Below are 114,190 nucleotides of genomic sequence, written 5' to 3' on the forward strand. Positions count from 1 at the left end.
CCGCCATGGCTGGTTCGCGTACCTGGTGCGGGTCCTCTCACCGCCGATGAACGCCGCTGTTCGGTAATGCCGACCGGGATTCGTTGACCGGCCTCGCGCGCGTCCCTAACGTGCAGCGTGGCCCCGGCAAACGCGCGCTGAGGCCCGGCGTCCGGCCGGCAGCGCTCACCGGAGGAGTTGCAGAAACATGGCGGTACAGCTCAACGCGGTGCTACGCGAGGCGGTCGAGCACATCGGACCGCTGCCGCACGTCGCCGGTGCCGTCTCGGCCGTGCGCCGACGGGCCAGGGCGGTGCTCGCCGACTGGAACGTGCACCCGGAGATCGTCGAGGACTCCCTGCTGGTGGTGTCGGAGCTGCTGACCAACGCGATCGTCCACGCCCTGCCTCCGGCGGAGCTGCGGCTGTCGTACAGCCGGGGCGAGGGCCCCGGCACCCTGCGCGTCGAGGTCACCGACGCGGGCCCCGCGCGTCCTGAGGGGCAGCCGCCCGCGGGCATCGACCCGGACGAGCACGGCCGGGGTGAGGGCATCGTCCGCGCCCTGGCGACCCGGTACGGCATCCGCGTCCACTCCGGCGGGGTCACCCGGTGGGCCGATCTCGTCGCGGCGTGAGCCCGTGCCTCCCGTGAGCGCCCGGTGGTGTCGTAGGCGGTGTCACCCGCCCCCGTCGAGGTCGGTCCGCTGACGGAGCACCCGCAGCTCGTGCCCGTCGAGCCGCATCTCGTACAGCTTGCCCCGCGCGTTGTCGAAGGGGCGGTGCAGGATCATCATCAGCCGACCGTCGAAGGTGTGGAACAGCATGCCGTGACCGCTGTCGTCCCGGACCAGCGGCCGGTGCTGCTGCCAGGGCCCGGTGAGGTCTCCGGACCTGGAGACGGCCCAGGTCTGCACATAGCGGCCGCTGATCGTGCCGTCGTCGCCCGCCACGTCCTTCTCGTACGTCGACCACAGCATCAGCAGGGACCCGTCGGGTGTGCGGTACAGCTGCGGGCCGTCGGTGACATAGGGCGGGAGCTGGTTCGGTACGCCGCCGGGGATCTGCTCGCTGATCCACGCCGCGTCCGAGGCCTTGAACAGGAACACCGGGTCTCCGACGGTCCGGGTCAGGTCCGCGGCGAGCGGGACCGCCTCGATGGTTCCGTCGATGGTCTGGAGCCACTCGTGCGCGTACACCATCCAGGGCTGCCCGGACGGGTCGACGTGGAGCGTGCCGTCGAGGGTCATCAGGTGCTCGGGCGGCGTGGGGCGTGAGGGGTCGACGACGGTGAAGGGGCCCAGCAGCGAGTCGGACACGGCCGTGACCGTGCCGCGCCGGTACGTCGGGACCTGGAACGGCACGCCCCACGGGTTCGGGGGCGGCAGGGGCAGCGGCCTGTCCTCGTCGTGCAGCGTGGTGAACAGGTAGTACCTGCCGCCCCATGCGTGCACCTCCGGCGCCCACCCGCCGTCGGTCGCCCACATGCCGCGCTGCTCGGCGGCCCGGAACACCACGACGGGGCGTGTCCAGTCGAGCAGGTCGTGGCTGCGGTAGACCATCGTGCCGGTGCCCTCCACGCCCGATACGGAAGGGTCGTTGGACGTGTAGAGGTGGTAGGTGCGGGTCCTGTCGTCGGCGACGACGAACGGATCGTGCAGCGGCATGTCGGGAAGGCGCATGCGCTCGGTGTCAGCCACCGTCGAAGAATACGTGGACAGGCCGGGTGCCGGGCGGGCCGTGGCGCGCCCTCGGCGCCACGTCCGGGCGTCGGCAGCCGGAGAATCCGCCCCCTCTCCGGCTGCCGTTTGAGAGTCGCCCCGGATCCTGTGTCATTTGATCAGGCGCGGGTCACCGGCCTCGGCCGCGTCGGCCTTCAGGCCGTTGGCGGTCAGGATCTTCGCGAGTTCGCCACTGCTGCGCAGGACCGCGATGTCCTCGTTGATCGCCTTCACCATGGTCTGGCGTCCCTTCGGCATCGGGAAGGTGGACTGGGCGGCCTCGACGGAAGCGGAGACCTCGTCGAACGGCTTGGCCGCCTCGACCTTCAGCTTCCGGCCCTTGGTCGTGTACACGGCCGAGCCGTAGCTGTCGACACACACGTCGAGGCGCCCGCGAGGTCCTGGTAGCGGTTGACGGGTGAGGCGTAGGTCTTCAGCTTGCCGCCGAGGTGGTCCTTGAGGTCGGAGACCCACGGGAAGCCTTCCGTCGTGCCGACCGTGAGCCCCTTCGACTTCAGATCCGGGATGGAGTTCACGCCCTGCTCCGACACGAGGGCCATCTCGTCCAGATAGAGCGGATCGGACAGGTCGACCACCTTCGCCCGCTCCGCGGTGCGGTACCAGTCTCCGGCCGCCAGGGCGGCCCGTCCTGCCTGCGCGGTGGGAATGACCGCGGCGGCGCCGGCGGGCTGGACGGACAGGGTGAGGCACTCCATCTTCGCGGTCGCCTGGACGATCTCCCCGTCGATGCCCGTGAGGTTGTTCCCCTGGATCTTGCTGAACGGCGGGAAGTCGAAGCTCACCACGGTGAGCGTGCCCTTCTTCAGCGTCTTGAACCGGTGCTTGGGCTTGCAGTCGGCGCTGACGGCCGCCGGGGACGAACCGCCCGAACAGCCCGAGAGCGAGGCCACGGCCAGGATCGTGACCGCGGCGACGATCACCGTCGGGGAGCGGGAGATCCGCGAGGCCGTGACCATGAGCGAGGCGATGTAGGCCGTACGGCGCGGCTTCGTCGATCTGGCCGGCGGACAGTTCGAGATGCCCACCCGGACCGCGCTGCGGGACGGGCAGTTCCTGGTGCACCACCGGTCGACCGCGTCCGCCATGTTCAGGACGGTGAGCCTGACCTTCGCGCGGCGCCCCGCGATCTCGGGCATCGTGACCTGGAGCGAGACCGGACGTCTGGACAACCTGATCGCGGACGCCGGGGGGACGGGGCTGCGCACCGGCGCGGCGGTCGGCGTCGCCACCGATCTCCTCGCTCCGCCCCAGGCCGGCCGGCTGACCCTCATCAGGGCCGGCGGACGGGCCCCCGACCAGGTGCGCGCCGTGCACATGGTCCGGCCGTTGCGCCGCCTGACCGTGGTGGACACCGACCCGCGGCGTGCCCAGTCCCTCGTCGAGGCACTCGAACCCGAACTGCCGGGGTGGAACCGGCCACGGCGACCGACGCGGAGTCGGCCGTCCGGAGCGCCGAGATCGCCGGGTCACCGGCATCCGCTCCCGCGGCCGCACGGCGACCTCGGTCGTCGCCGGAGCGGAGGAGATCCGCGCCGACCTGTTCGTCCTCGCGGCGGGAGCGCACACCGGCCCGCCGGCGCGGCTGGCCGGGTTCCCACTGCCCATCCAGCCCGGCACGGGGTACGGGTGCGACGACACCAGCGGCTCGGTGACCCTGCGGCACTCGGTGTATCTCGGCGAGGCGAAGGTGGCCGTGACACCGCTGTCGCACCGGCTGCGGTTCGCCGGGACGATGGAGTTCGGCAGCTTCGACGCCACCGTCGACCCGCACCGGTTGCGCGGCATCGCCCGCTCCGCCCGCACGTACCTGCCGGGCTTCCCGACGGCGTCGCGGCCGCGCGGCTGGACGGGGCTGCGTCCGATGACACCCGACGGGCTGCCGGTCGTCGGGCCGCTGCCGGGCAAGGACAACGTGCTGGTCGCGAGCGGGCACAGCATGCTCGGGGTGACCCTGGCGCCGGTGACGGCGGAGCTCATCTCCGGCAGGTCAAGGGAGGACGGCACGCTTCCGCAGCCGCCCGCACGGCACGCCCCTTCGCCCCGCAGCGCTTCGCCTCGCGGCGGGGTCGAGGCGCGGCAGGCACGTGACGCACCGCGCCGGCGGCGCTGGTCCTCGCCTCCCGCGACACCATCTGGTCGTCGGGGCCGCCGCGGACCTGGTGCGCACGGTCTGCCGCGGGGGGGGTCACTCGCAGGTGATCTCGTCACGCGGGGTGTAGCGGGTGCGGAACGGCTCGCGCTTCACTTCGCGGCCCTCGTCGTAGAAGACCCGCTCCACGGTGACGTCGAAGCCCTCGAGCGGGGTCTGCGGCACGCACCTCTTGTCGGTGCTCACCTTCTTCGCCGGCTCCTTGACGTGGGTGCGCGGCCCCGTGACCGACTTGATCTCGTCGTACTTCCTGGTGCCGAGGAAGGTGACGGTCACGGAGGTGTCGGTGGAACGGGCCTGGATGTAGAGGGAGTTGCCGGAGTCGTTGGTGAACCGCAGGTCCAGGCTGCCCCAGGCGACGGTCGCCTCACGGCCCTCCGGGTAGCGCTCGATGTAGAAGGAGTGCGCCCCGTACTCCATGGGCTTGACTCCGGCGAAGAACATCGCGTTGAACACGGCCGTGGCGACGGCGGAGACACCGCCACCGGGCGCCTTCGTGAACTGGTCGTTGAGGATCATGACGCCCTCGACGAAGCCGTTGGCCTCGGTCCGCTCGCCGACGGTCCGGTTGAAGCTCCAGGTCTCGCCCGGCGCGACGACGGAGCCGTTGATCAGTTCCACGGCCCGGCCGATGTTCTTGGTGCGGTACGGGGCCGGCTCGAAGTTCACGGTGAAGGACGACATCTTCTCCGTCAGCCCCAGCCGCGCGGCGTTCTCGCGGGTCACCTCGGGCTGGATCCGCCGGACGGCCACCTCGCCGGCGCGGTCGGCGCCCGGCCTGGTGAGCAGCGGCAGCACCGTCCTGCCCAGCGCCTTGTCGGTGATCTCCTGGCCGGGTCTGGCGTCGGCGGTCACCACGACCTCGTCGCCGTGGAGCCCCAGCCTGGCGTTCTCTGCCTCGGTGGTGATCGCGGCCAGGGGCCGGGCCACTGCCGGGGCGGCGCGCAGTCCCTTGGCGTCGAGTCTCGGTTTCAACCTGCCGGCGTCGTCCGGCCGCATCGTGAGGTGTTTCCCGAGGACCTTCGGGCTGATGGTGAACCGCTTGCCGCCCGCGGTGAGCGTGACGGGCGCCGACATGGCCGGCCGCGCGAACTCGCGCACGGCCCGTCGTACCTCGTCGGCCGTGACCTTGGGCTTGGTCTCGCGGGCGGGCAGGGTCGTGACCGAGCCGCCGCCGGCCCGCAGGAAGGAGGTGCGCAGGGTGCCGACCGCGGCGTCCACGTCGAGCGCGTACCCCCGGCGTGGCAAGACCTGCTCGACCTGGCCGTCCTCGAAGGTGACGGAGCCGTCGCGGACCTTCTGACCGAGTGTCTTCGCCACCTTTGCGAGGGCCGCGCGGGCCTTGTCCTCGTCGACGCGGACGACCGGCTCGATGGCACCGCCCGAGCGGAACAGTCCGCCGATCACGCTGAGGGGATCGCTGCCGGTCCGCACCGCCCGGTCCACGGTCCGCTCGACGTCGAAGGCGATTCCGGCTTGCCGCGGGTCGACCACGCCCCGGCGGCCCCCGACCTTCACGGCCAGTTCCCGCGAGCCGGCCGCCCCCAGGTGCTCCTCCAGCTTCCGGACGGCCTCGGCCCGGCTCAGGCCGCCGATGTCCACACCGCGCACCGTGGTGTCCGCTTCGATCTCCCCGCCCGTCAGCAGCAGCCCGGCGAGGTACAGCCCACCGACACCGATGGTCAGCGCACCGCCGGCCAGAGCGAGGGGCGGAGCGGAGGCCAGCCGTGGCAGGGCAGCTCGGAGAGAGGACATTCGGGGGCGCATGGGTCTCCCGGGCGGACGATCGAGGGGCCTGCACCCGGTGACGCGACGCCGAGTGCAAAGGCGAGCTCCTCAACCTACTCACATTCGGGGACATATCTGTATGGCCAAGGCCACGTATGTCGCAGATCGCCGGCGGCGCTCGGGTGAGGCCTTCGGCTGGGGGCTTGGTCGGCGGCGCTGCGCTGGCGGTGCTCGGCCGGCGGACTGGACGCCGCCGGCACCGCGGGTGGCGGACTGGACGTCAGCGCCTCGCCGATGCGGCCGGGCCGTGCGCGGCCCGGCCGCATGGGTCAGGCCAGTCGGTCCAGGATCCGCTCCACTTCCGCGAGGATCGCCGCGCCGACCGGCTCCAACAGCGCTCGCTCGTGCAGCAGGGCCCAGGCGTCCCGGACGATCTCGGTGCGATGAGCGAGGTACCCGCGGATGTCGGTGGTGGGTACCTCGGGGACGCCCTTGTCGATCAGCAGTGAGGTCAGGTGGATCTCCCGGGCGAAGGAGTAGCAGCCGTGGAAGACGGCGGTCAGCGGCCGGTCGGCGTTCACCACGGGACTGATCGCCCGGTCGTCGGGATTGGCGCACAGGGGCATCAGGTCGATCAGTGTGCTCATGCGGTTGTGGCCCGTCTCGTGGACCAGCGTCTGCGCGGCCATCAGCGCCGGGCGGGGACTGCTGACGATCTGGCCGCGGAAGGCGTGAATGCTGTAGTTGTGCGGCCTCAGTCCGGCCCACGGCATCGGCAGCAGGCGCTCGACGCACAACCGCGCCTCGTCCCAGGCTTCGGGCCACACCGCGCGCAGCAGTTCCGCGGCCTCGGTGAACTCGTCGTGGAAGCGGGCCACGTCCGCCGGCCCGACGGAGGGCAGCACCTCGGTCGGCGGCAGGTGCTGATCCAGCCAGCGGGAAGGGCTGGGCACGATCCAGGGGCCGTCGAGGACCCGTCCCAACGCCCCTGCGCCGGGCCCGTCCTCGGACAGGCTGACGGTGGTGCCGCCGCCGTCGCGGGCGATGACGGCACCGTCCGCCGCGAGGTGCAGCGACCAGGTGCCGGTCGCCGAGCGCGCGGTGACCGCCCTGCCCAGCCGGGGCACGGCCAGTCCGCCGTCGCGGTCCGCGGGAACCCGGATCTCCGGGACCGGCACCGTACCGGCGCACGCCGCCAGTTCGGGCAGCAGGAAGAACGCGAGCCAGTGGGCGAGCGGGTCCTCCTGCCGGGCGACGGGCAGATCGCCCGGGCCCTGCTTGGCCACGGCGATCCACGAGGTGATGTCGGGGCCGGTCAGCAGCGCCTCCTGAGCGGGCCCCGAAGAGGCGGTGAGGGCCCGCGCACAGGCCTGGTACAGCTCGCGCTCCGGCTCACCGGCGGCCAGGGCGAAGCGCCGCAGCACCAGCTTCAGCAGGTCCCTCAGGTTCTTCCGGGCGAGCAGCGCGTTGAGCGGTGCGGCGCTGTCCGGCGGACCGCCGGGCAGGACGAACCCGTCCACCGGGGGCTCGGGTGCCGAAGCGATGAACCGCTTCACCGTCGTCATGTCGATGTCGAGCCTGTCGACCGGTCCCCGTGCCGCGCGCATCGCCACTTCGCCCTCCGCCTTTCTCCTGGTCCGCTCCAGTGCGCCGCTGCTTCCCAACGCCGTGACGGCCTCGGCCAGCCGCGCCTTCCTCGACTCACCGGCTCCGGGCCCGACCGGCAGCGGCCGGTGCCACGACTCCTCGTGCCGCAGTTCGGCGCTCAGCGTGCGGTGCAGCGCCTGCCAGACCGTCCTGGCGTTCACCACCAGGCTTGCGCTGAGGCTGTCGCCCTCCGAGACGCCCCAGTGCCGCCACAGCAGGGGGATGTAGAGGACGTCACCGGGACCGAGGGTGAACTCCAGGCCGTCCTCCGGCAGGCCGTCCTGCGGCATCGGGGCGTCGCCGACACCGGGTTCACCCAGCATGCGCAGCCGCCGCTGCTCCGGGTCCAGCGTGTCGGGTGGGGCCAGCCGCCACCGCTTGCTGCCCTCCAACTGGATGGTGAAGTTGTCGCTGTTGTCGATGTGCGAGCCGATCGAGGAGGTGCCCTCGGTGAGGAACACGTCGCACCACACGTCGTCCCAGTCGAATTTCTCCCGGGCCGCCGCGCACAGTCCTGCCACGCCCGGCAGTCCCTCGCGCAGCGCTTCGAGGAACCAGATGGACCGGCCGTCCGTCTGCACTCCGGTGGTGGCGGTGGCCAGGGCCCTGACCTCCTCCCGTCCGGGTGCCGGGGCGAGGAACGTCTCCGCCGCGCCGCGGAAGACGACGGGTGCACGGCGCCACCGGGCGTCGAAGAACTCCTCGTCGAGCACGGCGAGCCGTTCCGGCCGTTCCGCCGCGGTTGCGCTCATGCTGCCGCTCCGTTCCCGAGTAGCTGTCGCTGTGCGTCGATCTGTCGCGACAGCCACGGCTGCCGCGCGATTCCCAGACGGTCGCCGAGACCGGCCGCGAGCCGGGCCGCGTCGACGTGGAGCGGGTAGCTGCCCGCGAATTCCAGGAGGGCGCGATGGGCCTCTTCGTACGCCCCTGTCCGCAGGGTGCACAGCGCCGCCAGGAACGAGGACTTCACCTCGATGGTGTCCGTCCGATCCCCGGTGGCGCGGCGGAACCACTCCCCGGCCGTCGTGAAGGACTGCGTCCGGTAGTGGGACAGGCCGATTCCGTACGCCAGCCAGGAGGAGCGGCAGCCCGCTTCCGCCGCCTCGTGCCAGCACCGGCCTGCCTGGTCGAGGTCACCCGACGTGTGCAGGTGCAGCAGGCCCAGCAGGGCCGTGCCGACCGGGCCGAGCGGCGACAGCTCGGACTGGTACCGGTCGAGCGGCACGGGGCCGCCGTCGCCTCGCAGGGCGGTGAACGTGGCCTGCGGCAGGGGGAGCGCGTCCCGCTCGCGCTGCCGGGTCCCCCGCCCCAGTTGGCCGGCGAGAGCCGGGGCGAGGTCACGCCGGGACTCCGGCAGGAAGCCGCTGCGCACGGAGTACGTCATGGAGTCGACGTTGTCGAGCAGGCCGTGCCGGCCCAGCAGGTCCAGGAGCTCGTCCGGCTGATGGTCCTGTCCGGTGCGCACGTCGGCGAACCAGTCCAGGTCGAGGTCGACCCGGCTGCGCGGGTCGTGGGTTCCGGCGCCGAAGGTGGCGGGGGTGTGGATCACCAGGTCGAGGCCGCAGATCCGGGTGTGCAGCGCTCCCCGTTCGTCGAAGCGGGTGGCATCGAGGACTTCGGGTTCGGACGCGATGACACTCAGCGCCCCGAGCAGTCTGCGCCTGGCGGCCGGCGAGTCCGCCTCCTGGGTGGCCCGTACCCAGGTGAGTCTCGACACCAGGCCGAGCGTGGCGCCGGCCGCGTAGAAGTCGTCCAGACCGTAGCTGCCCGCCACTTCTCTGATGGGCAGTCTGCGGTTCTCGGCCTCGATCGGTCCCTCGCCGTCGAGGTGCTGAAGCCGTGCGGCCGCCGCCCGGGCGAGTGGCTTGAGGTCGAGGTGCCGGTCGAAGCAGATGACGGACTCCGAGCGGTAGCCCAGCCGGGCCCAGCTCGCCACCACCTCGCCGTGTTCCTCGTGCAGCGCGATCACGGAACGAGTCCTTTCCCTCGGAGCACCTCGCGGGCCCGGCCGACCAGTTCGGCTCGGTCACCGGCTGTCCAGGCCCGCAGCCAGCCCGGCCGGGGTTCGGCGCTCCACAGCAGGGCGGCGACCAGGGGAGCGCTCAGCTCGCCGGCGAAGTACCGGCCCCCGCAGGCCACGAACACCATCGGTGCCGTCGGCGCACGGTCGGCGTCGCGCAGCAGCCGGGTGCTGTCCGTCCAGGCGGCCCAGGACCCTTCGCCGGTGCGGCGCAGGTGCGGGTGACGGATGAGAAAGCCCGGCTCCGGGTGCCTGGCCAGGGTCTTGAGCAGCGAAGCCAGCAGCTCCCGCTCGATCAGGAGCGCGCTGTCCGTGCCCCGGCCGGCCTTGTCGAGCAGGAATTCCGCGAACGCCTCGGTCACCGACCGGCCGCGCCGGAGGCCGAGCATGTCGACATCCGAGCAGTGATGCCCGCGCAGGAACTCCGCCACCGCGCGCTGCCCCGCGTTGTGGCGGTCCGGGTACAGCGCCCGCAGGCTGTGCTCGAAGTGCTCGCGCAGCGGTACTCCGCCGATCGCGCCCTGTGAGATGCCCTGGGTCAGTTCGTGCGAGACCCTGGCCAGCTGCTCGACGTCCACCTCGCGCAGCGCGGCCGGGGCGGTCGCGTCCACCGCGCCGACGCCGTCGACGCCTCCGGTGCGCCGTGGGCTCGGGTAGCTCAGCCGGTGCTTGAACGCTCGGTTCAGTTCGACGAGTTCGCCGCCGCCCACTGGTTCACCAACTTCCTCAGTCGTTCGAGGTTGGGAAGGCTCTTCGGAACCATCCGGCCCGACCTGTCGTAGTTCGGGTCCTCGTAGGTGACCGCTTCCAGCCGGGGACACAGCTCCAGGAGCCGCTCCGCCAGGACCAGTTGCTCGTCCAGCAGGACACCGTGGTGCAGGTCCAGGAAGCGGTCGCGGCTGATCGCCGAGCCCGACAGGTGGAGTTCGGTGCACTGCGCCAGCGGCAGCCTGTCCAGGTCCGCGTACAGACCGGCTCCCCGCTCGCCTCGCCACCACCGCCAGCTCAGCAGGTGCCCCACGTCGAGGGTGACGTCGGCACCGCTGCGTTCGGCGACCCGGCGGAAGAAGTCGTAGGCGTCCATGTCGCCCACCACCACCGTGACACCGTCGGTGAAACCCGGGAACTCCACCCGCAGGACGGGGTCGAGTTCCCGCATCGCCTCGCGGATGCCGGCCGCTACGTGGGTGACGTTCTCCTCGACCAGGTAGGGCGGCAGGGGGTACGGCATCGGTATGCCGCCGAGGGACCACATCCCGAGGTCCTCGACGACCCACTGCCAGTCGAAGTGCCGGTGCAACTCGTTGGTGAACTCGTAGACCGGGCCACGGTCGTAGGGCTCGACGGTGCCCAGGTTGAGCATCGTCTGGTGCAGGGCGACCGGAGTGCCGGCGGGGAGCTGCTCCATCAGGCGCCGGTAGGGCTCCAGATAGTGCTCGGCCAGCAGTGGCACCGGCCCGCGAGGCTGGAAGGCGAAGGCGTAGTAGGCGTAGTCGGTGCCGTGGCGGGCGAGGAAGTTGCGGACGCGTTCGTTGGGGCCGGGGTCGTCGGGGTCGAAACCGATCGGTGCTCCCCAGGGCAGGTCCATCCCGGCGCCCAGTCCACGGCGTCCGGGGCGGCCCGCCTTGCCCGGGCGGGCGAGGGGTTCAGCTGTGGTCACCGACATCCGCCTCCTTCAGCAGACCCAGCAGTTTGCGGCCGAGTTCGGTGCGCGCCGTCAGCCGGCGTGACGCTCCGGACGCCCGGAGGGTGACGTGTCCGGGGCCGATGCCGTACCGCATGCGCCAGCGCAGGTCGATCAGGCGTCCCTGGACGGGCACGATCCAGGGGTGCAGCACCAGTTCGTCGGCCGGTTTCGCGCCGTCGGCCTTCTTCCACCGCGGATGCTTCTCGTCGTTCTTGCCCGGTAGCACCACGCGCACCGTCTCGCGCAGCCAGTCCGCCCGTTCCTCACGGGTGGCGCCCTCGTAGTCGATCACCTTGCCGTGCCGCCCGGCCAGGTAGCTGAAGCCGTTGTTGGACTGGAGTTGGTCACCGTCCGCCACGGTCAGTCCGGTGCGGTGCCGAGGCTCGGAGGCGAGCAGCGACGTCGGTTCGGCGATCATCATCTGCGCGGCGTCGATGCCGAGCCGCGCCGAGTTGCGTACGAGGAACTCCCTGCTCGCCCGGGCTTCCTCCGCCGTCTCGCCCGGCAGGCCGCCCATGACGCTGAGGCGCAGCACGATGCCCGACTCGTCGAGCACCTCGACGATCCGCTGGTACAGATCCGCCCGCACGCCCTTGTCGACGAGGTCCAGCAGCCGTTGGGAGTTGGTCTCGTAGCCGACGCTCATCAGCCGGCACCCGGCGTCGTACATGCGCCGCACGAAGGCACGGTCGGCGAGCAGGGGCTCCAGCCGGTTCCGGGTCGACCAGGTGAAGGTGTGACCGCGGGCGCGCACCAGCTCGGCGGCGCCGAGCACGAGGCGCAGATTGCAGTTCTCGTCGACGAACGCCACGAAGCGCGCGCCCGTCCGCCGCAGGCCGTGCTCCACATGGTCGGCGAGTTGTTCCTGGGTGAGTTGCTGGTACTGGCCGCGGCTGCGGTTGCCGTAGGAGCAGAACGTGCAGCGCCCCCAGTAGCAGCCCACACAGGAGATGAGGGGCATTTGGGGCTCGGGACTCAGATAGGAGGAGAAGGGCAGGCCGTCGAAGTCGGGCGGCGGGTTGTCCGCGATGTGGTGTTCCGGCGCGGGCGAACTGCCGTGCGTGGTGACCAGCCCGGGCACTTCATGGATCGGGCGGTCCGCCTCGACCGCTTCGGCCAGCCGGTGCAGCACCGCTTCGCCCTGGGTGGTGACGAGGGCGTCGACATGGCGGAACGTCTCGGGCATGGCGGCCAGTTCCGCGCCGCGCATCATCAACTGCTGTCCGCCGAGGACGACGATCGTCCCGGGATGTCGCTGTTTCACCAGCCGCGCCATACGGAAGGCGGGCGCGAGCTGGCTGAAGTACGCGACGGAGATGCCGAGCACGCGTGCCGGTCGGTCCGGGAGCAGGGCACGGGTCAGCTCGTCGTGCTCGTGAGCGGCGAGGTCACCGGCCGGGGCGTCGGACTCGGCGAGGCCGAACACTTCGGGCAGGCTGGTCACGGGCCGGGTCAGCACGCTGTCCCGCACCATGATGTCCATCACGTTGTTGACCAGCCGGAAGCCGACCTCGAAGGGCAACGACGTGCTCTGCTTGCGGACGACGGTCGAGTACAGCAACTCGTGCTGGTCCGCCGCGAAGGACAGCAGGGCCTCGTCGAACTCGTCCAGTCCGCCCAGCCGCAGTCGTTTCCCCAGCACCGCGGGCTCCAGAAGCCGGTGCGTCAGCGCGATGTTGAGGTCGCTCTGGACCGCCGTGACCCCGTGCCGGCGCAGGTAGGCGACCAGCATGGGCAGGCTGAGATAGGGAAACAGACGTGCCTCGGTCACCCCGGGGAAAACCAGGTGCACCGCTGCCTGAGGTGTCGGGTGACGCACCGCTTCTCCTCATCGGGCCGGCAGGGTTCGGTTCGGGCGCCAAGGCCGGCGAGCCGATCCCTTCGGGGGACCCGCTCGCCGGCCACGGCCGTGGATCAGACGGCGAAACGGAAAGCGTGGAACGCGGCGCCGTCCTGCAGCTCGGCGGCCTCGACGACCTCCAGGCCGTCCAGCTCGGTCAGCAGGTCCTCGTTCACGTCCTTCTGGATCTGCTCTTCATTCATGGCAATTCCTTTCTCGACAGGCGAGGGACAGCGTGCGGACACACCGGACCCCACAACGGAGTTTTTCTTCTCCCCGGTGAAACTCCGCATTCGAAGAATCCCGAAGAGGCCCAGGACGCCATCGGACTGCCGGTGCGAAGGAGTTTTCACTCCCGGGCGGACAGCCGCCTGGCGCATTTCAATGAAAGGTGCGATCTATGAAGGTCTGGCCGCTCTGGTGCAGCGGCGCGCGGAAAGGAACCGGACGAAGCGTCACCCTCACGGCCTGGCGGAAACGCCTGGCCGGACACGCGGTTCGCCCGGTCGGCGCCGCGTCCTTGCATGCTGCGGAACAGCAGGAATCACCAGAAAGCCCCCGTGGTCTTGCATCGCACCGTGTGCGATGCCCCCGTAGAAGCCCGATGGACGGGCTCCTGGGACGAAGACGTTAGAGAGGCTTTTCGGGACTGTCAACGATGACTATGCGCCAATGGATCAGCATTCAACAATCCGGCGAACATCACGGGGTCGCGATGGGCGAGAATGCCCGCCGCACCACACTGCCCGAACGCGAAGTGCCGTGACAGATGCGTGCACCGCCCCGTAAGCTCGGCCGGCACCGTCAGGTGAGCGACTGTCCTGAACGTGTCGACCGAAAACAGTCCTGACGCGGCCGTAACAATGCCGGCGCGACGCGAGCCACGCGAACCGCCCGGGCGATCCATCACAAGGGGGGAATCGTGGGGCGTGGGCCCTTCTCGCATCCTGGTTATCGCTGGCTGTGGTCCGGCCAGTTGGTCAGCATCATCGGTGATCAGCTCTTCCCCATGGCCGTCGTCGCCCTGGCGCTGGGCCGGGAGGAGTCCGCCTTCTCGCTCGGCGTCGTCTTCGGCTCCCGGTTCTGCGCGCTCGCGCTGCTCATCCTGGTGGGCGGCGTGCTCGCCGACCGGATGGACAAGCTCCGCCTGATGATGTCCAGCGATGTGGTCCGGCTCGCCGCGGTGCTGCTGCTCATCGCCCTGGGGAACGGCGCGCCGTTGTGGACGCTGGCCCTCATCACCTTCCTGATGGGCGCCGGCGAGTCGATCTTCCAGCCGGCCTACGACTCCGTCGTGCCTTCCCTCGTGCCGGAACAGGTGCTGGAACAGGCCAACGCCGCCACGAACATGCTGAAGAACATCGGCCAGGTCGTCGGTCCGGCCGGTGCCGGCCTGCTGGTGGCGGCGGTCGGCCCCCGCAGCGCCCTGTGGGTCGACGCCGCGACCTTCGCCGTCTCCTCGCTCACCTTGCTCATGGTCGGGCGGCGGATGGGTGCGCGGCGTCAACCGGCCGCCGAGCACGAGGAGTCGATGTTCGCGGAGGCCGTCGCCGGCATCCGGGTGGTGGTCCGGATGCGATGGCTGATGGCGCTCGAGGCGATGGCCGTCGTCCATGTGCTGTTCGCCGTCGGCCCCTGGTTCGTCCTGGTCCCCTTGATCGCCGACGACCGGCTCGGTGGCCCGGCCGGATACGGGCTCGTGCTGTCCGCCTTCGCCCTCGGCGGCATCGGTGGCGCGGCAGTGGCGGGCCTGCTGCAGAAGCTGTTCCGGCGGCCGGGCCTGTGGGCGCTGACCGCGATCAGCTTGTTCGGCGTGGCCTGCCTCGCCTTCGCGGTGACCTCCTCCCTTGCCGTACTCGTCGCGCTGTTCGCCCTCGGTGGCGCGGGTGTGCAGTTCTTCGACGTGCTGAAGACGAGCGCCATCCAGCGGCATGTCCCCCGTGCGCTCCTGGGCCGCGTGTTCGCCCTCGACTTCTTCGCGTCCTTCGTCGGGATGCCGGCCGGGCAGATGCTGGCCGGTCTGCTGGTGGTGGGCGCGCAGCAGGCCGTCACCGCGATGGCCGTCGCCGGTGCCGTCGTCTTCGTGACCACCTTGCTGCCCCTGGCCGTGCGTGACGTGGCGACCCTGGGCGGACCCGGCGCCGAGGCGCCCCCTGCGGACGATGGGAAACAGGCCACCGGTCAGGTGGCTCCCGCGACCGGGGCCGGCGCGGCTGAATGAGTAACGCCGCCGAGACACCGTCCGTGACCGCCGAACTGACCGCACTGTGCGCGGGGTTGCCCGGCATGCGCGTCACGGTGGAGACGGACGGCACGGGTTGGGCTGTGCTGGTGACCCACCACGGCAGGGGCCTCGTCCAGTGGGGCGCCCGCTCGCCGGACGCGGCCGGTCTGCGCGCGGCGCTGCTGTCCGAGGGGCTGGACTCGCTCCGTACCGATCTGGCCGCCGTTCGGACGTCCAGCCCGTTGCCTGCGCGGGTGGCCGCGCCGGTGGTGATGACACCGCTGATGGCCGCCATCGCCGTGCACGAGTGCGTCGGGCACACCAGCGAGGCCGACAACTACGCCGAGTACGGGCACCGGTTGGGCGTCGCCCTCGGGGACCGCTGGACCCGCATCCCGCTGACGGTGACCGACGACCCCACCCGGCCGGGGCACTGTGGGTCCTACGCCCATGACGACGAGGGCGTCGCGGCCGTCCCGGTCCGGCTCGTCGAGGACGGCCGCTGGAGCGGACTGCTGACCAGCCGCGCCCACCCGGGCCCGGGCGGCAGCAACGGTCACGGCCGGCGTGCCCCCGGGGCCGGCGACGTACTCCCCCGCATGGGCGTGCTGAGCGTAGGACCGGGCGAACACCGCGCCGAGGACCTCATCGCGTCGGTCACGGACGGGTTCCTGCTCGGCGCCCCGCGCGAGGGCGGCTCGGTACGGGAGTACGTCCTGCTCAAACCCGCCTGGGCCCGGCGCATCCGCGACGGCCGCGTCACCGGGGAGGTGTACACCGACCTGGTGGTACGCGGCCACAAGGTGCAGCTCATGAGAAGACTGCGCGGCATCGGCGACCGCGTGGTGATGAACGACCCGTACCACCGCTGCGACAAGAAAGGCCAGGAGGTCTCGGTCTCCCTGGAAGCCCCGTACCTGCTCTTCGACGACCTGCTGCTCTATCCGGACGGAGGAACACCATGACGGAGTTCGTGAGGGGCCTGAGCTACGAACGGTTCCTGGCCGAGTACTGGCGCCGGAAGCCGCTGTTCGTCAAGGGCGGCGCACAGGACGTCCTGGAGCGGACGCTGAGCTACGAGGAGGCGGACGCGATCGTCGCGCGGGTCCGTGAGCAGGCACCCGACCGGCTCGCCTGCGACCCGGGGCGCATCGAGTTCGTCAAGGGGGCCGACGCGGTGAGCCCCGAGCTGGCCAGGCGCGCCGGTGAACTGCAGAGCAGGCTGGGGTGGCCGCGGGTCACCTTCGACGTCTCGCGTACCCACGCGCCCGGCAGCATCGGCTGTCACTTCGACTACGACGACAACTTCACCCTCCAGCAGGACGGCAGCAAGATATGGCGCATCGGCTCGCCCGTGGCCGTCCCGGAGGCGGACCGGCGCCGGCGCGTCCTGGAGGATCCGACGATCTCGGGACAGTTCTATCTGACCGACGACTACGAGGAGTTCGTCGTCGAGGCCGGCGACCTGCTGTACATCCCGCTCTTCCACCCGCACTGGGGCACCTCGACCGGCCGGTCCCTGTCCCTCACCATGACCTGTAACCTGCTCACCCCGCTCACCGAACTCTGGCCGGTGCTCCGTGAGGAACTGTCCGAGCTCCGGCAGTGGTGGCATCCCGCACCGTTGCCGGCCACCCCGGACGAGCGGACCCTCGACGAACTCCTCGACACGCTCGCGGACCCCGCGGTACGCCGGCGCGTCCTGGCCCGGTGGCAGGAGGCCCGCCGGTACGCGGTGGCCCACCACCGTCCCGAACTGCGCCCGGCCCCGGCCGAGCCCGCCCGAGTGGACCCGGTGACGGTCGATGTCACGGCGCTCAAGCCGCTGTACGCCACCGCCGGACCCTCGATCGACCTGGAGAACGCGGCGCTGCCCGGAGAAGCGACCGCCCCACTCGGCCCCCTGGTCGCCAAGCGGTACCTGAAACGGCTGCTCGTGCTGGCGCGGGACCGGGCGGGCGTGTGCGGGGACGCTCGGCTCGCGGCGTCCGTACAAGCGGTGGTGAACGGGCTCACGCGGCTGCCGCACCCGGTTCTCCTGGACTGGTGTCGCGGCCCCGAGGTCACGTCATGGGTGCGGCAGGCGGAACGCGAGCGTGAGGCCGGCTACCGCCGCACCCCGGACACGCTGCTCGGTCACCTCACGGCGTTCTGTCTGCCCGAACTGATCCGGCACCGGGTGCTCGAACCGGGCACGACGCTGGTGGCCACCCTCAGCGGTCCGGAGGAACTGGCCCTTCCGTCGGCCGGCCGGGTGATCGAACTGCCCGACACGAGGGACGAGACGGTCACGGCAGTGGTGGACGCTCCCCATGCGGAAGTCGGCGGCGTGCGACTGCCGTTGACGGACCTGACGGGTCAGACCGCAGGCCCCCGGGTGCGCGTGATGCCGGCCCTCGCGGACGACGGTCCTTACGTGCTGCCCCCGCACTCCTGGTACACCGCCTTCCACCCGGCCGGCCGCCGGTATCCGCATCCGCCGATCGGGGCGCCCCTGGACGAGTTCCTGGCCACGGTGGCGCATGCTCTGGTCCTGGTCGAGAAGGTCTGGGCGCCGGCCGCCGAGGACATCCGTGACTCCCTGCGCCGGCTCGCCCCGGCGGAGGCGCCGCTGCCCGAGAGCGCGCCCGCCTTCCGCGGCGCGGCCATCGTCGCCGGCACCGACCCCGTGCAGGTCGCCCGGCAGCTGTGCCGGGCGGCGGCCTGCGCGCGCTACGACGCGCTCACCGACCTGTACTCCCTGAGCGAGGAGCCGGGAGCATCCGTACGCCCTCCCTCCGCCGGGACCGACGTGACGACCGCCGCCCTGCTGCGGGACACATACGCGGCGGTGAACGAGCTGGAGTTCCTCCGGCGTTGCGACTCGCCGACGTCCGCCCCGGACCTGTCGGGACGGGTCGGCGAGTCGCTCGCCGTCCTGCGGCGCGACGGTCGGCTCACCTCGCACGGCCACACGCTGCTCACCGGGTTGTCCGCACAGTCCCGCCGCCCTACGTGAGATAGGCGGCGAGCCGGAGGTTCTGCCGGCGCACGTCACCGGCGACGAGCCCGGCGACCCGCTGCGCGCCGTAGGTTTCGAAGTGGGTGCGGTCGTTGCAGAAGAAGGCGCCCACGGGGCCCGATCCGAAGTCGCCGTCGTGCGGGCAGAATCGCAGGCTGTTGTAGAGCGACACGCTCAACGTCTGCAGATCGATGACCGGCGCCCCGGTGGCGGATCCGGCGGCGTAGGTCTCGTCGACGAAGCCGCGGTTCTTGGTCGCCGTGCTGCCGGAACACGTGATCGCGGCCACCGGCGTGAGCAGCACAGGGTACGCGCCCCGGGCCAGGGCGGCCCGCGCCATCATGGTCATCAGCTGCTGGTACCGGGCCGGGCCGACATGCCGGGGGCAGGTCGAGGAGGAGTCGTTGATGCCGAACTGGATGAAGAGGTAGTCACCGGCCTTCATCCCGGTGCTCGCGTCCAGCATCGCCTGCCAGCGCGACGAGTACGTGCTGGAGGTGAGACGGCACTCGCCGTCCGGGCCCATGGTGCTGCTGACGTTCGACTCGTACAGCCAGGTCTGAATGCTGCGGCCGCCCACCGCCTGGTTCCTGACGGTGACGTCACCGGTGAACAGGGCGGCGAACTGGCTGCCCCAGCCGACGGGGCAGGCCGCGCTCGGCCTGGCCATGGTTGAGTCACCGGCCAGCCACACGGTGACCGGCTCGGCCGCCGCCGCTCGTACGGCCGGTGCCGCGGGGCCGGTCGCGCCGTCGCAGTGCGCCGCGGTGCTGCCGGCCGCCGAGGCGGCACTGACGCCGAGGCCCGACAAGGCGATCACCAGCGCGGTCGTGATGAGGGTCCGTAAGGTCTTCATGGGTTTCCTCCCAGGGACGGGTCGCCGCCGGGTGCCGGTCAGCGCAGGTAGGCGGCCAGGGGCAGGCGCTGCTCGCGGATGCTCTGGAGCACCAGACCGCCGATCCGGGTCGCTCCGTACTGCGAGAAGTGGGTGTTGTCCGTGACGCCGTCGACGGAGGAGCGCAGGAAGAGCTGCGCGGAGGCGGACGGGCCGAGGGACTCGACCAGCGCCTTGCTCCTGGCCGTCAGATCGATCACCGGCACCTGCTGCGCCGCACCGACCGAGCGCATCTGGGCGGGCAGGTCGACGCCGACGCCGTTGACGTGCAGCGCCGTTGACGTGAGCCGGTCGCCGTCGAAGAGCCGGCGGACCGGTGGCGTCACCAGGACCGGGACGCCGCCCTTCGCCCTGACCTGCGTGATCATGGAGGTGAGGTTGTTCCGGAAGGCGGACGCGCTGGTCTGCTTGTCGTTGTGGCCGAACTGGATGAAGACCGGGTCGTTCGCCCCGACCTTCGACAGCAGCGCCGGGAAGAGCGCCGAGTTGTTCAGGAAGCTGCCCGAACTCTCCCCGGAGTCGGCGTAGTTGGCGATGGCCGCGCCCGGACGCACCGCGGTTGTGATCATCTGGCCCCATCCGGTGTACGGAGCGGCCGGCTGGTCGCACACGGTCGAGTCACCGGCCAGATAGGCAGCCAGCGGCTGGGCCGCCGGCTTCACCGAGACGGCCGAGACCTGCGGGGCGGCCCCCGTGAACCGGATGTCCAGACCGGGGTTCCCGGTGCCTCCCTGCCCGCTCGGCTGCCCTTCCGGCTGCCTCACGTTCACCGTGAACGAGTACGTGGCGACGGCTCCAGCCGCCGTCCTCGTCGCTGGAAGCATCAGACGCCGGGCCTCCACCCACATCTCGGTCTGCCCGGCGGAGGCGCCACCGACGGAGACCGTCACGTCGTAGTTGCCCGGTGAGACCGCGTAGTGACAGGTGATCGGTGAGGTGCCGGAGCATCCGGCCGGCAGAGCCCGCGGCGCGGCGGCGTCGGCATGCGCCGCGCCGGTGGCGGCCAGCGCCGCGAGGGTCAGGACGCCGGCTGCTGCGAGCCGTGCCCCCTCTGGGCCGCGGCGCCGCCCCGCCACTTTCTTGGCGGTGTCCCCGGCTGACCGGGCCGGCGTCTGGGGTTCGGCGAGCGCGGTGGCGGTGGCGGTCGCCTCGGCGCTCGCGGGGGTGGCGTTGCGCGGCGTCCGGCGGCTGAGCCGCCCGGAGCCGGATGCGCGGGTGGGGGACATGGTCGCTCCTCTCCGCCCGCCGGCCGCGCATCAGAGGTTGCGGCCGGCGGACACGGGGTCGTGGGGGGTGGGCGTTGCCACGGGCCGATGCGGGTGAGGGGGCCATCGGCGGTGCTGCGCACGTGGTGGAGGCGGAGGCCGGCAGTGAGCCGCCACAGGTGGGGCTCGCGGCGTCTACGGACCGAAAGGGGGCAGGCCGACGCCCGGTGGCCTGGCCGACGTGGTCGGCACAGTGGCGTACAGGCCGTCGAGGTGGGACGGAGTGACGGTGGTGCGCGGGTGTGCGTGGGGCATGACTTCGAGCTCCTTTGCGGACAACGGCCAACGCGGAACTGCCGGTTGAGCGGCGTGTGACCAGGAGGAAGCACCCCGGCTGCATGCGGATCCGGCGCGCCGGCCGTGACTCGACCGCGCTTGGCGCTTGTGCTCGTTCCCAGACGGGGCGAAGGGCGGGAGTTGCAGGGTGGACCTCCGCGAGCCGACTGGCCCGGGCGAGCTCGCGGTTCGACGGTCGGCCGACTGGGAGCGTTCCCGCGGCGACCATGAGGTGCATCACGCAGTTTCCTGGCCGGGCTCCTGACTGTCAATCGTTGAACGAGGCAGAAGTCACGAATACCAACATGGCCGAACACCAAAGCCCCACAGAATCCTTGACGGCGCATCAGCGTCTTCTTACGCTCACCGGCGTGGGAGCGTTCCCACGTCACCCCCGCGCCTGAGTGAACCTTCTCCTTCACCCGTCCTCAGACACCGCGTTCACTCAGACCCCACGCATCGGAGGTCATCGTGACCGACGCACACCGGCGCCCTCGCCCCACGCCGCCACCGCGCAGATCGACAAGCCGGTCGAGCCGCCGGCTCCTCAGCGGTGTTGCCGCCGCCGCCGCGCTGGCCGTCTCCGCACTCACCGGACTGCCCCACACCGCGCAAGCCGCGACCGCGCGGCAGGTGGAACGTCTCGACCGAGGACTGACCAGCACCCACACCAGCAGCGGGAACCTGGTGTCGTGGCGGTGGCTGGCCACCGACCCGAACGACGTGGCGTTCAACGTCTACCGGGGCGCCACCAAGCTCAACTCGTCGCCGCTCACCACCTCGACCACCTACTTCGACGCCGGCGCCCCGGACTCGGCCGAGTACACGGTGCGAGCGGTGGTGAACGGCACCGAGCAGCCCTCCTCCGAGCGCGCGCTTCAGTTCCGGTCCGGCTACAAGGACGTCCCTCTCTCCCCGCCCGCCGGCGGCACCACCCCCGACGGCGTCTCCTACACCTACGAGGCCAACGACGCCTCCGTCGGTGACCTGGACGGCGACGGCGCCCTCGACATCGTCCTGAAGTGGCAGCCGACCAACGCCAAGGACAACTCCCAGTCCGGCTACACCGGCAACACGATCGTCGACGGCATCAAACTGGACGGGACCCGGCTGTGGCGCGTCGACCTGGGCCGCAACATCCGCTCCGGCGCGCACTACACGCAGTTCCAGGTGTACGACTACGACGGCGACGGCAAGGCCGAGGTCGCCATGAAGACCGCCGACGGCACCCGGGACGGCACCGGCGCGGTCATCGGCAGCTCCTCCGCCGACCACCGCAACTCCAGCGGGTACATCCTGTCCGGGCCGGAGTACCTGACCATGTTCAACGGCCAGACGGGCAAGGCGATGCAGAGCGTCGACTACGTCCCGGCCCGCGGCAACGTCGCGTCCTGGGGCGACTCGTACGGCAACCGCGTCGACCGCTTCCTCGCCGGAACCGCCTACCTCGACGGCTCCCGGCCCTCCCTGATCATGGCGCGCGGCTACTACACCCGCACGGTGATCGCCGCCTGGGACTGGCGCAACGGCCAGTTCACCCGCCGCTGGACCTTCGACACCACCTCCTCCACCAACAGCGGCAAGGGCTACGACGGCCAGGGCAACCACAGCCTGTCCATCGCCGACGTCGACAACGACGGCAAGGACGAGATCGTCTACGGCGCCATGACCGTCGACGACAACGGTGCAGGCCTGTGGACGACCAGGCTCGGCCACGGCGACGCGGGCCACGTCGGCGACCTCAACCCCTCCCGGGCTGGACTGGAGTACTTCAAGGTCTCGGAGGACTCCAGCAAGCCCGGCTCATGGATGGCCGACGCGCGCACCGGCCAGATCCTGTGGCAGACGGCGTCGGGCTCTGACAACGGCCGAGGCGTCGCCGCCGACGTCTACGCCGGCAGCCCGGGCGCCGAGGCGTGGTCCGCCGCCGACACCGCCCTGCGCTCGGCGACCGGTGCCTCCCTCGGCCGGGAGCCCTCCAGCGTCAACTTCCTGTCCTGGTGGGACGGCGACCCCGTCCGCGAACTCCTCGACGGCACCCGCATCGACAAGTACGGCACTTCCGGCGACACCCGCCTGCTGACCGGCTCCGGCGTCCGCTCGAACAACGGCAGCAAGGCGACGCCCGCCCTGTCCGGGGACATCCTCGGTGACTGGCGTGAGGAAGTCGTCTGGGCCACCACTGACAACCGCGCCCTCCGCATCTACAGCACGCCGCACCAGACGAGCACACGCATCACCACACTGCTCCACGACACCCAGTACCGCACCGCGCTCGCCTGGCAGAACACCGCCTACAACCAGCCCCCGCATCCCAGCTTCTTCATCGGCAACGGGATGGCGACCGCGCCCCGCCCCACGGTGTACACACCCTGAGCTCCGAGCTGAGCCCGAGGAGTGTGCCCCCCACGCCGCCCGACGCGTCTCGGCGTCAAGCCGGCATGGGGGGCACACGCACTGCCTGACCCGGAACTATGTTGTCCCACCACATGTGCGCTTGACTTGCGCGTTTCTACGGTGTCCCGAAACGTACTCGTCCCCACCGCACACGAGGAAGTGGCGCACATGGCCTCCGGAACCACCGCTCCCCCACCCCCCGCCAACCTCCGGCGCATCGTCACCGCCAGCCTCATCGGCACCACCATCGAGTGGTACGACTTCTTCCTGTACGGCTCGGCGGCCGCCCTCGTGTTCAACAAGCTCTTCTTCCCGGAGTCCGATCCCCTGGTCGGCACACTGCTGTCGTTCCTGACGTATGCCGTGGGGTTCGCCGCCCGGCCGCTGGGCGCGCTGGTCTTCGGGCACTACGGCGACCGGCTCGGCCGCAAGAAGTTGCTGGTGCTGAGCCTGCTGCTGATGGGCGGGGCGACCTTCGCCATCGGGCTGCTGCCCACGCACGCCACCATCGGGACCGCCGCGCCGGTGCTGCTCACCGTGCTGCGGCTCGTCCAGGGCTTCGCGCTCGGCGGCGAGTGGGGCGGTGCGGTGCTGCTGGTGTCCGAGCACGGGGACGCGCGGCGGCGCGGCTTCTGGGCCTCGTGGCCGCAGACCGGCGCGCCGGCGGGGCAGTTGCTGGCCACCGGTGTGCTGTCGCTGCTGACCGCCGTCCTGTCGGACGACGCCTTCGGTGCCTGGGGGTGGCGGATTCCGTTCCTGCTCTCCGGTGTGCTGGTGATCGTCGGTCTGTGGATCCGTCTGTCCGTCGACGAATCACCGGTGTTCAAACAGGCGTTGGCGCGGGCCGAGGCCCGCAAGGCGGACCGGGGCGCGGACGTCGAACGGCTGCCGCTGGTCTCCGTCCTGCGGCACCACTGGCGTGACGTGCTCGTCGCGATGGGGGCGCGTATGGCGGAGAACATCAGCTACTACGTCATCACCGCGTTCATCCTCGTCTATGCCACCACGTCGGCCGGTGTCTCCAAGCAGACCGCGCTCAACGCGGTGCTGATCGCCTCGGCCGTGCACTTCGCGGTGATCCCGGCCTGGGGCGCCCTGTCCGACCGGATCGGCCGCCGTCCCGTGTACCTGATGGGCGCGGCCGGCGTCGGGCTGTGGATGTTCCCCTTCTTCTCGCTCATCGACACCGGCGGCTTCGGCAACCTGCTCCTCGCCGTGACCGTGGGCCTGGTGCTGCACGGCGCGATGTACGCGCCGCAGGCCGCGTTCTTCTCCGAGATGTTCGCGACCCGGATGCGCTACTCCGGTGCCTCCATCGGCGCCCAGTTCGCCTCGGTCGCGGCGGGCGCGCCCGCGCCGCTGATCGCCACCGCGCTGCTGTCCGACTACGGCAGCTCGACCCCGATCGCCCTCTACGTCATCGCGGCCTCCCTGCTGACGATCGTCGCCGTGGCGGCCGCCAAGGAGACCCGCCACCGTGACCTGGCCGAGGTCACACCGGACGCCTCCGACGCGCGGCCGCAGGCGCCTGACGAGGCGGACGCCCGCACCTTCTGAACAGCGCGGGCCTGTACCCCCGTACGGACCTTCGTACGGGGGTCAGCGCTGTTCCCGGGCCGACAACCGGTGCAGGCGCAGGGCGAGTTGGATCTCCAGGGCGCGCGAGGGGCTCTGCCAGTCGTCGCCGAGGAGCCGGCCGACGCGTTCCAGGCGCTGGGCGACCGTGTTGACGTGGACGTGCAGGGCGTCCTTGGTGCGGGCGGGGCTCATGCCACACGCGAAGTACGCGTCGAGGGTGCGCAGCAGCCCGGTGCCGCGCCGTTCGTCGTACGCGACGACCGGGCCGATCGTACGGTCGACGAAGCCCGTGATGTCCCGGTCTCCGGCGAGCAGCAGTCCCAGGAAGCCGAAGTCCTCGGCGGCGGCGCCGTCCCCGGAGCGGCCCAGCAGGCTCAGGGCGTCGAGGCAGCGTCGGGCCTCCGCGTACGCCGTGGCCACCGGGCCCGGGCGGTCGGCGAGGTCCCGCAGGGGGCCTGAGGCTCCCACGGTGACCGGCTCGTGGACGGCCGTGCCCAGGTGCCGGGCGGTACGGCGGGCCACGTCGGTCGCGGTGTCCCCCGCGGTGAGCGGCAGCAGCAGGACCGTGCCGCCGTCGCGTGCGGCGGCCAGGCCGTGCCGGGTGGCCGCGAGGTGCGAGGCCGCGGCCCACAGGCGTCTGCGGGCGTCCGCCTCCTGGTCGGCGTCGGCGGCGACGCCCTCAAGGCGTGCGGCGAGGACGACCTGGGTGGCGTCCAGGTCGGCGTGCAGCCGCGCGGCCCGTTCCCGCAGCAGACGCGGGTCGCGGTCGCGGGCGTCCAGCAGGTCGTCCAGCAACTCGCCGCGCACACGCTGCTCCGCCTCGGCGGCGGAGCGGCGGGCGAGGAGCAGCAGGGAGGTGACCATCGCGGCCCGTTCGAGAGTGCGCTGGTCGACGGGGTCGAGTCCCGGGTGGCCGCGCAGCACGAGCGCGCCGAGCAGTTCGCCGCCGGCGGTGACGGCGGCGATCCAGTCGCTTTGGTGCCGCACCGCGTGCCCTTCCGCGCGGGAGGCCTCCAGGGCGTCGGGCGGTGCGGCGGACGCCTCGGTGAACTCGACGGCGCCGCCCAGGACTTCGGAGACGGCGGCGGCCACGTCGTGCACCCCGCCGCCGCGCAGGACGAGTTCGGCGAGCCGGTCGTGGACGTCGGAGGCACGCTCGATGACCCCGCTGCGGTCCCGGATGATCTCGTTGGCCCGCTCCAGGTCGGCGAGGGCGGACCGGGTCTCGGTGAGCAGGTTGGCGGTGTCGATGGCGGCCGCGGCGAGCGCGGCGAAGGAGCCGAGGAGAGCGATCTGCTCGCGTTCGAAGACGCGGGCGCGCCGGTCGGCGGCGAACAGCACACCGATGACGTGGTGCCCCAGCATCAGGGGGACACCGAGGATGGCGACGAGCCCCTCGTCCCGTACGCCCGCGTCGATGGCGAGGGTGTGCTGGAAGCGGCCGTCCTTGAAGTAGTCCTCGGTGACGTAGGGGCGGGCGGTCTGGGCGACCAGGCCGCCGAGGCCCTCGCCCATGCCGAGCCGCAGCTGCTGGAAGCGGGCCGCGACCGAGCCCTCGGTGACCCGCATGTACGTGTCGCCCCGCACCGGGTCGTTCAGGCTGAGGTAGGCGATGTCCGTACCGAGCAGCGAGCGGGCGCGCTGCACGATGGCCTGCAGTACGGCGTCCAGGTCGCGCAGTCCGGCCAGGTCGTGCGCGGTCTCGAAGAGCGCGGACAGCTCGGCCTCCCGCCGGCGCCGCCCCTCCAGCTCCGACCTCACGCGCAGGGCGAGCAGCTTGGCCTGTTCGAGTGCGGCGATCCGCTCGGCCGTCTGTCCCTCCGCGCGGGCGAGCAGCACCGGCTGCTCGTAGGCGTCGGCGGACGCGCCCCGGGCCAGCAGCTCCAGGAACGGCGTCTCGGCGGCCGGCCCGAGGTCCGACGTCCTGGCACCGAGGTCCGACGCCCGAGCACGGCCGACCCGCGCTCCGGCTTCGGGGGCGGAGCGCTCGGCGGACTGCAGGTGATCGCGAGACATGCTCACAGGATTCCGCATCGCACGGCCCGCCCGTCAGCCCTGTGGACAACTCCACCGGCCTCGAACACGCGCGCGGTCAGTGTGCGGTCCAGCCGCCGTCGAGCACGAGGGAGGTACCGGTCACGAAGGACGCCTGCGGGGTGCACAGGTACGCCACCGCCTCGGCGACCTCTGCCGGCTCGATGAGCCGCTTGACGGCGCTGTCCTGCAGCAGCACCTCGGACAGCACGCGCTCCTCGGGGATGCCGTGCGCCCGGGCCTGGTCGGCGAGCTGCTTCTCGACCAGTGGGGTGCGCACATAGGCGGGGTTCACACAGTTCGAGGTGACACCGTGGGGCGCGCCTTCCAGGGCGGCGGTCTTGGACAGCCCCTCGAGACCGTGTTTGGCGGCCACATAGGCCGCCTTGTAGGCCGAGGCGCGCAGACCGTGGACGGACGAGACGTTGACGATGCGGCCCCATCCCTGCCCGTACATATGGGGCAGGGCACCGCGGATGAGCCGGAACGGCGCTTCCAGCATCACGGTGAGCACCGTGTGGAAGACGTCGGGGGGGAATTCCTCCAGCGGCCGCACCAGTTGCAGCCCGGCGTTGTTGACCAGCACGTCGGTACCGGCGGCGGCGAGTTCGGCGGCGTCCAGGTCGGTGAGGTCGAGGACGTCCGCTTCGACGGTTCCCGTCAGGTCCCGGGCCTGCTCGGCGAGTGCCTCCAGGCCCGCCGCGTCCCGGTCGACGGCTCTGACCTTGGCCCCGGCGGCAGCGAGCCGCAGCACGCAGGCGCGGCCGATGCCGCCGGCGGCGCCGGTGACGAGGGCGGTGCGGCCGCCGAGGTCGAGCGAGGGAGCGTGGGGGGCCGGGACGGCGCGGTACACGGTCATGCCTCGACCCTAGGCAGCACCCGGGGCACGCCCCATGTGGTCAACCACCACAGTTCAGCCGGAACCCATAGGGTCGAACCATGTGGGGGCATCCGACAGGGCCTGCTTGATCCGGAAGAGTCCGAACTCGTGGAGGTCGGGCAGGGCGTCCACTGGGAACCAGCCGACCTCCAGCGACTCATCGTCGTTGACCTGGGCCTCGCCGCCGACGGCACGGCAGCGGAAGGTGATGTCCATGTACTGGCACGTGTCGCCGTTGGCGTAGGTCACCGGGTCCAGCGCCTGGACGAGGACGACCCGTTCGGCGACGCACCGTACGCCCGTCTCCTCCTCGACCTCGCGCACGGCGCAGACCGCCGGCTGCTCCCCCGGATCCGGGATACCGCCGATCACCGACCACCTGCCGGTGTCGGACCGGCGGTTCAGCAGCACTCTGTCCTCGTCGTCGAAGACGATGGCGGTGACTCCCGGGAGCCACAGGAGCTGATGGCCGGCGGACGCGCGGAGCGTGCGGATGAAGTCAGGAGTAGCCATGGCCCGACCCTAACGGGCCGGTCCCGGCACACCGACGCGGTTCGGCCGGTGTGCGGCGGCCGTACGACTAGGCGTCACCGGAGCGTCGCCCGCGCATCCCGGCGCCGATCGCCCAGCCGAGCCCGCCCGCGGCGACCAGCACCAGGCCGATCTCCGGCAGGACGCCCAACCGGGTGGCGGGTGTCTGCGTGGAGCGCAGCGGCACCTTCTGCACCAGCGAGTCGGCGACGAACATGCCGGTCTTCTGCGTGATCCTGCCGTCCGGCATGATGATCGCGCTGACGCCGCTGGTCACCGGCACGGTGACGGTCCGGCTGTGCTCGACCGCGCGGACCCGGGACATGGCGAGCTGCTGGTAGGTCATCTCGCTGCGGTCGAAGGTCGCGTTGTTGCTCGGTACGGAGATCAGTTGCGCACCGTCCTCGACCTCGGAGCGCACGGTCCAGTCGAAGGCGGCCTCGTAGCACGTGACGAGTCCCACCTTGGCCCCGTCCATGGTGAACACGCCCGGCTTGGTGCCCCGGCTGAAGTCCTGGCGGACCATGCTGGTCCACTCGCTGTTGATCGCCCCGATGAGCGAGCGCAGCGGCAGGTACTCGCCGAACGGCTGGATCTGCCGCTTGTCGTAGGTGTCGACCGGGCCCTTCGCCGGATCCCACAGGATCTGCTCGTTGAACAGCTTGCCGTCGCGCTCCACGACACCGCCGACCGAGATGGGCACGCCGATCGCCTTGGCCGCCGTGTCGATGACGGCGCGCGCGTCGGGGTTGGCGAACGGGTCGATATCAGAGGAGTTCTCCGGCCACAGCACGAAGTCGGGCTGGGCGACCTTGCCCGCCTTGACCTCGGCGGCCAGCCGCTGCGTCTCGCGGGCGTGGTAGTCCAGTACGGCCCGTCGCTGCGAGTTGAAGTCGAGGCCCAGGCGGGGCACGTTGCCCTGGACGACCGCGACGGTCGCGGTGCCGTCCTCCGCCGTGTCGCTGACCAGGGGCCGCGCGGCCACGGCAGCCACGACCGGGACGGCGACGCTCAGCAGGCCGACGGCCGCCGCGCCCCGCCGCACGGTGCCGGTGCGGCGCGCCGCCACGGCCAGGCGCGCGATCTCGTAGAGGCCGAAGCCGCACAGGACGACCGCGAATCCGAGCACGGGGGTGCCACCCACCGCCGCGAGCGGCAGGAACACGCCGTCCGCCTGCCCGAACGCGATCTTGCCCCACGGGAAGCCGTGGAACGGCACACGCGCGCGTGCGGCTTCTCCCGCGATCCATGCGGCGGCCGCCCACACCGGCCAGCCGGGCAGCTTGGACACGGCGGCGACGCCCGCGCCGACCAGCGCGACGAAGATCGCCTCGATCGCGACGAGGGCGAGCCAAGGCCCGGGTCCGACCTCCACACCGGTCCACACCAGCAGCGGCAGCAGGAAGCCCAGGCCGAAGAGGTAACCGAGGCCGAGGCCCGCCTTCCAGCCGCGACCGCGCAGCACCCAGCCGAAGAGGGTGAAGGCCGGCAGGGCCAGCCACCACAGGGTGCGCGGCGGGAAGCTGACGTAGAGCAGCAGGCCGGAGAGTGCGGCCGTGGCGGCCGGGACGAGGCGCCGGAGCCGTTGGCCACGGGCCGGGGGCGCGACCCGCGGCTGAAGTTGGTCCGACGCGCCGGCGGATGGTGCGGTGACGGTCACCCCCGGAGTGTACGGCGAGTGACCTTGGCGCGGACAGCGCAGTCCACAGGGCGGCCACGGCCACGGCCTCACCGGCGGCGGGCACAGCACGGGCGTACGCTGTCCCGCCCGGGCCCGCCGCCACAGTGTTCCCGGGCCCGCCGCCACAGGCCGCCCCTTGCGTTCCCGCGCCGTCGGCCGTCACGCTTCCCGCGCCGCTGGGCGTGGCGTTCCCGCGCAACTCGTCACAACCCATCCCCAAACCGTCCACCAGCCGTTACGGTGTGCCGGAACCTCTGTCGTGCGGCCGGTCGCGGCCCGGGCCGGGGTCCGTCACGGGGTCGGGGGCGACGGTATGCGGGGGGCGGGGTGGGTTCCACGGGGATGGTGTCCGCGGCCGGTGCTCAGGCCGAGGGCGACAGACGAAACGTTTCGGATGCCGCGGGTGTCGTGGTGCTCGGGGCCTGTGCCGGCTGGTCACTGATCACCGCGGCGGCGCAGGACGGCCGTCCCGAGGGCATGCTGCTCGCGGTGCTGGCCGTGACCGCCGGCTACGCGGCGGGGCGGATCGGCGGGGCACTGCTGCCGGTCGCCGCGCCCTGTTCCGGGGCACTGGCCGGCATCGGCCTGACCGTGGCCGTTCCCCACCTCACCCCGGGCCCGCAGATCGTCGCACCCCTGGGGCACGCCGGAGCGACCGCCGCCGTGCTGACGCTCTCGGCCGGCGCCGCGTGCTGCGCGGCATGGGCCAGTCCCGTCCCGGCCGTGCGGTTGACCCTGCGCTGGCCGCCGGGACGGCGGCGACGGCGGTCGCCCTCGGCTCGGCCACGGGAGGCGTCGCCTGCGCGGCGGTGCTGCTGTGGTCCCTCGCCACCGGCCGCCTCCGCCGCCGCGGCCCCGGCATCGCCGTCCTCACCCTGGCCACGGCCCTGGTCACCGGCCTGACCTGGGCGGTGGCCGGGAGGGCGGTCCCGGACGGGCTCGCCGCGTCGCTGGAGGGTCAGCTCACCCCGCATCGGGTGGCGCTGTGGCGCGACGCCCTGGACATGACCCAACGGGACGCCGCCCTGGGTGTGGGGCCCGGACGGTTCGGGGAGCTGAGCACCACGGCGGCGCAGTCCCTGCTGGCCGACGGCAAGGCTCACTCGGCGCCCCTGCAGCAGGCGGCCGAGCAGGGCGTCGTGGGCGTCGCGCTGCTGGCGGCGGCCTTCGGCTGGATGCTGTACGCGCTGTGGCGCTCCCCGCGCCCGACGCCCGTGGCCCTCACTGCGGGCGCCGCCCTGACGGCTGTGGCCGCCATCGCCTCGGTCGGCAACGCGTTGAGCTTCACGGCGGTGTCGGTGGGCGCGGGCCTCCTGGCGGGCATGGCCACGGCACGGCCGATCGCCGAGGAGCCGACGCACAGCACGAGGGGCACGCGCGTGCGTGATCGTGGGCCGACCCGGTGACGCGATGCACGGTGGCACTGACGCGCGGGCACGCGCGCGTGATGCCGGTCAGCCGGTGGCCCGGGGACGGCGCCCCGGACCCGCTGCCCGGCCGGAGTGCCGCACCCCGGCGGCCCAGACCGACCCCGTGCCCAGTCGCTGCAAGGCGGGGTGGACACGCGCGTGGCGGGGCCGTGGCCCGGCCACTCAGCGCGCGGTCGCGCCGGGCTTCGGCGGTCGCAGCCGCTCCTTGATGACCCGTACGGCCGCCTCCGCGTCGTCCACGGTGATCGTGAACGTGTGTCCGTCCCACAGACGCAGCACGACGCCCTCACCGCGCCGGACGACGACCGCCGTGCCCATCTCGGGCCGCCAGCGGTAACCCCAGCCGCCCCAGTGGCGTGGCGTGACATGCGAGGTGTACTCGGCACCGGCGACCTCGGAGAGCGGGATGCGGCGGCGCGGCACACCGATGTGACCGCAGCGCACCTCGAGCCACTCCTGGTCGACCCTGAGGGCGACGTGCACGAACGCGAGAGTTCCGAAGAGGACCAGCAGCCCGGCGGCGATGCATCCGACGACGGCCATGACGAGCGGGGCGGTGCCGGACGTCCACGGGGAGTCGACCGCCAGCTGGATGCCGAGCGCCATGCACGCGGCACCGGCGAGCGCCAGCACCCACTGGAGCCGGTTGGTGGCGTGTCCGGTCCAGACATCGGGGTGCGGGGCGTGCTCGCCCTGGCGGTGGTCCCTCATGGCTTCGAGGTTACTCAGGTTTCGCTGCGCCGGTACGCGTGGCGGAACGTCACTGCGCCGGCCGGGCGCGCGGCCCGTCGGTCAGCGGATGGGCGTGGCCTCCTGCAGCATCCGGCCTTCCTCGTAGGCCAGGGCGGCGGCGGGCAGCGCGCCCTCGCGTCCGCTCAGCAGCACGGTCAGCGTGCCGTCGGCCGGGGCCTGCGGTGCGGGCTGCGCGCCGAGGCGGCGCAGCGCCTGGGCGGCCACCGCTCCGGCCGAGCCGTGCAGGACGAGGGGCGGGAGGCCGGGCTGCTGAACGGCGGCCCTGATGCGTTCGGCGACCAGTTCGTAGTGGGTGCAGCCCAGGACGACGGTCCTGACGTCGTCGGGCGTGAGTGCGGCGGCCGCGGCGACGGCGGCGTCGATGGCCGCCTCGTCCGCGCGTTCCACCGCTTCGGCGAGCCCCCAGCAGGGCACCTCGGCGACGGGCACCCCGTCGGCGAAGTCCCGGATCAATCCCCGCTGGTACGGGCTGCCGGTGGTGGCCGGCGTGGCCCAGATGGCGAGGGGTCCGCCGCCGGCCGCGGCCGGCTTGATCGCGGGGACCGTGCCGATGACCGGCAGGTCCGGTTCGTGGCGGGCGCGCAGGGCGGTGAGCGCGTGCACGGTGGCGGTGTTGCAGCCGACGATCAGGGCGTCGGGCCGGTGCTTGGCGGCCGCCGCGGCGACGGCCAGGGCGCGCTCGGTGAGGTCTTCCGGGGTCCTCGGTCCCCACGGCATGCCGTCGGGGTCGAGGGAGAGGACGAGATCGGCGTCGGGGCGGAGACGCCGTACCGCGGCGGTGGCCGCGAGCAGACCGATTCCGGAGTCCATGAGCGCGATCTTCACCCGGCCACGATAGACGATGGGCGTCTCGCGGCCGGTCCGGTGGGGCAGACTGCGCGCGTGAGCGCGCTTGTGTGGACCGCCGCCGTATCACTCGCCGCCTGGCTGTGGCTGCTGCTCGGCCAGGGCTTCTTCTGGCGTACGGACGTCAGGCTGCCGCCCCGGAGGGAGCCGGAGGCGTGGCCGGACGTGTGCGTCGTGGTTCCGGCCCGTGACGAGGCGGCGGTGCTCCCCGCCACTCTGCCGTCCCTGCTCGCCCAGGACTATCCGGGGCGGGCCGAGGTCTTCCTCGTCGACGACGGCAGCGCGGACGGCACCGCCGACCTGGCGCGCGAACTGGCGCGCCGGCACGGCGGGCTGCCGCTGACCGTGGGCTCGCCGGGTGAGCCGCCCGAGGGCTGGACGGGGAAGCTGTGGGCGGTGCGGCACGGCATCGGCCTGGCACGCGCGCGTGCGCCCGAGTTCCTGCTGCTGACCGACGCCGACATCGCGCACGCGCCGGACAGCCTGCGGCAGCTGGTGGCGGCGGCGCGCACCGGAGGGTTCGACGTCGTCTCCCAGATGGCCCGGCTCCGGGTGGAGAGCACCTGGGAGCGGCTCGTGGTGCCTGCCTTCGTCTACTTCTTCGCGCAGCTGTACCCGTTCCGGCGCATCGGGAAGAAGGGGACGCGTACGGCTGCCGCCGCGGGCGGCTGTGTGCTGCTGCGCGCCGAGGCCGCCGAGCGGGCGCGGATCCCGGAGTCCATCCGGCACGCCGTCATCGACGACGTCGCTCTCGCGCGCGCGGTCAAGCGCGCCGGCGGACGCGTGTGGCTGGGGCTGGCCGACCGGGTGGACAGCGTGCGTCCGTACCCGCGGCTGCGCGACCTGTGGCGGATGGTCTCGCGCAGCGCGTACGCACAGCTGCGGCACAACCCGGTGGTGCTGGCCGGTACGGTCGCCGGTCTGGTGCTGGTGTACCTGGTGCCGCCCGTGGCGGTCGGCGTGGGTGGGGCGGCGGGGAGTGCGGCGGCGGTGGTCGTGGGCGCGGGGGCGTGGCTGGTGATGGCGGGAACGTACGTCCCGATGCTCCGTTACTACCGGCAGCCGCTGTGGCCGGCTCTCCTGCTGCCGTTCACCGCGGCGCTGTACCTGATGATGACGGTCGATTCCGCAGTGCGGCACTACCAGGGGCGGGGTGCGGCCTGGAAGGGCCGCACCTACGCGCGCCCGGACGCCGTGCCCGACGAGGGCTGACCCTGGCCGGGAGGGTCACTTCCTGCCCGGGGTCCAGTTCATGCCCCACCCGTAGGCGTGGTCGACGGTCCGCTGCGGGCTCACGCCCCGCTCGGGCACCAGGTAGCGGGCCTCGCGCTGGACGACGAGGTCGCCGCCGGTGTTGGTGATCAGGGCGAGCGCGCACACGGGTGAGGGGACGGTGCACTCGTCGAGCGAGAAGTCGATCGGGGCGCCGTGCTGCGGGGTGAGGGTGACGGTGGCGTTCAGGTCGGCGAAGGAGCGGGCGCCCTCGTAGATGGTGACGAACACCAGGATGCGCCGGAAGGCGTGCAGGTGGTCGAGGTTGACGGTGAGGTTCTCGCCGGTCTCCACGGCGCCCGTGCGGTCGTCGCCGTCGAGGTGGATGTACGGCGGCTGGTGCAGCGCCCCGAAGGTGTTGCCGAGGGCCTGCACCACTCCCTTGCTGCCGTCGGTGAGTTCGTACAGGGCGCCCAGGTCGAGGTCGAGGTCGGAGTGGGTCGCGGCCGGGCGGCCGAACGTGCCGGCCCATCCCGAGAACTGCTTGCGCACCTGCCAGTTGAGGTTGACGCGCAGGGCGCCGGAGGTACCGCCCTGCTTGGTCAGCGACACGGAGGGTGCCGCCTTGGTGAGCGTCACCTTGGTCAGGCGGACCGGTTCCGCGGGGGACGTGGCCGGCGGAGGCGGGGTGACCGGCCCGGTCGCGTACGGCGAAGGGGCCACCGGCGGTGCCACCGGCGGCGGCACGGTCACCGGCGGGGCGACGGTCGGCGGGGTGGCCGTCGACGGGCCCGCCGCCGGGGCGGCGTGCTGCGGCTCGTCCACGGTGATGCCGTAGTCCGTGGCCAGGCCTTCGAGTCCGCTGCTGTAGCCCTGCCCGACGGCCCGGAACTTCCAGGCGCCCTGGCGGCGGTAGAACTCCCCGAGGACGAAAGCGGTTTCGGTCGTCGCCCCGGTGCTGTCGAAGCGGGCCGCGACGGTGCCCTGGGCTGTGTCCCGCACCTCGACGTACAGGTCCGGGACCTGTCCGAACGTGCCGCCGTCGGCGGAGACGGCGACGATGACGGTCTCGATCGCGGGCTCCACGCGCGCGAGGTCGACCAGGAGGGTGTCGGTCACGCGGCCGCCGGCGTCCCGCTTGCCCTCGTGCCGAATGGCCCCGGAGGCGTGCACGGGCTGGTTGTAGAAGACGAAGTCCGCGTCGGACCGGACCTTGCCGCCGACCAGCAGCAGCGCCGAGGCGTCGGCGTCGGGCACGCCGGGCCCGGAACGCCAGCCCAATTCGACGCGCAAGGCCGTGGCCGTCACCGGAGTATTTGAACCTTTCAGCATGGACATGCCCGCCCCCCTCACGTGTCACCGCGCAGGCAGCACCCGGCGGTCCATCGGCTTCCGTCGCACAACCTATTCGCCACGGCGTCGAACTCCCACGGGAGGCGCGGAAAGACCGTCGGTCAACCGCCGGTAACCCGCCCGGAACTCGGTCTCTACACGATCCGAACCCTGCTCAGCGCCCCTTTTTGGCCAAGTTCGCTCGCATTGACGATCCCGCGTCACTGCGGACACGGAAAACAACACTCTTATCGGTCTCCCCAACCAGCACATCGTGGGCTTAACTTATGTGCCATGACCTCCCCCGGCTCCACCTATGGTGGCGGCTACTACTCCGCCTCTTTCCCGGACACCCCGATCTACGACTCGCTCGTCAAGGAGCGAGGTACCCCGCAGATCGCCCCGATCCGGGTGCCCGCCCAGTACGACACGCCGGGCAGCCACCTGCCCGCGCTCCCGTCGGCGCTGCCCGCCCTCCCGGCGGCACCGGCCCAGCCCGCCTACGGCTATCCGCAGGCACCGCAGCCGGCCCCGCTCCAGCAGGCGCCCGCCGCGTACATCCCGCAGCAGGCGACGGCCCCGCGCGGCTACCCCGGCCCGCAGGCCCAGCCGCCGCGCCCGGCGCCGGCGTCCGCGGCGGGCGGCTACGAGGCGATGCGCCCCGCGGCTCCCCGCCCCGCCCCGGCTCCCTACCAGGATCCGTACAACAACCAGCAGTACCGCGGTTACTGATCCAGCCCCGGGGTCGTCGGTGCCACCTGGCACGATGGCCCCATGGCGCTCGCGTACCTGCACTCGATCCACGTCCATCCGGTCAAGGCCCTGCGCGGCCTGTCGGTCCGGGAGGCCGTCGTGGAGCCCTGGGGGCTGGCCGGAGACCGGCGCTGGGCGCTGATCGACGACGGGGGAAAGGTCGTCACGCAACGCCAGCAGCCGCGCCTCGCACTGGCCGCCGCCGAGCTCCTGCCCGGCGGCGGCGTACGGCTGTCCGCGCCCGGCATGGAGCCGCTGACGGTGCGCGTCCCCCGGCCGGTGGGCTGGATTCCGGTGCAGATCTTCCGCGACAAGGTCGAGGCCGTCCCCGCCGAGGAGGAGGCCGCGCACGCCTGGTGCAGCGCCCATCTCGGCGCCGACGTACGCCTCGTGCACATGGACGACCCGGCCGTGCGCCGGCCCGTCGATCCGCAGTACGCCCTGCCGGGCGAGACCGTCTCCTTCGCCGACGGATTCCCGCTGCTGCTCACCTCGGCCGCCTCCCTCGACGCCCTCAACTCCCTGATCGCCGAGGGGGATCAGGCGCAGGAGGGCCCCCTGCCCATGAACCGCTTCCGGCCGAACCTGGTCGTGGCGGGCACCGACGCCTGGGCCGAGGACGACTGGTCGCGCATCGCCGTCGGCGAGGTGTCCTTCCGCGTCGCCAAGAGGTGCGGGCGATGCGTCGTGACCACGACCGACCAGACCACCTCGGAGCGTGGCCGGGAACCTCTGCACACGCTGGGGCGGCACCGACGCCTGGGCGGCACACTGGTCTTCGGACAGAACCTGGTGCCCCTGTCCCATGGCACGCTCCGGGTCGGGGATCCGGTCACGGTCCTCGCGTAGGCAAGCGATCGATCAGACGTGGGAACCACGCCCCCGGGCCTGTGCGTTGGGCTTTCGTGAGACGTTCATGAGAGGTCCCGGCGAGGCGATGTCGCGCTGCGTCCACCGGGCCCTCGCGTGGACGGCTCCGCCGGGGGTCGTCAGGGAGCGGGAAGAGGGTGCGGGCGGTGCGGGCGATCAGCGGGCTCTGGCGCTGGCGGCACAATCCGCTGTGTCGTGACACCGATCTGGCCGAGGCCTGGCTGGCGCTGGTCGTGCTGCTGCTGATCCTGCTCGCCGCCCCGTTGATCGGCTCCGTCGTCGGCGGCGCCGCAGAGGACGCCCTGCAGCGGTCCGTCCGCGAACAGCACCGGTCGCGGCACCTGGTGACGGCCACGGTGGTCCGCAAACTGGACGGCTCCCCGCTGGACGCCGACCCGGAGACCTCCACCGGACGGGACCTGCGCAACCGCGTCCTGGCCGTGTGGACCGCGCCGGACGGCACGGAACGCCGCGGAGCGGTCACGGCGAGCCTGAAGACCCCGCGGCAGGGCGACCACTTCCGGATATGGACCGACCGGCACGGCCAGATGGCGGCCCGCCCGCTCGACTCGGCGACGGCGACCACACACGCCGTCCTCGCCGGCCTCGGCGCGGCCCTGGCGACCGCGGGCCTCGTCGAGGGCGGCAGACGCCTGATCGTCTGGCGCATGATCCGCCGCCGGTACGCTCGATGGGACCAGGCGTGGGACAAGGCGGGCCCGGACTGGGGCAGGACCGGCGCGGGCAGCTGACCGGCCTTCCGCCTCTGGTCAACCCAGCACCCGCGCGCACGCTACGGTGGACCGGCCGACCCGTTCGGCAACAACCCGCGCGTGAGTGAGCCGTAGGGGCGCGCCGGTGTCGACATGCGCATGCGCTTCAGGCCCGCAGGGCCGAGCACGGTCGCGGACTCGACGGCGGCCGTGGTGCCCCGCAGGCGAACGAGCGATCAGTACGACGAGGTGGGGGCACAGCTACACCATGGCACAGGGCACGGTCCAGGTGACGCACACCGGCACGTCGCGGTGGCGGCGCCGCACGGGTGAGTACGCATCGCTCGCCGCCGCCCTGGAGGCCGCGGCCGACGGCGACGTGCTCACCGTCGCTCCCGGCACCTACCGGGAGAACCTCGTCGTGCAGCGGGCGGTGACCCTGCGCGGTCCCGAGGGCTCCCCCGGTTCGGTGCGGATCGCGCCCGTGGACGGGGTGCCGCTGACCGTACGGGCCTCGGCGGTCGTCCAGGATCTGCATGTGGAGGGCCAGGACGCGGCCGCTCCGGCGGTGCTGGTCGAGGAGGGCACGCCGGAGCTGAGGGACGTCCGGGTCGTCACGCGGTCCGCGGCCGGGATCGAGGTGCGCGGGAGCGCCCGGCCGACGGTGCGCCGCTGCACGGTGGACAATCCGGCGGGCATCGGCATCGCCGTCCTCGACGGCGGGGGCGGGGTGTTCGAGGAGTGCGAGGTCGTCGCGGCCGGGCAGGCGGGCGTGGCGGTGCGCGGCGGCGCCCACCCGCGTCTGGACCGCTGCCGGATCCACCACGCCTCCGGTTCGGGCCTGTCGGCGACCGGCGAGAACTCCGCCCTGGAGGCGGTGGGTTGTGAGGTGTACGAGGTGCGGGGCAGCGGCGTGCAGGTGACCAACCGGGCCACCGCGCACCTGACCGACTGCGATGTGCACCGCACCACCGCCGACGGTGTCACGCTCGACACGGACGCCGTCCTCACGCTCGCCGACTGCCGCATCCACGACATCCCCGAGAACGCGATCGACCTGCGGTCCCGTTCCGTGCTCACCCTGACCCGCACCAGCGTGCGACAGTTCGGGCGCAACGGCCTGTCGGTGTGGGATCCGGGCACGCGCGTGGACGCCAACCAGTGCGAGATCTTCGACAGCACGGGCGACTATCCGGCGGTGTGGGTGAGCGACGGGGCCACCGTGGTGCTCGACTCCTGCCGCGTGCACGACGTGCCGGACGCGCTGTTCGTCCTCGACCGCGGTTCGCGCGCGGACGTCGTCGACAGCGACCTGTCCCAGGTGCGCAACACGGCCGTGTCGGTGAGCGACGGCGCCACGGCCCAGCTCGACGACTGCCGGATCCGGGACGCGGCGACGGGTGCCTGGTTCCGCGACCACGGCAGCGGCGGCACCCTCAACAACTGCGCCCTGGACGGCACCCAGACCGGCGTGATCGTCACCAAGGGCGCCGACCCGACCGTCGAACGGTGCACGATCGACTCCCCTGCGGAGGCCGGGGTCTACGTCTCCGCCGGCGGCCGCGGCAGCTTCCTGAACTGCCGGGTGACGGGCAGCGGCGGCTACGGCTTCCACGTGATCGACGGCAGCCGTACGACGCTCAGGAAGTGCCGCACGGAGCGGTGCGCGCGCGGCGGGTACGAGTTCGCCGACGGCGGTGCGGACGGGGCGTCCGGCGCGGGCCCCGTCGTCGAGGACTGCGCGAGCGACGAGAGCGGCAGCCTGAAACCGCCGGTGGCGCAGGAGACGGCCGTGCAGACGGTCGGCCACTCCCCCGGCCTGCTGGGCGCTGTCCCCGGGCAGCGCGCCCAGCAGGAGCCGCCCGCCGCCGCCCCGGCCCCTGAGCCCGACAAGCCGGTCCGCACCTCCAAGGCCGTCCTCGGTGAACTCGACGCGCTGGTGGGCCTCGAGAGCGTCAAGCGCGAGGTGCGCGCGCTGACCGACATGATCGAGGTGGGCCGGCGCCGGCAGCAGGCGGGCCTGAAGGCGGCCTCCGTCAAGCGGCACCTGGTCTTCACCGGCTCCCCCGGTACCGGCAAGACGACCGTCGCCCGCCTGTACGGCGAGATCCTCGCCTCCCTCGGCGTGCTGGAGAAAGGCCACCTGGTCGAGGTGTCCCGGGTGGATCTGGTCGGCGAGCACATCGGCTCCACCGCCATCCGCACCCAGGAGGCCTTCGAAAGGGCCCGCGGAGGCGTGCTGTTCATCGACGAGGCATACGCGCTCTCCCCCGAGGACGCCGGGCGCGACTTCGGCAAGGAGGCCATCGACACGCTCGTGAAGCTGATGGAGGACCACCGGGACGCGGTGGTGGTGATCGTCGCTGGCTACACGGCCGAGATGGAACGCTTCCTTTCCGTCAACCCCGGCGTGGCCTCCCGCTTCTCGCGGACCATCACCTTCAGCGACTACGGCCCCGAGGAACTGCTGCGGATCGTGGAGCAGCAGGCCGAGGAGCACGAGTACCGACTGGCGCCGGGCGCGACGGAGGCGCTGCTGAAGTACTTCACCGCGATACCGAAGGGTCCTGCGTTCGGCAACGGACGTACAGCGCGGCAGACGTTCGAGGCCATGGTGGAACGGCACGCGAGCCGGGTCGCCCAGCTGGACGACCCGAGCACGGACGACCTGACCCTGCTCTACGCGGAGGACCTTCCCGAGCTGCCCTGAGACTCCCCGTCCTGCGGCCCGGTGCGGGGCGGCGGTACGCACGGCCGCAGCCGGACCAGCAGCCGGTGTCGTTCCTCGGCGAACGCCGGGTCCGCCTGGTAGTCGGAGTGCCCCAGGATCGGCGAGGGCAGCGGGTGCAGGTCGGTGCGGCCGAAGGCGAGCGGGTCCTTCAGGGGCTCGTGGTCCACCTCGGGGCCGCGGTCGCCGGGCAGCCGCACCGGGCCGCCGATGGGGTCGGTGAGCCGGTACAGGTTGCGCCAGCAGTCGACCTCGCGGTGCAGCGAGGTGAGCGCGGCCGGGCCGAAGTGGGCCGGGAACCAGCGGCCGTACAGGCGCTCCAACGGCGATCCGTACGTCAGCAGCGCGACCCGTCTGCGGACGGACGGCGCGAGCTGCCAGGCGGCGGCCGCGGCGAGGACGCTGCCCTGGGAGTGCCCGGAGATGACCAGTCGGCCCCCGGTGGCGCGGGTCCAGGTCGCCATGCGCCAGGTCAGGTCGGGCACGGCGCGCTCGGCGTAGCAGGGCGGGGCGAACGGGTGGGCGGCGCGCGGCCAGAAGGTGCCGACGTCCCACAGGATGCCGATGGTGCGGCGCGCGGATGCGTCCTTGTAGGCGCGCCGGCCCCAGGTGACGAACAGGATGAAACCGAGTCCGATCAGCCAGGAGCCGAGCGCCTCGGCGGTCTCGGCGGCGCCGTGCAGGAGGTCGTAGGTGTTCTCGGTGGCCCGGCCGGGCGTCTTCCTGGTGGCGAGGGCGCCCACGAGCGCGCCGGCGCCCAGCAGCAGGGTCGCGGCGGAGATCACGCCGACGAGGAGGGGCGCCTGGTCGGTGAGCGTGGCCATCGCCCGCGCGGACGCGATACGGCGGGTGCGCCCCGGGTCCCCGGCCTCGTCCGGGTAGTCGCGTTCCACGACGGCGCGCTCGGCGCGGGCGAGCCGCCAGGCGCGTCGGGCCAGCCGGCCGGACAGCACCAGCAGCACCACGAGCAGCGGCGGGATCGCGGAGGCCTGCCAGGTCAGCAGGACCGGCGGGCCGGCGAGCGAGGCACGGGTGCCGTCCAGCCAGTCGGACACCCGCTGGGCGACGCCGCCGGACATCACGCCGCCCAGCGCACAGGCCAGCATCGCGACCGCGGGCCCTCCGAGTCCGCGCAGCACGGCACGCGGGTCGGGCCGAGTGCGGTGGAGGAGGCGGGCGACCACGGCGAGGACGATCACGATCAGCCCCTGAACGAAGGCGATGCCGCCGAAGGTGGCGTCCCCGGGCAGCCGGCCCGACGATTCCCACTGCGGGCGTTCCCACCCGGCGTACACCAGGGTGAGCGCGAGAAGGAGGAGGGCGGCGAGCGGCAGGCGGTGGACGAGGTGCTCGTCGAGTTCCCGGTCCAGGCGGTTCTCGGTGCGGCCCCGGCGGCAGACCACCCACACCACGGTGATCGCGCCGGCCGCGAGCGCCGCCTCCAGGAGCAGGCCCAGGATCTCCAGGACGGCCGGGCCGCCGGGCGCGCGGTCGTACCGGGCGGCGGCGCTGCCGACCGCCGCGGCGACCGTCAGCAGACCGGCGGCGGTGTGCGCGGCGCGCAGCCGGGCCACCAGACGGCGGCCGTACCAGAAGCCGGGCCGGCCCAGGGCGGTGCGGCCACCGTCCTCGTCGGGCTTCAGCGTGCGGCTCATGGGCTGCTGGGACTCGTACGCGTTCCAGGTGCGCAGGGACAGGTACCACAGCAGGCCGGTCAGCGCGGTCGGCACCAGGGCCGCCAGGGCGAGCCTGCGGCCGGGGCGGCTCCACCAGCCGCCGTCGGAGACCGTGGGCGACAGGAAGCCCAGCCAGGAGTGCCGGTCGGCGCACGCGCGCGTGCCCGCGCACTGCCATGCGGCGAGATCGAGGGCGACCTCGCAGGCGGCGGCCACGAGCAGCACCGTGAGGGTCAGTCCGGTCAGCCGCACCAGCAGCCCGTACAGACGGACGGTGCGCGTGCGGCCCTGGGAGTCGGGGCGCATCCAGTGGGCGAGGTTGACCACCATGAACGGCAGGAGTAACAGCCACAGGGCGCGCGTGCCGTTCCCGGAGGTCAGGTTGCACCAGACGTAGGCCTCGGGCACCGGCCCGTCGCGCCGGCGGCCGGGTCTGGTCTCGGCGTCGACGTCGTCGGCGCGCCGGAAGACGGCCGCGATGCCGTCGCCGGTGATCCGTTCCGTGCGCGGATCGTTGAGCATCTCCTGCGGCGTGGTGCCGCCGACCCCGTGGACCAGGAGTTCCAGGGCGGTCCCGGTCTCGGGTCGGCCGTTCTCGCCGGTCTCGCCGGTCTCGCCGGTCTCGCCGGTCTCGCCGGTCTCGCCGGTCTCGCCGGTCTCGCCGGTCTCGCCGGTCTCGCCGGTCTCGCCGGTCTCGCCGGTCGAGGCACGTTCCTGTGCATGGTCCACTGTTCGCACTTCCCCCGTGACGCGCCGTCGGCTCTTTCTGTGCGGGAATCGAGGATCTCCGCCGCGGAGGCGGCGCACACCTCTCGTCACGGAATCTCCCCGATCCGGATGACGGACGGGTAACGAAACCGGCACGAGTGGCATGCACGCGACCAGCATGCGGTGGCGCGGTCGGCGACGCGGCGTGCGAGGATGGGGCGCCCGCGCACCCCGGTCGGGGAGAATGTCCTTGTCGAGGGGCCTCCCTGCGGAGTCGAGAACTCGGGGGAAGGTGCGCAGGGCGTGTCGGACGGCAAGTGAGGCGAAAGGACCGGAGCGTACGTGAGCGAGAATCAGAACCTCCTCGCGGAGCAGCGGCGCGCCCTGATCCTGGACGAGGTGCGGCGCCGGGGCGGGGTCCGCGTCAACGAGCTGACCCGCAAGCTCGGCGTGTCGGACATGACGGTCCGCCGCGACCTCGACGCGCTCGCCCGGCAGGGTGTGCTGGAGAAGGTGCACGGCGGCGCGGTCCCGGTGGTCGAGGCGAGCACGCACGAGCCGGGCTTCGAGGCCAAGTCGGGCCTGGAGCTGAGCGCCAAGGAGGACATCGCGCGGGCCGCGGCCGAGCTGGTCCCGCCGGGCGCGGCGATCGCGCTGTCGGGCGGGACGACGACGTACGCGCTGGCGCACCAGCTGCTGGACGTGCCGGACCTGACGGTCGTCACCAACTCGGTGCGGGTGGCCGACGTCTTCCATGCGGCGCAGCGCACCTCGGGTCCGCGGCAGGGCGCGGCCACGGTGGTGCTGACCGGCGGGGTGCGCACGCCGTCCGACTCGCTGGTGGGCCCGGTGGCCGACCAGGCGATCGCGGCGCTCCACTTCGATCTGCTGTTCCTCGGTGTGCACGGGATATCGCTGGAGGCGGGCCTGTCGACGCCGAACCTGGCGGAGGCCGAGACCAACCGGCGGCTGGTGCAGTCGGCCCGGCGGGTCGTGGTGGTGGCCGACCACACGAAGTGGGGCGTGGTGGGTCTGAGCTCGTTCGCGAAGCTGGAGCAGGTCGACACTCTGGTGACCGACGCCGGTCTGGAGGCGGAGGCGCGCGCGGAGGTCTCCGAGCACCTGCGGCTGATCGTGGCGGGCGAGCCGGAGAACGGCGACTGAGACCGCAACCGGAACGACGACCGGTACCCCAGCCGGAACTTCGACCGGAGCAGTGGTCGGAACCGCGACCGGCCGGCTCCTGACGCCTGACGGGTCATCAGCTATGGTGCCGGTGGCCGAAGGTCAGGCCACGGGAGGGGGTTCGTCCAATGGCTCGCCGTCTGCGTCCGGTGGGGCTCGACTTCGTCGCGTCCGCTCCCGTACGGCTGGTCCACGCCCGCGAGATCACCGCTGCGCCCGAGGCGGTGTTCCGGGCGCTCGCCGAGGACGTGCCGGGCTGGGCGGAGTGGTTCCCGCAGGTGGTGCTCGCCCGGCCGGCCGACGGCGGGGCGGGGCGCGAGGTCCGGCTCAAGGGCGGCATCCGGTGCAGGGAGACGATCCTCGCGGCGCGGGAGCCGGAGCTGTACGCCTATCGCGTCGACGTCACCAACGCGCCGGGCGTCCGGGCCATCGCCGAGGAGTGGCGGCTCGTCCCGGCCGGAACCGGTACCCGTGTGCGGTGGACGTTCGCCGCCGAGGGATCGGTGGCGCTCCGGCTCGCTGTGAGGCCGTTCCGGGCGGCTCAGGCCCGTGCCTTCCGGGACGCCGTCACGGCACTGGACCGGCGACTGGGCGGATAGCGTCAGTCGGCCCAGACACCTGTCCGCAGCAGCGACTCGATCGCCGCCGCGTACGGCTCGATGTCCAGGCCCTGCTCGACCAGCCAGGCGTCCGAGTAGTACTTGTCCAGGTACCGGTCGCCCGGATCGCACAACAGCGTCACCACGCTGCCCTGCCGCCCCTCGGACACCATCTCGGCGACGATCTTCAGCGCGCTCCACAGCCCGGTGCCGGTCGAGCCGCCCGCCCTGCGGCCGATGGCCCGCTCCAGCGCCCGCACGGCGGCGATGCTGGCCGCGTCGGGCACCTTCATCATCCGGTCGACGGCGCCCGGCACGAAGCTCGGCTCCATGCGGGGCCGGCCGATGCCCTCGATGCGGGAGCCGCAGTCGCAGGTGACGTCCGGATCGCCGGTGGTCCAGCCCTCGAAGAAACAGGAGTTGTCCGGGTCGGCGACACAGATGCGGGTGTCGTACTGCATGTAGTGCACATAGCGCGCGATGGTCGCGGAGGTGCCGCCGGTGCCGGCCGTGGCGACGATCCACGCGGGCTCCGGGAACCGCTCCAACCGCAGCTGCCGGAAGACGGATTCGGCGATGTTGTTGTTGCCACGCCAGTCCGTGGCCCGTTCGGCGTAGGTGAACTGGTCCATGTAGTGGCCGCCGGTCTCGGCCGCGAGGCGGGCGGACTCCTCGTACATGGTGCGGGGGTCGTCCACGAAGTGGCACTGCCCGCCGTGGAACTCGATCAGGCGGATCTTCTCTGCGCTCGTCGTGCGCGGCATGACGGCGATGAAGGGCACGCCGATCAGCTTGGCGAAGTACGCCTCGGAGACCGCCGTGGAGCCGCTGGACGCCTCGATCACCGGCCGGCCCGGCCGGATCCAGCCGTTGCACAGGCCGTAGAGGAACAGGGAACGGGCGAGCCGGTGCTTGAGGCTGCCGGTGGGGTGTGTCGACTCGTCCTTGAGGTACAGGTCGATGCCCCAGCGCTCGGGGAGGGGGAAGCGGAGCAGGTGCGTGTCGGCCGAGCGGTTGGCGTCGGCCTGGACCCTGCGGACGGCTTCTTTCAGCCAGGCGCGGTAGGCGTCGTCCGTGCGGTCGACATCGAGGGTCACGCCGGTACGGGTCTGCTGTGGGGTGGTCACGAGGGGCTCCTTACGCTGCGCGCCGACGGCACGTCGCGCGGCCGACACACCGATCATAAGCACCTACTGCACGCTGCTCACCTGCATAAACGCATCTTTGAGCCCCCCAAAGCGCCCCCTGGGGCAGGGCACGGGGCACGGGGGCGCGCGGTCCTGGCGGCACACTCTCACCCGTGCTCCGGGCGCCCCCGGGCCGGGCCGTCGCCCGGGGTGGTGCTCGGCGTCGGGTGCGGGCAGACTGCACCGCGTCGGGCCATGTCCCGAACGGGGCACACTGGATCACGACACGAGCCGGTGCCGGCCCACGGGAAGCACGGTCCGGCACACCGACGCGCACAAGGGGGCGGGTGGCATGGCGGAGCCGGAGTTCACGGCCACGGGCGTGCGGATCGGGAAGCGGCTGCGTTCGCTCACCCGGGCCGGGCAGGTCCGAATCAGCGACGGCCGGCTGCAGTTGCTCACCAGTTACGGCAGTGAGATCGACAGTGCGCCGGTGCAGGCGGTGCGGGCCTCCAAGCCGTGGTTCGCCCCGGAGGACCGGGCCTTGGCCGATCTCAACGGCAAGCGGTACCTGCTGACGCTGGGCGAGCACGATCCCGCGCCGGGCGAGCCGGGACCGCCGGCGGCGCGGCGTTTCATCGAGGCCGTGCGCAGGGCGGCGAAGCGCGGCCACTGAGATGTCGGCGAGTTGCGCTGCCTCACCCCTTGCGTCACGCTGTTCTCACGTCACTCTGGGTTTACCGGCGATAACGCTGCGAACCAGCCCGCCGGCCACGACAGCAGGCGGCAGTGTCACGCAGGCGCCCTGCTGGATCCGTCTTCCGTGTTCTTCCGGACGTCCTTCGGGACCTCACGTCGGGGAGTCGCAGCCGTGATCAGTCACCCAAGCAGGCACTGCACGGTGGAGCTCCAAGCCCTGCCGTCGCGGATCGGCCAGGTCCGCAGAATCGTATCTGCGCAGTTGCGCTACTGGCATCTGGATTCCCTGATCGACCGGGCCTCGCTCGGTGTGACGGAGCTGTTGTCCAACGTGCACCGGCACGCCCAGCCCGACAAGACGTGCACCGTGGAGATAGAGCTGCTGCTCGACCGGCTCAAGGTCTCGGTGCGCGACCACGATCCGCGGCTGCCCGTCGTGGGCGACATCGACGACATGGCGCCGCTCGCGACGTGCGGGCGCGGGCTGGCGATGGTGGCCGCGATGAGCGAGAGCTGGGGCGCGCGGCCGGACGGCGAGTCCGGCAAGGTCGTCTGGTTCACGCTCCCGGTTTCCGCGCCGACGGTGGCACCGCCGGCGCGCCCACTGCGCCGGGCGGCGCAGGACAAACCCGCGCACCGGTTCGCGGAGGTCGCGCCCGCGGCCGAGGGCCTCAGGCCCGAACACGCTCCCGCCCGGTCCGCCGTCGCAGGCTGACCGGGCGGTGACCCGTCGTCGCGGCGGGGGCGGCGGGGCGGCGTGGGCCATCCCAGCGGCCACGTCGTCGACGTGCGGGACGAGGTGCCACTTTCACGGCGCCGACGCCCCGGGCGGCCGTCCCCCGACTGACCGTGTGCCGGCCGTCCGGGTCGGGCCGTTCGAGCCGTTCAGGTCGCTCGGGCCGCTCATGCCGGTCGTCCGGGCCGGGCCGGGCCGCTCCGGCCGCTCGGGCCGCTCCGGCCGCTCCGGCCGTTCGGGCCGTTCGGGCCGTCCGTGATGTACGTGCCGGTCGTCGTGGTCATGCCGCACCGCCCTTGGCCGAGCGGCCGAACTCCTCGTTCAGCACGGACAGGCGGCGCCAGTACTCGTCCTCGTCGATCTCGCCGGAGGCGAAGCGGTGGCCGAGGACGGCGATGGGCGAGTGGTCCTCGACGACGGGCCGCCGGGGTCCGCCGCGACGCCCGCCCCACACCGTGCGGCGCAGCACTGCGATGCCGCCGCCGATGACCAGCGCCCAGATCAACGGGAGGAACAGGATCCACGGGCCGGGCCCGCCGTCGCCGAAGTGCGCCAGGGTCTGCATGTCGGTTCAACTCCTCGGAATGCCGTTCTGCGTCGTCCTCCGAGAGTCGCCCCCCGAGGGGTCCCCGGTCGTCGTACGGCCGGCGGCCGTGCGGGTACCGCCCGGGGAGTAGACGGGTGCCCTGCCGTCGCACCAGGGGCGTCGACTGCTGTAACTACTAGTATGTACACTGCCCGTATGAACACCTCCGAGCGACTGATCCAGTCCACGCGTGAACTGTTGTGGGAGCGCGGATACGTGGGGACCAGCCCGAAGGCGATCCTGGAGCGGGCGGGCGCCGGGCAGGGCAGCATGTACCACCACTTCAAGGGCAAGCCCGACCTCGCGCTGACCGCGATCCGGCGGACCGCCGAGGAGATGCGGGCCACCGCCGAGGGAGTACTCGGCGGGCCGGGAACGCCGTACGAGCGGATCGAGGCGTATCTGCGACGGGAGCGGGACGTGCTGCGGGGCTGTCCGGTCGGCCGGCTGACGATGGACCCGGACGTGATCGCCAGCGACGAGCTGCGCGCCCCGGTCGACGAGACGCTCGACTGGCTGCGGGAGCGTATCGCCGGGATCGTCGAGGAAGGCAAGGAGCAGGGCGGGTTCGCCCCCGACCTGGACGGCGAGGAGGTCGCGGCGGCCGTCGTCGCCACCGTCCAGGGCGGTTATGTCCTCGCCCGGGCGTCCGGGTCCCCCGCGGCCTTCGACGCGGGCGTGCGCGGGCTGCTGTCGCTGCTCGGTTCGCGCACCGCCTGACCAGATCCAGCCGAGGAGGCACACGCGTTGCACGCGATGCAGTACGAACTCACCCTGCCCGCCGACTACGACATGAGCCTCGTCCGCGACCGCGTCGCCCGCGTCGGGCACGTGCTCGACGCCTGGGACGGACTCGGCGTCAAGGCGTACCTGATGCGCGAGCGTGGCGGGCACGGCTCGCCGGTCAACCAGTACGCGCCGTTCTACCTGTGGAACTCGATGGAGGGCATGAACGCCTTCCTCTGGGGCGGCGGCTTCCAGGGGCTCAGCGACGACTTCGGGCGGCCCCGGGTGCGGCAGTGGACGGGTCTGGCGTACGAGGAAGGGGGCGGTTCTGCCGCGCTGTTCGCGGTGCGTCGGCGGCAACCGGTGCCGGACGCGGCCCGGTTGGCGAAGGTCGCGGAGGAGGCGGTGGGCGAGGTGGGGCGGCTGGCGGAACACGACGGGGCGGTGCTCGCGGCGGCCGCCGTGGACACCAGCCGCTGGGAACTGGTGCACTTCTCGCTGTGGGCGCACGACGCGCCCGACGCGGACGGCGACGTGTTCCAGGTGCTGCACCTGTCGGCGCCGGGCCGGGACCGGCTTCCCCGGGGACGCCAGTGGTGAGCGCGGTCCGCACGGTGCTCGGGGACGTGCCAGCCGAGCAGCTGGGGATGTGCGACGCGCACGACCACCTCTTCTTCGGCAGTCCCCGGCTGCCCGGCCAGGAGCTGCGCGACGTGTCGGCGGCGCGGGCCGAACTGGCGGCGTTCCGCGCGCTGGGCGGTGCGGCCGTGGTGCAGTGGACGCCGTACGGGCTGGGGCGGCGGGCGGCCGATCTGCCACCGCTGTCCCGTGACACCGGGGTGCACGTGGTGGCCGCGACCGGGCTGCACCAGGCCGTGCACTACGACGAGGAGACACTCGGCGGGCTGCGCGGCAGGCTCGCCGAGGTGTTCGTGGCCGAACTGACCGACGGGATCGGGGCATCGGGGGTGCGGGCGGGTCTCGTCAAGGTAGCGGGCGGTTTCCACGCGCTCGACGCGCACGCCCGCTGGACGATGACGGCGGCGGCCGAGGCCCACCACGCCACGGGCGCGCCGATCGCCGTGCACCTGGAGCTCGGGACCGCCGCCCTGGACGTACTGGACCTGCTGTGCGGCGAGTTGGGGGTGCCGCCGCACCGGGTGGTGCTCGGGCACCTCAACCGCTCCCCCGATCCCGTCGTGCACCGGCAGGCGGCCCGGGCCGGCTGCTATCTGGCCTTCGACGGTCCGTCACGCGCCCACCACGCCACCGACTGGCGGATGCCGGACGCTGTCCGGGCTCTTGCCGAGGCCGGCTTCGGTGACCGGCTGCTGTTGGGCGGCGACACCACGACGGCCGCCGCCCGCTCGGTGAACGGCGGCCCGGGGATGCCGTACCTGCTGCGCCGGGTCGCCCCGCGGCTCGCCGTGGAGCTGGGTGAGGACCTCGTGGGCCGTGTCCTCACGGAGAATCCACGCCGAGCGTTCGCCGCGAACTGGCGCTGAGTTCCGGCCGGTTCGGGCGTCAGCTGCCCTTCATCGCGCCCCAGCCGTGCCAACGGTCGACCTCGATCCGGGCACTGACCCGGCCGCGGTTGCGCTCCGGATACGGCTTGCCGGTGTAGTGCTCAGCGAGCCGGTCGATGTCGGCCAGGTCCTCGTCGTCGTAGATCTCCACGACACGGCCGATGAGCGTCACATGGGTGTACCAGTCGTCGTCGGCGAGTACGGTCAGCGTCACGCGCGGATCGCGGCGCAGGTGCTTGAGCCGTACGCGGCCCTCGTCCATGTTGACGAGCACCCGGCCGTCCGCCCACTCGTACCAGGTGGCGGCGGAGACGGGCGTGCCGTCGGACCGCAGGGTGGCGATGACGCACGGGTTGGGGCGGCGCAGCAGCGCGTCGGCCTGGGGCGGCAGCGGGGGCTTGGCCATGGGTTCTCCCTCTGTTTCGTCCGGACGACGGTGTTCACGTGGACGGCTTGACGGTGTTCAGGTGGACGGCGTGTCGTCGAAGCTGGCGAAGTAGGCGGCGGCCATGTCCTCGTCGGCATGGCCCTGGGCGGCGGCGCGCTCCAGGCGGGCGGCGCCGGCGGCGGCCACGTCGAGGCGGACGCCGCGCGCCGTGCCGGCCTGGACGATCAGACGGGCGTCCTTGGCGGCGGTGTGCACGGCGAACTGGGCCGGCGACAGCGCGCCGTCGAGCACCAGCTGGGCCTTGGCGCGCAGGTAGCCCATGTCGAGCGGGCCGCCGGCGATGAGGTCGAAGAAGCCGTGCGGGTCGACGTCGAGGGCCTTGGCCAGGGCCAAGGTCTCGCCGGTCGCGGCGGTGGCGGCCAGCACCCAGCTGTTGGCCACCAGCTTCAGCCGGGTCGCGGTGCCCTCCGCACCGTCCTCGCCGGTCCACACGGTGCGGGCGCCGACGGCGTCGAAGACCGGCGTCACCTTTTTGCGGCCCTCGGCCGGCCCGGCCGCCAGCACGGTCAACTGCCCGGCCTCGGCGGGCTGGCGGGTACCGAGCACGGGCGCGTCGTAGAAGACCAGCCCGTGGTCGCGGGCGAAGGCGGCCAGCTCGCCGACGGCCTCGATCCCCGCCGTCGTGGACTGCGCCCAGGCGGTGCCGGGACGCAGGGCGGGGGCGGCCCGGCGCATCACCTCCAGGACGGCGGCGCCGTCGTGGAGCATGGTCAGGACGGCGTCGGCGCCCCGCACCGCGTCCTCGGGCGTCCCGGCGATGTGCGCGCCGTCGGCGGCGAGCGGTTCGGCCTTGGCGCGGGTGCGGTTCCAGGCGCGCACGGTGTGTCCGGCGCGGGCCAGGCTGCGGGCCATCGCCGCGCCCATGATGCCGGTGCCCAGAACGCTCACGGTGAGCTTGTCGGTCATGACGTCGGCTTTCCGTTTCGGTGCGGATGTCGTGCTGCTGAACCTGTGCGCGGGAGTGGCTGCTGATGCTCCCGCGCCGGGTTCCCACCTGTGCGCCCGGGACTCCGGCTCGATGGTGTGCCGTCCTGCCGGTCCGCTCAGGTCAGCGCACCCAGAGGGTCGTCCAGTACCGGCTGCCAGGCCAGTTCCGCCGCTCCCACCAGGCTGTTGTGGTCCAGGGTGCAGGCGAGGATCGGGACTCCGCCGCTCTGGCCCCACAGGCTGCGGTCGGCGACGACCGCGCGGAGGCGGTGCGGGTCGGCGTCGAGCAGGGTGCGGTGCAGGCCGCCGAGGATGATGCGGTCCGGGTTGAGGATGTTCACCAGGCCCGCGAGGCCCAGGCCGAGGCGGTCGATGAGGGTCTCGGTGGCGGTGCGGACCGCCGGGTCGTCGTAGTGGTCGCGGATCAGGTCGTCGGCCTGCTTCAGCAGGGACACCTCCGGGCCCGGCTCGCGGCCCGCCGCCGTGAGGAACGCCAGCGGGTCGGCCTCCACGTCCAGGCAGCCGCGGCTGCCGCAGTGGCAGGGGCGGCCCTCGGGGTTGACGGTGAGGTGCCCGACCTCCAGCGCCAGACCCGAACTGCCGGTGTGCAGACGGCCGTCGAGGACCAGTGCGCCGCCGACGCCCCGGTGGCCGGTGGCCACGCACAGCAGGTCGCGGGCGCCCCGGCCGGCGCCGTGCCGGTGCTCGGCGAGCGCGGCGAGGTTGACGTCGTTGGCGGTGAAGGCGGGCCCGTCGATGCCCGCGGCGCGGACCTGCTCGGCGAAGATCTCCCGTACGGGCGCGCCCGCGGGCCAGGCCAGGTGCAGCGGGTTGAGCGCCAGTCCGTCCGGCTCGGCGACCGCCGACGGCACGGCGAGTCCCGCGCCCACGCAGCGCCGCCCGGTCTGCCGCAGCAGTTCGGCGCCCGCCTCGACGACGGAGCCGAGCACCTTCGCCGGGTCCGCGTCGACGACCTCGCAGCCAGGCGCGGTGGCGACGATCCGGCCGCCGAGGCCGACCAGCGCCGCGCGGAAGCCGTCGGCGTGCACCTGCGCGGCGAGCGCGACGGGCCCGTCCTCGGCGACCGCGAGCCGGTGCGAGGGGCGGCCCTGCGAACCGGCCGCCGCGCCGGGCCGGGCGTCGACCCGGATCAGTCCGAGCGCCTCCAACTCGGCGGCGACCGCGCCGGCCGTGGCACGGGTCACCCCCAGTTCGGCGGTGAGCACGGCGCGGGTGGGTGCGCGTCCGGTGTGCACGAGCTCCAGCGCGGGCCCGAGCGCGCCGCGCCCCCGGTCCAACCGCGTCCTCGAGGTGGTCCCTTCCCCCGCCGGCCGGGGGTCCGCCTTCCCGCTCATGAGGGCGAGTCTCCCATGATCCGCAGCTGCGGCGGCCTACAGGCCGCTGACCCTGAGCGTGATGTTGAGCCGCCCGGTGAGCCCCAACTCCGGCGGCGCGGTGCCCGGGTGCACCCGGGGCACTCCGTGGTACGCCGACCGAGAGGGGCCGCCGAAGACGAACAGGTCCCCGCTGCGCAGCTCGATGTCCGTGTACGGCCGGGTGCGCGCCTCGGTGTTGCCGAAGCGGAACACACAGGTGTCGCCGAGGCTCAGCGACACCACCGGCGCGTCGCACTTCTCGTCGCTGTCGCGGTGCATGCCCATGCGGGCGCCGGCGTCGTAGAAGTTGATCAGCGCGATGTCGTACGCCGCCGCTGTCGCCGCCCCGGGTCCGAGGGCGTCGGCGACCGCGCGACGGCCCAGCTCGCCGAGCCAGGCGGGGAAGGGCTTGACCGGGGCGCCGTCGCCGTCGACGACGGTGCGGGCGTAGGCGTACGGGTACCAGTGCCAGCCCAGGCAGACCTGGCGGGCGGTCATCGTACTGCCGCCGGGGGTGCGGACCGTGCGCAGTCCGGCCGGCGGGCGGGCCCATTCGCGGCAGGCCGTGAGCAGTTCTCGTTGCCGCTCCAGGTCCAGCCAGTCCGGGACGTGCACCGCGCCGGGCGTCACCTCCGTGCGGGCCCTGGGGAACAGCTCGACGTCCATGCTTCCCATCCTGCCCGACCGGGGCTGAGCTGCGGCTCGGCTAGCCTGGACGCACGATGAACGACCGTATGACGACGCCCTGGGGCGAGCTCGCGCTGACCCGTTTCCCGGAGGACCCGCGCGACAGGCTGCGCGCCTGGGACGCCTCCGACGAGTACCTGCTCAGGCACCTCGCCGGCCAGGGCGTCCCGCTGTCCGGGTCGGTCGTGGTGGTCGGGGACCGCTGGGGAGCGCTGGTCACGGCGCTGGCCGCGCACCGGCCGACGCAGATCACCGACTCGTACCTGGCGCAGGAGGCGACCCGCGCGAACCTGGCCCGCAACTCGGTGGAGCCCGGCGCGGTGCGGTTGCTGACCACGCAGGATCCGCCGCCGGACCGTGTCGACGTGCTGCTGGTGCGGGTGCCGAAGAGCCTGGCTCTGCTGGAGGACCAGTTGCTGCGGCTGGCGCCCGCGGTGCACGAGGGGACGGTGGTCGTCGGCACCGGGATGGTGAAGGAGATCCACACCTCGACGCTGCAGCTCTTCGAACGGATCCTCGGTCCGACGCGCACCTCGCTGGCCGAGAAGAAGGCCCGGCTCATCTTCTGCCTGCCGGATCCGGCGCTGGAGCGGCCCGCCAACCCGTGGCCGTACAGCTACTCGCTGCCTGACGGCGTCGGCCCGGTGTCGGGGCGGACCGTCGTCAACCACGCGGGTGTCTTCTGCGCCGACCGGCTGGACATCGGGACCCGGTTCTTCCTGCGGCACCTGCCGGACACGCGGGGTGCCCGGCGGGTGGCGGACCTGGGGTGCGGCAACGGCGTGGTCGGTACGGCGGTGGCGCTCGCGAATCCCGAGGCCGAGGTGCTGTTCGTCGACGAGTCGTTCCAGGCGGTGGCGTCGGCCGAGGCGACGTACAAGGCGAACGGGGTGCCGGGGCACGCGGAGTTCCGGGTCGGGGACGGGCTGGCGGGCGTCGCGTCCGGCAGCGTCGACCTCGTGCTGAACAATCCGCCGTTCCACTCGCACCAGGCGACCACCGACGCCACGGCGTGGCGGATGTTCACCGGGGCGCGGCGCGTGCTGCGGCCGGGCGGCGAGCTGTGGGTGGTCGGCAACCGGCACCTGGGGTACCACGTCAAGCTGCGGCGGCTGTTCGGCGACTGCCGGCTCGTCGCCAGTGACCCGAAGTTCGTGGTGCTGAAGGCCGTCAGGCAGGGGTCCGGTCGAGCACCCGGATGAGCTGCGCCACGGTGCGCGCCATGTCCTGCCTGCCGGTGGTGAGGTACTGACGCGGGTCGACCGCCTCGGGGCGGGCAACGAGGAACTCCCTGATCGCGCCGGTCATCGCGATGTTCAGGGCGGTGCCGATGTTGACCTTCGTGATGCCGCCCGCGACGGCCGCGGCCAGTTCGTCGTCCGGGACGCCGGAGGAGCCGTGCAGGACGAGCGGCACGTCCAGGGTGCTCGACAGACGCTTGAGAAGGGCGTGGTCGAGGCGCGCGGTGCGGGTGGTCATGGCGTGGCTGCTGCCGATGGCGACCGCCAGGGCGTCCACGCCCGAGTCGGTGACGAAGGCACGGGCCTCGTCGGGGTCGGTGCGGGCGCCGGGGGCGTGGGCGTCCAGTCCCGGCCTGCCGTCCTTGCCGCCGATCTCCCCCAACTCGGCCTCGATCCAGAGCCCTTGGGCGTGCGCCCAGTCGACGGCCGTCCGGGTCGCGGCGAGGTTCTCCTCGTACGGCAGCCGGGCCGCGTCGTACATCACCGAGCTGAAACCGGCGTCCGGGGCCTGGCGCAGCAGGGTGTCGCTCCGGACGTGGTCGAGGTGCAGGGCGACCGGTACGGCGGCCTGCTCGGCGGCGGCGACGGCAGCGCGGGCGAGCGGCAGCAGCCGGCCGTGGCGGAACCGGACCGCGTTCTCGCTGACCTGGAGGACGACGGGCGCGTGCACGGACTCGGCGCCCGCGACGACCGCCTCGACGTGCTCCAGCGTGATGACGTTGAACGAGGCGACGGCGGTGCGGTCGGCGGCGGCGCGGGTGACGAGTTCGCCGGTGGTCACGAGGGGCACGGTGCCTCCTGGTCGGTCCCGCCGGGCAGGATCACGGAGCGTGTGAGGTGGCGCGGCCGGTCGGGATCGAGGCCGCGGGCGGCGGCGACGGCGACCGCGAGCCGCTGGACGCGGACGAGTTCGGCGAGCGGGTCGAGCGTGCCCTCGATCCACCGCCCGCCGGTGTCCCGGACCTGCCGGGCCAGTCCCTCGGGCGCCTCGCCGAGCGTCCAGGTGGCGGTGCCGCGGGTGGTGACGGCGATGGGGCCGTGCCGGTACTCCATCGCCGGGTAGGCCTCCGCCCAGGACAGTGCGGCCTCGCGCATCTTCAGTGCGGCCTCGTTCGCCAGGCCGACGGTCCAGCCGCGGCCGAGGAAGGTGAACTGGGCGCACCCGGCGAGCCCTTCGGGCAGCGGTGCCGTCAGGGCGGTGCGGGCGTCGGCGACGACCGCGCCGGTGTGCAGGCCCAGGTGGGCGCGGAGCAGGGTGAGGGCAGTGGTCGCGAACCGGGTCTGCACGACGGACCGTTCGTCGGCGAAGTCCAGTACCACGAGGTCGTCGGCGGCGGACCTGACGGGTGTGTCCGGGTCGGCGGTGATCGCGGTGGTGCGGGTACGGCTCTTCAACCATGCCAGCAGGTCGAGGACTTCGGTCGTCGTGCCCGAGCGGGTCAGGGCGACGACCCGGTCGTACGCGCGCCCCCGGGGGAACTCGGAGGCGGCGTGGGCGTCCGTCTCGCCGTGGCCCGCGCCCTCGCGGAGGGCGGCGGCCGCCTGGGCCATGAAGTACGACGTGCCGCAGCCGACGAGCGCGACCCGCTCCCCCGGCTCCGGCAGCACCCCCCGGTGCGTGGCCGACTCTTCCGCGGCGCGTGTCCAGCACTCCGGCTGACTGTTCAGCTCGTCCTCGACCCGGGTCATGCCGTACCCCTTCGCCGCCTGATTTTTTCTGCAAGATACAGCGCGTTTTCGCGCACAATCAAGCATTCGGTCGCGCGTCAGGTGCGTTAGGGTCACCGCAGGGTTTCCGGGAACGGAGGAAGGGTGCGGATGTCGCGGGACGCCCGCTGGAAGGCGCTGCTGGAGCTGCTCGTCGAGCGCGGCCGGCTGGAGGTCGAGGAGGCGGCGGCCGAGCTCGGTGTGTCGGCCGCGACGATCCGGCGTGACCTCGACCGGCTCGCCGAACAGCAGATGCTGGTGCGCACCCGGGGCGGCGCCGTCGTGCACGGTGTGTCGTACGAGCTGCCGCTGCGCTACAAGACGGCCCGCCGCGCCTCCGAGAAGCAGCGCGTCGCCAAGGCGGTGGCGGATCTCGTGGCGCCCGGCGAGGCGGTCGGGCTGACCGGCGGCACGACCACCACGGAGGTGGCCCGGGCGCTGGCGGTCCGCGGCGACCTGGCGTCCGGCTCGCCCGCGCTGACCGTGGTGACGAACGCGCTCAACATCGCCAACGAACTGGCCGTACGGCCCCAGTTCAAGATCGTGGTGACGGGCGGGGTCGCGCGGGCGCAGTCCTACGAGCTGATCGGGCCGCTCGCGGACGGGGTGCTGAGCCAGATCACGCTCGACGTGGCGGTGCTCGGGGTCGTCGCGTTCGACGTCGTCCACGGGGCCGCGGCGCACGACGAGGCGGAGGCCGCGGTCGACCGGCTGCTGTGCGAGCGGGCCGAGCGCGTGATCGTGGCCGCCGACTCCAGCAAGCTGGGGCAGCGTGCCTTCGCCCGGATCTGCGCGACGGAGGCGGTGGACACGCTGGTCACGGACACGGCGGCCGGACCGGACACGGTGCGACGGTTCGAGGAGGCAGGGCTGAGGGTCGTCACGGTGTGACGCCGTTCGGCGGCGCCCGTCCGCCCCTTCGGCCTAAGCTGTGGCCAGGAGGCTGTGATGAGCGGTACAGCGAGCGGCGAGGGCGTCCCCGGCACTGCGCGCTACCTGCCGGTCGCCGAGCACGGGCTGATCGGCGACCTGCGCAGCGTGGCCCTGGTGGGAACCGACGGCACGATCGACTGGTACTGCTGCGGCGCCTTCGACGCGCCGAGCGTGTTCGCCTCGATCCTGGACGCGGAGCGCGGCGGCTGCTTCGAACTGGCGGCGGCCGTGCCGGCCCGCACCAAGCAGTTCTACTTCCCCGACACCAATGTGCTGATCACCCGGTTCTTCACCGAGGACGGCGTCGGCGAGGTGCAGGACTTCATGCCGATCAGCGGGGAGTCGGTGGAGGCCGAACGGCACCGGCTGATCCGGCGGGTGCTGTGCGTACGCGGTTCCCTGCCGTTCCGGGCGCGGGTGGCCCCCCGGTTCGACTACGGCACCCGGCCGCACACGGTCCGGCTGACCGGCGACATGGCGGTCTTCGAGTCCGAGGACAGGGCGCTCGCGCTGACCGCGACGGTGCCGCTGGAGGCCGACGGGCCCGACGTGCGGGCGGACTTCAAGCTCGCCGAGGGCGAATCGACGGTGTTCGCGCTGGACCGGGTCGGCGGCCCGGTCGCCCCGCGCCGGTGTGCGCGCACGGAGGCGCAGGAGCAGTTCGCCGCCACGGTGGCGTACTGGCGGCGCTGGCTGTCCGCCTCCCGGTACCGGGGGCGCTGGCGGGAGATGGTGCACCGCTCGGCGCTCACGCTGAAGCTGCTGACGTACGCGCCCACCGGGGCGATCGTGGCCGCGCCGACGACGAGCCTGCCCGAACAGCTCGGCGGCGAACGCAACTGGGACTACCGCTACGTGTGGGTGCGCGACGCGGCGTTCTGCGTGTACGCGCTGCTGCGGCTGGGGTTCACCGGCGAGGCCGAGGCGTTCATGAAGTTCGTGACCCGGCACGTCAGTCCGGGCGACGGCCGCGCCTCGGGCCCGCTGCAGATCCTGTACGGCATCGACGGCCGCACCGACCTGCCCGAGCGTGAACTCGGTCATCTGGAGGGGCACCAGGGCTCGGCGCCGGTACGGGTCGGCAACGCCGCCGCCGACCAGCTCCAGCTCGACATCTACGGCGCGCTCATCGACTCGATCTACCTCTACGACAAGTGGGCCGAGCCGATCTCCAGCGGGCAGTGGGACGACGTGTGCGCGCTGGTGGACTGGGTGTGCGCGCACTGGGACCAGCCCGACGAGGGTATCTGGGAGACCCGCGGCGGCCGCAAGAACTTCCTGTACTCGCGGCTGATGTGCTGGGTGGCCCTCGAGCGGGCCATCCGCATGGCGAACCGGCGCGGTCTGCCCGCCGACCTGCCGCGCTGGCGGGAGTGCCGGGACACGATCTACCGGCGGATCATGGACCGGTGCTGGTCCGAGGAGCGCCGGGCCTTCGTCCAGCACGAGGACGGGGACGTCCTGGACGCGGCGGTGCTGATGATGCCGCTGAGCAAGTTCATCGCGCCGACCGACCCCAAGTGGCTCTCCACCCTGGACGCGCTCACCGAGGAGCTGGTCTCCGACTCGCTGGTCTACCGGTACGACCCGCAGGCCAGCCCCGACGGGCTGCGCGGCGACGAGGGCACGTTCTCCATCTGCTCGTTCTGGTACGTCGAGGCCCTGACCCGCGCCGGCCGACTGGACGAGGCACGGCTGGCCTTCGAGAAGATGCTGACGTACGCCAACCATCTCGGCCTGTACGCCGAGGAGATCAGCCACACCGGGGAACAACAGGGCAACTTCCCGCAGGCGTTCACGCATCTGGCGCTGATCAGCGCCGCCTTCAACCTGGACCGGGCCCTGGGCTGACGGCGGGCCCGCGCCGGACGCGGCCACGTCGCGCGCGGTACCCGGCACCCAGCGCGGGTGACCGGCTCGCCGTCGTGGGTGGCGTTCACGGGCTGCGCCACACCAGTGTGCAACGCCAGACCAGGCGGCGGCGCAGCCGTGCGCCGGGCAGGACGGCACGCGCCTCGCGGACGATGCCGGGGAAACGCTCCCCCGCCGGACGCGTGGGCGCGCTCATGAGGCCGGCCGGGGCGCCGGCCTCTGCGGGGCCGCTGTCTGCCCCGCCGTGCGGGAGCAGCGGGGCGGGTGGGACGCACCCGGCCCGGTCCGGGGTCGGCGGCGTCGGGGCGGTGATGGCCAAGAAGCGGGTCGCCGGGTGGAACGATCACGTCGGGGGAACTCGTTCAGTCTCTGCCGGCCGCGGGCCTACCCCGCCGGCCGGCCCGAGCCCCGGTACGCCACCGCAGGAGAAGCGCATGACCGACCCGACCACGGACGAGGCCACGACCAGCCCGCTGACGGCGGCCGAGGAGGCCGTCGCCGGAGGGGGGCGTGCCCTGTCCGCCGTACTCCATGATCTGCGGGCCGTGGACGGCGCCCTCTACGCGGCGGTGGCCGCCACGCCCACACCCACACTCGACCGGGCCCTGCGCCGCCTGTCCCACGCCGCCGACCACTCCAAGATCTCGCTCGCCATCGCCGGGGCCCTGGCGCTGGGCGGGCCCCGGCCCCGCAGGGCCGCGCTCGCCGGTGTCGGTGCGATCGCCGTGGCCTCCGCCTCCGCCAACCTGCTCGGCAAGCGCCTGGTCCGCCGGGCGCGGCCGGACCGGGAGGCGGCCCGGGTGACCGTGGACCGGCACGTCCCGATGCCGACGTCGGCGTCGTTCCCGTCGGGGCACACGGCCTCGGCGGTCGCGTTCGCCACGGCCGTCGGCGTGGTCCTCCCGCCGGCGGCGGTGCCGCTCGGGGCGCTGGCGAGCGCCGTCGGCTACTCGCGGGTGCACACCGGCGTGCACTACCCGGGTGACGTGGCCGCGGGCGCGGTGCTGGGCATCGCGAGCGCCGCCGCGGCGCTGGCGACGGCAGCGGCGGCGGCCGCTCCGACGTCCAGGTGGCAGACGGCCCTCACGACGAGCCGCGGCTGGCTGGGGCACGTCACCCGCGCGGCGCGCGGGCGGTGACGTCCGGGCCGGGTGTGGCCCTGCCAGGGGACCGCACCCGGCCCTCGGCCGACTGACTGCCGACGGCGGCCGGTCGCACGAAGGCCCGTCACCGAGGTGAACCAGCGGCGGTTCCTCGGCCGACGCCCCGTCAGCCCAAGGCCTTCACGGCCTGGTAGTACGTCCATGCCGTGCTGTTGCAAGCGGTCTTCGTGCTGCCGCTGTAGTTGGCGCACACCCGCTTGAGGTCCTCGTAGAAGGCGCTGTCGAGGCGGGCCTTGTTGGCGCTGAAGGTGCCCGCGGCCTTGTAGTTGCGGTAGCCGAAGTCGTGGCGGGCGCAGGACTGCGCGAAGGGGAAGCCGAAGGGGTTGTCGGGCGAGGAGGAGCAGTAGTCGGTTGACCAGTCGAACCCGTAGGCCGACCAGGCGCCCTGGTTCGCACGGGCGGCGGCCCAGAGGTTGTAACTCGACGCGCTGGTCTGGGTCCAGCTCGCGAGGACCTGGGGCTTGTCGGCGGGAGCTGCCTCGGCGGCCGCGGCGGTGCCGACGACGGTGACCAGGGCCAGGGTTGAGGCGGCCAAACCGGTGGCGAGTCTTCGGTGCATCCCACACCTCTCATAGGACTGCGGCCCGACCATCGAGCCGCAGGTTCATGTCAAGATGATTCGCGCCTCCTCGCCGCCTTGAACCCGTGACGCTCGCAAATGCCCCATTGACTCCGGTCTGTTGCCGGTGCGGGAAGCAACTCCTGGCCATTGCCGGTCCGGGCGTCGGACTCGGAAGTGTTGCCGGTAACGGGAGTGCCAGCCTCCGGATGTCGGGACCCGGCCGTCCCGTGTCTGCACCGCGTCGTCGCCCCGGCGTACGTCGACTCCGGTGAGTGCCAGCGCGAGCGGCCCGGGGCGAGGAAGGCGAGCGGCAGCGGCAACCAGGCACAGAGGGCGGCCGTGACCACCGCGAGCAGAACCGGACCGCTGCCGCTGCGGCCCGTACGGCGTCCCCTACCGCACGGCGCACCGCCGCCCGCCAGTCGGTCGCCAACTCGGGTCGTGCGCAGACCCGGAGGCCCGCCACGGTGACGCCCGCCCCGGTCGTGAGCGACTTCTTCACCCAGGCGCATCGACCTCTTCGACCCGGACGAGTGCACGCTGCCGCTCGCCCTGCGGTTGAGGCCCCCCTCGCTGGTGCGGCTACTCCCCCTGGTACGGCAGCGTGGTGCCGGGCAGCGCGTACTCGTCCCGGCGTCCGCACATGCCGAAGCCGCCGAGCCGGGTGGGCGCGGCCTCGTACGCGGTCGCCTCGCCGAGGTACACCGGTTCGCCCGCCTCCAGTGCGTCGAGCTGGGCGCCGGTGCGTGCGGCGGCGGCCAGCGCGCCGGCCCGCCACAGTCCGCGCCAGACCGGCACCCTGTCGCGCACGAGACGGGCGGCGGCGCGCTGGAACTCCCGGTAGGGGCCGTTGTCCCCGGCGGCCAGGGCCTCGCGCAGGGCGAGGTAGCCCTCGACGGCGAGGTCCCTGCGCCGCCGTGCGGCGGCCTCCGTCTCCTCTCCCGTGCCCGGCGGCAGCGTGGCCGCGGCGGCGTACATGTGCGGGTCGGCCAGCACCTCGGGCGGGAAGGTGAACACCGCGTCCCCGGCCTCGGGAAGGCCGCTGTTCTGCATCAGCACGGTGATGCGCAGGTCGCCGCCCTGCACCATGCGGTGCACGGTGCCCGGTGTGAACCAGGCGACCGAGCCCGGCGCGAGCGGGATGTCCCGGTAGCCGTCGGGGCTGAGGGTCTGCACGGCGCCCCGGCCGCCGGTGACGACGTACGCCTCCGTGCACACCAGGTGCAGATGCGGGCTGCCGCCGCACACGCCGTCGGCGGCCTCCCAGGTGTAGGCGCTGAGGTGGGACAGGCCGACGGCGCCGGGCAGCGGGTGGGGAAGGACCGGCTCGGCTCCCTTCACCGGTGCGTTCACCACGGCAGGCCCTCCAGGTGCCCGGCGACCCGGTCCCGGTCCCATGCCCCGTCGGCGACGACGAGCCGGTAACGGTAGGCGAAGGACTCGCCCGGCGGCAGCTCGAACTCCTCGAAGAACGCCCAGGAGAACGCCACCGTCGGGAACGGCTCGGAGCGAACGAACCAGTGCGACTCGTGGATCGCCGTCGTGGCGTCGAGGTTCTCGGGCGCGTGCGCGAAGACGAGCGTGGAGTGGGCGTCGACCTCGTCGTGTTCCGTGGTGAAGGCCAGCCAGGGGCCCTGCGTGCCCATGAGCTTCCCGGCGTCGGCGTCGGTGTCCGGGGCGAAGACCGTACCGCCGGTGAAGTCGCGCGGGCCGCGCCACTGGAGCCCGGTGTAGCCGGCCATCTCGCGGCCGGCGGTGGTCGGGGAGCCGAACGCCAGGGGCGTGTCACGGACGTTGGTGAGGCGGATCGACCAGTCCAGGGTCCAGGCGCCGGCCTCCTCGTCCACCGAGTGGACGGCGATGTCCCGCACCTCCCGGGCCCATGCGGCGCCGCCGTGCTCCACCCAGGTGAGGTCCTCGGTGAAGGCGAGGCGGTCGTCCTCGACGGTGAACGCGCAGAACCCGTCGTGCCGCATGGAGCCCACCCGCTCGGGCAGGGCCAGGTAACCCTGGCCGTGGACGTAGCAGTTGCCGCCCCAGAAGTTCTGCCCGGACAGGTGACTGGCCGTCATCTGCAGGCCCTTGTGCCAGCGGTGGTCGTTCGGCCGGTAGCCGGTCACCGTGCGGCCGGCCAGGGTGCGCACCGGGTGCGCGTACGGCTTGCGGGACTCGAACGCCTCGGGGTCGGGGCGGTAGACGTAGCGGAGGATCTCGGTGCCGTTCGCCGCCGTGACCGCGACGTCCTCGCCGTGGGTGTGGCTGACTCGGATGCTCATGCGCGCTCCTTGGGAGCCCAGTCGGGGTGGTCGCCGTGCATGGCCGCGTGGAAGGGGTCGCCCGGCCCGATCTCGCCGGCGCGCACGGGGCTGCCGGTGAACGCCGCCTTGTACAGCGCGGCGGCGAACTCCAGCGTGGCGCGGGCGTCCCGGCCGCTTCCGGGTGGTCTCGTGCCGCTGTCGTAGGCGTCCAGGAGGGTGCCGAGCTGGGCGGTGTGCGAGCTCGGGACGTCGCTCGCCGGGGCGCGCCAGGCGGCGGTGCGGTCGGAGGAGACGTGCGGGGCCGGGGTGTAGACCCAGTTGTCGTTGGTGTGGCCGTACAGGTGGGTCAGCTCGACCGTCGCGTCGGCGCAGTCGATCCGGATGCGGCTGACCTCGTCCGGGGAGAGCACGCTGTTGACCACGGTGGCCAGGGCGCCGTTGGTGAAGCGGACCAACGCGGTCGACACGTCCTCGCTCTCCGTGTCGTGCACCAGCCGCGCCGCCATGGCCCGCACCTCCTCCCACTCGCCGAGCAGGTGCAGCAGCAGGTCGTACTGGTGGATGCCGTGGCCCATGGTCGGCCCGCCGCCCTCGGTGGCCCAGCGTCCGCGCCAGGGCACCGCGTAGTAGGCGGCGTCCCGGTGCCAGGTGGTCTGGCAGTGGGCGACCAGCGGGGCGCCCAGCTCGCCGCTGGTGATCAGCGCGCGGGCGTGCTCGGCGCCGGAGCCGTAGCGGTGCTGGAAGACCACGGAGGCGTACGCCCCCGACACCTCCTCGGCCGCGGCGATCTCGTCGTACTCGGCCAGGGAGAGGCACAGCGGCTTCTCGCACAGCACCCAGGCGCCCGCCTTGAGCGCGGCCACCGTCTGGTCCCGGTGCAGCGCCGGCGGCGTGCCGATGAGGACCAGATCGGGGCGTACGGCGTCCAGCATGTCGCCCATCGACGTGTACCCGGCGACGCCCTCGCCCGCCAGCTCCCGGAAGGCGTCCAGCCGGCCCTGGTCCACGTCGACCGCGGCGACGAGTTCCACCCGGTCGGCGTGGGCTCTGAGAGCGGGCAGATGGCTGCCGCTGACGATGGCTCCGGTGCCGACGACGGCGGCGCGGCGGCGGACGGGGGACAGGGACATGCGGCGCTCCTCGGACAGCCTGCGGACACGCGCTTGGAAAGCGCTTGCACTCGACACGCGACCCTAGGCGGGGGAGATTGTCAGGACAACCCCCCTGCGGTGACCTTGGCCAACGCCTCACCTGTGCGGGCGCCCGGGGAAGATCGCGCTGCGCGGCCCGCGGGGTCAGCCTGCTCCGCATCTCATCCCGGTACCGCTCGTCTAGGCACGGGCCTCGCCGCTGGACTGGAGGGGCGTGCCCGGGCCGCGGAAGCGGTAGCGGCGTTCCGGGCGGCCCGCCACCCCGTAGCGCAGGGACACCTCCGCGCTGCCGATGGTGTGGAAGTGCTCCAGGTAGCGGCGGGCGCTGACGCGGGAGACGCCGGTCAGGTGGGCGCACTCGGTGGCGGACAGGGTGCCGTCGGCCTCGCGGAGGGTGCGTTCGATCAGCTCCGCGGTCTCCACGCTCATGCCCTTGGGCAGCACGGGCACGGCCGCCGCCGCTCCGGCCGCCCCGGCCAGCACCCGGTCGACGTCGGCCTGGCTGCGCACCACCGTGCCGAGCAGCCGGCCGCGCTGGGCGGCGTACCGCTCCAGCCGGGTGCGCAGGTCCTGGAACTCGAACGGCTTGAGCAGGTAGTCGACGACGCCGTGCCGGACGGCACCGCGCACCGTCTCGGCCTCCCGGGCCGCGCTGATCACCATGACGTCGCAGTCGTGGCCGGCGGTGCGCAGCCGGGGGATGACGTCGAGGCCGAAGAGGTCCGGCAGGTACAGGTCGAGCAGGACGAGGTCGGGGCGCAGTTCGTCGACGGCGGCGACGGCCTGCTCGCCGGTGCTGGCGACGCCGACGACCCGGAACGGCTCGACCCGCTCGACGAAGGTGCGGTGCACGCGGGCCACCATGAAGTCGTCGTCGACGACGAGCACGTCGATCCCGTCGGGCGCGTCCGTGGCTTCGGGCGCGCCGGACGCGTCGGGCGTTCGGGTCATGGGGCCGCTCCTTCCGCCACCGCGTCGGTGAGGTGGCTGACGGTCATGCGTGCGGTGAACATCGCCCCGTCGGGCGTGTTGGTCACCGAGATCTCACCGCCGTGACGTTCGCAGACCAGGCGGGTGAGCGCCAGGCCGATGCCGCGTTCGCCCTCTTGGGCGGCCTTGGTGGTGAAACCGTGCGAGAACACCTCGCGGGCGAGTTCGGGAGCCACGCCGGGCCCGGAGTCGCGTACCACGATCTCCACGCTGGAGGCGTCCTGCCGCAGCTCGACCTCGACCCAGGCGTTCTGGTCGCCGTCGTGCGGGGCGGCGGCGTCCACCGCGTTGTCGACCAGGTTGCCCACGACGGTGGCCACGTCGGCGGCGTCCTCCGGGGCGAGCCGCTCCAGGGCGGTGCGGTCGGAGATGCGCAGGCTGACCTTGCGTTCGGCCGCGAGCGAGGCCTTCGCCATGAGCAGGGCGGCGATCGCGGTGTCGCGGACGCGGCGGCTGAGGGTGACGTCGAGGGACTGCCGGCGCTGGTTGAGGGCGCGGATGTAGCGGACCACCTCGTCCTGCTCGCCGATCTGGATGAGCCCGGAGATGGTGTGCAACTGGTTGGCGAACTCGTGGGCCTGGGCGCGCAGCAGCTCGGAGGAGCTGCGGAAGGAGCCGATCTCCCGCTCCAGGCGGGCCAGTTCGGTGCGGTCGCGCAGGGTGGTGACCGAGCCGAGCGGGCGGCCGTCCTTGCTGACGGTCATGCGGTTCATCACCAGGACCCTGCCACGGCGGATGACGACCTCGTCCCGCTGGTCGCGGGTGGCGCCCGACAGCACGTCCCGCAGCCGTCCGTCGACGCCGAGGGATTCCAGGCTCTGCCCCACGCAGTCCTCGGGCAGGTCGAGCAGGCGCCGGCCCATCTCGTTGACGAGGGTGAGCCGGTGCTGCGGGTCCAGGGCGACCACCCCCTCGGCGATCCCGTACAGCATGGCCTCGCGGTGCTCGGCGAGCCCGGCGATCTCGCGGGGTTCCAGACCGAGGGTCTGCCGTTTGACGCGCCGCGCGAGCAGCCAGGAGCCGGCCACGCCGAGCCCGCTGGCGATGCCCAGGTAGGCCAGCAGATAGGAGGAGGCGCCGCTCAGGCGCTGCCACACCGTCGGGTCGGTCTCCCCGACCATCACCGTGCCCAGGTGCCGGCCGAGGTTCTCCTGGGTCGCCCCGAGGACCGGCACCTGCGCCACGAGCTCGCGGCTGCCGTCCAGGGTCAGCTGCCCCGACCAGCCGCGGCCGCGCGCGGCGCCCTGGCCGAGGGGCAGCCGGTCACCGATCACCGTGGGGTCGGTGGAGCTGACGATGCGACCGCCGGCGTCCGCCACCGTCACCGAGGTGACCCCGGACTGGGTCTGGGTGGAGTTCACCAGCGTGGCCAGGGCCTCCCGGGGCGCGGGCCGTACGAGCTGGCTGCGCACCAGGGCGGTGGCGGCCAGCTGCTCGGCGAGCGCGCTCACCCGGCGGCCCTCGACGCGGTTGAAGGTGGCCTCCGACTGGGCGAGGGAGACCGCGGCGACCGCCAGCAGCACCATCACGACGATGGCGAGCTGCAGCACCAGCATCTCGCCGGCGAGGGTCTGGCGACGGAACGTTGCGGCCACGGCGTACTCAATCTCTCGTGCTCTCCTGCCGGGGTCGCCCCATCATGGCGTCCACCTGCGGAAAGGGAAAGAGAGGTGCACGCGCCGGCCGGTGACCACAAAGACCAGAACCTCCGTTGGTTCCGCAAGAGAGACACCCCGCCGGGGCGCGGGCACCATGTGGCCCACGTCACCCGCTCCCCCACCGGGTTTCCCGTACACATCGACCGACCGACAGGTGGTGGCACTCGTGCGCCTGCGCACCCCCCTCGCCCTGCTCGGGGCCGCCGTGCTCGTGCTCGTGGGTCCGCCGCTGCTGACCGCCGGCAGCGGCGCCGAGACCGGCACACAGATCCCGGGCCTGCGCTTCATGGTTCCCAACACGCCCGGCGGCGGCTACGACATCACGGCCCGTACGGCCGCGAAGAACGCCGAGGACGCCGGGCTGACCCACAACATCGAGGTGTTCAACCTGCCCGGTGCGGGCGGCACCGTCGGCCTGAGCCGGCTGGTGAGCGAGCACGGCAACGGCAAGCTCGCCATGTCCATGGGTCTCGGCGTGGTGGGCGCCGTCCGCTCCAACGACGCCCCGAAGACCCTCGCCGACACCACCCCGATCGCCCGGCTCACCGAGGAGCAGGACGTCGTCGTGGTCGCCAAGGACTCCCCGTACCGGACGATCGACGAGCTGATCGGCGCCTGGAAGAAGAACCCGGGCAAGCTCCCGGTGGGCGGCGGGTCGTCGCCCGGCGGGCCCGACCATCTGGCGCCGATGCTGATGGCGCAGGCCGCCGGGATCGCGCCGAAGCGGGTCAACTACATCCCCTTCGACGGCGGCGGCGAACTCCTCGCCTCGATCCTCGGCAACAAGGTCGCCTTCGGCGTCTCCGGCGTCGGCGAGTACCTGGACCAGATCAAGGCCGGTGAGCTGCGCGTGCTGGCCGTCACCGGCCCCGAGCGGGTCGACGAGCTGAAGGACGCGCCCACGCTGAAGGAGTCCGGCTACGACGTCAACTTCACCAACTGGCGCGGCATCGTCGCCCCGCCCGGCCTGACCGACGCCGAGCGCGACAAGCTGGTCCGCCTCGTCGAGAAGCTGCACGAGTCGGACGAGTGGCAGAAGTCCCTGCGGCAGAACGGCTGGGACGACGCCTTCCTCACGGGGGACAGGTTCGGCGCCTTCCTGGACGCCCAGGACAAGCGCGTGGTGTCGGTGCTGAAGGAGCTGGGACTGTGATGACCACTCAGACGGACATTCCCCCCGCCGAGGCGGGAGCCGAGCGCCGCTCGTGGCTGCGCGAGCACTCCGAGCTCGGCGTGTGCGCCCTGCTGCTGGCGCTCGGCGTGCTCGTCCTGACGGACGCGCTCACCATGGACGTCGACATCGCCCAGCGCGGCCCGGTCGGGCCGACGACCGTGCCCGTCGTCGTCGGCGCCGGGCTGCTGGTGATCGCCGCGCTGCTCGCCGTCGACGTGCTGCGCGGCGGGCGTGGCCAGGCCGAGACGGGTGAGGACATCGACCTGTCCGAGCCCGCCGACTGGCGCACGGTGCTGCTGCTGGCCGGGGTGTTCCTCGGCGCGGCCGTCCTCATCGAACCGCTCGGCTTCCCCATCGCCGGAGCGCTGCTGTTCTGGGGCGCCGCCTACGCCCTCGGCAGCCGCAGAACCGACCGCGACCCGCTCATCGCGGCCGTCCTCTCCCTGGTCACCTACACCGTGTTCAACAACCTGCTCGGAGTGCCGCTGCCCGGCGGTCCGCTGATGGGAGTGCTGTGACATGAACGCCCTCAACTCCCTTCTGGACGGCTTCGGGACGGCCCTCACCCCGATCAATCTGCTCTGGGCCGCGATCGGTGTGCTGCTCGGCACCGCGATCGGCGTCCTGCCCGGCATCGGGCCCGCGATGGCGGTGGCGCTGCTGCTGCCGGTGACGTACGGGCTCGACCCGATCGGCGCGTTCATCATGTTCGCGGGCATCTACTACGGCGCGATGTTCGGAGGCTCCACCACCTCCATCCTGCTCAACACTCCCGGCGAGAGCGCCGCCGTGGTCGCGGCCATGGAGGGCAACCCCATGGCCAAGTCCGGGCGCGGCGCACAGGCCCTGGCGGCGGCCGCCATCGGCCACTTCGCGGGCGGCATGGTCGGCACGGTCCTGCTGGTGGCGCTCGCCCCGACGGTCGCCGAACTGGCCGTGGACATCGGCGCGCAGGACTACTTCGCCATCATGGTGCTGGCGTTCATCGCGGTGACGTCGGTGCTGGGCTCCTCCCGCGTCCGGGGCCTGGCGTCCCTGCTGATCGGCCTCACGCTGGGCCTGGTGGGCCTGGACCAGATGACCGGCCAGCAGCGCCTGACGTTCGGCTCCCTCCAGCTCGCCGACGGTATCGACGTCGTCATCGTCGCGGTCGGTCTCTTCGCGATCGGCGAGGCCCTGTGGGTCGCCGCCCATCTGCGGCGCAGGCCGCCCGAGCCGATCCCGGTGGGCCGGCCGTGGCTGGGCCGCGACGACGTGAGGCGCACCTGGAAGTCGTGGGCGCGCGGCCCGTTCATCGGCTTCCCGTTCGGCGCGGTCCCGGCGGGCGGCGCGGAGATCCCCACCTTCCTGTCATACGTGACGGAGAAGCGCCTGTCGAAGCACAAGGACGAGTGGGGCAAGGGCGCCATCGAGGGCGTCGCCGGACCGGAGTCGGCGGCATCGGCCTCGGCGGCGGGCACGCTGGTGTCGATGCTGACGCTGGGCCTGCCGACCACGGCGGTCGCGGCGGTGATGCTGGCCGCGTTCCAGCAGTACGGCATCCAGCCCGGCCCGCTGCTCTTCGAACGCGAACCGGACCTGGTGTGGGGCCTGATCGCCTCCCTCTTCGTGGGCATGGTGCTGCTCCTCGCGCTGAACCTGCCGCTGGCGCCGCTGTGGGCGAAGCTGCTGCGCATTCCTCGGCCGTACCTGTACGCGGGGATCCTGTTCTTCGCGGCGGTCGGCGCGTACGCGGTCGGCGGCGAGGTGATCGACCTGGTGACCCTGCTGATCATCGGCCTCATCGGGTTCGGCATGCGGCGTTACGGCCTGCCGATCCTGCCCGCCGTGATCGGCGTCATCCTCGGCCCGAACGCCGAACAGCAGCTGCGGCGCGCGCTGCAGATCAGCGACGGCAGCCTCACGGGCCTGGTGAACACGCCGTTCGCGGTGACCGTGTACGCGGTGATCGTGGTGCTGCTGGCCTGGCCGCTGCTGAAGAAGGCGGTGACGCGGGGCCGCGCCGAGGCCTGAGCCCCTCACCGCGGCACCCGCTCCAGGGTGCCGTCGGGCAAGCGGATCTCCACTTCCCCGTTCCCGGCGACCCGGACGCGTGTTCCTGAACAACGCGCGTCCGGGTCGCCGTCACGTCCGGGGCGGCCCTGACGGGAGTCGGCGCGCCGCGCGTCCGCCTGCCGTGCGGTATCCGTCCCGCACGGCAGGCGGACATGCCTTTACAGGGTGCGTTCCAGGCGGTCCGCCACCAGCTTGACGAACCGTGCGGGCTCCTTCGGCTGGCCGCCCTCGGCGAGCACCGCCAAGGCGTGCAGCAGTTCGGCGGTCTCGGCGAGCTCCGCCTTGTCCTCACGCTCCTTGTAGGCCTGGTTGAGTGTCTTGACCAGCAGGTGGTCGGGGTTGAGCTCCAGGATCCGCTTGGTGCGCGGCACCTCCTGGCCCATCGCCCGGTACATGTTCTCCAGCGCCGGGGTGAGGTCGTGCGCGTCGGAGACGAGGCAGGCCGGAGACGTGGTCAGGCGCGCGGACAGGCGCACTTCCTTGACGTCCTCCTCCAGCCGCTCCTTCATCCAGCCGAGCAGGCCGCCGTACTCCTCGGCCTGCTTCTCCCGTTCACCGTCCTTCTTCTCCTCCCCCTCGGCGCCGAGGTCGATCTCGCCCTTGGCCACGGACCTCAGCCGCTTGCCCTCGAACTCGCCGACGGCGTCGACCCACACCTCGTCGACGGGGTCGGTGAGCAGCAGCACCTCGATGCCCTTGGCCCGGAAGGCCTCCATGTGCGGGGAGTTCTCGATGCTCTGCCGGGAGTCGCCGGTCAGGTAGTAGATGTCCTCCTGCCCGTCCTTCATCCGCTCCACGTAGCCCTTGAGCGTGGTCGGCTCGTCGTCGGCGTGCGTGCTGGCGAAGGAGGCGACGGCGAGGATCGCGTCACGGTTCTCGGCGTCGGTGACCAGGCCCTCCTTCAGCACGGCGCCGAACTCCCGCCAGAAGGTGGCGTACCGGTCGGTGTCCTTGGCCTTCATGTCCTTGACCGTGGACAGGACCTTCTTCGTCAGGCGGCTGCGCATCATCCGGATGTGCCGGTCCTGCTGGAGGATCTCCCGGGACACGTTCAGCGAGAGGTCCGCCGCGTCGACGACGCCCTTGACGAAACGCAGGTACGGCGGCAGCAGCTCCTCGCAGTCGTCCATGATGAAGACGCGCTTGACGTACAGCTGAAGGCCGCGCTGGTAGCCCTGGGTGAACAGGTCGTGCGGGGCGTGGGAGGGGACGAACAGCAGGGCCTGGTACTCGAAGGTGCCCTCCGCCTGGAGCCGGATGGTCTCCAGAGGGTCGCGCCAGTCGTGGCTGATGTGCTTGTACAGCTCGTGGTACTCGTCGTCGGTGACCTCCTCGCGCGAGCGCGCCCACAGGGCCTTCTGCGAGTTGAGCGTCTCGGGCTCGGGCGTCTCGTCGCCGTCGCCGGCCTTCTGCGGGACCAGCCGGATCGGCCAGGTGATGAAGTCGGAGTACCGCTTGACGATCTCCTTGATCTTCCAGGTGACCGTGTAGTCGTGCAGCTGGTTCTCGGGGTCCGCCGGCTTGAGGTGCAGGGTGACGGCGGTGCCCTGCGGGGCGTCGTCGACGGTCTCCAGGGTGTAGGTGCCCTCGCCGCGGGACGACCAGCGGGTGCCCTGGCTCTCGCCGGCGCGCCGGGTCAGCAGGGTCACCTCGTCGGCCACCATGAAGGCGGAGTAGAAGCCGACGCCGAACTGGCCGATCAGCTGGTCGGCGCCCGCCGCGTCCTGGGCCTCCTTGAGCTCCTGGAGGAATGTGGCCGTGCCCGAGTTGGCGATCGTGCCGATGAGCTGTCCGACCTCGTCGTACGACATTCCGATGCCGTTGTCCCGCACGGTGAGGGTGCGGGCGTCCTTGTCGATCTCGAGCTCGATGTGGAGGTCGGACACGTCGACGTCGAGCGTGTCGTCCCGCAGCTTCTCCAGGCGCAGCTTGTCCAGTGCGTCGGAGGCGTTGGAGACGAGCTCGCGCAGGAACACGTCCTTGTTCGAGTAGACCGAGTGGATCATCAGCTGCAGCAGCTGACGGGCCTCTACCTGAAACTCAAACGTTTCGGTCGGCATGGTTCGCGATTACCTCACGGGTCCGTAAGTCGCCGGAACTGGTGGTTGTCACTGTAAAACAGCATGTCAGTCCGGGTCGCCCCATCGACGAACGCGCGCGTTCACTCCTCGGCCGGCTCCCCGCACGGAGGGCGTCGCGGCGGGTACTTCTCGGCCCATTCCCCGAGCTCCCGCGGGGCACGGCCCGGCCTCGGTGAGCCGGGGCCGGGGTCGGGACGCCCGGGGCGCAGCAGGTCCGCTACGCCTCCACGGTGAGCCGGATCAGCAGCACGCCGGGCGTGCGCGGCAGCGACACCACCAGCCCCTCGTCGTCCCGGACGGCCGAGCCGGCGGCCGGGCCGGACGGGTGCAGGATCTCCGCGCGGACCTCCCGGCCCGCCGCGTGAGGCACCGGCAGACGCAGCTCCGCCGCCCCGCCCCGGCGCCAGACGGAGAGGTACGACGTACGGTCGCCTGCCACGCGCAGGCCGAGGGCCAGCCAGTCGTCGGTCCACCCGGGCAGGCCGAGCGGCCAGAACGGCACGGCCCGCGCGAGGTCCGCCCGGATCGCCTTGTACACGGCCACCGCGTCCCGGACGAGGCCGAGTTGGCGCGCGGACATGCGGTCGAGATGTCCGGACAGGTGGATCCGGCCGAGCAGCGCACCACCGAGGGTGAAGGCGATCAGGTCGTCGTCGTACTCGGGCTGCGGGTAGGCCCACACCGCGCCCTGTTCGGGCGGGACCGCGCTCGGCGCGGCGGCGGCGATGGGCGGGTAGCGCAGCGGGTCCTGCTGGTCGCTGGTGGACTGGAGCTGGGCCACGGCGAGGGTGGCCCCGTCCATCCGCATCCCGCCCGAGGCGCAGTTCTCGATCACGAGCCCGGGGTGCCGGTCCAGTACGCCGGACAGCCAGTCGAGGTAGGCGTGGGCGTGGCCGAGCAGGCCCGCTCCGGGTGCCAGGTCCGTGGGGGCGCAGGTGCCCGGGTCGACCACGATGTTGTAGTCCAGCTTGAGGTAGCCCACGCCCCAGTCGCCGACGATCCGGTCCACCGTCTTGTCGAGGTGGGCGCGGGCGGCCGGGTGTCTCAGGTCGAGCTGGTGGCGCCCCTGTTCGGCGATGCGTACGCCGTCGCGCTGGAAGAAGGCCTCCGGCGGGAGCTGAGCGGCGACCGGGCTGCGCACCCCGACGACCTCGGGCTCCAGCCAGAGGCCGGGCACCATCCCGCGCTCCCGGATCCGGTCCAGGACGGCCCGGATCCCGCCGTCGGGGAAGCGGCGCGCCGAGGGCAGCCACTCGCCGACGCTGTCCCACCAGCCGCGTGTGTCGTCGTCGTACCAGCCGGAGTCGACGCAGAAGTACTCCGCGCCCGCCTCGGCCGCCGCGTCGATCAGCGGCAGCAGCTTCGCCGTCGTCGGGTCGCCCATCAGGGTGTTCATGTAGTCGTTGAAGACGACGGGGAGCTCGGCGTGGTCGGGGTGCGGGCGGCGGACCGCACGGCGGTACGTGGTCAGGGCGCCCAGCGCCGCGTCGAGTCCCGTCCCGAGGGCCAGCGCCGCCGGCACGGTGGTGAGCTCCTCGCCCGGCGTGAGGCGGACCCGCCACTGGTGTGCGGCGTCCGTGGGGCCGTTCACCGCCAGACAGGTGCCGTGCGCGCGTTCGCTCAGGTCCCAGCGCCAGCCGGCCGGGGACTCGACCTGCCACACCCAGGCCCGGCCGGCGCCGCGTTCCGTCAGCGCGCCCATCGGCAGGTGCCCGTCGCAGGGCCAGCTGCCCCGGCCCGTGAGGACGAGGGCGGCGCGGCTGTCGTGCTGGTGGGCGTCGGCGTTGATGTCGGCGACGGTGCCGCGCAGCGGCTCGCTGTACCAACGGCACTCCGCGAGCCAGTCGTTGCGGGCCCGGTGCACGTCGAGGACGTCCGGGGACGGCAGACCGCCGAGCAGCAGACTGCTGACGGACTGGACGACGAGGGGCTCCGTGCCCTCGTTGCGGAGCCGGACGCGGGAGCGGAGCACCGGCAGCCCGGTCGGTGAGGACAGCTCGGCGAACGCCGTCAACCCGGTCGCCGCGTCGTGGAGTTCGACGGTCAGCCACTCGATGGAGCCGTGTCTGCCGGTGCGGTGGCCCCGGTAGGTCAGTCGGCTCCCGAGGGCGGTGCCGGTGAAGCGCGGGCCGGACCAGCCGCTGCCGTGACCGAGCGCGGTCAGCTCCACCAGCGGGAGGGCGGACTCGGGACCGGCGGAGCGCCCCTGGCCCAGGGGGGTGCCCTCGCTGCCACCGAGTGGGGAGTGCGGCGGACCGAGCCCCACGAGCCGCGGTGTTCCGTCGGTGGCGACCGCGAACTCGGCCCGCAGGGCCGAGTGGCCCCAGCCGAACACCCGGTGTGGCCGGCCGGAGCCCTCCCGCGACACATCCGCCGTACCGGTCAAGGTGCCTCCCCCTCCCGACCCGCCCTGCCCGCGGCGCCGCAGGCGGCCCGGGTCAGTCGCGTGGATCCCTCGTCACGGTCTCTTGACGACCGTTGTGTGACCGGTCACAATCCTCGCATGAATGTGACCGGTCACACAAGGCGCCCGGCGAGCATCCGGGACGTCGCGACCGCCGCGGGGGTCTCGTACCAGACCGTCTCCCGGGTGATCAACGGCCACCCCAGCGTCAAGCCGTCCACGCGGGAACGGGTGCTGGCGGCCATCGACGAGCTGGGCTTCCGGCGCAACGCCACCGCCCTCGCCCTGGCCAGCGGCCGCAGCCGGGCCGTGACCGTGCTCACCGCCAACACCACCCACTACGGCTACGCCTCGATCCTCCAGGGCATCGAGGAGGCCGCCCGCGCCGCCTCCTACGCCGTGGGGATCGGGGTCCTCGAATCGGCCGAGGAGGCAGCCGTCGCCGCCCAGGTGCAGCGGGCGACGGACGCGGGCGGCGGGCTGATCGTGATCGCCTACGATCCGGCCGGTGTCCGGGCGCTTGGCGCCGTCCCCGCCGGACTGCCGGTGGTCGGCGTGGTCGAGACCCCGGCGAGCCCCCCCGGCGACGACCGCCCCTGGGTGTGGACCGACGACCGTGAGGCTGCCTACCAGGCGACCCGCCATCTGCTCTCCCTCGGCCACGCGACCGTGCACTACGTCGCCATCCCGTCCAGCACCCGTCGCACCAGCGCCCGCACCAGCGGCTGGCGGCAGGCGCTGAAGGAGGCGGGCGCTCCCGAGCCCCGTCCAGTGCAGGGCAGCTGGGGCCCGGCCGGCGGCCACGCGGCGGGCCGCAAGCTGGCCGGTGACCCGGCCGTCACCGCGATCCTGTGCGGCAACGACGACCTCGCGCTCGGGTTGCTGCGCGCCCTGCACGAGGCGGGCCGCGCGGTGCCCGGCGAGGTGAGCGTGGCCGGGTTCGACGACGCCCCGCACTCCGCCTATCTGACCCCGGCGCTGACGACCGTACGCCTGGACTTCACCGGCCTCGGACGGGCCGCGTTCGCCCTGCTGCACGGGGCGGTGGAGGAGTCCGCGCGAGTCGCCCCCCATCCCGTCTCCGTGCCGGAGCTGGTGGTGCGGGAGAGCTCGGGCCCGCCGCCCGACCGCGCCTGAACTGCCCGTGCACGCCTCGCTGCTGAGTCCTGCCCCTGAACCGCCCGTTCTCGAAAGGCACGTGATGCAGACAAGAGCTCTCCCCGCCCTGGCGCTGATATGTGCCCTCGGCCTGGCCGCCACCGCGTGCAGCGATCCCACCGCCGGGGACTCCGGTTCGGGCTCCGGTGCGGACGCCGGGCGGACGGCGGTCAACCCCACCGCCCGTCTGGACGGCGTGAAGCTGACCATGTGGACCGCGCAGAACACGGTCAACGCGCCCCGGCAGGTCATCGACGCCTTCGAGAAGGCCACCGGCGCGAAGGTCGAGACGCAGGCGATCCCTGACCTGTACGAGCAGAACGTGCCGACGAAACTCGCCTCCGGCGACCGCCCGGACCTGATGTTCTGGCAGCCGTCGATCTCGACACTGCCCTTCGTCCAGCCGAAGCAGAACCTCCTCACCCTCGACGGCGAGCCGTGGGTCTCCAGGCTCGGCGACACCGAGAAGTCCCTCGGCGTCATCGACGGCAAACGCTACGCGGCGATCGTCACCAGCCCCGCGATGCTCGGCGTCTACTACAACAAGGACGTCTTCCGGCAGGCCGGACTCACCGAGAAGGACTTCCCGACCTCGTACGACGACCTGCTGGCCCTCGGCCACAGAATCGTCGACCGGACGGACGCGGCGGCCTTCTACGAGGCCGGCGGCGACAAGTGGCCCCTGCAGTGGCAGATGCAGGTCCAGCTCACCGACCTCGACGAGCGGTGGTGGGCGGACCTGAACGCCAACAAGGAGAAGTGGACCGACCCGGTCGTCGTCGGCGCCGTCAAGAAGTACAAGGAGAAGCTGCTCGACGCGGGGCTCGCCCAGAAGAACCACCGCACCGGCACCTTCACCGGGCAGGCCGACGCGCTGTGGAAGGGCGAGGCCGGCATGGTCCTCAACGTCACGTCCTTCCAGACCCAGTTGCAGGCCAAGTACTCCACCGCCGAGATCGACCGGAAGATCGGCTGGTTCCCGGTCGCCAACTCCTCGGCCACCGGCCTGTACTCCCCCGACCAGACCAACGGCGTCGTCGCCTTCAAGACCGGTGACGAGAAGCGGCAGAACGCGGCGCGGCAGTTCCTCGCCTTCTGGCTCGGCCCGGACTACCCGGCCTACATCAAGACGATGAAGATCCCGTCCGTGCAGCCGTCCGTGCCCACCCCCGACGGCCTGCCCGAGACCTCCAAGGCCCAGGTTTCGGCCCTGCCCCAGGCCATCGGCGTCTTCCAGGCCAAGGCGATCGTCGCCCCGGACACACACCTCTACCTCGCCGACATGATCTTCGGCAAGAAGAGCCCGCAGCAGGTCGCCCAGGCCATCCAGGACCAGTTCGCGCAGGTGGCCAAGGCCCAGGGCGCGCCCGGGTTCTGACCATGGCGGACACGGTCGTACGCACCCGCAAGCAGCCCTCCGCGCAGGGCACACCGAAGAGCGTGGGACGGCTCCCGCGCGCCGCCGTGCACCACCCCTGGTGGTTCGCGCTGCCCGCGATCGCCGTCTTCGCGGGCTTCTTCCTGGTGCCGAACCTGCTGAACTTCTACTACCCGTTCACCAACTGGTCCTCGTACCACGCGGACATCGCCTTCACGGGCCTGGACAACTTCCGGACCATCGCCGACGACGGCTCGCTGCTGCGCGCGATCCGTACGACCCTGCTGTACGCCCTGCTGGCCGCGCTGTTCCAGAACGGCTTCGGGCTGGCGCTGGCGCTGCTGCTGGAGGACGACACCCGCTTCAACCGGTTCTTCCGTGCCGTGTTCTTCCTGCCGGTGCTCATCTCGGCGCTCGCCACCGGCTACGTCTTCCAGGCCCTGCTCGACCAGGACGGCGCTCTGAACTCCCTCCTCGGCACGGACATTCCGTGGCTGGGCTCCACGACCTGGACGCTGGTGATCGTCACCCTCATCCACGGCTGGAAGTGGATGGGCCTGTCCATGCTGATCTATCTGGCCGGGCTCAAGGGCATCCCCGGCGACATGCTGGAGGCCGCGCGGATGGACGGCGCCGGGCCGTGGCGGACGTTCTGGTCGGTGCGCCGGCCGATGCTCGCCCCGGCCGTCACCTTCAACGTCACCACGGCGCTGATCGGTTCGATGAACACCTTCGACATCGTGCAGGCCACGACGGGCGGAGGTCCCGCCGCCTCCACGGAGGTCTTCAACATCTACATGTTCCGGATCTTCGGACAGGGCCTGTACGCCCAGGCCTCGGCGATGAGCCTCGTCCTGTTCCTGGTCGTGGTCGCGGTGGCGATCCCGCTGGTCATCGGCCTGAGGCGAAGGGAGCAGATGCTGTGACCCCGGTGTGGCGGTACGGCCGCCCGGCCCTCGTCGTCCTGCTCGCGGGGCTCGCCGTCGGCGTCCCGCTGTGGCTGGTCGCCGTCACCTCGGCCAAGCCGCAGGCGGAGGCCATCCGGCCGAACCTGGACCTGCCCCGGCACTGGCAGCCCGCGGGCAATTACATGGACGCCGTCAGCGAGGGCGAGATGCTGCGCGGCTTCCTCAACTCCCTGCTGGTCGTGGTGCCTTCTGTGGTCCTGGTGCTGATCCTCGGGGCGGGCGCCGCCTGGGTCTTCGCCCGCCGCACATCCAGGCTGGTCTCGGCGGCGTACGCGCTGTGCGTCAGCGGACTGCTGCTGCCGCCCGCCGTCATCACCATCGTGATGGAGCTGCGCCAGCTCGGGCTGGCCAACACCCGCCCCGGCATGATCGCCGTCTACACCGGCATGTACCTGTCGACGTCGATCTTCTTCATGACCGGTTTTATCCGCGCCCTTCCCCTGGAGCTGGAGGAGGCGGCGCGGATGGACGGGGCGAGCCCCGCACGGATCTTCTGGCGGATCGTCCTTCCCCTGCTCAGGCCGGTGATCGCCACCGCGACGATCATGGTGATGCTCTACGCCTGGAGCGACGTCTTCTACGCCTTCTTCGTCCTCGGCGGCGGCGAGCGGGCCACCCTCCCGCTGAACCTCTACCAGGTCGCCGGCGCCCAGCTCTACCTCAACAACTGGCATCTCGTCTTCGCGTACGTCGTGGTGATGAGCCTGCCGATGGTCGCCGTGTTCCTCGTCGGCCAGCGAAAGATCGTGTCCGGAATCACCAGTGGAGCCGTCAAATGACCGGAGGTCCAGCAGCGTGATCACCCCCGCCCGCACGAGATCCCGCACCAGAAATGCCTTGCTCACCGCCGTACTTGGAGTCACCGCCATGGCAGGCACCCTCCCCGCCGCCGGACCCGCCTCCGCCGCCGAACCGCAGCGCCTGACCGTCGACCTCGCCTCCTCCGAAGGCCCGGTCATGCTCGGCGCCAACGGCGCGCTGTACGGGCTCAGCGACGACGGGGTGCCCAGCGACGCCGCGCTGGAGCCCCTGAAGGTCACCAGCATCTCTCAGAAGCCGGAGGGCGGCGCCCAGCACCCCAACGGTGACGCGCTGACCGTCTCCAAGGCGTTCTTCCGCAACGGCGGCGGCGAGATCAACGTGATGATGCAGGACGTCTACGCCAAGTGGCCGTACGAGGACCTCGGCATCGACGACTACCTCCCCAAGGTCGACAAGATCGTCAAGGAGGTCTCGGCGGACCCGAACAGCGACCGGTTCGTCTACATCCCGTTCAACGAGCCCGACCAGATCTGGTACCACCTCGGCGTCTCCGACCAGGCCACGTACGAGAAGAACCGCGACCGGTTCTTCAAGGACTGGAAGACGGTGTACCACCGCATCCGCGCCATCGACCCCGCCGCCCGGATCGCCGGCCCCAACGAGGCCGCGTACCACACCCGTCTGCTGAGGGACTTCCTCGCCTTCGCCAAGCGCGAGAACGTCCTCCCCCAGGTGATGACCTGGCACGAACTGGGCTCCGGCTCGCTGCGCGACTTCCAGGCGCACTACGACGACTACCGCGGGCTGGAGCGCGAGGCGGGCATCGCCCCGCTGAAGATCAACATCGACGAGTACGCCAACCGCCGTGACCTGTCCGTGCCGGGGCAGCTCGTGCAGTGGGTCTCGATGTTCGAGCGCAACAAGGTGTACGCCAACATGGCCTACTGGGACGCCGCGGGCAACCTCAGCGGCCATGTGGTGCGCTCCAACATCCCCAACGGCGGCTGGTGGTTCTTCCGCTGGTACGCGGGCATGACCGGCGACACGGTCAAGGTGACCCCGCCGCGGCCGAACACCGTCGACACCCTCCAGGGCCTCGCCTCCCTCGACACCTCCCGCCGCCAGGCCCAGGTGCTCCTCGGCGGATCGGCCGGCGACTCGGACGTGGTGGTGAAGAACGTCTCCCCGTCCGTCTTCGGCCGGACGGTCACCGCGACCGTCGCGGAGGCGGCGTGGTCCGGTTACGAGGGGCAGCACGCGACGCCGCGCGTCCTCACCCGGACCAAGGTGACGGTGGCGGACGACGGCTCGGTGACCGTCCCGCTGCGCGGCATGCACAAGATGTCGGCGTACCGGATCGTCCTCACCCCGGGCGGCTCCGGCACCCCCTCTCCCGCCTCCGTCCCCTGGTCGGCGTCGTACGAGGCCGAGGACGCGGCCCTCACCGACGGCAAGGTCTACACCCAGGGCACGGTGAGCAACGCCAACGGCTACGCGGCCTCCGGCACGAAGGACGTCGGCTCGCTCAACCAGCCCACCAGCAAGGTCGCCTTCACGGTGACGGTCCCGAAGACGGGGACGTACGACCTGGCGATCCTGTACGGCAACCAGTCCGGCGGCCCGGCCACCCAGAAGCTGTCCATCGACGGCGGCGACCCGGTCACGGTCACCTACCCCTCCACCGAGAACTGGACCTACCGCGCCAAGAAGGACGTCACCGTCCGCCTCACGTCCGGCTCCCACGTGCTGACCCTGGCCAAGGGCGACGCCGAGGTCACCCTCGACCGCATCGACCTGACGACGCGCACGGGCGAGCCGTCCGCGTCCTACGAGGCCACGCTGGCGGACATCGGCGGCAGGCCGTCGTACGACTACTCCTCCTCGGCGGGAGTGGGCACCGGTGCCCTGGTGCTGCGCTCCGGCGACCGTGCGGTCTTCGACGTGTACGCCCCGCGCGACGGCTACTACACGGTGGTGCCGCGGGCGTCGGCGGCGGTGCGGCTCGCCCTGCACGGCGAGACGGTGACGGCGGCGCCGGGCCGTCCGCTGCGGCTTTACCTGGTCGCGGGCAACAACCGCGTCACCCTGACGGCGCGGCACGCCGCCGTCCGCTCCCTCGACGTCTCGGGCTCCGGCTCGACCGCCGGCACACTGTCCTACGAAGGCGCCTCGGCCACCCTCGCGGGCGGAGCCGAGCTCGTCGACTCGCCGCACGCCTCCGCCGGCTCCTTCGTCGGATGGCTCGGCGACAGCCCGTCGAGCACCGCCACGTTCACCGTGGACGCGCCGAGGTCCGGCCGCTACCTGCTGGTCGTCCACTACGCGCACGACGAGCGCCGGGACAACGGCCACGCCTACAACACGGACATCATGTCCCGTACGGCGGACATCACCGTGGGCGACGGCGCGCCGGTGAAGGCCACCTTCAAGAACACCTGGAGCTGGGACGACTACTGGACGCTGGGCGTCCCCGTCGACCTGGAGAAAGGCTCCAACACGGTGACGTTCGGCAACCCGACCGCGTGGGCGCCGAACATCGACCGGATCGAACTGGGCCGGGTCCTCGGCTGAGCGCACCGCCGCTCGCCCCGTACGGACGTGTCCCGTACGGGGCGAGCGGCGTCGGTGTCAGACCAGGTGGGCGAAGACCACGAGGTTCTCGGTGTAGTCCCGGGCCTTGCGGTCGTAGGCGCCGGCGCAGGTGATGAGCCGGACCTCGGCCCGATCGGCGTCGGCGTACACGCGATCGTCGGGGAAGCGGTCCTTCTCGAACGACTCCGTGTCGTCGACCACGAAGGTGGCCCTGCTGCGGTCGGCGCGCAGCACGTGGAACCGGTCCCCCTTCTTCAGCTCGCTCAGCCGCACGAACACGGCCGGTGACGTCGCCGTGTCCACGTGGCCGGCGATGATCGACGTGCCCGGCTCACCGGGGGAGGCTCCCTTGGCGTACCAGCCGACGAGGTTGGTGTCGTGGGCCGGCGGAGCGTCGAGCTGGCCGGAGCGGCCGATGGCGAGATCGGTGAAGGGCGCGTCGACGGCGATCTTCGGGATGAGCAGACGGGTGGGCCGGGAGCGCGGGAGGTGCTTGCCCACGGGGCGTGCCTCGTCCGCCCGGCGGGGCGGTTCCGCCTGCCGGGAGTCGTCCGCCCGGCGCGACTCCTGCGCCGGGCCGGCCGGCAGCTGGACCGTCGCGGCGGCCGGCGGTGAGGAGTCGGCGTCCGACGAGTCGTCACCGCCGCCGATCAGGTTGACCGCCAGGATCAGGGCGATCACGCTCCAGAACAGCACCGCTATCCCGCGGCGGCGTCGGCGGGGCGTCGGCGTCGGGTCGTGGTCGGGAGCGGCAGGGGGGTTGGCTGCCATCGGACACCACCTCACTCGGGCACGGCAGCGGACACGACACGCGGGAGGGCGAGCCGGGCCGCCGCGACACGGGGTGAGCGTGCTGCGGCGGCCACGGCGGCTATGTGACCGGGCATCGGTCAGGCCAGGCCTTGGGCTGCCTTCTTACGCCGCAGCGCGTAGAGGCCGGTGCCCATGACCGCCAGGACGGCGAGTCCACCCGTGGTGACGCCGGTCGAGCTGAGCGCGCCACCTCCGGTGTGCATACCACCGCGGGGCTTCTCACCCTTCCAGGAGTCCCCGTCGTGCTTGTAGGACTCCTTGTCCTTGCCGCTCCAGGACTCCCCGCCGCCGCTCTTGTCCTTGTAGGTCTCCGAGTCGTACTTCGGGTCCTTGCTGCCGCTCCAGTCGTCGTTGTTCACCGAGGTCAGGGCTCCGCCACCGGTGTGCATGCCACCGTGCGGCTTGCCGTGCTCGTCCTTGTACTTGTCCTTGTCCTTGTCCTTGTACTTGTCCTCGTCCTTGTACGAGTAGGAGTCCTCCTTCTTCGACTCCTTCTCGCTGCCCCAGTCGTCCGCGGACACGGACGTCAGCGCCCCGCCACCGGTGTGCATGCCACCGTGCGGCTTCTCGTGGTCGCCCTTGTCCTTGTCCTTGTACTTGTCCTCGTCCTTGTACGAGTAGGAGTCCTCCTTCTTCGACTCCTTCTCGCTGCCCCAGTCGTCCGCGGAGACCGACGTCAGCGCCCCGCCACCGGTGTGCATGCCACCGTGCGGCTTCTCGTGGTCGCCCTTGTCCTTGTCCTTGTACTTGTCCTCGTCCTTGTACGAGTAGGAGTCCTCCTTCTTCGACTCCTTCTCGCTGCCCCAGTCGTCCGCGGAGACCGACGTCAAGGCCCCGCCACCCGTGTGCATGCCACCGTGGGGCTTGTCGTGGTTGCCGTGTTTGTCGTGCTCCTTGCTGGAGGAAGAGTCTTCGTGGTCCCACCAGACCGTCGCGGAGGTGGTGGGGGCGGCGATCGCCAGCGCGGCGGTGGCCGTCGCGGTGGCGAGCAGCATGCGGGCAGAGCGCATCTGAGAGTCCTTCCGTCGCAGCCGCGTAGCTGACACTTCATCAGCCGACCTGTCGCGACCCCGACGTGAATTACCGTCAGGCATTCCGGACATTCGCACCATCCGGGACGTTCACTCGGGTTACGGCGACACCCGGTCGGCGGCATGGAACCCCTGGCCGGAGGAGCTTCGGTGCAGGTCGGAAGGCCTGTGGCCACGACTGCACGGGCAGCCACTCGTGGGGGTGCGCCAGCGGCTGAACCGGCTCGGGAGACCCTGTGCGGGGATGCTGGCCCCGCACTGACGGGGGCAACAGGGGCGGCGGGGTTGGCCGGGCGACAGCGGCACCAGGGGGACGAAGGCCGGGGAGCGTGGTTTCCGCTGGTCAGGGGTCCAGGCGGGCCGTGCCCCGGCCACCGCTGCCGAAGCGTGCACCGGCGACTGGACCCGCCTCCCGCTCTCCGTCACCTCACGCCCGTGCTCGCCCTGCGAGCAAGGGGCACCGGGCCGCAGCCCACCTACGAGCCCTGCAGCCCAGCCCCACGACGGACTGCGCCTCGACGGACCCTGACCGCTCACCGCCGACGCGGTGCGCCGGTTCACCCCGGCGCCACTTCCGCCCTACGGCCCTCCCCCGCCTCGGACACCGGCGCCGCGCCGCAGGCAACCGGACGGGACGCCGTGCCGCCGGCGGCCCACGGGCCGCCCGCCGCACTCCGGCCGAGGGAGGACAGCTCGGCGATCGGCCATCGGCAACGGATCTCAGAGGGTGGCCGACCCTTGCACCTCCCTCTTTTCAGGGCATCGCACCCGAAAAGACCCTCCGCGCAGACCCGAATCGGCGTGCGGTTAGCATATGAGCGCCGCCTAGCTCGAAAGATAAGCCTGTGACTGTCAACGACGACTCGTTCACCAACTGGAAGAACCGCGAGGAGATCGCGGAGTCGATGATCCCGATCATCGGGAGGCTGCACCGGGAGCGGGACGTCACCGTCCTCCTCCACAGCCGCTCCCTGGTGAACAAGTCGGTGGTCAGCATCCTCAAGACCCACCGATTCGCCCGGCAGATCGCCGGTGAGGAACTCTCCGTCACCGAGACCCTGCCGTTCCTCCAGGCCCTCACCGCCCTCGACCTGGGCCCGTCCCAGATCGACATCGGCATGCTGGCCGCGACGTACAGGAACGACGACCGCGGTCTGACGGTGCACGAGTTCACCGCCGAGGCCGTCGCCGGTGCCACCGGAGCCAACAAGATCGACCGCCGCGAGCCCCGCGACGTCGTGCTGTACGGCTTCGGCCGCATCGGCCGGCTCGTGGCCCGCCTGCTCATCGAGAAGGCCGGCTCGGGCAACGGCCTGCGGCTGCGCGCCATCGTGGTGCGCGGCGGCGGGGGGCGGGCCGGTGAGGACCTCGTCAAGCGCGCCTCGCTGCTGCGCCGCGACTCCATCCACGGCCAGTTCCAGGGCACGATCACCGTGGACGAGGCGGCCGGCACGATCGTCGCCAACGGCAACGAGATCAAGGTGATCTACGCCAACGACCCGTCCGAGGTCGACTACACGGCGTACGGCATCAAGGACGCCATCCTCATCGACAACACCGGCAAGTGGCGCGACCGCGAGGGCCTGTCCGAGCACCTGCGCCCGGGCATCGACAAGGTCGTGCTGACCGCGCCGGGCAAGGGCGACGTCCCGAACATCGTGCACGGCGTCAACCACGACACCATCAAGCCGGACGAGCAGATCCTGTCCTGCGCGTCGTGCACCACCAACGCCATCGTTCCGCCGCTGAAGGCGATGGAGGACGAGTTCGGCGTGCTGCGTGGCCACGTGGAGACGGTTCACTCGTTCACCAATGACCAGAACCTGCTGGACAACTACCACAAGTCCGAGCGCCGGGGCCGCTCCGCTCCGCTCAACATGGTCATCACCGAGACGGGTGCCGCCTCCGCCGTCGCCAAGGCGCTCCCCGACCTGAAGGCGAAGATCACCGGCAGCTCGATCCGCGTCCCGGTGCCCGACGTCTCGATCGCGATCCTCAACCTGCAGCTCGCGCGCCAGACCACCCGTGAGGAGGTCCTCGACTACCTCCGGGACGTCTCGCTGACCTCGCCGCTCAAGCGTCAGATCGACTTCATCAGCGCCCCCGACGCGGTCTCGAGCGACTTCATCGGCTCCCGCCACGCCTCGATCGTCGACGCGGGCGCCACCAAGGTGGAGGGTGACAACGCGATCCTCTACCTCTGGTACGACAACGAGTTCGGTTACTCGTGCCAGGTCATCCGTGTCGTGCAGCACGTCTCCGGGGTGGAGTACCCGACCTTCCCGGCACCCGCGGTCTGACCCCCCGACCGGTCCGGGGCCGGGCTCCTGACCGGTCCCGGACCGGGCTCCCAACCGGTCCGGGGCCGGCCCCGGACCGGTCAGGGCGAGGCAGCCGCCCGGTGACCGCCGCAGCGCTCAGGTCGTGGTGACCGCCGCGCGCCTGATCGCCCCGAGTGCGCGCGCCACGTCGTCGTCGTTCGTCGACCAGTTGCTGACCGAGATCCGCATGACGCGACGGCCGTGCCAGGAGGATCCGCTGATCCACGCCGTGCCCTCGTCGAGCAACCGGTCGATGACCCGCTGCGTGCGTGCGTCGTCGCCGAACCGGGCGCAGACCTGGGTGAAGACCACGTCGTTGAGGACGGTCGCGCCGTCGATGTCGGCGATGCCGGTGGCGAAGGCGCAGGCGTGCCGGCACAGCCGCTCGACGAGGTCGGCCACGCCCGACCGGCCGAGAGACCGCAGTGCCGCCCACACGGTGAAGGCTCTGCCCCGCCGGGAGAGCTCGGGGACCTTGTCGATGGGATCGCCGTGTTCGGCCTGGATGAGGTAGGCGCCGTGCAGGCCCATGGCGGCGCGCAGTGCTGTCGCGTCCCGCACGATGGCGAGGCCGCAGTCGTACGGGACGTTCAGGGTCTTGTGGGCATCGGTCGCCCAGGAGTCGGCGTCCGAGCAGCCCACCGTCAGATGCGCATACCCCGGGGAGGCGGCCGCCCAGAGCCCGAAGGCGCCGTCGACGTGCACCCACGCCTGCGCGTCGCGGGCGGCACGGATCGTCTCCGTGAAGGGATCGAAGGCCCCGGAGTGGATGTCCCCGGCCTGGAGCACCACGATCCCGGGGCGCCGCCCGCCGGTGGCCAGCGCGTGCCGGAGCGCTTCCGGCACGATACGTCCTTGATCGTCCGCCGCCACCGTTTCGGGTTCGCCCAGCCCCAGATAACGCAGCGCGAGGTCGATGGCCATATGACGGTCCGCGCCGACGATGACGCGTGGGGCGGGTCCGCCCACGAGTCCGTCGCGGGCGACGTCCCACCCGGCGCGCCCCAGCACCGCATCGCGCGCGGCGGCGAGGCAGGTGAAGTTCGCCATCGTGGCACCGGTCGTGAAACCCACGGCGCTGTCACTCGGCAGGCCCAGCAGATCGAGCAGCCACGCGCCCGCGATGTCCTCCGCGGCGGTGTAGGCGGGTGAGACGGCCCGCATCACGCAGTTCTGGTCCCAGGCGCTGACCAGCCAGTCGGTGGCCAGCGCGGCCGGTTCCGTGCCCCCGACGACGAATCCGTAGAAGCGGCCACTGGGAAACGCCGTCAGCCCCGGGTCGCAGGCGCTGGCCAGCAGGTCGACGACATCGGCCGGCGGGGTCGGGCGGTCAGGCAGCTCGGCACCGAGCGCGCGTACGATCTCCTCGACCGAGGCGCGGGCGGGAACCGGGCGTTCGGGAAGGTCGGCCAGCCAGCGCAGAGCGTGGTGGTACGCCTGGTGGAGCGCCTTTTCACGCGCGTCCATATTCGGACTATGGGACAGCCGCCGCCACCTCGCAAGCCGGATCGGCTCAGGTGCCGGCAGGGGCCCGGCCTGGGCCCGAAGCACCTGAATCCAGCCATCCCGCCTGACCCGCGTGGCGGAAGTGAGGGAATGGCTGAACACACGCCCGGGCTGGGCTAGCCTCTTCTTCCCCTCAGGGGAACTGACGTACGGCGAAGACAACTTCGGGGGACGCGTGTCACAACAGCGGCCGACGCCGTCGGTCCCGGCTGCGCACGAGGCTGCCGCGCTGCGGCGGGCCGGTGCCTCACCCCTGCGCTCCGGCGACCCGCGCCGTATCGGTCCCTATGTGCCGCTGGCCCTGCTCGGCAGCGGCGGAATGGGGCGGGTGTATCTCGCCCGCCGGGGCGACGGCGGCACCGGCCTGGTCGCGGTGAAGGTGATCAGACCGGAGTACGCGGACGACGCCAACTTCCGGCGCCGCTTCCAGCGTGAGGCGTCGGTGCACGCCCGGGTCCGCACACCGCACACGCCGCGTCTGTGCGGCACCGGCTTCCAGGACGAGTTGCTGTGGATGGCCACCGAGTACCTGCCGGGTCTGGATCTGGCCGAGGCGGTACGGGAGGACGGTGCGCTGCCGACCGCCGCGGTCTGGCGGCTGGTGGCGGAGATGGGGCAGGCGCTCGCCGGCCTGGGCGCGGCGGGGATCGTGCACCGGGACCTGAAGCCGTCCAACGTCCTGCTGTCGGTCAGCGGCGCGTATGTGATCGACTTCGGCCTGTCCAAGGCCGTGGACGCGAGCGCGCTCACCGGCACGGGCAACCGGGTGGGTACCCCGGCCTTCATGTCGCCGGAGCATCTGCGGGAGGGGCGGACCGACACGTCGTCGGACGTGTTCTCGCTGGCCGGCACGCTGGTCTACGCGGCGACCGGACACGCTCCGTTCGGCGACGGCACGGGTGTCGACGTGATGCACCGGGTGGCGTTCGAGGAACCGAAACCGCACCTGATCGACGACATCGCCGCGACGGACGCGGCACTCGGCGAGCTGCTGTCCGCCTGTCTGGTCAAGGAGCCGGAACTACGGCCCACCCCGCAGGAACTGATCGAGGCGGCCGTGCCGCACACCGGCTCGGCCGTCTGGCCCGAGCCGCTGGCCGCGCTCGTGCTGGACCGGCAACGGGCGTACGAGGTGCTGTGCGGCCTTTCCGCTGCGGACGCTCCGGGGGACGAGGCGGTCCCCGTTCGTGGGGAAGCACTCCCTGCCGGGTTAGGGGCGCCTCCTTCCGCCGTCCCGTTACGCAGCGGGGAAACCCGCACCGGGTCGCGGAGGAAACCGGTGCTGGCCGTCACCGCGGGCATCACCCTCTGCGCGGTCGCCGCGGGGGTCTTCGTGCTCACGCGCCCGGACGCCCGGGCCGCCTCCCCCGATGCCCGTACGACGGTTGAGGGCGCCGTCCCCGAGGCCGCATCCGGCTCGCCGCCGCCCACCAGCGCCTCCGGCAGGAAGCCCGCGTCCGGCAAGAGCGCCGACGGAGCCGCCCGCCCCGGCGGCAACGTCTCACGACCCGAGGCAACCGACTCCCCCGGCACCGGGCGGCGGAGCGCCTCCCCCTCCGCTCCCGGCGCCCGGCCCAGCACCCCCGCCGAAGAGAGCCCGACGCCGAGCAGCCCGCCCGCGCCGACCCCCACCCCGCCCTGGATCACCGACTGCACGCACTACTCCGGCAACGGGCGCACCCGCTCGGGAGACAGCGGCAAGCGTGTGCGGCAGGTCCAGTGCATCCTGACGAAGCGTGGCTACGCCGCGGCGAGCAGGGACGGGGAGAGCGAGTTCGGCGCCGGAACCGAGTCCGCCGTGCGGAGTTTCCAGGGCGACAGGGGTCTGACCGCCGACGGCGTCGTCGACCACGCGACCTGGGCCGCGCTGCGCGGCAACGACTGACCCCACCGGGTCCGCCGGGTTCGCCCGACCGGCCTCGAAGACCTGCCGCTAAAGTGAGCCGTCCCTGTCAGAACGGTCCCGACCGGCACCGTCATGGCCAGAACCCGTGGAGGAGATGCTGTGACCCTGCGCGAGAGCGATCCGAGGTCCGTCGGCGGCTACCGGATCGAATCGCGGATCGGGACCGGCGGCATGGGCATCGTCTACCTCGGCAGATCGGCCTCGGGCCGGGCAGTCGCCGTGAAGGTCGTGCACACCAGATACGCCGACGATGCCGACTTCCGGGCGAGGTTCCGGCAGGAGATCGCTGCCGCGCGCCGGGTCAGCGGCGCGTTCACCGCGCCGGTCGTCGACGCCGACCCGGACGCGCCACGGCCGTGGATGGCCACCGCGTTCGTCCCCGGTCGCACCCTCGCCCAGCGGGTCGCCGAGTCCGGCCCCCTGGACTGGCCCGCGCTGCGCCGTCTCGGCACCGAACTCGCCGAAGCGCTGCGGGAGATCCACCGTGTGGGAGTCGTGCACCGGGATCTCAAGCCCAGCAACGTGCTTCTGCTGGAGGGCGGGGGCGACGACGGGGCGGTACGCGTCATCGACTTCGGTATCTCGCGCGCGGCCAGCAGCGATGTCCGCACCCAGACCGGGCTGGTGATGGGTTCGCCGCCGTTCATGGCGCCGGAGCAGTTCAGCCGCCCACGCGAGGTCGGCCCCGCCGTGGACGTCTTCTCACTGGCGGCGGTGCTGGTGTACGCGGCCACGGGACACAGCCCGTTCGAGGCGGAGAACGCCTATCTCGCCGCGTACAACACCGTGCACAGCGAGCCGGACCTGGGCGCTCTGCCCGAGCCGTTGCGCCCGTTGGTGTCGGCGTGTCTGGCGAAGGAACCGGAGGACCGGCCGACGTCGAGCGAGGTGCTCGACGCGCTCGCCGCGCTGCCGGAGGACGTGTCGCACGAAGTGCCGGCGGGCGAGGCACCCCCCGTCGCGCGAGACGCGGCGCCCGAGGAAGCCGCCGGGGAAACCCCCGGCGAAGAACCCGGTGACGTGCCGTACCAGGACTCGGTGACCGTACTGTCGGGCACGACGGCGCTGCCGTCCGGGACGTCGTCCGCAAGGCCCGGGCCGCAAGCCGAACGCCGGCGGCGCAGCAGGAGGCTGTGGACCGCCCTCGTCGCCGCGGCCGTGCTCGGCACGGCGGGCGCGGCGTCGGCGGCCCTGCTGGATGACGCCCCGGCGAGCACGGTGGGCGAGGCCGGTGAGACAGACGGAACCGGCCCGCGGGCGGCGCGCGGTGGTGCGGTGCCGGCCGGCTGGAAGCCGTGGCACGTCACGCTGGAGCCGGGGAAGGACGATCCGTTCGGCATGGGCGCGGCGTGCACACCCGACTCCCTCGGCGTCTTCTGCTCCTCCCCCCAGGTCGCCCTGATGCGGCTGAGCCCCGCGACGGGCCGCGTGGACTGGACGAAGCCGATGAGCGAGAAGGAGGTCGACGGTTTCTCGCTGGGCGAGCCCGTCGTCCACGACGGTGTGGTGTACGTCAGCAGCGCCGACCGCTCCCAGGGCGTGGACGCCTACGACGGCAGGACCGGGAAGCGGCTGTGGCGTCTGAAAGGCCCGGTGGGCGAGTTCGAGTGCCTGGGTGGTGTGCTGCTCGTCCGCCTGGACCAGCTCGGGCCGTCCGACACCGCGCGCTACGCGGCGTACGATCCCCGCACCGGTGAGGAACTGTGGCGGCGTCAGCTGACGTCCGGCTCACCGAGCCCCTTCTACGCGGGCCCCGCCAGAACGCTCTACGCCGATCTGCGCGGCGGCTCCGGCGGCATAGCCCGCCTCGACGCGCGCACCGGCCGGACGCTGGGCACGGTCCAGGCGCCCAAGGGCGATCTGTGGCTGGCCACGGTCCACGACGGCACGGGGTACTACGCGCGCTGGGAGGACGACACCGGGGTCTCCGCCGCCTTCTTCGTCCAGGACCTCGACAGCGGGAAGACGCGCCGTGTCGATTTTCCCTGGAGCGTGGAGCCGGAAGCGCCGCCGCTGGTGCACGGCGACACCATGTACATCTTCGACTACGGCAACGAGACCCTGCTCGCCCTGGACCTCAAGCGCGGGAAGCCGCTGTGGACGAGCTCGCGGGACCTGCGCATCTTCAGCGAACCGGCCGTCCACGACGGCCGGTTGTACGTCGTCCTGCCGGACACCAGCGTCCTCGCCCTCGACCCGCGCACCGGCAAGGAGATCGGGCGCACCGCCCCGTCCTTCGACACGGAGGGCCGCTCCTTCGAGGAGTTGTCGCCCAGTTCGGTGCCGCCGCTGCGGGTGGGCGGGGTGCTGTACGGGATCAGCGGGCCGGGGGTCTTCTCGGTGGCCGACGTCCCCTGAGCCAGCCGGTGACTCCGACCGTGGCGCGGTCGCGTGGCCAGGGGCCGTGGCGCGGTCGCGTGGCGGGGACCGGACATGGCGGTGAGCGCCGACTGCTCGGCGGTACGCGGCGCCGTTCACCTCGCCACCCGCTCGGCCCTACCGGAGCGTTCACGGCGCACCCACTCGGCCGTACCCGGGTGTTCACCGCTCCGCCGTACCGGCGCGTTCACGGTGCCATCCGCTCGCCGCGGCCGTCGACCGCTCACGCGGCCGTCCGAGGATCGTGCTCGACCGCTCACTTGGTCGTCTGAGAACCGGACCCGTGCTCGGCCGCCCACGCGGTCGCCTGAGGACCGAACCCGTGCTCGGCCGCGTACGCCGCCATGCGGGCGTTCCGCGCCCGGGCCTCAGGACCGTCCGGCAGGTGGAACTCCTCACCGGCCCGCGCGGAACCGGCCTGCACGCTCGTCGCCGTCGCGATCCGCCGGCGGGCGTACCGGTCCAGCGCGTCGGGCACCTCGGCCGGCGCGGCACCCGTGAGAGCGTCGCCGAGCACGTCCGCGTCGAGCATGGCCTGGGCCGCGCCCTGGGCCTGGAACGGCACCATCGCGTGGGCGCTGTCGCCGAGCAGGGTCACCCGCCCGATGGTCCACCGCGCGAGCGGGGCACGCGTGTAGAGCCCGTAGCGGAACACCTGCCCCGCGCGTTCCAGGACGCTGAGCACCCGGGGGTCCCACCCGTCGAACGCGCGCAGTTGCTCTCCGGGCTCCGCCCGAGCGGTCCACGACTCCTCGGCCGCCTCGGCCCGGAACACCGCCACCACGTTGAGCAGTTCGCCGCGCCGCACCCGGTAGTGGACGACGTGCCGGTGCGGCCCGAGCCAGACGGCGTAGTCCGGGAGATTCAGGTCGGCCACCTCGTCGGCCGGGAGCAGCGCCCGGTAGGCGGCGGTGTGGGAGAAGACCGCCTCGTCCGCGCCGAAGAGCCACTGGCGGGCCGCGGACCGCACCCCGTCCGCGGCCACGACCAGATCCGCGCCCAGGCGCTCGCCGCTCGCCGTGGTCACGTGCGCGCACTCGTCGTCCTGGTCGATGCCCACCACCACGGTGTCCAGGCGCACCGAGCGGGGCGGCACTTCGGCAGCCAGGGCCTGGTGCAGATCGGCCCGGTGCAGTTGCAGGTACGGCGCCCCGAACGCCTCCTCGGCCGCGCGCCCCAGGGTGTAGCGGCAGATCTCCGCCCCGTCGGACCAGGTGCGGAAACTCAGGTGGGACGGGCGGGTGGCCTGTGCGGCGACGGCGTCCAGCAGGCCCAGTCGGCGCAGCACGCGCGTGGCGTCGGGCGCGAGCTGGATCCCGGCACCGACCTCCGTGAAGCGCGGCGCCCGCTCCACCAGCGTGACGTCGCACCCGGCGCGCCGCAGACTCAGCGTCGCGGCCAGTCCCCCGATCCCCGCGCCCACGACGATCGCCGTGATGTTGTTCCGGCCCTCACGTCCCGCCATGCCGCCACCCCCGACACGCCTTCCGGCGGCGGACCGCCCGCCGCGGCCACCGAGTGTGTCAGCCGGGTCCCCGACCGGGCAGCCGAAAGAGCGGCGAGCGGTGCGGTCCGTCCCACCGGCTCCGGCGCCGGCGCGATCCCCGCCGCCGCCCGGTCCTCCCTCGCCTCGACTCCCCTCCCCTGATTCCCCCCTTACCTCGCCTCGACTCCCCTCCCCTCGTCCTGAAGCCCCCTGCCGTGAATCCCCCATGCCCTGGATCCCCCTGCCTTGATTCCCCCTTGCCTGGCCCCAGGCGCCCCCCTAGCCTGACTTTGTGCCGCAAATAAACAAAACCCGCCCGCACAACGCCGTGCCGGGCAACGGCGACAACCTCACCCGACTCCGCATCGCCCTCACCACCTTCTTCGCCCTCGACGGATTCATCTTCTCGGGATGGGTCGTGCGCATCCCGGCCATCAAGGAGCAGACCGGCGCCTCCGCCAGCGCCCTCGGACTGGCCCTGCTCGGCGTCTCCGCCGGAGCCGTCGTCACCATGGTCCTCACCGGCCGCCTGTGCCGCCGGTACGGCAATCACCGGGTCACCGTCGTCTGCGCCGTCCTGCTCAGCCTCAGCGTCGCCCTGCCCCCGCACACCCACTCGGTGCTCACGCTGGGGATCGTCCTGTTCCTGTTCGGAGCGGCGTACGGCGGGATCAACGTCGCCTTCAACAGTGCGGCCGTGGAACTGGTGGCCGCCCTGCGACGGCCGGTCATGCCGAGCTTCCACGCCGCCTTCAGCCTGGGCGGAATGATCGGTGCCGGGCTCGGCGGGCTGGTCGCGGGCGCGCTCTCGCCGGCCCGGCATCTGCTGGGCCTCACCGTCGCCGGGCTGCTGGTGACCGCCGTCGCCGGGCGCACGCTCCTGCGGTACGAGTCGCCGGCGCCGCCGGACCGGGTGGTGCGGGCCGAGGCCGGAGGCAAGGGCCGTCCGGACGGCCGTACCCGCGGGCTCGTGCTCGTGTTCGGGCTGATCGCGCTGTGCACGGCGTACGGTGAGGGCGCCCTGGCCGACTGGGGCGCCCTGCACCTCGAAGAGGACCTCGACGCCTCGCCCGGGGCCGCCGCCCTCGGTTACTCGTGCTTCGCGCTGGCCATGACGGTGGGACGGCTGACCGGGACGACGCTCCTCGAACGGCTCGGCCGTACCCGGACCGTGGTCGCGGGCGGTGCCACCGCGGCCTGCGGCATGCTCCTCGGGTCGCTCGCCCCGTCCCTGTGGGCGGCTCTGCTCGGCTACGCGGTCACGGGGCTCGGTCTGGCCAACCTCTTCCCGGTGGCGGTCGAGCGCGCCGGCACGCTCGCCGGTCCCAGCGGCGTCGCCGTCGCCTCCACGCTCGGCTACGGCGGCATGCTTCTCGGGCCGCCCGCGATCGGCTTCATGGCGGACTGGTTCACCCTGCCGGCGGCGCTCACGAGTGTGGCGGTGCTCGCGGGCGTGGCGGCGGTCGTCGGGTTCGCGGCGCGCCGCGCGGCCGGGGGCTGACGGCAACCGCCGCCCGCTCTCCCCTTCGGCACGGGCGCCGGGGGTACGGTCACCGGCTCCCGCGCGGAGCGCGCGGTGAGCACACAGCGCGTACGTTTCGGTGATCGGCATCGCGATGCGCGGGTACTCGATGCCGGGCCCGTCGAGCACCGGTGACCGCACCGGTCGCACCCACGGACAAGGAGGCAGACCGTGACCGATCAGCAGAACCCCGCCGAACAGCACCCGACCCCCGACTTCCCCGCCCAGGACCAGCCGCATCCGGGCTGGACCGGCCCGATGGATCCGCCCCCGGACCACGGCGAGGAGTCGTACCGGGGCAGCGGCCGGCTGACCGGCCGCAAGGCCGTGATCACCGGCGGGGACTCCGGGATCGGCCGGGCGGTCGCGCTGGCGTTCGCCCGCGAAGGGGCCGATGTGCTCTTCACGCACCTGGACAGCGAGAAGGACGACGCCGCCGAGACCGCCCGATGGATCGAGGAGGCCGGCCGGCGTGCCGTGCCCGTGTCGTGCGACGTCCGCGAGGAGGAGAACTGCCGGGCGCTGGTGGAGCGGGCCGTGGCGGAGTTCGGGCGGATCGACGTCCTGGTGAACAACGCGGCGTACCAGATGTCGCAGCCCGACGGCATCGAGGCCATCTCCACCGAACAGTTCGACCGCGTGATGCGCACCAACCTGTACGGCATGTTCTGGCTGTGCAAGTTCGCCCTGCCGCACATCCCGGAGGGCGGCAGCATCATCAACTCCACGTCGGTGCAGGCCTACAAGCCCAGTCCGCACCTGCTGGACTACGCGACGACGAAGGGCGCCATCGTCACCTTCACCCAGGGGCTGGCGCAGATGGTGATCGACCGGGGCGTCCGCGTGAACGCGGTGGCGCCGGGCCCGGTGTGGACGCCACTGATCCCGGCGACCATGCCGGACACACAGGAGTTCGGCAAGCAGGCGCCCATCGGGCGGCCCGCGCAGCCGGCCGAGATGGCACCCGCCTACGTCTTCCTCGCCTCGCAGGAGGCGTCCTACATCACAGCCGAGATCGTCAACGCGACGGGCGGGACCCCGCTGCCGTAACCCCGTGGGCGGTCGATCGGCCGCGTCGGAGGAGAACGCCCTTGCCCTGGAGCGCACTCCATACGGCAGACTCGGCGCCATGGACACCGCCCAGTTCCTGCGCATCCTGGACCGCGAGGGCCGATCACTGGCCGCTGCCGCCGACGAGGCCGGGGTGGACGCCAAGGTGCCGACGTGCCCCGGCTGGCAGGTGCGCGACCTGCTGCGGCACACCGGGGCGGTGCACCGCTGGGCCGCCGCGTTCGTCGCCGACCGGCACCCCGCACGCCGCCCCCTGGGCGAGGCCCCGGACCTGGACGGGGCCGACCTGGTGACCTGGTACCGCGACAGCCACCGCCGCCTGGTGGACACGCTGACCGGCGCGCCGCCCGACGTGGAGTGCTTCGCCTTCCTGCCCGCGCCGTCGCCGCTGGCCTTCTGGGCCCGGCGTCAGGCACACGAGACGACGGTGCACCGGTTCGACGCGGAGGCGGCGCGCGGCGGCCGTCCGGCCCCGGTCGCCACGGACTTCGCGGTGGACGGCATCGACGAACTGCTGCGCGGCTTCCACACCCGCCCCAAGAGCCGGGTCCGCACCGCCGAGCCGCGCGTCCTGCGGGTGCGTGCGCAGGACGCGGGCGCGGTGTGGACCGTACGTCTGTCCGCGGAGCCGCCCGTGACCACGCCGGACGCCTCGGAAGAGGCCGAGTGCGAACTGGCCGGTCCCGCGGGGGACTTGTACCTGGCGCTGTGGAACCGTCTGCCGGTGCCGACCGTGACGGGCGATCCCGCGCTCGCGTCCCTGTGGCGGGAGGCGTCGGGCGTCTGAGCTCCGGAGGGCGTCACCTGCCGTCCGGAGCACCTGCCGCGGCAGTCCGCGCGTGACTTCCTCGGGCGCCCGCGCGTAGCGTCCAGGCCCCCGCGCGCACCGTCCTCGACCGTCCCCGCGTACCGTCCTCAGCCGTCGGCGAGCATCCGCGCCAGCACCGCGCGCTGCACCGGCAGGACGTCGCCGTGCAGCGCACGCCCCTTCGCCGTGAGCCCGACCCGTACACCCCGCCGGTCCTCCGGGCACATGCCGCGTTCCACCAGCCCGTCCTTCTCCAGGCGGGCGATGAGCCGGGACAGCGCGCTCTGGCTGAGGTGGACGCGCTCGGCGATCTCCTGGACGCGGTAGGCAGAAGGGCGGTCCCGCCCCGGCGACTCGGCCAGCACGTCGAGCACCTCGAAGTCGCTGGCGCACAGGCCGTGACCGCTCAGGGCGCGGTCGAGTTCGCACTGCGTCCGCGCGTGCAGCGCCAGGATGTCCCGCCACTGTGCCACCAGCGCCCGTTCCGCCCGCTTCGCCGCCATGCGCGCACGGTAGCAGGGCACAAGAGATATTGCACCAGAATTTAATGTGCTTGCATCTCATGCATATGCATGTAATCTCTCGGCCATGACCTCTCCGCTCACCACTCCCGCGTCCGACGGACGCTGGACCCCCCGGCTGTGGGGCACCCTGCTGGTGCTCTGCGCCGCGATGTTCCTGGACGCCCTGGACGTGTCGATGGTCGGCGTGGCGCTTCCGTCGATCGGCGCCGACCTGGGGCTGTCCACCTCGACGCTGCAATGGATCGTCAGCGGCTACATCCTCGGCTACGGCGGCCTGCTCCTGCTCGGCGGACGCGCCGCCGACCTGCTCGGCCGGCGTCAGGTCTTCCTGGTCGCCCTGGGCGTCTTCGCGGTCGCCTCGCTGCTCGGTGGTCTCGTCGACTCGGGTCCGCTGCTGATCGCCAGCCGCTTCGTCAAGGGCCTGAGTGCGGCCTTCACGGCGCCCGCGGGCCTGTCCATCATCACCACGACGTTCCCCGAGGGTCCGTTGCGCAACCGCGCCCTGTCCATCTACACCACCTGCGGTGCGACGGGCTACTCGATGGGGCTCGTGTTCTCCGGCCTGCTGACGGAGGCGAGCTGGCGGTTCACGATGCTGCTCCCCGCGCCCGTGGCCCTGATCGCCCTGGTCGTCGGCCTGAAGCTGCTGCCGCGCACCGAGCGCGCACGCGGCGGCGGTGGCTACGACGTCCCCGGCGCCGTCCTCGGCACCGCCTCGATGCTGCTGCTCGTCTTCACCGTCGTCCAGGCACCGGAGACCGGCTGGCGCTCTGCCCGTACGATCCTGTCGTTCGCCGCGGTCGTCGTCCTGCTGGCGGCCTTCGTCGCCGTCGAGCGGCGCAGCGCCAGCCCGCTGGTCCGGCTCGGAGTGCTGCGTTCAGGACCCCAGGTGCGTGCCCAGGTGGGCGCGTTGACGTTCGTCGGCAGCTACATCGGCTTCCAGTTCCTGGTCACCCTGTACATGCAGCAGCTGCTCGGCTGGTCGGCGCTGCACACCGCCCTGGCCTTCCTGCCGGCGGGCGCGCTGGTGGCGCTGTCCGCGACGAAGGTCGGGACCGTCATCGACCGGTTCGGCACGGCACGGCTGATCGTGCTCGGCTTCGCCATGATGGTCGCCGGCTACGTCCTGTTCCTGCGCATCGACCTGCACCCGGTCTACGCGGCGGTGATCCTGCCGACCATGCTGCTGGTCGGCGCGGGCTTCGCACTGACCTTCCCCTCGCTCAACGTCCAGGCCACCAACGGGGTGGACGAGCGCGAGCAGGGCATGGTCTCCGGGCTGCTCAATACGTCCGTGCAGGTGGGCGGCGCGATCTTCCTCGCCGTGGTGACGGCCGTGGTGACCGCGAACGCCCCGGAGAACGCCACCCCACAGGCCGTCCTCGACAGTTACCGGCCCGGACTCGTGGTCGTGGCGATCGTCGCCGTGGCCGGTCTGCTGATCAGCCTCACCGGGCTGCGGGCCGCTGGACCGCGGCCGTCCGTGGTCGTCGCCAGGTCCACCGTGGCGGAGACGGAAGCGGAACGCGTGCCGGTCCGCGACTAGGACGACTAGAGGGACCGCCTCCCGACCGTGCGCCCGGCGGGGCCGCTTGCCCCGCCGGGCGCACGTCTGTTTGGCTCGCGAACGGCAACGGGGAAGGCGCCCTGACCGATCAGGGGGCGCCACATGACCATTCACGGGGGACGCGACATGACCGGCCGCGAAGAACGCGACATGACCGGCCGCGGGGGAGACGGTCCGGCCCGGCACGGGGGAGCCCGCCAAACCGCGTGCCGCGCGCGGGATCGCGCACGCCGGCCGAGCGGGACGCGATCACCGTCGAGATCGGGTACGCGCTGTGCAGCGCGGCCTTCGCGGCGGCGGTCCTCTTCGGGGCCGTCGCCGGTCCCGCGCTCCTCTTCGACCTGCCGGACGGTGTGGATGCCGCGCTGCGCGGCACGGGCACCGGCCTGGCGGCCGTGCTGTTCGCCGCCCGGGTCGTCAACGTCCTCGTACGGTTCCGGCACCAGGCCGCGGCGGGCGAGGGCCGGCCGGGGTCTCAGCCCAGCCAGCCCGGCCGCACCAACCCGGACTCGTAGGCCAGCACGACCAGTTGGGCACGGTCCCGAGCGCCCAGCTTCACCATGGTGCGGCTGACGTGGGTCTTCGCGGTGAGCGGGCTGACGACCAGGCGCCGGGCGATCTCCTCGTTGGACAGGCCGATGCCGACCAGGGCCATGACCTCCCGTTCGCGCTCGGTGAGCCGGGCGAGGGAGCCGGCGGCCGCCGGTTCCTTGGAACGGGCCGCGAACTCGGCGATCAGCCGACGGGTCACCCCGGGCGAGAGCAGCGCGTCGCCGGCGACCACCGCCCGTACGGCACGAAGGAGTTCCTCCGGCTCGGTGTCCTTGACCAGGAACCCGGACGCGCCGGAGCGGATCGCCTCGAAGACGTACTCGTCGAGCTCGAAGGTGGTGAGCATGACCACCTTCACGTCGTCCAGTCCCGGCTCCTCGGTGACGCGGCGCGTCGCGGCCAGGCCGTCCAACCGGGGCATGCGGATGTCCATCAGCACGACGTCGGGCCGCAGTTCGCGGATCCGTCGCAGCGCCTCCTCGCCGTCGGACGCCTCCCCGGCCACCTCGATGTCCGGCTGTGCGTCGAGCAGCGCCTTGAACCCGGCCCGGACCAGTGACTGGTCGTCGGCGAGCAGTACACGGATCACCGGTCGTCCTCCTTGGCCTCGGCAGGTGGGCTGATCGGCAGGACGGCGAGCACGCGGAAGCCGCCGTCGGGCCGCGGGCCCGCCTCGATGGTGCCGCCCAGGGCGGCGGCCCGCTCCCGCATCCCGGCCAGCCCGTTCCCGCTGCCGCCCGCGTCGGCGCCGGTGGCCGGGCCGTCGTCGTCGACGCACAGCCGCAGCGCTCCGCCGTCGTGATCGAGGTGCACGCGCGCCCGCCGTGAACCGGAGTGCCGCACGACGTTGGTGAGCGCCTCCTGGACGATGCGGAAGGCGGCGAGGTCGGTTCCGGGGGCCAGGCGCGGCGGCTGCCCCATGACCTCGACCGTGAGGCCCGCGTCCGCCGCCTGCTCCACCAGTTCCGGCAGCCGGTCGAGTCCGGGCGCCGGGGCGCGCGGCGCGTCACCGGGCGCGCGCAGCGTGTCGAGCACCTGCCGCACCTCGCTGAGCGCCTCCTTGCTCTTGGCCTTGATGGTGGTCAGGGCGGTACGGGCCTGCTCCGGGTCGCTGTCGAGGAGCGCGAGCCCGACACCCGCCTGCACGTTGATCACGGAGATGCTGTGCGCGAGGACGTCGTGAAGCTCCCGCGCGATCCGCAACCGCTCCTCGTCGGCGCGCCGCCGTGCGGCCTGAGCGCGCTCGGCCCGCTCACGGGCCCACTGCTCACGGCGCGCCCGCGCCAGCTCCGACAGCGCCATGATCGCCACCACCCAGGTGGCGATGACGAGTTCCTCCCCCCAGGAGGCCGCCTCGTCCCCGGGCGGCGGCAACCAGCGGAAGAGCCAGTGCGCCACCAGCGCGTGCCCCGCCCAGAGCACCCCGACCGCCGCCCAGGCGGCCCGGCGGTGCCCGGCGACGATGGCGCTGAAGCAGGCCAGGGCGACGGTCAGGAACACGGGGCCGTACGGGTATCCGGCGCCGAGGTACACCATCGCCGCGGCGGCCGTACCGAACGCCACGAGCACCGGGTACCGCTGCCGCCACAGCAGCAGTCCGGCCGCCAGCACCAGCAGCACACGCGCGAAGGAGTCGAGGTCTGCGCGCTCGCCGGCCTGCCCGTGGGCGGCGTAGTTCGAGCCGGCCAGCACGAAGACCGCCATCAGGACGGTGGAACGCCAGGGCCACCGGGCGCCCGGCTCCCCCGCGCCCTCGTCACCCCAGCGGTTCCAGCCCGGGGGCCCGTACCGCCACCCCATCGGCGGGCCGTCCCCGCGTACGCGCTGCTCCTCCATGACGGCCACGCTAGACGCCCCGGCAGCGGGGCGGCGTCACCCGCACGTGGTGATCACAGATACTCCCGCGGAAGTACGTCCGCGGGACCCGGCTCTCCGGCTCACCGCTCTTGGGCTCTCCGGGCGGAGGCGCCGCAGCCGCCGGGGCGCTTCGTCCACCGCGGTCAGCGGTCACGTCCGCCCCGGTGCCGCCCGGTGTGTCACCCGACGTCCTCCAGTGCCGCGGCCAACCTGGACACGGCCGCCATGTCCGGCACACTGCGCAGCAGGGCAACGACCTGGTCGCTCGCGAACGCGCGCTGCGCGGCGGTCACGGTCGGGTCGACGGCGCACTCGGCCTGGACGTGGACGAAGTTCAGGACCGTCGCGAACAGCATCGAGAACGACTGCGGACCCGTGACGGCGGCGCGGCCTCCGGCGGCTCGATAGGCACGCGCCAGTCGGCGGGCGGAATCGACGTTCCCGTGGTTGCCGCCGGACCACACGTACAGGGCCCGCGCGAACTCCCGTTCCGCCGAGGCAGGACCGGCGTTGTCCCAGTCGAGGAGGACAGGCCCGTCCGCGCCGACCAGGACGTTCTGCGGCTGCAGGTCGAGGTGGGACGTCACCAGGTCGCCGGAATCGGACGGGGTCACCCAGCGCGCCAGCTCCGCCGAGGCGGTGTCGATGAACCCGCCCAGCGCGTCCGCCCACGGCAGGCCGGCCCGCTGGACCTTCTGATGCAGGCTCTTCCAGTCGCTGTCCTGAGGGCACTGTTCGTACCAGGCCGTCGGCGTCTCGCTCGCCCCCTCCCCCGCCTGGTGGAGCAGGGCCATGGTCCGGCCGAACCAGTCCAGGACGTCCGGATCGGACGCGTCCGCCTCGGTGCCGTCGATCCAGTCGTACAGCTTCACGCAGGACGTGCCCGAGGAGGAGGTGAGCCGTGAGACGTGGGCGCCGTGGCGATTGGGCAGGAGCCGCGGTGAGGCGATGCCCAGCTCCTCCGCGGCCTCGCGTAACGCGGCCTCGCGGCCGACCTGTTGTTCGTCGCAGCCGAAGAGGAGTTCCTTGACCGCCCAGGAGGATCCGCGTCCGGAGAGCTTCCATATCCGGCCCAGTGCGCCCCGGGTGACAGGCGTCATCCTCCACGGCCCGCTGCCGAGCCGGTAGGCCGCCGCGATGGCATCAGCTGCGTCGTGCATTCAAGTACCTCCGGATGCGATGGCCGACCGCCGCCCATTGCATCACCTCAGGCCCGCCCCCTCTGCGGATATACCAGCCCGACACCGTGGGCGAGTTGGGCCACCGCATGCCGGAAGAACGGCTCCCGGTCCGTGACGACCCGGTTGAACTGGCCGAACAGTTCGAAGCCGACCAGCCCGTACAGCTGCGCCCAGGCCGCCACGAGTGCCGCCACGGTCTCGGGAGGAAGGTCGGGTGCCAGGTCGGCGGCCATGCGCTCGGCCTCGGGGCGCAGTTCGGCGGGCAGCGGGGGACGGGCCACGCCGAGCCCCTGGTAGGCGTCGCGGACGATGCCGATGAGGAGCAGACCGACCCGGGCGGCGGCGGGGACGGTGGTCTCGGGGGCGGTGTAGCCCGGGACGGGAGAGCCGTAGATCAGCGCGTACTCATACGGATGCGCGAGCGCCCAGCCGCGTACGGCCTCGCAGACCGTGGTCCAGCGCTGCGTGGGCTCGGTGTCGGCGACGGTGGCGTGCGCGGCCTCGGCGGCCTGACCGAGGGAGTCGTAGGCGTCGATGATGAGGGCGGTCAGCAGGTCGTCACGGCTGGGGAAGTAGCGGTAGAGCGCGGACGAGGCCATGCCGAGTTCCCGGGCCACGGCCCGCAGTGACAGCTTGGCCGCGCCGTCCGCCGCGAGCTGTCTGCGGGCGGCGTCCTTGATGGCCGCGGTGACTTCCGTCCTGGCCCGGGCGCGGGCGCCCTGTGCGGTGCTCATGCCGGGCAGTGTGCCATGAAAGCAGAGCGGTGCACACAAAGGAGAGCGGTGAAAACAAACGAGAGCAGTGATAGCAGCCGAGAGCACTGCTCTTGCTTTGGTCACCGCCCTACGGCAGAATCCTCCTCGAGCGAGAGCAGTGCTCACAAAAGAGAGCGGCGCTCTCCGGCAGACCCTGGGGGTCCCATGTCCACGCACGTACAGAAGCCCGGCTGGCTCACCGTCCACGTCTTCAACCGCTTCGTCGCCTGGCTGACCCGCCGCGGCGTCAGCGTCTGGGGCTCGCGTGTCCTGGCCGTCCGCGGCCGCAAGAGCGGCCAGTGGCGGACCACTCCCGTCAACCTGCTCACCGTGGACGGCCGGCAGTACCTCGTCGCGCCCCGGGGTCACGTCCAGTGGACGCACAACATGCGCGCCGCGGGCGGCGGCGAGCTGCACCTGGGCCGGCGCATCGAGGTCTTCACCGCCACCGAGGTCGCCGACGACGAAAAGCCGCCGCTCCTGCGCGCCTACCTCAAGCGCTGGAAGGCCGAGGTCGGGGTCTTCTTCAACGGCGTCGGCCCCGGCTCCTCCGACGACGAACTGCGCCGCATCGCCCCCGACCACCCGGTCTTCGAGATCACCGTGACGAGCTGACCTCGTCGCCCGCCTGGTCGCCCGCCTCGCCGCCCGCCACGGGACGGCGGTCCAGCGCGGTCAGGGCGCGCTGGGCCATCGGACGAGAACGGACGATCTCGCCCAGCGAGGTCGAGCCCCGCGTGATGTCCTTGAACGCCTTCCACGCCGGGCGAAACCCGGTCATGGCCGCGTGGAGCAGCCCGGGACGGCGTTCGAACACCGTCAGCATCCGCTTGCCGACGCTCATCTCGACGCCGAGACCCGCCTTGACGGCGAAGGCGTAGTTGAGGGCCTGCCGACGGGTGTCCACGGCGTCGTGCGCCTCGGCGATCCGTACCGCCCACTCCCCCGCGAGCCGCCCGGACCGCAGGGCGAACGAGATGCCCTCGCGCGTCCACGGCTCCAGCAGCCCCGCCGCGTCCCCGCACACCAGCACCCGCCCGCGCGACAGCGGCGAGTCGTCGGCCCGGCAGCGGGTCAGGTGACCGGAGGAGATGCTCGGCTCGAAACCGGCGAGTCCCAGCCGCCCGATGAACTCCTCCAGGTACCGCTTGGTCGCGGCGCCCTCGCCGCGCGCGGAGATCACACCGACGGTCAACGTGTCGCCCTTGGGGAAGACCCAGCCGTAACTGCCGGGCATCGGGCCCCAGTCGATCAGCACCCGCCCCTTCCAGTCCTCCGCGACCGTCTCCGGCACTGGGATCTCCGCCTCCAGGCCCAGGTCCACCTGGTCGACCTTGACCCCCACGTGCGCTCCTATGCGACTGGCGCTGCCGTCCGCGCCGACCACGGCCCGCGCGAGCAGCACCTCGCCGCCCTGCAGGACGACGGCGACCGTACGCCGGTCCGGCACGGCCGAGCCGTGCTGCTCGACCCGCTGCACGGCGACCCCCGTACGCAGTTCGGCGCCCGCCTTCTGCGCGTGCTCGACGAGCCGCTGGTCGAATTCGGGGCGGTTGATGAGCCCGAACAGCATCTGCTTGGAGCGGCGGGTCCGGCTGAAGCGGCCGTTGTTCGAGAACGTCACCGCGTGCACACGGTCCTTCAGCGGCAGTTCGAAGCCGGGCGGGAGGGCGTCGCGCGAGGGGCCGATGATGCCGCCGCCACACGTCTTGTAGCGGGGCAGCTCGGCCTTCTCCAGCAACAGCACGCGCCGCCCCGTGACCGCCGCCGCGTAGGCCGCCGAGGCCCCCGCGGGTCCCGCGCCCACCACGACGACGTCCCACACCTGCCGCACGTCGTCCGCCGAAGAGTTCTCGCTGCTCACGATGGTCTACTGCTCCCGATCAAGCCGCCTGCCGCACCTGTCTCCCGCATCCTACGGCGGCGGTCTCCGCAGGCCGCTGTGGGAGGATCGGCGCGTGGGTGCCCCCTACACGGGGAACGCGCCCACGCCGCACGATCGTCGCGTACACCGACGTACGCGCATGTACAACGTCGCACCTACGAGGAGCGTGCCCATGTCGTCGAATCCGGTCGCCGCGACCGTCGCCTCCCTGATGCCGAGGGCGAAGGCGGAGCTCACCGAACTGGTGGCCTTCAAGTCGGTGGCGGACTTCGGCCAGTTCCCGCGCAGCGAGAGCGAGGGAGCCGCCCGCTGGATCATGGACGCGCTCACCGCCGAGGGCTTCGAGGACGTGGCCCCGCTCGACACCCCCGACGGCACCCAGTCCGTCTACGGATACCTGCCCGGCCCGGCCGGCGCGAAGACCGTCCTGCTGTACGCCCACTACGACGTGCAGCCGCCCCTGGACGAGGCCGCCTGGACGACCCCGCCCTTCGAGCTGACCGAGCGCGACGGCCGCTGGTACGGGCGCGGGGCCGCCGACTGCAAGGGCGGCGTGATCATGCACCTGCTGGCGCTGCGCGCCCTGAAGGCGAACGGCGGCGTACCCGTGCACGTCAAGGTGATCGCCGAGGGCTCGGAGGAGCAGGGCACGGGCGGTCTCGAACGGTACGCCGAGGAGCACCCGGACCTGCTGGCGGCGGACGCGATCGTCATCGGCGACGCGGGCAACTTCCGTGTCGGTCTGCCGACGGTCACCTCGACGCTGCGCGGCATGACCATGGTCCGAGTCCAAGTCGACACCCTGAAGGGCAACCTGCACTCGGGCCAGTTCGGCGGCGCCGCGCCCGACGCGCTGGCCGCGCTGATCCGCGTACTGGACTCGCTGCGCGCGCCGGACGGCTCCACGACCGTCGACGGGCTGACCGCCGACTCCGCCTGGGACGGCCTCCAGTACGACGAGGAGCTGTTCCGCGAGGACGCCAAGGTGCTGGACGGCGTGGAGCTCATCGGCTCCGGCTCGGTCGCCGACCGCATCTGGGCGCGCCCGGCCGTCACCGTCCTCGGCATCGACTGCCCGCCGGTCGTGGGCGCCACGCCGTCCGTGCAGGCGAGCGCCCGTGCGCTGATCAGTCTGCGGGTGCCGCCGGGCGTGGACGCGGCGGAGGCGACGAAGCTGCTCCAGGCCCACCTGGAGGCGCACACGCCGTGGGGCGCGCGGGTGAGCACCGAGCAGATCGGCCAGGGCCAGCCCTTCCGCGCCGACACGACCAGCCCGGCGTACCAGGCCATGGCCGACGCGATGGCGGTGGCCTACCCGGGCCAGGAGATGCAGTACGCGGGACAGGGCGGCTCCATCCCGCTGTGCAACACCCTCGCCGCTCTCTACCCGCGCGCGGAGATCCTGCTGATCGGCCTGAGCGAGCCGGAGGCGCAGATCCACGCGGTGAACGAGAGCGTGTCCCCGCAGGAGCTGGAGCGGCTGTCGGTGGCGGAGGCGCTGTTCCTGCGCAACTACGCGGCGAACTGAGACCGCCGCACCCGGCGCGCCCGCTGCCACGCTCTGCCGACAGCAAAGCCCCCTGCCCGCGGGCGGGGGGCCTTCTACGGTCGCCCCATGGACGTCATCGAGCTCCTCCCCCGCCTCCACCTCCTGCGCTTCCCGGTCGGCCAGGCCTATCTCTGGCACGACGGCGACGCGTCGACGCTGATCGACGCGGGGCCGAAGGGCTCCGGCGCCGCGATCGCCGAGGCGGTGACCGCGCTGGGCCGCGGGCCCAGGGACGTGCGGCGGATCGTGCTCACCCACTTCCACGAGGACCACGCGGGCGGGGCCGCCGAGTTCGCGGCGCTGAGCGGGGCCGAGGTGCTGGCCCACCGCCTGGAGGCGCCGGTCGTCCGGGGTGAGGTCCCCGGTCCGGCACCGGTGTTCGAGGACTGGGAGCGTCCCCTGCACGAGGCGGCGGTGAGGCTGCTGCCTCCGGGGCCGTACGCCCGGCCGTCCGAGGTCGTCGAGGTGTCCGACGGCGATGTCCTCGATGTGGGCGGCGGGGCGCACGTCGTCCATGTCCCGGGGCACACGCACGGCAGCATCGCCCTGCATCTGCCGGCGGAGGGCGTGCTGTTCACCGGGGACACGATCGCCGCCTCACCCGTCGACGGCGCGGTGATGCCGGGGGTGTTCGACCTCGACCGTTCCCAGGTGCTCGCCGACTGCCGCCGGCTCGCCGCGCTCGACACGGACGTGGCCTGCTTCGGCCACGGCGATCCGGTGGTCGGACATGCCTCGGCGGCGCTCCGCGCGGCACTGCTGTGACGGTTGCTGGGCAGCTCAGGAATCGGCCTGACCGGTGAGTGCCGGGTCGAGGACGATGTCCTGGTCACGCGCCGCGACGGTCGGCGCCTCCGGGAAGTGACACGCCGTCAGATGCCCGGCGGAGCTGCCCCCCAGACGCACCAGCGGCGGCTCCTCGGACGCACACCTGTCCTGGGCCTTCCAGCAGCGGGTGCGGAAGCGGCAGCCGGAGGGCGGGTCGATGGGGGAGGGCACGTCCCCGGCCAGCCGGATGCGCTCGCGGCGCTCCGTGGCGTCCGGGTCGGCCTCCGGTACGGCGGACAGCAGCGCGTGGGTGTAGGGGTGCCGCGGCCGGGTGTAGAGGGTCTCCCGGTCGGCCACCTCGACGATCTTCCCGAGGTACATCACCGCGACGCGTTCGCAGAAGTGGCGTACGACGGCGAGGTCGTGGGCGATGAAGACGAACGCGATGCCGAACTCCCGCTGGAGGTCCTGCAGCAGGTTGACGACCTGGGCCTGGATGGAGACGTCCAGGGCGGAGACCGGTTCGTCGGCCACGATGAGCTTCGGGCGCAGCGCCAGGGCGCGGGCGATGCCGATGCGCTGGCGCTGGCCGCCGGAGAACTCGTTGGGGTAGCGGTTGTAGTGCTCGGGGTTGAGCCCGACGGTCTCCAGCAGTTCCTGGGCCCGCCTCTTGTGGCCCTGCTCGGGGTTGATGCCGTTGAGCTTCATCGGCGTCTCGATGATCGTTCCGACGGTGTGCCTCGGGTTGAGGGAGGAGTACGGGTCCTGGAAGATCATCTGGAGGTTGCGGCGGGCCTGCCGCATCCGCGCCGGGGGCTGGTGGGTGATGTCCTCGCCGTCGAACACGATGCTGCCAGCCGTCGGCTCCAGCAGCCGGGTGACCAGGCGGCCCGTCGTGGACTTGCCGCAGCCGGACTCACCGACCAGGCCGAGCGACTGGCCGGGCCCGACGGAGAAGTCGATACCGTCGACCGCGTGCACGGCCCCGATCTGCCGTTGGAAGACGATGCCCTGCCGGATGGGGAAGTGCTTGCGCAGACTGCGGACTTCGAGCAGGTTCCCCCTCGACGGCCGGTCGTCCCGGTCCTCGGTCCGCAGGGTGCTGGTCTGGGTGGTGCTCACGGCGTGCTCCTGTTCGTCCGCCGCCGTCACTGCGCGGCCCGGGCGGGTCCCCCGCCGTGGATCTCTTGTTTGGCCTCTTCGGTGAGGTGGCAGGCGGCGAGGTGCCGGCCGGTGCCGGGGACCGTCCGCAGTTCGGGGCGTTCCAGCGTGCACCGGCCTTCGAGGGCCCAGCCCTTGTAGGAGCAGCGGGGGTGGAACGCGCAGCCGCCCGGGAGGTTGATCAGGCTCGGCGGGCTGCCGGGGATCGGGTTCAGCCGTACGCCGACATCACCGGTGAGGTGCGGCATCGACTGCAACAGGCCCCAGGTGTAGGGGTGTCGGGGCTGCTTCAGCACGTCGTGCGTGCTGCCGTACTCGACGCGCCGGCCGCCGTACACGACCAGGATGTCGTCGGCGAGGTCGGCCACCACGCCGAGGTCGTGCGTGATGATGACGACGGCCGAGCCGAACTCCTCCTGTAGATCGCGGATCAGGTCCAGGATCTGCGCCTGGACGGTGACGTCGAGGGCGGTGGTGGGTTCGTCGGCGATGAGCAGCGCCGGGTCGCAGACCAGGGACATGGCGATCATGGCGCGCTGCCGCATTCCGCCGGAGAACTGGTGCGGGTAGTCCTTCGCCCGGCGTTCGGGCTGCGGGATGCCGACCCGCTTGAGCATCTCGACGGCGCGGTCCCTGGCCTCCTGCTTGGAGACCTTGTGGTGCACCCGGTAGGCCTCGGCGATCTGGGCGCCGACGGTGAAGAACGGGTGCAGCGCGGACAGCGGGTCCTGGAAGATCATGGAGACCGTTCTGCCGCGCAGGGCGCGCATCTCCTGCTCGGGCAGGGCGACGAGTTCCCGGCCCTCCAGCCAGATCTCGCCGGAGACCCGGGCGCGGGTGCCCTTGTGCAGTCCGAGCAGCGCCAGCGAGGTCACCGACTTGCCGGAGCCGGACTCGCCGACGATGCCGAGGGTCTGCCCCCTCTCCAGGGTGAAGGACACGCCGTCGACGGACTTGACGAGGCCGTCCTCGGTCGGGAAGTGCACCCGCAGGTCCCGTACGTCGAGGAAGGGCGAGGGCGCGGGCGCGAGGTCCGCCGGCTGCGGTGAGGTCTGCACAGACACGGGTGTTCCTAGGGGGGAGGGAGGGCTCAGGCGAGGCGGACGCGCGGGTCGACGAGGCCGTACACCAGGTCGACCACCACGTTGGCGAGGACGACGAACGTCGCGGCGAAGAGCGTGGTGCCGAGGATGACCGGCAGGTCGGAGTTCTGGACGGAGTCGACCGCCAGCTTGCCGATGCCGTTGACGCCGAAGACGGACTCGGTGATGACCGCGGAGCCGCCGATCAGGGAGCCGACGTCCATGCCGAAGATGGTGATGATCGGGGTGACGGCGGCCCGCAGCCCGTGCTTGAGGACGACCGTGTTCGCGGTCAGGCCCTTGGCCCGGGCGGTGCGCATGTAGTCCTCGGCGAAGACCTCCAGCATGGAGGAGCGGGTGAGCCGGGTGTACATCGCGAGGTAGACGATGACCAGGGTCGCCCAGGGCAGCAGGAGCCCCTTGAACCAGCCGGCCGGGTCCTGGGTGATCGGGGTGTAGCCGGAGGCGGGCAGGATCTGCCATTTGTCGACGAACAGGTAGAGGAACAGCAGGCCGAGGAAGTAGATCTGCACGGAGACGCCGACGAGTGCCAGTCCCACGGCCGCCTTGTCGGCCGCCCGGCCCCTGCGGACCGCGGCCACCGTTCCGAGGCCGACGCCGAGGACCAGGAAGGCGACGGCGGCGCCGAGGCCGAGGGAGAGGTCGGCCGGGAAGTCGCCCAGCAGGGTGGTCAGGACGGGCGTGTCGGTCTGGAAGGAGACGCCGAGGCAGGGCGCGCCGCAGTGGATGCGCAGGCTCTGGTCGCCGTAGTCGCGGCCGACGAACAGTCCCTTGAAGAACTCCCAGAACTGCGTCAGGAAGCTCCGGTCGAGGCCCAGCGAGTGCCTGATCTCCGCCAGTCGGGAGGGCGAACAGGTCTTTCCGCAGGCCAGGAGTGCGGGGTTGGACGGCAGCGCGAAGAAGATGACGAAGGTGATGACCGTGATCACCAGCAGGATCGCGGCCGCTGCCAGCAGGCGTCGGATGAGGTAACGAAGCATGGGGTGCGGGGACCTGACGTGAGTGGGGCGCCCGCCGGCGGCCGGGGCCGCCGGCGGGCCTCAGGAGGGATGCGTCAGTGCTTGACGTAGGCGTGCACCAGGCTGGGCTCGGCCATGATCGTGTCGTCGATGACACCGCCGACCTTGGAGCCTCCCAGGTCACTGAAGTTCATGTACGCCAGCGGGACCACGGCGGCGTCCTTCATGATCTGCTCGTCCAGCTCACCGTAGGCGGCGTTGCGCTGCTTGATGTCGGTCATCCTGCCGATCCTGTCGATCTGCGCGTTGATCTTCGGATCGTTCAGGTACGACAGGTTGTTGTTGGACTGCGGCAGCTTCTTGATCTGCCGTCCGTCGAAGAGGGTGGGCAGCACGGTGGAGGCGTTCGGCCAGTCCGCGATCCAGTCGCCCCAGGTCAGGTCGTACTGGTTCTTCACGTTGTCCACGGTGCTGAAGTAGCTGTTCTTGTCGATCGGGGAGATGTTCACCGTGATGCCGATCTCCGCGAGCGCGGTCTTGACGGCGTCGGCGAAGTGCTCCTGCGTGGGGGTGTTCTCCACCGCCAGCGACATGGTGAGCTTCGGGTCGCCGGCCTGCTTCATCAGGGCCTTGGCCTTGGTGAGGTCACCGGCGGGGTTGGAGCTGTACAGGTTGAAGTTCTTGTGGCCGTCGATGCCGGGGGCCAGCACCGAGGTCGCGTAGTCGCCGTAGGCCGAACCGCCGAAGGCGCCGCGGGCGGTGGTCTTGTCGACCGCGTACTCGATCGCCTGGCGGACCTTGATGTCCTTGACGCGGCCCGTGTTGATCGCCATGTAGTTGATGCCCGGAGCCGGGATCTTGTAGTAACGCGACTTCAGGGACGGGTCGTTGGCGATCGTCGTCAGGTCGGAACCGGCGAGCGGCGTCTGCGTGATCGCGGTCTGGGCGGTGCCGGCGTCGGACTTGATCTGCTGGTCGATGGCGGACTGGTCCTGCCCGAACTTCGCGTCGATCTCGTCGAGGTTCTGCTCACGGATCGGGTCGTCGGACTGGCTCCAGTACTTGTTCCGGACGAGGACGAGTTCCTTGCCCTTGCTGTACGACTTGATCATGTAGGGCCCGTCGGACCAGACGTGCGTGTCGTACGTCGAGCCGGTGTCGTGGGTTTTGGGCACGGCCGACCACCCGGTCATCGCGGTGGTCTCGTTGAAGTCGGCGACCGGCTGGTCGAGGTGGAAGACGATCGTGTACTTGTCCGGGGTCCCGATGGAGCTCAGCTGCTGCCCCTTGTACGGGCCCTTGTACGAGTCGCCGCCGACCAGCCACTGACTCGCGTACGGCGGGCCGCCGTTGATGTCCGGGGAGAAGGCCCGCTCGACACCGTACTTGACGTCCTGCGCGGTGACCTCCGTGCCGTCCTGCCACTTGACGCCGTGGCGCAGGTGGAAGGTCCACACCGTGGCGCCCTTGCTGGGCGTTCCGGTGTCGGTGGCCAGGTCGCCGACCAGCTCGGGCTTCGCTCCCGTCTCGTCCCATCCGGTGAGGGTGCGGACGAGCTCGTAGTCCATGCTCGAACCCTCGGTCGTGTACGTCCGCTGGGGATCGATGTGGTTGAAGTCCGCGTCGTCGAGGATCGTCAGCGTGCCGCCCTTGGTCGGGGAGCCGCCGGCGGAGTTGCCGGAGGAACCCCCGCATGCGGTGGCTCCCAGGGCGATCACCACGGCGGAGGCCGTGAGAGCGACCGTGCGCGATCTGCGCGTCATGAGGAAACACTCCGTTCTTGCTACAGGGCCCGGCGGCCGTCGGTGGGACGCCGCGCCGACACTCGGGGGGTGGCGGATCAGCCGCGGCGGGCGCGGGGATCGAGGGCGTCCCGTACGCCGTCCCCGAGGAGATTGAGCGCCAGGACCAGGACGAGGAGCAGGACACCTGGCACGAACAGGTACATCGGGTCCTGGAGGAAGTACTGGGAGGCGTCCGACAGCAGGGCGCCCCAGTCCGGGTTGGGCGGGATGACGCCGACGCCCAGGTACGACAGGGCCGCCTCGGTGGTGATGTTCTGCGGGACCGCGAGCGCGAAGGAGATCAGCACGGGCGCCCACAGGTTGGGCAGCAGCTGCCGGAAGAGGATGTGGCCACCTCCGGCGCTCATCAGCCGGGCCGCGTCGACGAACTCCCGCTCGCGCAGGGAGAGCACCTGCCCGCGCACCAGGCGCGCGGTGTATGCCCAGGCGAACACCGTGATGTTGAGGACCAGGACCAGCAGCCGGAGGTTCTCGTCGGTGCCGCCGTGGCTGTTGGTCTGGAGCGCGTTCTGGATCACCGGGGTGAGGGCGATGATGAACAGCACCTGCGGGAACGCCAGCATCACGTCCATCACCCGGCACAGCAGGGAATCGACCCAGCCGCCGAAGTAGCCGGCCGCGAGCCCCGCCACGACACCGACCCCCGTGGACAGCACGGCCGAGGCGAAGCCGACGAAGAGGGAGGTGCGCAGGCCGTAGACGATGCGGGCGAAGAGGTCGTAGCCCGTGCCCGGCTCCACGCCGAACAGGTGGGTGAGGCCGATGCCGCCGAGTGCCCCGTAGGGGAAGTTGCCCGTGTCCGGGTTGATCGCCTTGTTGTCGGGGGTGATCGGGCCCCAGCCGGTCAGCGCGGTGAGCACCGGTGCCAGCAGCGCGATCCCGACGAACAGGACGGTGGTCGCCAGCGCGGCCAAGGTGACCTTGTCCCGCGTGACGCGCTGCCACGCCATCCGCGCCGGGGATCTGCCGGCGACGACCGTGCCGCCGGGTCTGTGATCCTGCGTCGACGCGTCGGCCACCGGCGTCGTGCCGCCGCCGGTCGCGACCGGCTGCTGTTGCGTGGTCATCGTACGGACATCCCGGATCTGCCCCTGGGGAAAGGAAATTGGGTGGCGGCCGTCGCGGCCGCCGTGAGACTCTGCGGACTTTCGCAATGCCGCGCGAGTTCGGTCAAGCCGAGCCAGGTGCAGAAAAGGGATTGTTTGCGCTCGTGGGAAAGTGTTGACGAGAGCGGGGTGTGCGATTAGCCCCCGGGTGAAAGGTTGAGGAGGGTCCCTTGGGGCGCGCTTAGCCCTGACCAGCGGGAAGGGCCACCGGGAGCACGGGATGTGCCCTGCGCGCCCGCGCTGATATCGGGAGGACGACGGTCCCCCCTCGGTTCTCCCTCGTTCCTCCCTCGTTCTTCTCTCGGAATCCCCCGTACCGGGCAAAGCCAAGCGCCGGCAAGGGTAAGAAAAAGGCGCGAGGCCCTTAGCGGGGTCAGCCGACCGGTATCCCGGCTTCCAGGTACATGGCCGCCCCGCGTTCCCGGGCCCGCAGCGCCCAGCGCAGCCGCTCGTAGCGCACCGGTGGCAGCAGGTCGGCGGCCTCCTCCTCGGTGACGAAACGGCAGTCGCGCAGTTCCGGACCGGGCAACAGCAGCCGTCCGGCCTCGGCGGCGTCGAGCCGGCCGCCGTCGAAGAGGAGCCGCAGGCCGCCGAATCCGGGGGGTGCGGGCGGTTCCCAGTCGACGACGAGCAGTCGCGGTACGTCGTCGAGGCGGATCCCGGTCTCCTCGGCGACCTCGCGGATCCCGGCCCGGGCGGGCGCCTCGCCGGGCTCGACGACACCGCCGGGGAACTCCCAGCCGGCCTTGTAGGTGGGGTCGACGAGCAGCACCCGGTCCCGCTCGTCGAAGAGCAGCACACCGGCGGCGAGCGTCTCCGCGGTGGGCTCGGGGGTCTGCACGATGTCGCAGACGGGCGCGGAGCCGTCGCCGACGGCCTCGGCGATCCGGGCGGCGGACTCGTACGGGGTCAGCGCGCTGGTGTCGACCGGGTAGGCGTCGGCGGTGAGCCAGGAGGCGAGGGCGGCACGGTACGGCTCGATGTGGTCGTGGGACCACTGCCGTATGCGTATCTCGCCGTCGGGATCCGGCACCGCACGGCCCGCTATGCGCTCGCGCAGGATCGTTTCGGCCGGTGCCAGGAGGATGTGGCGGACCGGGATGCGGCGCGCGGCGAGGCCGCCGAAGATCTCGTCGCGGTACTCCTGGCGCAGCAGGGTCATGGGGACCACGAGGGTCCCGCCGAGTTCGGCGAGCATGGCGGCCGCCGTGTCGATCACGAGACGTCGCCAGATCGGCAGGTCCTGGAAGTCGCCGACCTCGGCCAGGTGCTTGG

Annotated in this window: 93 protein-coding genes and 4 pseudogenes (1 of these 97 only partly in view); 44 read left to right on the plus strand and 53 right to left on the minus strand. The window is 72.3% G+C overall.

What is annotated here, in order from left to right; translation table 11 throughout:
* Positions 1-187 precede the first annotated feature (187 nt).
* Complete coding sequence (locus ACFPZJ_RS05430; RefSeq protein ID WP_381017961.1) at positions 188-613, plus strand: ATP-binding protein; 426 nt, start codon at positions 188-190, stop codon at positions 611-613.
* 42 nt (positions 614-655) lie between these two features.
* On the opposite strand, the gene ACFPZJ_RS05435 is transcribed toward ACFPZJ_RS05430, so the two are convergent.
* The 3 genes from ACFPZJ_RS05435 to ACFPZJ_RS05445 all read right to left on the minus strand — a co-directional run bounded on the left by ACFPZJ_RS05435 (position 656) and on the right by ACFPZJ_RS05445 (position 2,946).
* Positions 656-1,657, minus strand: a complete 1,002-nt coding sequence (locus ACFPZJ_RS05435) for a glycoside hydrolase family 43 protein (protein ID WP_381018971.1) — start codon at positions 1,655-1,657, stop codon at positions 656-658.
* A 150-nt stretch (positions 1,658-1,807) separates the two neighbouring features.
* The gene (locus tag ACFPZJ_RS05440; protein ID WP_381017964.1) at positions 1,808-2,050 is read right to left on the minus strand and encodes a type 2 periplasmic-binding domain-containing protein; all 243 of its coding nucleotides are present in this window, start codon (positions 2,048-2,050) and stop codon (positions 1,808-1,810) included.
* On the minus strand, positions 2,023-2,946 hold the full coding sequence (locus ACFPZJ_RS05445) for a substrate-binding periplasmic protein (protein ID WP_381017966.1): 924 nt from the start codon (positions 2,944-2,946) through the stop codon (positions 2,023-2,025). The genes ACFPZJ_RS05440 and ACFPZJ_RS05445 overlap by 28 nt, the downstream gene beginning before the upstream one ends.
* Here ACFPZJ_RS05445 and ACFPZJ_RS05450 point away from each other — a divergent pair.
* Both ACFPZJ_RS05450 and ACFPZJ_RS05455 read left to right on the plus strand, forming a co-directional pair.
* Positions 2,855-3,046, plus strand: a pseudogene (locus ACFPZJ_RS05450) (ornithine cyclodeaminase family protein); the annotation flags it as partial. The gene ACFPZJ_RS05445 and the pseudogene ACFPZJ_RS05450 overlap by 92 nt on opposite strands.
* Positions 3,047-3,080: 34 nt before the next feature.
* Positions 3,081-3,638 (plus strand): annotated as a pseudogene (locus ACFPZJ_RS05455) (NAD(P)/FAD-dependent oxidoreductase); the annotation flags it as partial.
* 264 nt (positions 3,639-3,902) lie between these two features.
* Here the strand turns inward: ACFPZJ_RS05455 and ACFPZJ_RS05460 are convergent.
* From ACFPZJ_RS05460 to ACFPZJ_RS05490, 7 genes are all read right to left on the minus strand, one after another.
* A complete protein-coding gene (locus ACFPZJ_RS05460) occupies positions 3,903-5,621 on the minus strand; it encodes a VanW family protein (RefSeq protein ID WP_381017969.1) in 1,719 nt (572 codons plus the stop codon).
* Positions 5,622-5,923: 302 nt separating this feature from the next.
* The gene (locus ACFPZJ_RS05465; RefSeq protein ID WP_381017971.1) at positions 5,924-7,993 is read right to left on the minus strand and encodes an aKG-HExxH-type peptide beta-hydroxylase; all 2,070 of its coding nucleotides are present in this window, start codon (positions 7,991-7,993) and stop codon (positions 5,924-5,926) included.
* On the minus strand, positions 7,990-9,210 hold the full coding sequence (locus ACFPZJ_RS05470; protein ID WP_381017973.1) for a hypothetical protein: 1,221 nt from the start codon (positions 9,208-9,210) through the stop codon (positions 7,990-7,992). Before ACFPZJ_RS05470 ends, ACFPZJ_RS05465 begins: the two co-directional genes overlap by 4 nt.
* Entirely contained in the window at positions 9,207-9,971 is a 765-nt protein-coding gene (locus ACFPZJ_RS05475) for a hypothetical protein (protein WP_381017976.1), read from the minus strand. Before ACFPZJ_RS05475 ends, ACFPZJ_RS05470 begins: the two co-directional genes overlap by 4 nt.
* The gene (locus tag ACFPZJ_RS05480; RefSeq protein ID WP_381017979.1) at positions 9,944-10,921 is read right to left on the minus strand and encodes a multinuclear nonheme iron-dependent oxidase; all 978 of its coding nucleotides are present in this window, start codon (positions 10,919-10,921) and stop codon (positions 9,944-9,946) included. Before ACFPZJ_RS05480 ends, ACFPZJ_RS05475 begins: the two co-directional genes overlap by 28 nt.
* Complete coding sequence (locus tag ACFPZJ_RS05485) at positions 10,908-12,719, minus strand: B12-binding domain-containing radical SAM protein (protein WP_381017982.1); 1,812 nt, start codon at positions 12,717-12,719, stop codon at positions 10,908-10,910. The genes ACFPZJ_RS05480 and ACFPZJ_RS05485 overlap by 14 nt, the downstream gene beginning before the upstream one ends.
* Positions 12,720-12,862: 143 nt before the next feature.
* Positions 12,863-12,991 (minus strand): hypothetical protein, encoded by a 129-nt coding sequence (locus tag ACFPZJ_RS05490; protein ID WP_360737009.1) that lies wholly within the window; start codon positions 12,989-12,991, stop codon positions 12,863-12,865.
* Positions 12,992-13,710: 719 nt separating this feature from the next.
* Here ACFPZJ_RS05490 and ACFPZJ_RS05495 point away from each other — a divergent pair.
* The 3 genes from ACFPZJ_RS05495 to ACFPZJ_RS05505 are packed head-to-tail and all read left to right on the plus strand — an operon-like array spanning position 13,711 to position 18,010.
* Entirely contained in the window at positions 13,711-15,009 is a 1,299-nt protein-coding gene (locus ACFPZJ_RS05495; protein ID WP_381017984.1) for an MFS transporter, read from the plus strand.
* 23 nt (positions 15,010-15,032) lie between these two features.
* On the plus strand, positions 15,033-15,977 hold the full coding sequence (locus tag ACFPZJ_RS05500) for a metallopeptidase TldD-related protein (protein WP_381017987.1): 945 nt from the start codon (positions 15,033-15,035) through the stop codon (positions 15,975-15,977).
* A complete protein-coding gene (locus ACFPZJ_RS05505; protein WP_381017990.1) occupies positions 15,974-18,010 on the plus strand; it encodes a JmjC domain-containing protein in 2,037 nt (678 codons plus the stop codon). Before ACFPZJ_RS05500 ends, ACFPZJ_RS05505 begins: the two co-directional genes overlap by 4 nt.
* Here the strand turns inward: ACFPZJ_RS05505 and ACFPZJ_RS05510 are convergent.
* Both ACFPZJ_RS05510 and ACFPZJ_RS05515 read right to left on the minus strand, forming a co-directional pair.
* The gene (locus ACFPZJ_RS05510) at positions 18,003-18,869 is read right to left on the minus strand and encodes an SGNH/GDSL hydrolase family protein (protein ID WP_381017993.1); all 867 of its coding nucleotides are present in this window, start codon (positions 18,867-18,869) and stop codon (positions 18,003-18,005) included. The genes ACFPZJ_RS05505 and ACFPZJ_RS05510 overlap by 8 nt on opposite strands.
* Before the next feature lie 38 nt (positions 18,870-18,907).
* Positions 18,908-20,134, minus strand: coding sequence for a rhamnogalacturonan acetylesterase (locus ACFPZJ_RS05515; protein ID WP_381017995.1), 1,227 nt, complete (start codon positions 20,132-20,134; stop codon positions 18,908-18,910).
* Positions 20,135-20,920: 786 nt separating this feature from the next.
* On the opposite strand from ACFPZJ_RS05515, the gene ACFPZJ_RS05520 reads away from it, so the two are divergent.
* Entirely contained in the window at positions 20,921-22,825 is a 1,905-nt protein-coding gene (locus ACFPZJ_RS05520) for a rhamnogalacturonan lyase (protein WP_381017997.1), read from the plus strand.
* Between the two features lie 189 nt (positions 22,826-23,014).
* A complete protein-coding gene (locus ACFPZJ_RS05525; RefSeq protein ID WP_381018000.1) occupies positions 23,015-24,403 on the plus strand; it encodes an MFS transporter in 1,389 nt (462 codons plus the stop codon).
* 42 nt (positions 24,404-24,445) lie between these two features.
* On the opposite strand, the gene ACFPZJ_RS05530 is transcribed toward ACFPZJ_RS05525, so the two are convergent.
* The 4 genes from ACFPZJ_RS05530 to lnt all read right to left on the minus strand — a co-directional run bounded on the left by ACFPZJ_RS05530 (position 24,446) and on the right by lnt (position 29,529).
* Entirely contained in the window at positions 24,446-26,440 is a 1,995-nt protein-coding gene (locus ACFPZJ_RS05530) for a helix-turn-helix domain-containing protein (RefSeq protein ID WP_381018003.1), read from the minus strand.
* Between the two features lie 76 nt (positions 26,441-26,516).
* Positions 26,517-27,317 (minus strand): 3-hydroxybutyrate dehydrogenase, encoded by an 801-nt coding sequence (locus tag ACFPZJ_RS05535; protein WP_381018005.1) that lies wholly within the window; start codon positions 27,315-27,317, stop codon positions 26,517-26,519.
* A 54-nt stretch (positions 27,318-27,371) separates the two neighbouring features.
* Positions 27,372-27,851: an NUDIX hydrolase gene (locus ACFPZJ_RS05540; RefSeq protein ID WP_381018008.1), complete on the minus strand. Its 480-nt coding sequence runs from the start codon at positions 27,849-27,851 to the stop codon at positions 27,372-27,374.
* 67 nt (positions 27,852-27,918) lie between these two features.
* On the minus strand, positions 27,919-29,529 hold the full coding sequence (gene lnt / locus ACFPZJ_RS05545) for an apolipoprotein N-acyltransferase (protein ID WP_381018011.1): 1,611 nt from the start codon (positions 29,527-29,529) through the stop codon (positions 27,919-27,921).
* A 363-nt stretch (positions 29,530-29,892) separates the two neighbouring features.
* Here lnt and ACFPZJ_RS05550 point away from each other — a divergent pair.
* A pseudogene (locus ACFPZJ_RS05550) lies at positions 29,893-30,956 on the plus strand (O-antigen ligase family protein).
* A 186-nt stretch (positions 30,957-31,142) separates the two neighbouring features.
* Here the strand turns inward: ACFPZJ_RS05550 and ACFPZJ_RS05555 are convergent.
* Positions 31,143-31,691, minus strand: coding sequence for a hypothetical protein (locus ACFPZJ_RS05555; protein ID WP_381018013.1), 549 nt, complete (start codon positions 31,689-31,691; stop codon positions 31,143-31,145).
* Positions 31,692-31,772: 81 nt separating this feature from the next.
* Positions 31,773-32,558 carry a glutamate racemase gene (locus ACFPZJ_RS05560; protein WP_381018016.1) on the minus strand — a complete coding sequence of 262 codons (786 nt, stop codon included), beginning with the start codon at positions 32,556-32,558 and terminating at the stop codon, positions 31,773-31,775.
* A 39-nt stretch (positions 32,559-32,597) separates the two neighbouring features.
* On the opposite strand from ACFPZJ_RS05560, the gene ACFPZJ_RS05565 reads away from it, so the two are divergent.
* The gene (locus tag ACFPZJ_RS05565; protein WP_381018018.1) at positions 32,598-33,791 is read left to right on the plus strand and encodes a glycosyltransferase; all 1,194 of its coding nucleotides are present in this window, start codon (positions 32,598-32,600) and stop codon (positions 33,789-33,791) included.
* A 15-nt stretch (positions 33,792-33,806) separates the two neighbouring features.
* On the opposite strand, the gene ACFPZJ_RS05570 is transcribed toward ACFPZJ_RS05565, so the two are convergent.
* Entirely contained in the window at positions 33,807-35,123 is a 1,317-nt protein-coding gene (locus tag ACFPZJ_RS05570) for a TerD family protein (protein WP_381018972.1), read from the minus strand.
* Positions 35,124-35,417: 294 nt separating this feature from the next.
* Here ACFPZJ_RS05570 and ACFPZJ_RS05575 point away from each other — a divergent pair, with 294 nt between their 5' ends.
* The 4 genes from ACFPZJ_RS05575 (at position 35,418) to ACFPZJ_RS05590 (ending at position 40,169) form a co-directional block, all read left to right on the plus strand.
* On the plus strand, positions 35,418-35,855 hold the full coding sequence (locus ACFPZJ_RS05575) for a DUF6643 family protein (RefSeq protein ID WP_381018021.1): 438 nt from the start codon (positions 35,418-35,420) through the stop codon (positions 35,853-35,855).
* A 42-nt stretch (positions 35,856-35,897) separates the two neighbouring features.
* On the plus strand, positions 35,898-36,725 hold the full coding sequence (locus ACFPZJ_RS05580) for an MOSC domain-containing protein (protein ID WP_381018024.1): 828 nt from the start codon (positions 35,898-35,900) through the stop codon (positions 36,723-36,725).
* Between the two features lie 167 nt (positions 36,726-36,892).
* A complete protein-coding gene (locus ACFPZJ_RS05585) occupies positions 36,893-37,498 on the plus strand; it encodes an Rv1733c family protein (RefSeq protein WP_381018027.1) in 606 nt (201 codons plus the stop codon).
* A gap of 229 nt (positions 37,499-37,727) precedes the next feature.
* Positions 37,728-40,169: a right-handed parallel beta-helix repeat-containing protein gene (locus ACFPZJ_RS05590; RefSeq protein ID WP_381018028.1), complete on the plus strand. Its 2,442-nt coding sequence runs from the start codon at positions 37,728-37,730 to the stop codon at positions 40,167-40,169.
* Here the strand turns inward: ACFPZJ_RS05590 and ACFPZJ_RS05595 are convergent.
* Positions 40,139-42,385: a hypothetical protein gene (locus ACFPZJ_RS05595; protein WP_381018974.1), complete on the minus strand. Its 2,247-nt coding sequence runs from the start codon at positions 42,383-42,385 to the stop codon at positions 40,139-40,141. The genes ACFPZJ_RS05590 and ACFPZJ_RS05595 overlap by 31 nt on opposite strands.
* Before the next feature lie 528 nt (positions 42,386-42,913).
* On the opposite strand from ACFPZJ_RS05595, the gene ACFPZJ_RS05600 reads away from it, so the two are divergent.
* Positions 42,914-43,735 (plus strand): DeoR/GlpR family DNA-binding transcription regulator, encoded by an 822-nt coding sequence (locus ACFPZJ_RS05600; protein ID WP_381018030.1) that lies wholly within the window; start codon positions 42,914-42,916, stop codon positions 43,733-43,735.
* A 149-nt stretch (positions 43,736-43,884) separates the two neighbouring features.
* Positions 43,885-44,355 carry an SRPBCC family protein gene (locus ACFPZJ_RS05605; protein ID WP_381018033.1) on the plus strand — a complete coding sequence of 157 codons (471 nt, stop codon included), beginning with the start codon at positions 43,885-43,887 and terminating at the stop codon, positions 44,353-44,355.
* 2 nt (positions 44,356-44,357) lie between these two features.
* Here ACFPZJ_RS05605 and cds1 read toward each other — a convergent pair whose 3' ends face one another.
* Positions 44,358-45,482: an L-cysteine desulfhydrase Cds1 gene (cds1, locus tag ACFPZJ_RS05610; protein ID WP_381018035.1), complete on the minus strand. Its 1,125-nt coding sequence runs from the start codon at positions 45,480-45,482 to the stop codon at positions 44,358-44,360.
* 352 nt (positions 45,483-45,834) lie between these two features.
* On the opposite strand from cds1, the gene ACFPZJ_RS05615 reads away from it, so the two are divergent.
* Both ACFPZJ_RS05615 and ACFPZJ_RS05620 read left to right on the plus strand, forming a co-directional pair.
* Positions 45,835-46,158 carry a hypothetical protein gene (locus tag ACFPZJ_RS05615; protein ID WP_381018037.1) on the plus strand — a complete coding sequence of 108 codons (324 nt, stop codon included), beginning with the start codon at positions 45,835-45,837 and terminating at the stop codon, positions 46,156-46,158.
* Positions 46,159-46,353: 195 nt separating this feature from the next.
* Positions 46,354-46,896 carry an ATP-binding protein gene (locus tag ACFPZJ_RS05620; RefSeq protein WP_381018040.1) on the plus strand — a complete coding sequence of 181 codons (543 nt, stop codon included), beginning with the start codon at positions 46,354-46,356 and terminating at the stop codon, positions 46,894-46,896.
* Between the two features lie 301 nt (positions 46,897-47,197).
* On the opposite strand, the gene ACFPZJ_RS05625 is transcribed toward ACFPZJ_RS05620, so the two are convergent.
* Complete coding sequence (locus ACFPZJ_RS05625) at positions 47,198-47,482, minus strand: SHOCT domain-containing protein (RefSeq protein ID WP_381018043.1); 285 nt, start codon at positions 47,480-47,482, stop codon at positions 47,198-47,200.
* Positions 47,483-47,659: 177 nt separating this feature from the next.
* Between ACFPZJ_RS05625 and ACFPZJ_RS05630 the strand changes: the two genes are divergently transcribed.
* From ACFPZJ_RS05630 to ACFPZJ_RS05640, 3 genes are read left to right on the plus strand one after another with little or no spacing between them, the layout of a single operon-like run.
* Positions 47,660-48,223 (plus strand): TetR/AcrR family transcriptional regulator, encoded by a 564-nt coding sequence (locus ACFPZJ_RS05630; RefSeq protein ID WP_381018046.1) that lies wholly within the window; start codon positions 47,660-47,662, stop codon positions 48,221-48,223.
* Positions 48,224-48,250: 27 nt separating this feature from the next.
* Complete coding sequence (locus ACFPZJ_RS05635; RefSeq protein WP_381018049.1) at positions 48,251-48,829, plus strand: DUF4865 family protein; 579 nt, start codon at positions 48,251-48,253, stop codon at positions 48,827-48,829.
* On the plus strand, positions 48,826-49,734 hold the full coding sequence (locus tag ACFPZJ_RS05640; protein ID WP_381018052.1) for a phosphotriesterase family protein: 909 nt from the start codon (positions 48,826-48,828) through the stop codon (positions 49,732-49,734). The genes ACFPZJ_RS05635 and ACFPZJ_RS05640 overlap by 4 nt, the downstream gene beginning before the upstream one ends.
* Before the next feature lie 19 nt (positions 49,735-49,753).
* Here the strand turns inward: ACFPZJ_RS05640 and ACFPZJ_RS05645 are convergent, their stop codons facing one another.
* From ACFPZJ_RS05645 to ACFPZJ_RS05660, 4 genes are all read right to left on the minus strand, one after another.
* Positions 49,754-50,161 carry a PPOX class F420-dependent oxidoreductase gene (locus ACFPZJ_RS05645; protein WP_381018055.1) on the minus strand — a complete coding sequence of 136 codons (408 nt, stop codon included), beginning with the start codon at positions 50,159-50,161 and terminating at the stop codon, positions 49,754-49,756.
* A 57-nt stretch (positions 50,162-50,218) separates the two neighbouring features.
* Entirely contained in the window at positions 50,219-51,109 is an 891-nt protein-coding gene (locus tag ACFPZJ_RS05650) for an NAD(P)-dependent oxidoreductase (protein ID WP_381018058.1), read from the minus strand.
* 137 nt (positions 51,110-51,246) lie between these two features.
* Positions 51,247-52,485, minus strand: coding sequence for an ROK family protein (locus tag ACFPZJ_RS05655; RefSeq protein ID WP_381018060.1), 1,239 nt, complete (start codon positions 52,483-52,485; stop codon positions 51,247-51,249).
* 36 nt (positions 52,486-52,521) lie between these two features.
* Positions 52,522-53,172 (minus strand): alpha-ketoglutarate-dependent dioxygenase AlkB family protein, encoded by a 651-nt coding sequence (locus tag ACFPZJ_RS05660; RefSeq protein WP_381018063.1) that lies wholly within the window; start codon positions 53,170-53,172, stop codon positions 52,522-52,524.
* Positions 53,173-53,240: 68 nt separating this feature from the next.
* On the opposite strand from ACFPZJ_RS05660, the gene ACFPZJ_RS05665 reads away from it, so the two are divergent.
* Positions 53,241-54,395: a methyltransferase gene (locus ACFPZJ_RS05665; protein ID WP_381018066.1), complete on the plus strand. Its 1,155-nt coding sequence runs from the start codon at positions 53,241-53,243 to the stop codon at positions 54,393-54,395.
* Here the strand turns inward: ACFPZJ_RS05665 and ACFPZJ_RS05670 are convergent.
* Together ACFPZJ_RS05670 and ACFPZJ_RS05675 are read right to left on the minus strand one after the other, a co-directional pair.
* Positions 54,364-55,224, minus strand: coding sequence for a class II fructose-bisphosphate aldolase (locus ACFPZJ_RS05670; RefSeq protein WP_381018069.1), 861 nt, complete (start codon positions 55,222-55,224; stop codon positions 54,364-54,366). The genes ACFPZJ_RS05665 and ACFPZJ_RS05670 overlap by 32 nt on opposite strands.
* On the minus strand, positions 55,212-56,123 hold the full coding sequence (locus ACFPZJ_RS05675; protein ID WP_381018072.1) for an SIS domain-containing protein: 912 nt from the start codon (positions 56,121-56,123) through the stop codon (positions 55,212-55,214). Before ACFPZJ_RS05675 ends, ACFPZJ_RS05670 begins: the two co-directional genes overlap by 13 nt.
* A gap of 129 nt (positions 56,124-56,252) precedes the next feature.
* On the opposite strand from ACFPZJ_RS05675, the gene ACFPZJ_RS05680 reads away from it, so the two are divergent.
* Both ACFPZJ_RS05680 and ACFPZJ_RS05685 read left to right on the plus strand, forming a co-directional pair.
* On the plus strand, positions 56,253-57,032 hold the full coding sequence (locus ACFPZJ_RS05680; protein ID WP_381018075.1) for a DeoR/GlpR family DNA-binding transcription regulator: 780 nt from the start codon (positions 56,253-56,255) through the stop codon (positions 57,030-57,032).
* A 57-nt stretch (positions 57,033-57,089) separates the two neighbouring features.
* Positions 57,090-58,925 carry a glycoside hydrolase family 15 protein gene (locus tag ACFPZJ_RS05685; RefSeq protein WP_381018078.1) on the plus strand — a complete coding sequence of 612 codons (1,836 nt, stop codon included), beginning with the start codon at positions 57,090-57,092 and terminating at the stop codon, positions 58,923-58,925.
* 85 nt (positions 58,926-59,010) lie between these two features.
* On the opposite strand, the pseudogene ACFPZJ_RS05690 reads toward ACFPZJ_RS05685, so the two are convergent.
* Positions 59,011-59,165: pseudogene (locus ACFPZJ_RS05690) on the minus strand (SAM-dependent methyltransferase); the annotation flags it as partial.
* A gap of 215 nt (positions 59,166-59,380) precedes the next feature.
* On the opposite strand from ACFPZJ_RS05690, the gene ACFPZJ_RS05695 reads away from it, so the two are divergent.
* A complete protein-coding gene (locus ACFPZJ_RS05695) occupies positions 59,381-60,085 on the plus strand; it encodes a phosphatase PAP2 family protein (protein WP_381018081.1) in 705 nt (234 codons plus the stop codon).
* Between the two features lie 130 nt (positions 60,086-60,215).
* Here the strand turns inward: ACFPZJ_RS05695 and ACFPZJ_RS05700 are convergent, their stop codons facing one another.
* From ACFPZJ_RS05700 to ACFPZJ_RS05725, 6 genes are all read right to left on the minus strand, one after another.
* The gene (locus tag ACFPZJ_RS05700) at positions 60,216-60,668 is read right to left on the minus strand and encodes a phospholipase (RefSeq protein ID WP_381018084.1); all 453 of its coding nucleotides are present in this window, start codon (positions 60,666-60,668) and stop codon (positions 60,216-60,218) included.
* Between the two features lie 585 nt (positions 60,669-61,253).
* Positions 61,254-61,919, minus strand: coding sequence for a cupin domain-containing protein (locus ACFPZJ_RS05705; protein ID WP_381018976.1), 666 nt, complete (start codon positions 61,917-61,919; stop codon positions 61,254-61,256).
* 101 nt (positions 61,920-62,020) lie between these two features.
* Positions 62,021-62,947: a DUF6807 domain-containing protein gene (locus ACFPZJ_RS05710; protein WP_381018087.1), complete on the minus strand. Its 927-nt coding sequence runs from the start codon at positions 62,945-62,947 to the stop codon at positions 62,021-62,023.
* Positions 62,944-64,059, minus strand: coding sequence for a Gfo/Idh/MocA family protein (locus ACFPZJ_RS05715; protein ID WP_381018090.1), 1,116 nt, complete (start codon positions 64,057-64,059; stop codon positions 62,944-62,946). The genes ACFPZJ_RS05710 and ACFPZJ_RS05715 overlap by 4 nt, the downstream gene beginning before the upstream one ends.
* 201 nt (positions 64,060-64,260) lie before the next feature.
* Entirely contained in the window at positions 64,261-65,031 is a 771-nt protein-coding gene (locus ACFPZJ_RS05720; RefSeq protein WP_381018093.1) for a response regulator, read from the minus strand.
* A complete protein-coding gene (locus ACFPZJ_RS05725; RefSeq protein ID WP_381018096.1) occupies positions 65,028-66,665 on the minus strand; it encodes a sensor histidine kinase in 1,638 nt (545 codons plus the stop codon). Before ACFPZJ_RS05725 ends, ACFPZJ_RS05720 begins: the two co-directional genes overlap by 4 nt.
* A gap of 229 nt (positions 66,666-66,894) precedes the next feature.
* Between ACFPZJ_RS05725 and ACFPZJ_RS05730 the strand changes: the two genes are divergently transcribed.
* Genes ACFPZJ_RS05730 through ACFPZJ_RS05740 form a run of 3 tightly spaced genes read left to right on the plus strand, consistent with a single transcriptional unit; the run spans position 66,895 to position 69,915 of the window.
* The gene (locus ACFPZJ_RS05730) at positions 66,895-67,881 is read left to right on the plus strand and encodes a Bug family tripartite tricarboxylate transporter substrate binding protein (RefSeq protein WP_381018978.1); all 987 of its coding nucleotides are present in this window, start codon (positions 66,895-66,897) and stop codon (positions 67,879-67,881) included.
* Positions 67,881-68,420 carry a tripartite tricarboxylate transporter TctB family protein gene (locus ACFPZJ_RS05735; protein WP_381018099.1) on the plus strand — a complete coding sequence of 180 codons (540 nt, stop codon included), beginning with the start codon at positions 67,881-67,883 and terminating at the stop codon, positions 68,418-68,420. The genes ACFPZJ_RS05730 and ACFPZJ_RS05735 overlap by 1 nt, the downstream gene beginning before the upstream one ends.
* 1 nt (position 68,421) lies before the next feature.
* Positions 68,422-69,915: a tripartite tricarboxylate transporter permease gene (locus ACFPZJ_RS05740; protein ID WP_381018102.1), complete on the plus strand. Its 1,494-nt coding sequence runs from the start codon at positions 68,422-68,424 to the stop codon at positions 69,913-69,915.
* Positions 69,916-70,115: 200 nt separating this feature from the next.
* Here ACFPZJ_RS05740 and htpG read toward each other — a convergent pair whose 3' ends face one another.
* The gene (gene htpG, locus ACFPZJ_RS05745) at positions 70,116-72,017 is read right to left on the minus strand and encodes a molecular chaperone HtpG (RefSeq protein WP_381018105.1); all 1,902 of its coding nucleotides are present in this window, start codon (positions 72,015-72,017) and stop codon (positions 70,116-70,118) included.
* A 238-nt stretch (positions 72,018-72,255) separates the two neighbouring features.
* Entirely contained in the window at positions 72,256-74,424 is a 2,169-nt protein-coding gene (locus tag ACFPZJ_RS05750) for a glycoside hydrolase family 36 protein (RefSeq protein ID WP_381018108.1), read from the minus strand.
* Positions 74,425-74,541: 117 nt separating this feature from the next.
* Between ACFPZJ_RS05750 and ACFPZJ_RS05755 the strand changes: the two genes are divergently transcribed.
* From ACFPZJ_RS05755 to ACFPZJ_RS05775, 5 genes are all read left to right on the plus strand, one after another.
* Positions 74,542-75,579, plus strand: coding sequence for a LacI family DNA-binding transcriptional regulator (locus ACFPZJ_RS05755; RefSeq protein WP_381018111.1), 1,038 nt, complete (start codon positions 74,542-74,544; stop codon positions 75,577-75,579).
* Between the two features lie 64 nt (positions 75,580-75,643).
* On the plus strand, positions 75,644-76,978 hold the full coding sequence (locus ACFPZJ_RS05760) for an ABC transporter substrate-binding protein (RefSeq protein ID WP_381018113.1): 1,335 nt from the start codon (positions 75,644-75,646) through the stop codon (positions 76,976-76,978).
* A 2-nt stretch (positions 76,979-76,980) separates the two neighbouring features.
* Positions 76,981-77,904, plus strand: a complete 924-nt coding sequence (locus tag ACFPZJ_RS05765; protein ID WP_381018116.1) for a carbohydrate ABC transporter permease — start codon at positions 76,981-76,983, stop codon at positions 77,902-77,904.
* Positions 77,901-78,725, plus strand: a complete 825-nt coding sequence (locus ACFPZJ_RS05770; RefSeq protein ID WP_381018119.1) for a carbohydrate ABC transporter permease — start codon at positions 77,901-77,903, stop codon at positions 78,723-78,725. Before ACFPZJ_RS05765 ends, ACFPZJ_RS05770 begins: the two co-directional genes overlap by 4 nt.
* A gap of 88 nt (positions 78,726-78,813) precedes the next feature.
* Positions 78,814-81,279 (plus strand): CBM35 domain-containing protein, encoded by a 2,466-nt coding sequence (locus ACFPZJ_RS05775; RefSeq protein ID WP_381018122.1) that lies wholly within the window; start codon positions 78,814-78,816, stop codon positions 81,277-81,279.
* Between the two features lie 57 nt (positions 81,280-81,336).
* Here ACFPZJ_RS05775 and ACFPZJ_RS05780 read toward each other — a convergent pair whose 3' ends face one another.
* Both ACFPZJ_RS05780 and ACFPZJ_RS05785 read right to left on the minus strand, forming a co-directional pair.
* Positions 81,337-82,071: a class F sortase gene (locus tag ACFPZJ_RS05780; protein ID WP_381018125.1), complete on the minus strand. Its 735-nt coding sequence runs from the start codon at positions 82,069-82,071 to the stop codon at positions 81,337-81,339.
* A 119-nt stretch (positions 82,072-82,190) separates the two neighbouring features.
* A complete protein-coding gene (locus tag ACFPZJ_RS05785; RefSeq protein WP_381018128.1) occupies positions 82,191-83,123 on the minus strand; it encodes a hypothetical protein in 933 nt (310 codons plus the stop codon).
* An 866-nt stretch (positions 83,124-83,989) separates the two neighbouring features.
* Between ACFPZJ_RS05785 and ACFPZJ_RS05790 the strand changes: the two genes are divergently transcribed.
* Positions 83,990-85,444, plus strand: coding sequence for a glyceraldehyde-3-phosphate dehydrogenase (locus ACFPZJ_RS05790; protein WP_381018131.1), 1,455 nt, complete (start codon positions 83,990-83,992; stop codon positions 85,442-85,444).
* Positions 85,445-85,561: 117 nt separating this feature from the next.
* On the opposite strand, the gene ACFPZJ_RS05795 is transcribed toward ACFPZJ_RS05790, so the two are convergent.
* Positions 85,562-86,932, minus strand: a complete 1,371-nt coding sequence (locus tag ACFPZJ_RS05795) for a pyridoxal phosphate-dependent decarboxylase family protein (RefSeq protein ID WP_381018134.1) — start codon at positions 86,930-86,932, stop codon at positions 85,562-85,564.
* 214 nt (positions 86,933-87,146) lie between these two features.
* Between ACFPZJ_RS05795 and ACFPZJ_RS05800 the strand changes: the two genes are divergently transcribed.
* Together ACFPZJ_RS05800 and ACFPZJ_RS05805 are read left to right on the plus strand one after the other, a co-directional pair.
* The gene (locus tag ACFPZJ_RS05800; protein WP_381018137.1) at positions 87,147-88,856 is read left to right on the plus strand and encodes a protein kinase domain-containing protein; all 1,710 of its coding nucleotides are present in this window, start codon (positions 87,147-87,149) and stop codon (positions 88,854-88,856) included.
* A gap of 120 nt (positions 88,857-88,976) precedes the next feature.
* Positions 88,977-91,235: a protein kinase domain-containing protein gene (locus ACFPZJ_RS05805; RefSeq protein ID WP_381018140.1), complete on the plus strand. Its 2,259-nt coding sequence runs from the start codon at positions 88,977-88,979 to the stop codon at positions 91,233-91,235.
* Positions 91,236-91,512: 277 nt separating this feature from the next.
* On the opposite strand, the gene ACFPZJ_RS05810 is transcribed toward ACFPZJ_RS05805, so the two are convergent.
* Positions 91,513-92,694: an FAD-dependent monooxygenase gene (locus ACFPZJ_RS05810; protein ID WP_381018980.1), complete on the minus strand. Its 1,182-nt coding sequence runs from the start codon at positions 92,692-92,694 to the stop codon at positions 91,513-91,515.
* A gap of 376 nt (positions 92,695-93,070) precedes the next feature.
* On the opposite strand from ACFPZJ_RS05810, the gene ACFPZJ_RS05815 reads away from it, so the two are divergent.
* The 3 genes from ACFPZJ_RS05815 to ACFPZJ_RS05825 all read left to right on the plus strand — a co-directional run bounded on the left by ACFPZJ_RS05815 (position 93,071) and on the right by ACFPZJ_RS05825 (position 96,122).
* Positions 93,071-94,243, plus strand: coding sequence for an MFS transporter (locus tag ACFPZJ_RS05815; protein ID WP_381018982.1), 1,173 nt, complete (start codon positions 93,071-93,073; stop codon positions 94,241-94,243).
* A gap of 192 nt (positions 94,244-94,435) precedes the next feature.
* On the plus strand, positions 94,436-95,314 hold the full coding sequence (locus tag ACFPZJ_RS05820; protein ID WP_381018143.1) for an SDR family oxidoreductase: 879 nt from the start codon (positions 94,436-94,438) through the stop codon (positions 95,312-95,314).
* A 79-nt stretch (positions 95,315-95,393) separates the two neighbouring features.
* On the plus strand, positions 95,394-96,122 hold the full coding sequence (locus ACFPZJ_RS05825; RefSeq protein ID WP_381018983.1) for a maleylpyruvate isomerase family mycothiol-dependent enzyme: 729 nt from the start codon (positions 95,394-95,396) through the stop codon (positions 96,120-96,122).
* Between the two features lie 128 nt (positions 96,123-96,250).
* Here the strand turns inward: ACFPZJ_RS05825 and ACFPZJ_RS05830 are convergent, their stop codons facing one another.
* Entirely contained in the window at positions 96,251-96,646 is a 396-nt protein-coding gene (locus ACFPZJ_RS05830) for a MarR family winged helix-turn-helix transcriptional regulator (protein WP_381018146.1), read from the minus strand.
* Positions 96,647-96,731: 85 nt separating this feature from the next.
* Between ACFPZJ_RS05830 and ACFPZJ_RS05835 the strand changes: the two genes are divergently transcribed.
* Together ACFPZJ_RS05835 and ACFPZJ_RS05840 are read left to right on the plus strand one after the other, a co-directional pair.
* Positions 96,732-98,213: an MFS transporter gene (locus ACFPZJ_RS05835; protein ID WP_381018149.1), complete on the plus strand. Its 1,482-nt coding sequence runs from the start codon at positions 96,732-96,734 to the stop codon at positions 98,211-98,213.
* Between the two features lie 227 nt (positions 98,214-98,440).
* Positions 98,441-98,749, plus strand: a complete 309-nt coding sequence (locus ACFPZJ_RS05840) for a DUF6332 family protein (protein WP_381018152.1) — start codon at positions 98,441-98,443, stop codon at positions 98,747-98,749.
* Here the strand turns inward: ACFPZJ_RS05840 and ACFPZJ_RS05845 are convergent.
* The 4 genes from ACFPZJ_RS05845 to ACFPZJ_RS05860 form a co-directional block, all read right to left on the minus strand.
* Positions 98,710-99,375, minus strand: a complete 666-nt coding sequence (locus tag ACFPZJ_RS05845) for a response regulator (RefSeq protein ID WP_381018155.1) — start codon at positions 99,373-99,375, stop codon at positions 98,710-98,712. The two genes, ACFPZJ_RS05840 and ACFPZJ_RS05845, sit on opposite strands and share 40 nt — an antisense overlap.
* Positions 99,372-100,622, minus strand: coding sequence for a sensor histidine kinase (locus tag ACFPZJ_RS05850; protein ID WP_381018158.1), 1,251 nt, complete (start codon positions 100,620-100,622; stop codon positions 99,372-99,374). Before ACFPZJ_RS05850 ends, ACFPZJ_RS05845 begins: the two co-directional genes overlap by 4 nt.
* 200 nt (positions 100,623-100,822) lie before the next feature.
* A complete protein-coding gene (locus tag ACFPZJ_RS05855) occupies positions 100,823-101,803 on the minus strand; it encodes a phosphotransferase (protein WP_381018161.1) in 981 nt (326 codons plus the stop codon).
* A 47-nt stretch (positions 101,804-101,850) separates the two neighbouring features.
* Positions 101,851-102,558, minus strand: a complete 708-nt coding sequence (locus tag ACFPZJ_RS05860; RefSeq protein WP_381018163.1) for a TetR/AcrR family transcriptional regulator — start codon at positions 102,556-102,558, stop codon at positions 101,851-101,853.
* A 186-nt stretch (positions 102,559-102,744) separates the two neighbouring features.
* Between ACFPZJ_RS05860 and ACFPZJ_RS05865 the strand changes: the two genes are divergently transcribed.
* Entirely contained in the window at positions 102,745-103,194 is a 450-nt protein-coding gene (locus ACFPZJ_RS05865; protein WP_381018166.1) for a nitroreductase family deazaflavin-dependent oxidoreductase, read from the plus strand.
* Here ACFPZJ_RS05865 and ACFPZJ_RS05870 read toward each other — a convergent pair.
* Complete coding sequence (locus tag ACFPZJ_RS05870; RefSeq protein ID WP_381018169.1) at positions 103,178-104,443, minus strand: geranylgeranyl reductase family protein; 1,266 nt, start codon at positions 104,441-104,443, stop codon at positions 103,178-103,180. The two genes, ACFPZJ_RS05865 and ACFPZJ_RS05870, sit on opposite strands and share 17 nt — an antisense overlap.
* Before the next feature lie 193 nt (positions 104,444-104,636).
* Here ACFPZJ_RS05870 and ACFPZJ_RS05875 point away from each other — a divergent pair, with 193 nt between their 5' ends.
* Both ACFPZJ_RS05875 and ACFPZJ_RS05880 read left to right on the plus strand, forming a co-directional pair.
* Positions 104,637-105,992, plus strand: a complete 1,356-nt coding sequence (locus ACFPZJ_RS05875) for a dipeptidase (protein ID WP_381018172.1) — start codon at positions 104,637-104,639, stop codon at positions 105,990-105,992.
* Positions 105,993-106,079: 87 nt separating this feature from the next.
* A complete protein-coding gene (locus ACFPZJ_RS05880) occupies positions 106,080-106,778 on the plus strand; it encodes an MBL fold metallo-hydrolase (RefSeq protein WP_381018175.1) in 699 nt (232 codons plus the stop codon).
* 15 nt (positions 106,779-106,793) lie between these two features.
* Here ACFPZJ_RS05880 and ACFPZJ_RS05885 read toward each other — a convergent pair whose 3' ends face one another.
* The 6 genes from ACFPZJ_RS05885 to ACFPZJ_RS05910 all read right to left on the minus strand — a co-directional run.
* Entirely contained in the window at positions 106,794-107,903 is a 1,110-nt protein-coding gene (locus tag ACFPZJ_RS05885) for an ABC transporter ATP-binding protein (RefSeq protein WP_381018178.1), read from the minus strand.
* A gap of 26 nt (positions 107,904-107,929) precedes the next feature.
* Positions 107,930-109,006: an ABC transporter ATP-binding protein gene (locus tag ACFPZJ_RS05890; RefSeq protein WP_381018181.1), complete on the minus strand. Its 1,077-nt coding sequence runs from the start codon at positions 109,004-109,006 to the stop codon at positions 107,930-107,932.
* A 26-nt stretch (positions 109,007-109,032) separates the two neighbouring features.
* Positions 109,033-110,025: an ABC transporter permease gene (locus ACFPZJ_RS05895; RefSeq protein ID WP_381018183.1), complete on the minus strand. Its 993-nt coding sequence runs from the start codon at positions 110,023-110,025 to the stop codon at positions 109,033-109,035.
* A gap of 74 nt (positions 110,026-110,099) precedes the next feature.
* Entirely contained in the window at positions 110,100-111,767 is a 1,668-nt protein-coding gene (locus ACFPZJ_RS05900) for an ABC transporter substrate-binding protein (protein WP_381018185.1), read from the minus strand.
* Between the two features lie 77 nt (positions 111,768-111,844).
* Positions 111,845-112,876, minus strand: coding sequence for an ABC transporter permease (locus tag ACFPZJ_RS05905; RefSeq protein ID WP_381018188.1), 1,032 nt, complete (start codon positions 112,874-112,876; stop codon positions 111,845-111,847).
* Between the two features lie 412 nt (positions 112,877-113,288).
* A protein-coding gene (locus ACFPZJ_RS05910; RefSeq protein WP_381018190.1) for an NUDIX hydrolase crosses the window boundary here: on the minus strand, positions 113,289-114,190 show its 3' portion. 136 nt of this gene lie beyond the right edge of the window; only the last 902 of its 1,038 coding nucleotides appear in the window; its start codon lies beyond the right edge, outside the window; it ends in the stop codon at positions 113,289-113,291.

Origin of the sequence: Streptomyces bullii (genome assembly GCF_042657145.1) — a bacterium.
GTDB classification, from domain to species: domain Bacteria; phylum Actinomycetota; class Actinomycetes; order Streptomycetales; family Streptomycetaceae; genus Streptomyces; species Streptomyces bullii.

What these genes read in the sequence shown, in the direction of transcription:
- ACFPZJ_RS05685 (WP_381018078.1), top strand. Translation starts at nt 57,090, where the DNA reads ATGAGCGGTACAGCGAGCGGCGAGGGCGTCCCCGGCACTGCGCGCTAC.
- ACFPZJ_RS05515 (WP_381017995.1), bottom strand. Translation starts at nt 20,134, where the DNA reads ATGTCCCCCACCCGCGCATCCGGCTCCGGGCGGCTCAGCCGCCGGACG.
- ACFPZJ_RS05530 (WP_381018003.1), bottom strand. Translation starts at nt 26,440, where the DNA reads ATGTCTCGCGATCACCTGCAGTCCGCCGAGCGCTCCGCCCCCGAAGCC.
- ACFPZJ_RS05795 (WP_381018134.1), bottom strand. Translation starts at nt 86,932, where the DNA reads ATGGACGCGCGTGAAAAGGCGCTCCACCAGGCGTACCACCACGCTCTG.
- ACFPZJ_RS05735 (WP_381018099.1), top strand. Translation starts at nt 67,881, where the DNA reads ATGACCACTCAGACGGACATTCCCCCCGCCGAGGCGGGAGCCGAGCGC.
- ACFPZJ_RS05835 (WP_381018149.1), top strand. Translation starts at nt 96,732, where the DNA reads ATGACCTCTCCGCTCACCACTCCCGCGTCCGACGGACGCTGGACCCCC.
- ACFPZJ_RS05660 (WP_381018063.1), bottom strand. Translation starts at nt 53,172, where the DNA reads ATGGACGTCGAGCTGTTCCCCAGGGCCCGCACGGAGGTGACGCCCGGC.
- ACFPZJ_RS05875 (WP_381018172.1), top strand. Translation starts at nt 104,637, where the DNA reads ATGTCGTCGAATCCGGTCGCCGCGACCGTCGCCTCCCTGATGCCGAGG.
- ACFPZJ_RS05760 (WP_381018113.1), top strand. Translation starts at nt 75,644, where the DNA reads ATGCAGACAAGAGCTCTCCCCGCCCTGGCGCTGATATGTGCCCTCGGC.
- ACFPZJ_RS05850 (WP_381018158.1), bottom strand. Translation starts at nt 100,622, where the DNA reads ATGGAGGAGCAGCGCGTACGCGGGGACGGCCCGCCGATGGGGTGGCGG.
- ACFPZJ_RS05720 (WP_381018093.1), bottom strand. Translation starts at nt 65,031, where the DNA reads ATGACCCGAACGCCCGACGCGTCCGGCGCGCCCGAAGCCACGGACGCG.
- ACFPZJ_RS05785 (WP_381018128.1), bottom strand. Translation starts at nt 83,123, where the DNA reads ATGCGCTCTGCCCGCATGCTGCTCGCCACCGCGACGGCCACCGCCGCG.
- ACFPZJ_RS05765 (WP_381018116.1), top strand. Translation starts at nt 76,981, where the DNA reads ATGGCGGACACGGTCGTACGCACCCGCAAGCAGCCCTCCGCGCAGGGC.
- ACFPZJ_RS05715 (WP_381018090.1), bottom strand. Translation starts at nt 64,059, where the DNA reads ATGTCCCTGTCCCCCGTCCGCCGCCGCGCCGCCGTCGTCGGCACCGGA.
- ACFPZJ_RS05645 (WP_381018055.1), bottom strand. Translation starts at nt 50,161, where the DNA reads ATGGCCAAGCCCCCGCTGCCGCCCCAGGCCGACGCGCTGCTGCGCCGC.
- ACFPZJ_RS05680 (WP_381018075.1), top strand. Translation starts at nt 56,253, where the DNA reads ATGTCGCGGGACGCCCGCTGGAAGGCGCTGCTGGAGCTGCTCGTCGAG.
- ACFPZJ_RS05435 (WP_381018971.1), bottom strand. Translation starts at nt 1,657, where the DNA reads ATGCGCCTTCCCGACATGCCGCTGCACGATCCGTTCGTCGTCGCCGAC.
- ACFPZJ_RS05740 (WP_381018102.1), top strand. Translation starts at nt 68,422, where the DNA reads ATGAACGCCCTCAACTCCCTTCTGGACGGCTTCGGGACGGCCCTCACC.
- ACFPZJ_RS05535 (WP_381018005.1), bottom strand. Translation starts at nt 27,317, where the DNA reads ATGACCGTGTACCGCGCCGTCCCGGCCCCCCACGCTCCCTCGCTCGAC.
- htpG (WP_381018105.1), bottom strand. Translation starts at nt 72,017, where the DNA reads ATGCCGACCGAAACGTTTGAGTTTCAGGTAGAGGCCCGTCAGCTGCTG.
- ACFPZJ_RS05780 (WP_381018125.1), bottom strand. Translation starts at nt 82,071, where the DNA reads ATGGCAGCCAACCCCCCTGCCGCTCCCGACCACGACCCGACGCCGACG.
- ACFPZJ_RS05430 (WP_381017961.1), top strand. Translation starts at nt 188, where the DNA reads ATGGCGGTACAGCTCAACGCGGTGCTACGCGAGGCGGTCGAGCACATC.
- ACFPZJ_RS05665 (WP_381018066.1), top strand. Translation starts at nt 53,241, where the DNA reads ATGACGACGCCCTGGGGCGAGCTCGCGCTGACCCGTTTCCCGGAGGAC.
- ACFPZJ_RS05865 (WP_381018166.1), top strand. Translation starts at nt 102,745, where the DNA reads ATGTCCACGCACGTACAGAAGCCCGGCTGGCTCACCGTCCACGTCTTC.
- ACFPZJ_RS05570 (WP_381018972.1), bottom strand. Translation starts at nt 35,123, where the DNA reads ATGCTGAAAGGTTCAAATACTCCGGTGACGGCCACGGCCTTGCGCGTC.
- ACFPZJ_RS05590 (WP_381018028.1), top strand. Translation starts at nt 37,728, where the DNA reads ATGGCACAGGGCACGGTCCAGGTGACGCACACCGGCACGTCGCGGTGG.
- ACFPZJ_RS05510 (WP_381017993.1), bottom strand. Translation starts at nt 18,869, where the DNA reads ATGAAGACCTTACGGACCCTCATCACGACCGCGCTGGTGATCGCCTTG.
- ACFPZJ_RS05695 (WP_381018081.1), top strand. Translation starts at nt 59,381, where the DNA reads ATGACCGACCCGACCACGGACGAGGCCACGACCAGCCCGCTGACGGCG.
- ACFPZJ_RS05465 (WP_381017971.1), bottom strand. Translation starts at nt 7,993, where the DNA reads ATGAGCGCAACCGCGGCGGAACGGCCGGAACGGCTCGCCGTGCTCGAC.
- ACFPZJ_RS05555 (WP_381018013.1), bottom strand. Translation starts at nt 31,691, where the DNA reads ATGAGGGACCACCGCCAGGGCGAGCACGCCCCGCACCCCGATGTCTGG.
- ACFPZJ_RS05880 (WP_381018175.1), top strand. Translation starts at nt 106,080, where the DNA reads ATGGACGTCATCGAGCTCCTCCCCCGCCTCCACCTCCTGCGCTTCCCG.
- ACFPZJ_RS05655 (WP_381018060.1), bottom strand. Translation starts at nt 52,485, where the DNA reads ATGAGCGGGAAGGCGGACCCCCGGCCGGCGGGGGAAGGGACCACCTCG.
- ACFPZJ_RS05860 (WP_381018163.1), bottom strand. Translation starts at nt 102,558, where the DNA reads ATGAGCACCGCACAGGGCGCCCGCGCCCGGGCCAGGACGGAAGTCACC.
- ACFPZJ_RS05460 (WP_381017969.1), bottom strand. Translation starts at nt 5,621, where the DNA reads ATGTCCTCTCTCCGAGCTGCCCTGCCACGGCTGGCCTCCGCTCCGCCC.
- ACFPZJ_RS05525 (WP_381018000.1), top strand. Translation starts at nt 23,015, where the DNA reads ATGGCCTCCGGAACCACCGCTCCCCCACCCCCCGCCAACCTCCGGCGC.
- ACFPZJ_RS05625 (WP_381018043.1), bottom strand. Translation starts at nt 47,482, where the DNA reads ATGCAGACCCTGGCGCACTTCGGCGACGGCGGGCCCGGCCCGTGGATC.
- ACFPZJ_RS05755 (WP_381018111.1), top strand. Translation starts at nt 74,542, where the DNA reads ATGAATGTGACCGGTCACACAAGGCGCCCGGCGAGCATCCGGGACGTC.
- ACFPZJ_RS05505 (WP_381017990.1), top strand. Translation starts at nt 15,974, where the DNA reads ATGACGGAGTTCGTGAGGGGCCTGAGCTACGAACGGTTCCTGGCCGAG.
- ACFPZJ_RS05630 (WP_381018046.1), top strand. Translation starts at nt 47,660, where the DNA reads ATGAACACCTCCGAGCGACTGATCCAGTCCACGCGTGAACTGTTGTGG.
- ACFPZJ_RS05675 (WP_381018072.1), bottom strand. Translation starts at nt 56,123, where the DNA reads ATGACCCGGGTCGAGGACGAGCTGAACAGTCAGCCGGAGTGCTGGACA.
- ACFPZJ_RS05905 (WP_381018188.1), bottom strand. Translation starts at nt 112,876, where the DNA reads ATGACCACGCAACAGCAGCCGGTCGCGACCGGCGGCGGCACGACGCCG.
- ACFPZJ_RS05710 (WP_381018087.1), bottom strand. Translation starts at nt 62,947, where the DNA reads ATGAGCATCCGAGTCAGCCACACCCACGGCGAGGACGTCGCGGTCACG.
- ACFPZJ_RS05580 (WP_381018024.1), top strand. Translation starts at nt 35,898, where the DNA reads ATGGCGCTCGCGTACCTGCACTCGATCCACGTCCATCCGGTCAAGGCC.
- ACFPZJ_RS05605 (WP_381018033.1), top strand. Translation starts at nt 43,885, where the DNA reads ATGGCTCGCCGTCTGCGTCCGGTGGGGCTCGACTTCGTCGCGTCCGCT.
- ACFPZJ_RS05830 (WP_381018146.1), bottom strand. Translation starts at nt 96,646, where the DNA reads ATGGCGGCGAAGCGGGCGGAACGGGCGCTGGTGGCACAGTGGCGGGAC.
- ACFPZJ_RS05595 (WP_381018974.1), bottom strand. Translation starts at nt 42,385, where the DNA reads ATGCTCAACGATCCGCGCACGGAACGGATCACCGGCGACGGCATCGCG.
- ACFPZJ_RS05895 (WP_381018183.1), bottom strand. Translation starts at nt 110,025, where the DNA reads ATGCTTCGTTACCTCATCCGACGCCTGCTGGCAGCGGCCGCGATCCTG.
- ACFPZJ_RS05700 (WP_381018084.1), bottom strand. Translation starts at nt 60,668, where the DNA reads ATGCACCGAAGACTCGCCACCGGTTTGGCCGCCTCAACCCTGGCCCTG.
- ACFPZJ_RS05825 (WP_381018983.1), top strand. Translation starts at nt 95,394, where the DNA reads ATGGACACCGCCCAGTTCCTGCGCATCCTGGACCGCGAGGGCCGATCA.
- ACFPZJ_RS05540 (WP_381018008.1), bottom strand. Translation starts at nt 27,851, where the DNA reads ATGGCTACTCCTGACTTCATCCGCACGCTCCGCGCGTCCGCCGGCCAT.
- ACFPZJ_RS05490 (WP_360737009.1), bottom strand. Translation starts at nt 12,991, where the DNA reads ATGAATGAAGAGCAGATCCAGAAGGACGTGAACGAGGACCTGCTGACC.
- ACFPZJ_RS05615 (WP_381018037.1), top strand. Translation starts at nt 45,835, where the DNA reads ATGGCGGAGCCGGAGTTCACGGCCACGGGCGTGCGGATCGGGAAGCGG.
- ACFPZJ_RS05900 (WP_381018185.1), bottom strand. Translation starts at nt 111,767, where the DNA reads ATGACGCGCAGATCGCGCACGGTCGCTCTCACGGCCTCCGCCGTGGTG.
- ACFPZJ_RS05650 (WP_381018058.1), bottom strand. Translation starts at nt 51,109, where the DNA reads ATGACCGACAAGCTCACCGTGAGCGTTCTGGGCACCGGCATCATGGGC.
- ACFPZJ_RS05855 (WP_381018161.1), bottom strand. Translation starts at nt 101,803, where the DNA reads ATGCACGACGCAGCTGATGCCATCGCGGCGGCCTACCGGCTCGGCAGC.
- ACFPZJ_RS05575 (WP_381018021.1), top strand. Translation starts at nt 35,418, where the DNA reads ATGACCTCCCCCGGCTCCACCTATGGTGGCGGCTACTACTCCGCCTCT.
- ACFPZJ_RS05775 (WP_381018122.1), top strand. Translation starts at nt 78,814, where the DNA reads ATGGCAGGCACCCTCCCCGCCGCCGGACCCGCCTCCGCCGCCGAACCG.